Origin of the sequence: Microcoleus sp. BROC3 (genome assembly GCF_036702515.1) — a bacterium.
Lineage (GTDB): Bacteria > Cyanobacteriota > Cyanobacteriia > Cyanobacteriales > Microcoleaceae > Microcoleus.
On the sequence record NZ_JAUBTQ010000019.1, the window covers coordinates 1 to 115,343 of the forward strand.

The 115,343-nt window shown below is 46.6% G+C and carries 87 protein-coding genes; 37 read left to right on the forward strand and 50 right to left on the reverse strand.

Going from position 1 to position 115,343, the window contains the following annotated elements; genetic code table 11:
- Positions 1 to 75 precede the first annotated feature (75 nt).
- Both QUB30_RS14035 and QUB30_RS14040 read left to right on the forward strand, forming a co-directional pair.
- Complete coding sequence (locus QUB30_RS14035) at positions 76 to 855, forward strand: LAGLIDADG family homing endonuclease (protein WP_333334168.1); 780 nt, start codon at positions 76 to 78, stop codon at positions 853 to 855.
- Positions 848 to 2,446, forward strand: a complete 1,599-nt coding sequence (locus QUB30_RS14040) for a helix-hairpin-helix domain-containing protein (protein ID WP_333334170.1) — start codon at positions 848 to 850, stop codon at positions 2,444 to 2,446. Before QUB30_RS14035 ends, QUB30_RS14040 begins: the two co-directional genes overlap by 8 nt.
- On the opposite strand, the gene QUB30_RS14045 is transcribed toward QUB30_RS14040, so the two are convergent.
- From QUB30_RS14045 to QUB30_RS14055, 3 genes are all read right to left on the reverse strand, one after another.
- On the reverse strand, positions 2,423 to 4,513 hold the full coding sequence (locus QUB30_RS14045; RefSeq protein WP_333334172.1) for a serine/threonine-protein kinase: 2,091 nt from the start codon (positions 4,511 to 4,513) through the stop codon (positions 2,423 to 2,425). The two genes, QUB30_RS14040 and QUB30_RS14045, sit on opposite strands and share 24 nt — an antisense overlap.
- Before the next feature lie 325 nt (positions 4,514 to 4,838).
- Positions 4,839 to 5,177 (reverse strand): DUF3593 domain-containing protein, encoded by a 339-nt coding sequence (locus QUB30_RS14050; RefSeq protein ID WP_333334174.1) that lies wholly within the window; start codon positions 5,175 to 5,177, stop codon positions 4,839 to 4,841.
- A gap of 297 nt (positions 5,178 to 5,474) precedes the next feature.
- Positions 5,475 to 6,125 (reverse strand): ATP-binding protein, encoded by a 651-nt coding sequence (locus tag QUB30_RS14055; RefSeq protein WP_333334176.1) that lies wholly within the window; start codon positions 6,123 to 6,125, stop codon positions 5,475 to 5,477.
- Positions 6,126 to 6,739: 614 nt separating this feature from the next.
- Here QUB30_RS14055 and QUB30_RS14060 point away from each other — a divergent pair.
- Entirely contained in the window at positions 6,740 to 7,444 is a 705-nt protein-coding gene (locus QUB30_RS14060; protein WP_333334178.1) for a pentapeptide repeat-containing protein, read from the forward strand.
- A 108-nt stretch (positions 7,445 to 7,552) separates the two neighbouring features.
- On the opposite strand, the gene QUB30_RS14065 is transcribed toward QUB30_RS14060, so the two are convergent.
- Together QUB30_RS14065 and gatA are read right to left on the reverse strand one after the other, a co-directional pair.
- On the reverse strand, positions 7,553 to 8,611 hold the full coding sequence (locus tag QUB30_RS14065; protein WP_333334180.1) for an alpha/beta fold hydrolase: 1,059 nt from the start codon (positions 8,609 to 8,611) through the stop codon (positions 7,553 to 7,555).
- Between the two features lie 118 nt (positions 8,612 to 8,729).
- Positions 8,730 to 10,190 (reverse strand): Asp-tRNA(Asn)/Glu-tRNA(Gln) amidotransferase subunit GatA, encoded by a 1,461-nt coding sequence (gene gatA / locus QUB30_RS14070; RefSeq protein ID WP_333334182.1) that lies wholly within the window; start codon positions 10,188 to 10,190, stop codon positions 8,730 to 8,732.
- 1,381 nt (positions 10,191 to 11,571) lie between these two features.
- On the opposite strand from gatA, the gene QUB30_RS14075 reads away from it, so the two are divergent.
- The 3 genes from QUB30_RS14075 (at position 11,572) to QUB30_RS14085 (ending at position 14,432) form a co-directional block, all read left to right on the forward strand.
- Positions 11,572 to 12,027 (forward strand): helix-turn-helix domain-containing protein, encoded by a 456-nt coding sequence (locus tag QUB30_RS14075; RefSeq protein ID WP_333239734.1) that lies wholly within the window; start codon positions 11,572 to 11,574, stop codon positions 12,025 to 12,027.
- A 210-nt stretch (positions 12,028 to 12,237) separates the two neighbouring features.
- Positions 12,238 to 13,539 (forward strand): serine hydrolase, encoded by a 1,302-nt coding sequence (locus QUB30_RS14080; protein WP_333334184.1) that lies wholly within the window; start codon positions 12,238 to 12,240, stop codon positions 13,537 to 13,539.
- 56 nt (positions 13,540 to 13,595) lie between these two features.
- Complete coding sequence (locus QUB30_RS14085; RefSeq protein WP_333334186.1) at positions 13,596 to 14,432, forward strand: alpha/beta hydrolase; 837 nt, start codon at positions 13,596 to 13,598, stop codon at positions 14,430 to 14,432.
- Positions 14,433 to 14,529: 97 nt separating this feature from the next.
- Here the strand turns inward: QUB30_RS14085 and QUB30_RS14090 are convergent, their stop codons facing one another.
- The 5 genes from QUB30_RS14090 to carA form a co-directional block, all read right to left on the reverse strand.
- Positions 14,530 to 14,808 (reverse strand): DUF1816 domain-containing protein, encoded by a 279-nt coding sequence (locus QUB30_RS14090; RefSeq protein WP_333334188.1) that lies wholly within the window; start codon positions 14,806 to 14,808, stop codon positions 14,530 to 14,532.
- Positions 14,809 to 14,977: 169 nt separating this feature from the next.
- A complete protein-coding gene (gene rlmB / locus QUB30_RS14095) occupies positions 14,978 to 16,264 on the reverse strand; it encodes a 23S rRNA (guanosine(2251)-2'-O)-methyltransferase RlmB (RefSeq protein WP_333334190.1) in 1,287 nt (428 codons plus the stop codon).
- Positions 16,265 to 16,589: 325 nt separating this feature from the next.
- A complete protein-coding gene (locus QUB30_RS14100; RefSeq protein ID WP_333334192.1) occupies positions 16,590 to 17,036 on the reverse strand; it encodes a ribonuclease III domain-containing protein in 447 nt (148 codons plus the stop codon).
- Positions 17,037 to 17,357: 321 nt separating this feature from the next.
- Positions 17,358 to 17,714 (reverse strand): STAS domain-containing protein, encoded by a 357-nt coding sequence (locus tag QUB30_RS14105; protein ID WP_333239745.1) that lies wholly within the window; start codon positions 17,712 to 17,714, stop codon positions 17,358 to 17,360.
- 171 nt (positions 17,715 to 17,885) lie between these two features.
- Positions 17,886 to 19,043: a glutamine-hydrolyzing carbamoyl-phosphate synthase small subunit gene (gene carA / locus QUB30_RS14110; protein WP_333334195.1), complete on the reverse strand. Its 1,158-nt coding sequence runs from the start codon at positions 19,041 to 19,043 to the stop codon at positions 17,886 to 17,888.
- On the opposite strand from carA, the gene QUB30_RS14115 reads away from it, so the two are divergent.
- The gene (locus QUB30_RS14115; protein ID WP_333334197.1) at positions 19,042 to 20,010 is read left to right on the forward strand and encodes a retropepsin-like aspartic protease; all 969 of its coding nucleotides are present in this window, start codon (positions 19,042 to 19,044) and stop codon (positions 20,008 to 20,010) included. The genes carA and QUB30_RS14115 overlap by 2 nt on opposite strands.
- Before the next feature lie 185 nt (positions 20,011 to 20,195).
- Here the strand turns inward: QUB30_RS14115 and trpD are convergent, their stop codons facing one another.
- Together trpD and QUB30_RS14125 are read right to left on the reverse strand one after the other, a co-directional pair.
- Positions 20,196 to 21,311, reverse strand: coding sequence for an anthranilate phosphoribosyltransferase (gene trpD, locus QUB30_RS14120; protein WP_333334199.1), 1,116 nt, complete (start codon positions 21,309 to 21,311; stop codon positions 20,196 to 20,198).
- Between the two features lie 9 nt (positions 21,312 to 21,320).
- On the reverse strand, positions 21,321 to 21,494 hold the full coding sequence (locus QUB30_RS14125) for a hypothetical protein (RefSeq protein ID WP_333334201.1): 174 nt from the start codon (positions 21,492 to 21,494) through the stop codon (positions 21,321 to 21,323).
- Positions 21,495 to 22,188: 694 nt separating this feature from the next.
- On the opposite strand from QUB30_RS14125, the gene QUB30_RS14130 reads away from it, so the two are divergent.
- Positions 22,189 to 25,182: a PAS domain S-box protein gene (locus tag QUB30_RS14130; protein WP_333334203.1), complete on the forward strand. Its 2,994-nt coding sequence runs from the start codon at positions 22,189 to 22,191 to the stop codon at positions 25,180 to 25,182.
- A 287-nt stretch (positions 25,183 to 25,469) separates the two neighbouring features.
- Here the strand turns inward: QUB30_RS14130 and QUB30_RS14135 are convergent, their stop codons facing one another.
- From QUB30_RS14135 to QUB30_RS14165, 7 genes are all read right to left on the reverse strand, one after another.
- Positions 25,470 to 27,236: an adenylate/guanylate cyclase domain-containing protein gene (locus QUB30_RS14135; protein ID WP_333334206.1), complete on the reverse strand. Its 1,767-nt coding sequence runs from the start codon at positions 27,234 to 27,236 to the stop codon at positions 25,470 to 25,472.
- A complete protein-coding gene (locus tag QUB30_RS14140; protein ID WP_333334210.1) occupies positions 27,233 to 27,628 on the reverse strand; it encodes a response regulator in 396 nt (131 codons plus the stop codon). Before QUB30_RS14140 ends, QUB30_RS14135 begins: the two co-directional genes overlap by 4 nt.
- A 435-nt stretch (positions 27,629 to 28,063) precedes the next feature.
- Entirely contained in the window at positions 28,064 to 33,541 is a 5,478-nt protein-coding gene (locus tag QUB30_RS14145) for an AAA family ATPase (RefSeq protein ID WP_333334212.1), read from the reverse strand.
- Between the two features lie 194 nt (positions 33,542 to 33,735).
- Positions 33,736 to 34,419, reverse strand: coding sequence for a ribonuclease HII (locus QUB30_RS14150; RefSeq protein ID WP_333334214.1), 684 nt, complete (start codon positions 34,417 to 34,419; stop codon positions 33,736 to 33,738).
- 2 nt (positions 34,420 to 34,421) lie between these two features.
- Complete coding sequence (locus QUB30_RS14155; protein WP_333334216.1) at positions 34,422 to 36,764, reverse strand: Rne/Rng family ribonuclease; 2,343 nt, start codon at positions 36,762 to 36,764, stop codon at positions 34,422 to 34,424.
- Positions 36,765 to 37,953: 1,189 nt separating this feature from the next.
- Positions 37,954 to 40,788, reverse strand: a complete 2,835-nt coding sequence (locus QUB30_RS14160; RefSeq protein WP_333334218.1) for a TIGR03960 family B12-binding radical SAM protein — start codon at positions 40,786 to 40,788, stop codon at positions 37,954 to 37,956.
- Between the two features lie 140 nt (positions 40,789 to 40,928).
- Positions 40,929 to 41,282, reverse strand: coding sequence for an STAS domain-containing protein (locus QUB30_RS14165; RefSeq protein ID WP_333334220.1), 354 nt, complete (start codon positions 41,280 to 41,282; stop codon positions 40,929 to 40,931).
- Between the two features lie 382 nt (positions 41,283 to 41,664).
- Between QUB30_RS14165 and QUB30_RS14170 the strand changes: the two genes are divergently transcribed.
- Entirely contained in the window at positions 41,665 to 41,859 is a 195-nt protein-coding gene (locus QUB30_RS14170; RefSeq protein ID WP_193975465.1) for a hypothetical protein, read from the forward strand.
- A gap of 475 nt (positions 41,860 to 42,334) precedes the next feature.
- Here the strand turns inward: QUB30_RS14170 and QUB30_RS14175 are convergent, their stop codons facing one another.
- Positions 42,335 to 45,163, reverse strand: coding sequence for a PAS domain S-box protein (locus QUB30_RS14175; protein WP_333334222.1), 2,829 nt, complete (start codon positions 45,161 to 45,163; stop codon positions 42,335 to 42,337).
- Between the two features lie 1,282 nt (positions 45,164 to 46,445).
- Here QUB30_RS14175 and QUB30_RS14180 point away from each other — a divergent pair.
- The 6 genes from QUB30_RS14180 (at position 46,446) to argH (ending at position 53,834) form a co-directional block, all read left to right on the forward strand.
- Positions 46,446 to 47,171, forward strand: a complete 726-nt coding sequence (locus tag QUB30_RS14180) for a DUF502 domain-containing protein (protein ID WP_333334224.1) — start codon at positions 46,446 to 46,448, stop codon at positions 47,169 to 47,171.
- Positions 47,172 to 47,444: 273 nt separating this feature from the next.
- Positions 47,445 to 48,077 carry a transcription antitermination factor NusB gene (gene nusB / locus QUB30_RS14185; RefSeq protein ID WP_333334226.1) on the forward strand — a complete coding sequence of 211 codons (633 nt, stop codon included), beginning with the start codon at positions 47,445 to 47,447 and terminating at the stop codon, positions 48,075 to 48,077.
- A 154-nt stretch (positions 48,078 to 48,231) separates the two neighbouring features.
- On the forward strand, positions 48,232 to 49,989 hold the full coding sequence (gene ftsY / locus QUB30_RS14190) for a signal recognition particle-docking protein FtsY (protein WP_333334228.1): 1,758 nt from the start codon (positions 48,232 to 48,234) through the stop codon (positions 49,987 to 49,989).
- Positions 49,990 to 50,434: 445 nt separating this feature from the next.
- Positions 50,435 to 51,925: a PP2C family protein-serine/threonine phosphatase gene (locus QUB30_RS14195; RefSeq protein ID WP_333334230.1), complete on the forward strand. Its 1,491-nt coding sequence runs from the start codon at positions 50,435 to 50,437 to the stop codon at positions 51,923 to 51,925.
- A complete protein-coding gene (locus tag QUB30_RS14200; RefSeq protein WP_333334232.1) occupies positions 51,915 to 52,154 on the forward strand; it encodes a hypothetical protein in 240 nt (79 codons plus the stop codon). Before QUB30_RS14195 ends, QUB30_RS14200 begins: the two co-directional genes overlap by 11 nt.
- A 294-nt stretch (positions 52,155 to 52,448) precedes the next feature.
- On the forward strand, positions 52,449 to 53,834 hold the full coding sequence (argH, locus tag QUB30_RS14205; RefSeq protein WP_333334234.1) for an argininosuccinate lyase: 1,386 nt from the start codon (positions 52,449 to 52,451) through the stop codon (positions 53,832 to 53,834).
- Between the two features lie 98 nt (positions 53,835 to 53,932).
- Here argH and QUB30_RS14210 read toward each other — a convergent pair whose 3' ends face one another.
- Complete coding sequence (locus tag QUB30_RS14210) at positions 53,933 to 54,124, reverse strand: hypothetical protein (RefSeq protein ID WP_190738786.1); 192 nt, start codon at positions 54,122 to 54,124, stop codon at positions 53,933 to 53,935.
- Between the two features lie 466 nt (positions 54,125 to 54,590).
- On the opposite strand from QUB30_RS14210, the gene bcp reads away from it, so the two are divergent.
- The 3 genes from bcp to QUB30_RS14225 all read left to right on the forward strand — a co-directional run bounded on the left by bcp (position 54,591) and on the right by QUB30_RS14225 (position 56,562).
- Entirely contained in the window at positions 54,591 to 55,064 is a 474-nt protein-coding gene (gene bcp / locus QUB30_RS14215; protein ID WP_333334236.1) for a thioredoxin-dependent thiol peroxidase, read from the forward strand.
- A 77-nt stretch (positions 55,065 to 55,141) separates the two neighbouring features.
- A complete protein-coding gene (locus tag QUB30_RS14220; RefSeq protein ID WP_333334239.1) occupies positions 55,142 to 55,597 on the forward strand; it encodes an NUDIX hydrolase in 456 nt (151 codons plus the stop codon).
- Between the two features lie 158 nt (positions 55,598 to 55,755).
- Entirely contained in the window at positions 55,756 to 56,562 is an 807-nt protein-coding gene (locus tag QUB30_RS14225; RefSeq protein ID WP_333334241.1) for an alpha/beta hydrolase, read from the forward strand.
- Between the two features lie 82 nt (positions 56,563 to 56,644).
- Here QUB30_RS14225 and QUB30_RS14230 read toward each other — a convergent pair whose 3' ends face one another.
- Positions 56,645 to 57,556, reverse strand: a complete 912-nt coding sequence (locus QUB30_RS14230; RefSeq protein WP_333334243.1) for a pantothenate kinase — start codon at positions 57,554 to 57,556, stop codon at positions 56,645 to 56,647.
- Between the two features lie 316 nt (positions 57,557 to 57,872).
- Here QUB30_RS14230 and QUB30_RS14235 point away from each other — a divergent pair, with 316 nt between their 5' ends.
- Entirely contained in the window at positions 57,873 to 59,981 is a 2,109-nt protein-coding gene (locus QUB30_RS14235) for a GAF domain-containing protein (RefSeq protein WP_333334246.1), read from the forward strand.
- A gap of 72 nt (positions 59,982 to 60,053) precedes the next feature.
- Here the strand turns inward: QUB30_RS14235 and QUB30_RS14240 are convergent, their stop codons facing one another.
- A complete protein-coding gene (locus QUB30_RS14240) occupies positions 60,054 to 60,848 on the reverse strand; it encodes an RDD family protein (protein ID WP_333334248.1) in 795 nt (264 codons plus the stop codon).
- A 37-nt stretch (positions 60,849 to 60,885) separates the two neighbouring features.
- Positions 60,886 to 61,713: a DUF975 domain-containing protein gene (locus QUB30_RS14245; RefSeq protein ID WP_333334250.1), complete on the reverse strand. Its 828-nt coding sequence runs from the start codon at positions 61,711 to 61,713 to the stop codon at positions 60,886 to 60,888.
- A gap of 80 nt (positions 61,714 to 61,793) precedes the next feature.
- On the opposite strand from QUB30_RS14245, the gene QUB30_RS14250 reads away from it, so the two are divergent.
- Both QUB30_RS14250 and QUB30_RS14255 read left to right on the forward strand, forming a co-directional pair.
- Positions 61,794 to 62,762: a stage II sporulation protein M gene (locus tag QUB30_RS14250; RefSeq protein WP_333334252.1), complete on the forward strand. Its 969-nt coding sequence runs from the start codon at positions 61,794 to 61,796 to the stop codon at positions 62,760 to 62,762.
- Between the two features lie 96 nt (positions 62,763 to 62,858).
- On the forward strand, positions 62,859 to 63,809 hold the full coding sequence (locus QUB30_RS14255) for a type II CAAX prenyl endopeptidase Rce1 family protein (RefSeq protein WP_333334254.1): 951 nt from the start codon (positions 62,859 to 62,861) through the stop codon (positions 63,807 to 63,809).
- On the opposite strand, the gene QUB30_RS14260 is transcribed toward QUB30_RS14255, so the two are convergent.
- The 6 genes from QUB30_RS14260 to QUB30_RS14285 form a co-directional block, all read right to left on the reverse strand.
- The gene (locus QUB30_RS14260; protein ID WP_333334256.1) at positions 63,787 to 65,115 is read right to left on the reverse strand and encodes a DUF58 domain-containing protein; all 1,329 of its coding nucleotides are present in this window, start codon (positions 65,113 to 65,115) and stop codon (positions 63,787 to 63,789) included. The two genes, QUB30_RS14255 and QUB30_RS14260, sit on opposite strands and share 23 nt — an antisense overlap.
- A 12-nt stretch (positions 65,116 to 65,127) precedes the next feature.
- Positions 65,128 to 65,517, reverse strand: coding sequence for a VOC family protein (locus tag QUB30_RS14265; RefSeq protein WP_333334258.1), 390 nt, complete (start codon positions 65,515 to 65,517; stop codon positions 65,128 to 65,130).
- Positions 65,514 to 65,813, reverse strand: a complete 300-nt coding sequence (locus QUB30_RS14270) for a helix-hairpin-helix domain-containing protein (protein WP_333334260.1) — start codon at positions 65,811 to 65,813, stop codon at positions 65,514 to 65,516. Before QUB30_RS14270 ends, QUB30_RS14265 begins: the two co-directional genes overlap by 4 nt.
- Before the next feature lie 61 nt (positions 65,814 to 65,874).
- Entirely contained in the window at positions 65,875 to 66,318 is a 444-nt protein-coding gene (locus QUB30_RS14275) for a GNAT family N-acetyltransferase (protein WP_333334262.1), read from the reverse strand.
- A gap of 14 nt (positions 66,319 to 66,332) precedes the next feature.
- A complete protein-coding gene (locus QUB30_RS14280) occupies positions 66,333 to 67,283 on the reverse strand; it encodes a MoxR family ATPase (protein ID WP_333334264.1) in 951 nt (316 codons plus the stop codon).
- Complete coding sequence (locus QUB30_RS14285) at positions 67,280 to 68,497, reverse strand: DUF4350 domain-containing protein (protein ID WP_333334266.1); 1,218 nt, start codon at positions 68,495 to 68,497, stop codon at positions 67,280 to 67,282. Before QUB30_RS14285 ends, QUB30_RS14280 begins: the two co-directional genes overlap by 4 nt.
- 655 nt (positions 68,498 to 69,152) lie before the next feature.
- Between QUB30_RS14285 and QUB30_RS14290 the strand changes: the two genes are divergently transcribed.
- Together QUB30_RS14290 and QUB30_RS14295 are read left to right on the forward strand one after the other, a co-directional pair.
- Complete coding sequence (locus tag QUB30_RS14290) at positions 69,153 to 72,515, forward strand: Calx-beta domain-containing protein (protein WP_333334268.1); 3,363 nt, start codon at positions 69,153 to 69,155, stop codon at positions 72,513 to 72,515.
- A gap of 171 nt (positions 72,516 to 72,686) precedes the next feature.
- Positions 72,687 to 72,818, forward strand: a complete 132-nt coding sequence (locus QUB30_RS14295; protein ID WP_333334270.1) for a hypothetical protein — start codon at positions 72,687 to 72,689, stop codon at positions 72,816 to 72,818.
- A 247-nt stretch (positions 72,819 to 73,065) separates the two neighbouring features.
- Here QUB30_RS14295 and QUB30_RS14300 read toward each other — a convergent pair whose 3' ends face one another.
- Together QUB30_RS14300 and QUB30_RS14305 are read right to left on the reverse strand one after the other, a co-directional pair.
- Positions 73,066 to 73,659 carry a DUF4129 domain-containing protein gene (locus QUB30_RS14300; RefSeq protein WP_333334272.1) on the reverse strand — a complete coding sequence of 198 codons (594 nt, stop codon included), beginning with the start codon at positions 73,657 to 73,659 and terminating at the stop codon, positions 73,066 to 73,068.
- A 126-nt stretch (positions 73,660 to 73,785) separates the two neighbouring features.
- Complete coding sequence (locus tag QUB30_RS14305) at positions 73,786 to 73,911, reverse strand: hypothetical protein (protein WP_333334274.1); 126 nt, start codon at positions 73,909 to 73,911, stop codon at positions 73,786 to 73,788.
- 226 nt (positions 73,912 to 74,137) lie between these two features.
- Here QUB30_RS14305 and QUB30_RS14310 point away from each other — a divergent pair, with 226 nt between their 5' ends.
- From QUB30_RS14310 to QUB30_RS14320, 3 genes are all read left to right on the forward strand, one after another.
- Positions 74,138 to 75,865: a diflavin flavoprotein gene (locus QUB30_RS14310; RefSeq protein WP_333334276.1), complete on the forward strand. Its 1,728-nt coding sequence runs from the start codon at positions 74,138 to 74,140 to the stop codon at positions 75,863 to 75,865.
- A 143-nt stretch (positions 75,866 to 76,008) separates the two neighbouring features.
- The gene (locus QUB30_RS14315; RefSeq protein ID WP_333334278.1) at positions 76,009 to 76,638 is read left to right on the forward strand and encodes a hypothetical protein; all 630 of its coding nucleotides are present in this window, start codon (positions 76,009 to 76,011) and stop codon (positions 76,636 to 76,638) included.
- Positions 76,631 to 78,376, forward strand: a complete 1,746-nt coding sequence (locus QUB30_RS14320; RefSeq protein WP_333334280.1) for a diflavin flavoprotein — start codon at positions 76,631 to 76,633, stop codon at positions 78,374 to 78,376. The genes QUB30_RS14315 and QUB30_RS14320 overlap by 8 nt, the downstream gene beginning before the upstream one ends.
- A gap of 97 nt (positions 78,377 to 78,473) precedes the next feature.
- Here the strand turns inward: QUB30_RS14320 and pgsA are convergent, their stop codons facing one another.
- From pgsA to QUB30_RS14355, 7 genes are all read right to left on the reverse strand, one after another.
- Positions 78,474 to 78,992 carry a CDP-diacylglycerol--glycerol-3-phosphate 3-phosphatidyltransferase gene (gene pgsA, locus QUB30_RS14325; RefSeq protein ID WP_333334282.1) on the reverse strand — a complete coding sequence of 173 codons (519 nt, stop codon included), beginning with the start codon at positions 78,990 to 78,992 and terminating at the stop codon, positions 78,474 to 78,476.
- Positions 78,993 to 79,148: 156 nt separating this feature from the next.
- The gene (locus QUB30_RS14330; protein WP_333334284.1) at positions 79,149 to 79,988 is read right to left on the reverse strand and encodes an ADP-ribosylglycohydrolase family protein; all 840 of its coding nucleotides are present in this window, start codon (positions 79,986 to 79,988) and stop codon (positions 79,149 to 79,151) included.
- 80 nt (positions 79,989 to 80,068) lie between these two features.
- Positions 80,069 to 80,779, reverse strand: a complete 711-nt coding sequence (locus QUB30_RS14335; protein WP_445300500.1) for a sugar transferase — start codon at positions 80,777 to 80,779, stop codon at positions 80,069 to 80,071.
- 273 nt (positions 80,780 to 81,052) lie between these two features.
- Positions 81,053 to 83,047 (reverse strand): hypothetical protein, encoded by a 1,995-nt coding sequence (locus QUB30_RS14340; RefSeq protein WP_333334288.1) that lies wholly within the window; start codon positions 83,045 to 83,047, stop codon positions 81,053 to 81,055.
- 53 nt (positions 83,048 to 83,100) lie between these two features.
- Entirely contained in the window at positions 83,101 to 85,410 is a 2,310-nt protein-coding gene (locus QUB30_RS14345; protein ID WP_333334290.1) for a hypothetical protein, read from the reverse strand.
- Positions 85,411 to 85,626: 216 nt separating this feature from the next.
- Positions 85,627 to 85,833: a hypothetical protein gene (locus QUB30_RS14350; RefSeq protein ID WP_333334292.1), complete on the reverse strand. Its 207-nt coding sequence runs from the start codon at positions 85,831 to 85,833 to the stop codon at positions 85,627 to 85,629.
- 175 nt (positions 85,834 to 86,008) lie between these two features.
- The gene (locus QUB30_RS14355) at positions 86,009 to 86,233 is read right to left on the reverse strand and encodes a hypothetical protein (protein ID WP_333334294.1); all 225 of its coding nucleotides are present in this window, start codon (positions 86,231 to 86,233) and stop codon (positions 86,009 to 86,011) included.
- A gap of 259 nt (positions 86,234 to 86,492) precedes the next feature.
- Between QUB30_RS14355 and QUB30_RS14360 the strand changes: the two genes are divergently transcribed.
- From QUB30_RS14360 to QUB30_RS14375, 4 genes are all read left to right on the forward strand, one after another.
- A complete protein-coding gene (locus tag QUB30_RS14360) occupies positions 86,493 to 87,203 on the forward strand; it encodes a Crp/Fnr family transcriptional regulator (protein ID WP_006632342.1) in 711 nt (236 codons plus the stop codon).
- Between the two features lie 89 nt (positions 87,204 to 87,292).
- On the forward strand, positions 87,293 to 87,790 hold the full coding sequence (locus tag QUB30_RS14365; protein ID WP_333334297.1) for a universal stress protein: 498 nt from the start codon (positions 87,293 to 87,295) through the stop codon (positions 87,788 to 87,790).
- Positions 87,791 to 88,051: 261 nt separating this feature from the next.
- A complete protein-coding gene (locus QUB30_RS14370; RefSeq protein WP_333334298.1) occupies positions 88,052 to 88,807 on the forward strand; it encodes a DUF2232 domain-containing protein in 756 nt (251 codons plus the stop codon).
- A gap of 637 nt (positions 88,808 to 89,444) precedes the next feature.
- Complete coding sequence (locus QUB30_RS14375; RefSeq protein WP_333334300.1) at positions 89,445 to 91,400, forward strand: hypothetical protein; 1,956 nt, start codon at positions 89,445 to 89,447, stop codon at positions 91,398 to 91,400.
- Between the two features lie 7 nt (positions 91,401 to 91,407).
- Here QUB30_RS14375 and QUB30_RS14380 read toward each other — a convergent pair whose 3' ends face one another.
- The 3 genes from QUB30_RS14380 to QUB30_RS14390 form a co-directional block, all read right to left on the reverse strand.
- A complete protein-coding gene (locus QUB30_RS14380) occupies positions 91,408 to 91,848 on the reverse strand; it encodes a methyltransferase domain-containing protein (protein ID WP_333334302.1) in 441 nt (146 codons plus the stop codon).
- Between the two features lie 57 nt (positions 91,849 to 91,905).
- Entirely contained in the window at positions 91,906 to 92,079 is a 174-nt protein-coding gene (locus QUB30_RS14385) for a hypothetical protein (RefSeq protein ID WP_333334304.1), read from the reverse strand.
- 129 nt (positions 92,080 to 92,208) lie between these two features.
- Positions 92,209 to 93,465 (reverse strand): glycosyltransferase family 2 protein, encoded by a 1,257-nt coding sequence (locus QUB30_RS14390; RefSeq protein ID WP_333334306.1) that lies wholly within the window; start codon positions 93,463 to 93,465, stop codon positions 92,209 to 92,211.
- Positions 93,466 to 93,547: 82 nt separating this feature from the next.
- Between QUB30_RS14390 and QUB30_RS14395 the strand changes: the two genes are divergently transcribed.
- The gene (locus QUB30_RS14395; RefSeq protein ID WP_333334308.1) at positions 93,548 to 93,940 is read left to right on the forward strand and encodes a transporter; all 393 of its coding nucleotides are present in this window, start codon (positions 93,548 to 93,550) and stop codon (positions 93,938 to 93,940) included.
- Between the two features lie 871 nt (positions 93,941 to 94,811).
- Positions 94,812 to 95,918: a nicotinate mononucleotide-dependent phosphoribosyltransferase CobT gene (cobT, locus tag QUB30_RS14400; RefSeq protein ID WP_333334310.1), complete on the forward strand. Its 1,107-nt coding sequence runs from the start codon at positions 94,812 to 94,814 to the stop codon at positions 95,916 to 95,918.
- Positions 95,919 to 96,305: 387 nt separating this feature from the next.
- Here the strand turns inward: cobT and QUB30_RS14405 are convergent, their stop codons facing one another.
- The gene (locus QUB30_RS14405; protein ID WP_333334312.1) at positions 96,306 to 96,704 is read right to left on the reverse strand and encodes a hypothetical protein; all 399 of its coding nucleotides are present in this window, start codon (positions 96,702 to 96,704) and stop codon (positions 96,306 to 96,308) included.
- A gap of 901 nt (positions 96,705 to 97,605) precedes the next feature.
- On the opposite strand from QUB30_RS14405, the gene QUB30_RS14410 reads away from it, so the two are divergent.
- Positions 97,606 to 98,784 carry an extracellular solute-binding protein gene (locus QUB30_RS14410; RefSeq protein ID WP_333334314.1) on the forward strand — a complete coding sequence of 393 codons (1,179 nt, stop codon included), beginning with the start codon at positions 97,606 to 97,608 and terminating at the stop codon, positions 98,782 to 98,784.
- Positions 98,785 to 98,851: 67 nt separating this feature from the next.
- Here QUB30_RS14410 and QUB30_RS14415 read toward each other — a convergent pair whose 3' ends face one another.
- The 4 genes from QUB30_RS14415 to QUB30_RS14430 form a co-directional block, all read right to left on the reverse strand.
- Positions 98,852 to 99,409, reverse strand: a complete 558-nt coding sequence (locus QUB30_RS14415; RefSeq protein WP_333334316.1) for a hypothetical protein — start codon at positions 99,407 to 99,409, stop codon at positions 98,852 to 98,854.
- A 273-nt stretch (positions 99,410 to 99,682) separates the two neighbouring features.
- Entirely contained in the window at positions 99,683 to 102,901 is a 3,219-nt protein-coding gene (locus QUB30_RS14420; RefSeq protein ID WP_333334318.1) for a PAS domain-containing protein, read from the reverse strand.
- Between the two features lie 651 nt (positions 102,902 to 103,552).
- Positions 103,553 to 104,683: an aldo/keto reductase gene (locus QUB30_RS14425; protein WP_333334320.1), complete on the reverse strand. Its 1,131-nt coding sequence runs from the start codon at positions 104,681 to 104,683 to the stop codon at positions 103,553 to 103,555.
- A 5-nt stretch (positions 104,684 to 104,688) separates the two neighbouring features.
- Positions 104,689 to 105,195 carry a bifunctional nuclease family protein gene (locus tag QUB30_RS14430; RefSeq protein WP_333334322.1) on the reverse strand — a complete coding sequence of 169 codons (507 nt, stop codon included), beginning with the start codon at positions 105,193 to 105,195 and terminating at the stop codon, positions 104,689 to 104,691.
- A gap of 396 nt (positions 105,196 to 105,591) precedes the next feature.
- Between QUB30_RS14430 and ribE the strand changes: the two genes are divergently transcribed.
- Both ribE and QUB30_RS14440 read left to right on the forward strand, forming a co-directional pair.
- Positions 105,592 to 106,305: a riboflavin synthase gene (ribE, locus tag QUB30_RS14435; RefSeq protein ID WP_333334324.1), complete on the forward strand. Its 714-nt coding sequence runs from the start codon at positions 105,592 to 105,594 to the stop codon at positions 106,303 to 106,305.
- Positions 106,306 to 106,722: 417 nt separating this feature from the next.
- Positions 106,723 to 107,907 (forward strand): glycosyltransferase family 2 protein, encoded by a 1,185-nt coding sequence (locus QUB30_RS14440; RefSeq protein WP_333334326.1) that lies wholly within the window; start codon positions 106,723 to 106,725, stop codon positions 107,905 to 107,907.
- A 50-nt stretch (positions 107,908 to 107,957) separates the two neighbouring features.
- On the opposite strand, the gene QUB30_RS14445 is transcribed toward QUB30_RS14440, so the two are convergent.
- Together QUB30_RS14445 and QUB30_RS14450 are read right to left on the reverse strand one after the other, a co-directional pair.
- The gene (locus QUB30_RS14445; protein WP_333334328.1) at positions 107,958 to 110,246 is read right to left on the reverse strand and encodes a hypothetical protein; all 2,289 of its coding nucleotides are present in this window, start codon (positions 110,244 to 110,246) and stop codon (positions 107,958 to 107,960) included.
- 204 nt (positions 110,247 to 110,450) lie between these two features.
- Positions 110,451 to 112,241 carry a peptidoglycan DD-metalloendopeptidase family protein gene (locus QUB30_RS14450; RefSeq protein ID WP_333334331.1) on the reverse strand — a complete coding sequence of 597 codons (1,791 nt, stop codon included), beginning with the start codon at positions 112,239 to 112,241 and terminating at the stop codon, positions 110,451 to 110,453.
- 429 nt (positions 112,242 to 112,670) lie between these two features.
- On the opposite strand from QUB30_RS14450, the gene pgeF reads away from it, so the two are divergent.
- Positions 112,671 to 113,549 carry a peptidoglycan editing factor PgeF gene (pgeF, locus tag QUB30_RS14455; RefSeq protein ID WP_333334333.1) on the forward strand — a complete coding sequence of 293 codons (879 nt, stop codon included), beginning with the start codon at positions 112,671 to 112,673 and terminating at the stop codon, positions 113,547 to 113,549.
- Positions 113,550 to 113,793: 244 nt separating this feature from the next.
- Complete coding sequence (locus QUB30_RS14460; RefSeq protein ID WP_333334335.1) at positions 113,794 to 114,405, forward strand: CPP1-like family protein; 612 nt, start codon at positions 113,794 to 113,796, stop codon at positions 114,403 to 114,405.
- 149 nt (positions 114,406 to 114,554) lie between these two features.
- Here QUB30_RS14460 and QUB30_RS14465 read toward each other — a convergent pair whose 3' ends face one another.
- A complete protein-coding gene (locus QUB30_RS14465; protein ID WP_333334338.1) occupies positions 114,555 to 115,241 on the reverse strand; it encodes an HAD family hydrolase in 687 nt (228 codons plus the stop codon).
- Between the last annotated feature and the right edge of the window lie 102 nt (positions 115,242 to 115,343).

A 115,343-nucleotide genomic window follows, 5' to 3' on the forward strand; every position in this document is an offset into this window, starting at 1 on the left:
GCTAATTTACGATGATTACATTTATGTCCTATAACTTAACTATACAGAGGCTTTGATTGTTTTCGGAGATGTCTAATGTATCTCGACTATAGGCAGCTAAAATCGGAACACAAGGAACAAATCATTTCTGCTTTTAATCAGGGCATGGAGTGTCGAGACATTCCTAACTACCTTGGTGTGAGCGAAAGAGCAGTTTCAAGGGTTTTAAAAGAAGCGGACATTAATACTAAGCGGCGAAACCGCTATACTTTAAATGAGAGCTATTTTGATGTAATTGACTCTCAAGCTAAAGCTTATTTATTAGGATTGATAGCTGCTGATGGCTGCGTTACTCAAACTAATTATGTAGCTTTTGAATCTATTGACAAAGAACTTACAGAAATGCTCAGCATAGAGCTACAATACTCTGGTGAAATTAGAGTTATTCAGCCTCAAAATTATGCTCCTCACTACCGAATAAATTTTTCTTCTGAAAAGCTGGCAAGCTCTTTACAGGGCTACGGCATCATAACAGGAAGAACGTTTTCGGAAGTTACCTATTTCCCTAACTTAAAATATTTAGGGTCTTATGTGTTAGGCTATTTTGACGGTGACGGTTGTGCTTATGCAAACAAAGGTAGAAGTGGCGGTTTAGTCTGCATAGTTGGTTCCTTTGAATTTGCCCGCGAACTAGCAATGCACCTAGGGATGGGTTCTGTACAAGAGCATCAATTAAAAAAAGTTTATTATTGGAGAATCTTTAGTCGAAAAAATATACAAGCATTCTATGATTTTGTGTATCAATATCCCCGCTTGGGATTGCAACGAAAGAAAACTAATATAGAGGCTATTCTCAGGAGTTACAAACATGGTTAAAATTATTAGTCGAAAATCACTAGGAACTCAAGAAGTCTATGACATAGGCGTTGAACGAGAACATAACTTTATCCTAGAAAATAGTTTGGTGGCATCTAACTGTTTTAATAAATCCCATTCAATGGCCTATGCCTATATCACTTATCAAACGGCATATTTAAAGGCGAATTATCCTCTAGAATACATGGCTGCACTGCTGACTGCTAACAGGGGCGATCAGGATAAAGTACAGAAATATATTGCCAATTGTCTCAAGCTGGGTATTGAGGTTGAGCCGCCAGATGTTAATAGCTCGGAACTTACTTTTACACCGCTGCCAAAACTGATGACTGGAGCTGCAAAGGATAAAATTTTGTTTGGAATTTCTGCGGTGAAAAATGTGGGAGAAGCGGCGATTGAAAATATTTTAGCTGCGAGGCAAGAAGGGGGTAAGTTTAAATCGTTGTCTGATTTGTGCGATCGCGTAAATCTCCATTCTGTCAACCGCCGCGCTTTAGAAGCATTAATTCAATGCGGTGCTTTTGATAAAATTGAACACAATCGCAATCAATTAGTACACGACCTCGAAGGGGTGATTAAATGGGCGCAAGAGCGCAAAAGAGACCGAGAAAGCGGCCAAGGTAATCTTTTTGACTTGTTAGGTGGGAATAGCTTTGGCAAGTCAGTCAATACCTATGAGTCTGCGCCTAAATCTAAAGTGGTAAAAGATTTTGAAAAACAAGAAAAATTGCGTTTAGAAAAAGAACTGCTTGGCTTTTATGTGTCAGAACATCCCCTAAAGTTTCTCATGCAAGTAAACCCAGACCCCGATGTTGTGACTCTCGAACAGTTAGCAGATAAAAAGGGGAAAGTATCAGTTATTGTCATGCTCAGCGCTATCAAAATGGTAGTGACAAAAAAAGGCGATGCCATGGCTATTTTGCAGTTAGAAGATTTGACACATCAAATAAAAGCTGTTGTGTTCCCCAAGGCTTACGAACAAGTGAAGCCTTACATTGTAGAGAATGCTATCTTACAGATTAGTGGAAAAATCGAGAAAGATGGCGAGGAAATTCAGATAATTGTAGACACGGCCAAGCCGGTGGAAACAGTACAAGTTGAAGAGGAAATTGAGAAGGCGGAACCGGAAATAAATAACCATTGGCCGGCGGAACCAGTCAACGTTGTACGATCGACAAAACCTGTCGAAGTTTTAGAAATGGTGATTGTCAAGCTGACACCGCAGCAAGTACAAGACGGCAAAAAACTCAATTCCCTCAAAGCTATTTTGCAAGAACTTTCCAATCGTGGAGAAGGTGCTAGCGTTTCTGTCGGCGGAATTGTTGTCGGTGAATATTCCTGTCAACCCCTTCGCATTAACCGTCAATTGTGGGTGCAAGATGGCGAGGGAACTGTTAGCCGTCTTAATTCGGCTGGATTTGATGCTTGGGTTTTTCCTCTAGACAATCGCGGGGATGCTGCGGTGTTTCGAGAAATGCGATCGCAACTTAATGTACATTCTTGGGCCAGTCGTTTACTTGACACTGACACCGATCGCCTTCACAAGTATGTCACTTATCTCGCCCAACTAAACAGACGCGCGCCAAATTAACACTTCGCCGCCATCTCCACCGGTGACTAAAGTTTGACCGTCAGGACTAAAAGCCACCGGATTGCACCCAGCAAGAGAGCACAAACATTCTCCTGTTTCCAGGTTCCAGAGTTTAACCGTACCGTCTCGACTGCCGCTAGCCATAGTTTCGCGATCTGGACTAATCGCCACCGAAATTACCGCATCTGAATGCCCGCTCAAAGTATTAATCAATTCCCCTGTATCGGCATTCCACAATTTAACAGTAGCATCGGCACTTCCACTGACAATCATTTTGCCGTCTTGACTAAATGCGATCGCATAAACCCAATCTGAATGACCGACAAAAGTCCGTATACTCTCCCCAATACCTACAAGCCACATCTTGATAGTTGTGTCAGCACTGCCGCTGGCAAGCATCATACTTTGAGGGCGAAAACTAACAGATAAAACCTTGTCAGAATGTCCCGAAAGTTTTTGAACCAATTCTCCATTGCGCTGGTTCCACAATTTAATACTCTGGTCGCCGCTAGCACTCGCAATCGCTCCCGAGTCGCAACTAAAAGCCACCGAGTACACGGAGCCGTAGCGGTGGCTGTACGGCGAACCAAAATCGCTATAAAATTCGCGAATCATCGCCTTTTTATCCAGCTTCCACTCAATAACTTTTCTGTCAAAACTGCCGCTAACTAGCATTCTCCCGTCTGGGCTGATTGCCACAGCATCAACTGTTGCGGAATGGCCGAAAAAAGTATGGATGAATTCACCTGTTTGCAGGTTCCACAGCTTAATTGTTTTATCGTCACTGGCGCTCGCGAGAATATTGCCTTGAGGATTAATAACCACAGCATTAACCGGGGCTGAATGGCCCTGGAGAATGCGATCGCACCGCCAGTTATTAGACGATAATAATCTCGGATTGCCAGCGGATGGCACAACATGAATCTTCTGGGGCGGCGCGGCGGAGACGGCGGTTGCTGTATTGGGCTGCGAGTTAGTTACTGGCGAATTAATAGCGATTTTGGCGGGCGAATTATAACTGATTTGAGAGCGGGGATATTGCCCAAAATTTACCAAGTCTTGCAACACTTCAGCAGCGGATTGATATCGCTCTCGTACCGAATCTTTGAGTAATTTATTCAAAATAGTTGCTAATTTTTGGCTGACTTTTATGCCTTTTTGCGCCAAGTGCGATCGCCAAATCCATTTGCATTCCAAAGCATCGAACAAATCCTTCAAAACCGCCCCAGTTAGCAGGTGAATGCAGGTGACACCCAAACTGTAAAGGTCGCTCGCCGGATACGCCTTGCCGCTGCGAATTTGTTCGATGGGCGCATAGCCCGCAGTTCCAGTTATCGTCCCAGTTTGCGCCTCAGAAAGGCCGGTAATGTGCTTAGCAACTCCAAAATCAACTAGCACAAACTGACCCCCCCTGGCATTCCCCTGTACAGCAGCAGATTCAGCGACAATTAGCCCTTTCATACCAGCAGAAGATTGAGGTAAATTTGCTACTCCTTTTCGTTTACCAGGAGTCGAGCGGCCATATCCCGCCGCAGCCCACAAGGTTTGGGGAGTTCTCCGCACAATATTTTCCGGCTTAATATCCCGATGAATCACCTGCTGCTCGTGAACAAATTGCAAAACAGGCAACAAATTGATCAACAATTCCCAAATCTGTTCCTCGCAAAAAGCTCCCTGCTGCTGCAACTCCTGAAACAAATTATTTCCCTCGATTAACTCTTCCACAAGATACAGACGTTTGGCTTGTTCAAAAGAAGCCAGCAAACTTGGAATCTGCGGGTGTTCTCCGAGTTCGTGCAACCGATGAGCTTCTTGTTTGAACAGTGCAGTTGCCTTTTCTAATTCAGCTTTTTCTTGAACTTGGGGGAAAAATTGTTTGATGGCGCAGGGAGTTTTCAACCTATCTTCATCGACAGCTAAAAAAGTTCTGCCAAATGTTCCTTCACCGATAGGTTGAATTGCGCGGTAACGCTCTTTCAGTAGCAATTTAGAGCCGCACGCCAGACAAAAATTGGTTGAGTCAGCATTCTGCGGCTTTTGGCAATGGGGATTGAGGCAATAGCTCATCTTTTTTCCGGCCTGGAGATTCCCACCACAGCTAAACTTAGCAACATGGTAGTCTGTTTCCACTCACGCCCAGAGCACCATTCTCGATAATACCTGAGAAACTCGCTTTCTTAACCCAAAATCTCGGCTCTCAGGTTGAGCCCGTGGCAAGAAACCAAGGTTAGGACATTAGAAGTGCTTGATGTGAGTTTCCATATATTCTAATGCTTTCCTAAAATTTTGCAGGTTGGCAGCTCACAAACTGGTATGTCAACAGTTAACTGTTAACTAGGGCTATTCTGGAGCATTTATGCGGAGAGTAAATACCACACTGAGATGATCCCGGCTATTCTCCCCCGTCTAAAAGACCCTCTGGCTCCTCACCGCCCTTCTGTGAGGATGCTTTGGCTTTAATCACCGCTTCTCTAAAGCCTAAAACTAATAAAATATTGGCAAGTGTTAAGAATAGTTCCGCAGAACCGTGCAGCCAATCGACATTTGCTAGTGACTCGTTGTAGGCAACTTTTGCGTAAATTGCGGCGGGAATCGTCACCGCCACAAAAACGAGAGTGCCGTAAAATCCCATCAGAGCTAAACGGGGTGTTTTTCCCGATCGAGTCAAAAACCAGAGAAATCCCAAGTAGGGAAATAGAGACAGAACAAATAAACTTTCTTTGGAAATCATTAGTAATTGGTGAGCGACCAGATACTAGGATAAATTAAAATATCAAAAATTAGTGTTAATAATTTTTAACTTTTAATGTTGAGTTTTTAATATTTAATTAGACAGATGCACCCGTTTCTGTCAAACCGCTATAGAATCCCCCAAGACCATAGCTCTTAACCCAAGCCGCAGCAGGTTGGCAGTATTCAAAACCCCTCACCCACGCGGAGACAAAACCCGTAACTTTTCCCCTAACACCGTTTTTAGAATAACACATTTTTCACCGTGCCAGTGTGTTAATTGTCCATCACCCCAAAGCTACCCAGCAATTAGAAATAGAGACGGTTCCAAAGTTTTTTGTCTGCTAGGCATCAAGCAAGCATCGTTCAAAACATCTAAATCCAACGCGTTATTTCTATCTGCTGCCCTAATTTCCTTTAGCTTAGCATCAAAATCAAAACACGGCCCGCAATCCCAAACTTTGAGTTCCAACCGTCCGTTAAACACCGTAATTTCGAGTTGAACAGGAGTTTCTACTGGCAGATTTTTGTGAGCGTGGCGAACTGCATTAGTGAAACCTTCAGCCAACGCCAACTGAAACTTCCACCAAACTTCATTGGGTAGCGATAAATCTTTCAACTGCTCAAACCACAACAAAACTCGAGTTAAAGCATTGACATCTGTGTTGACTTGCAGGCTAATATGTTGAACACAAGTTTCAAGCAGCTCTTCTTCCTGCTGTTTTTCAGTCTGCCAATCCCAGGTGTTTAATAAATTCATTAACCCATCTAAAACGCTAGCTTTTTTTATATTTTGGGATCGATTGCAACCTTCTACTTCGTAACTTTTGCTCAGCGACAAACAATTTCGATTGTCGAGAGTCCGGGTGTAACTTACCTCGTCTGCAATCTGCCACATGAGTTTGATCCCCCTGCCGCCTTCTGCAAGTTGATCTATGCTGTTCGACATCTATTTTCCTCGTCTGAAAGTATTAGGTGTACCCTATTTTCCCACCCGCCGAGACATTTGGTATGTTTTTTATACTTGTTTGCTCGGTATTATTTCGGGGATCATACAAAAATGCTATCTTTTTTAGAGAAGGCAGCACATCAGCAATATGTCTTAAGAGTCTAAGCCAATTGGCTTATTTACCGATCGCCTGTACGGATAACGATCGCCCTCGGCAGCAAAATCCAACTGCATCGATTACAAATACTTATCCGTTGTCGGAGTCCGCCACTTGTCGCAGCCGTCGCCAGAATCCCTGGTATTCAGGGACTCCGGCCGTTCGCCGCTGCAAGGGAGCCTTGATGTGCGGGCTTTCATCCCCAACGCGTAAGTAATATCCGTGAGCGCGATCGAACCTTACACCGTCGAGCCGCGTCCATCCACTAGACTAGGACTTACGCAAACCACCCAGTTTCTGCTTAGAATATTGGGTTTGACAGCCAGGAATTAACGAGGAAACCGGGTTTTTGGTCCCCCGCGCGAAAGTCCAGCAGACAAATCGGTGTTGAAAGGCAGTTACAGGACTTACCAAGACTATGACCAAAATCAAACTGAAAATTCTGACTGCAGCGATAATGCTACTCCCATTTTGCGCCGCACTTCCCTTACAAGCTCAAAATCAGTCTCTAGTCAAGCGGCTGCTAGAAACCAGAGGATGTCCCGGATGCGACTTATTTGGCGCTTCCTTGAGCCGTGCAGATTTGTTTGGCGCTTCCTTAAGCCGCGCCACTCTCAGCAGGGCTGACTTAGTTGATGCCGACTTGACTGCGGCTGATTTAATGGAAGCTAATTTAAACAACGCCAACATGAGAAACGCCTTTTTGGCCGACGCCGACCTCAGCAAAGCCGACATGAGCAGGGCAGACATCAGGGGAGCCAACTTAGAAAATGCCAACCTCAGCGAGAGTTTTCTGCCAGACGCATCCCTCCAGTTGGCGAACTTAAAATGCAGTAATTTGAGCGCCGCTAAACTAACTCGAACCGACCTGAGAAATGCCGATTTAAGCGGTGCAAATCTCAGCGGTGCAGACCTCAAAGAAGCCGATTTAAGCGGTGCAAATCTCAGCGGTGCAGACCTTAGATCGGCCGACTTGAGGGATGCAAGATTGAACAAAGCTAATCTCACAGATGCCAATCTCTGCGGTGCCCGGATGCCAAACCAAAAAACATCTCGGCGAGGCTGCGAAGTTAAGAAAGAACAAGCGATAAGCACGAACAATTACTGCAATTACTGCTATGCCTTGAATGACTGGTGGCTGAATGTATTAAGGTTGCAGTAAGCGATATCATCGCGATAACTGCTCTGTTTCAGATATGTACTGTTATAAAGAAGTGCGAGCAGGCGGTACAGATATCCAACTCAACCTGTTACCGCCAACAGCTTTTATCTAGTTTGAAGAACCTAAAAATTGGCTCAGTATTTGCAGATATTCTGCGCCCCCGATCTGTGCCACATTAGTGTGACCTCCATCAGGAACTATGTACAACTGTTTGGGCTCAGGTGCTGCCTCAAACATTTTTTTGCTCATTTCCACTGGAACTACATTGTCAGCAGTCCCGTGAATAAACAGCACGGGCATTTGCAGGCGATCGACTTTTGAAAGAGAATCAAACCGCTGTGTCAGCAAAAAATCGATCGGAAACATCCAAAACAGCCCTTTTTGGAAATCCACCATCGCCCGCGTCGAAGTAAAAGAGCCTTCTACAATTAACCCGGCCGCCTCCGGGTGGCGCACTGCCAGATCGATCGCGATCGCCCCTCCCAAAGAATGACCGTAGATATAAATTTGATTCGGGTTAATCCCCCGCTGTTTCACCAAATAATCCCAAGCAAGTTGAGCATCCTCATAAACCTGAGATTCACTCGGAAAATCGCCTTGGCTTTTTCCATAACCGCGATAATCCATCACAAATACCGACAAACCTAATCGATGAAATCGATTAGCGTGTTCGACATTTGCTCCCACATTTGAAGCATTGCCGTGCAGGTACAAAACTACCCCCCCTAACCCCCCCTTGTTAAGGGGGGGAACCGGAGCGACTGCCGGTCTCTCACTTTGCGGGGACGTTCCGACTCCTCTAGCTCCCCCCCTTGGCAAGGGGGGGCTGGGGGGGGTATCCGAGTCTCCGGTGTTAACAGAGGGAACAGCCTCCCCCTTTCTTGCTCCGCCCCTTGCTAAGGGGGGGCTGGGGGGATTTTCCGAGGCCGGAATCCACCACCCGTGCACGCTGTCCGCCGCGCCTGTTTTAGTTGGAATTGGCAGCCAAACATCTTGATATTTCAACTGAAAATCATCTGGCGTAGTTTCGATCGCTCGCGCCGGAAAAAAGATAAACTTACCTTGCGCTACAAATAGGAATACACAAGCAGCAGAATAAGCAACGGCCAAAACTATCCCAAAAGCTATTAGCGATTTAGACAAAAGGAATACTAGCAACTTGTTCATAGATAGAGCACGCGGGAAATTAGAGATCGCTCAAAAGCTAATGGCAAATGATTAATTCAGACAATTAGCCAAGATCGATTACTAACTTCCGCCGCCGTATTCCGCCGAATTTCAAAAATTAATCCAATTCCGGGTGGTGCAAGTGCCAATTCGTAGACTGTTCGTAAGCGTGAGCCACTTGAAACAGCCGAGATTCTTGCAAAAGATTACCAATCAGTTGTATGCCCACCGGCATTCCTTTATCATCAAATCCGCAAGGCAAACTCAAAGCTGGCAAACCAGCAAGATTCACCGGAATAGTCATCAAATCTGACAAATACATACTCAGGGGATCGTTAAATTTTTCGCCTGCTTTAAATGCGGTAGTAGGAGCTGTGGGACACACTAAAACATCAACTTGAGAAAAAGCTTTTTCAAAGTCTTCTTTAATCAAAGTCCGAACTTTTTGAGCTTTTAGATAATAGGCATCGTAATATCCAGCCGACAATACGTAAGTGCCGATCGCAATCCGGCGTTTAACTTCCGCACCGAACCCTTGAGAGCGGGTTTTGGCATACATATCCAAAAGATTATCGGGATCAGGAGACCGGAAACCGTACTTCACTCCATCATATCGCGCCAAATTTGCCGAAGCTTCGGAGGGAGCAATGATGTAGTAAGTGGGCAAACCGTAGCGGAAGCGGGGACAAGAAATGACTTGAATTTCTGCGCCCAATTGTTGAAATTGCTCGATCGCCTTAGTAACAGCGTCTTTAACCCCCGAGTCCAGCCCTACACCAAAAGTTTCTTTAATTACACCAATTCTAATCTGACCCTTCGGTCGCAAACTGGGTCTTAAAGCTTGAGCGTAGTCAGGAATTGGGACATTAAGACTCGTGGAATCTCTCGGATCATAACCGGCGATCGCCCCCAACAAAATCGCCGTATCCTCAACAGTCCGGCCAAAGGGCCCGATTTGATCGAGAGAAGAAGCATAGGCCACCAAACCGTAGCGAGAAACCAACCCATAAGTCGGTTTCAGCCCCACTAACCCGCAAAAAGCAGCAGGTTGGCGGATCGAGCCCCCAGTATCCGAACCCAAACTCACGACGCATTCTCCAGCGGCCACTGCTGCGGCAGAACCGCCAGAAGACCCTCCGGGCACGCGCTCCAAGTCCCAAGGATTCGCGGTAACTTGATAAGCAGAAGTTTCTGTCGAGCTCCCCATTGCAAACTCGTCCATATTCGCCTTACCCACAATCACCGCACCGGCTGCTTGGAGTTTGGAGACGACTGTTGCATCGTAGGGAGGCACAAAATTCTCCAAAATCCGAGATGCACAGGTTGTGGGAATGCCCTCGGTGCACATATTGTCTTTAACGGCGATCGGGATGCCGGCCAACAGGCCAATTTGCTCTCCGGCTGCGATTTGAGCATCCACTCTATGGGCCTGCGCCAATGCTCTGTCTGCCGTCACGCACAGAAAGCTTTTCAACTTAGGCTCTAGCTGGGTAATTCGGTCTAATGCTTCTTGAGTAATTTCCACAGCAGAGCGTTCTTTATTGACCAGTTGTCGGTGCAACTCGCGGATGGATGCCATGCTCTTACCTTTATTATTTCTACTTTGAGACAATACAGTTAATATAGCTGGCAATTGTACCTGCTTACAGCCCGAAGGCAAAGTCTGCTATTTTTGTGGCGAAAGTTCGATCGCGCGATCGGCTCCTTTACATCAAACTTATTCAGTGCCAATTCTCACACCGTTTCTAACACCGTACATAAAACTGCGAGCGACTTTTTTACCTACTCTTTAAAAAAAAGCACTCTGCCGTAACTCTGCTACGATTAATATCGCTTTTGCTTGCATCGGAATTATAATCTTTCGAGTGCATCGCTAGGAGTGAAGCTCGCGAGTTCGATATTATTCGGATGCAAGCAGCGTTGAGGTTTATGTCGCGAGCGTCTCGATCGCAAGCTCGATCTTATTTGGATGTAACGGGATTTGATATAACCTCGGCAATGTCCAGGGACTGAGGTAACAAATATCGATCAAATCCTTAAATAAAAATTCGCAACCCGTCGATTATTGCTACTAAAAAAAAATTTCTTTTTCCACTAAGAGCAGCACAGTTATAACATCCGCCAGACAAAATTTTGTTAAAAAACAATTTTTTACAAGCTTAAATATAAATGGTGTATGTAAACCAGAAGTTTATTGACCAGACTAAAAATTGAGAAGAAAATCACCGTAACCTTAAACTAATTCCCGATAGTTTTGAGTATATTTATGAGTAATTTGTCCGCATTTTATTGGTATTTTTGAACTGTAAAAATTACCATGTTCTCGATAATTTAGCGTTTTCAAGCAAGCATATTCAGAAGCATATCTAGCAGGTTTTAACTGGGATTACCCGCCTAACACCCCAGAACCAACAGAAGAAGAAATAGAGAATTATGAATAAGAAGGTATTAGCTTCTGGCTGCAACTTCAAAAAAAATTATGGCTAGATTATGAAGAGCACTATTTTAATCAAAAATTACTGAAAGTTATCAGTTATCCGAGTGAATAAATGGCTGCGGTGCGATCGAAGAAAATAGCGACCGACATTCTCCCATCGGCGTTGATTGGGGGACGAGCCAAAAAGCCTGTGAGAAATTTGCAGTTCACAAAAAAGGTCGCTCGCCCCTTCATCGATCCGAACAAAAGAGCATCGCGCTTACTGTAGCCTATGGGTCAAAGTTTTAGCTGCCGGGACGATCGCAGCTTGTCCGAGTTGCGACGGATCGAAACGCTCACAGCCACGGGGACGCCTATTGTTCCACACACCTGCAAAAAAACAGCAGCCTTCTTCAACTCCGTGCATCTGCGACCAAAAAAGCTACGCATTTGCCCCAACGATCCCCAGCCTCAAAATTTCATCCGGAATTATCCCCAAAACCAAAGATATATGGTAAGAAGTTCCCGATGCCCCGTTGGAGGAATGCCACCTAAAGCTCACTTAGAATCCCACCTGACGGCAGAGGAACTCAAAATTCGCTACCGGCAGGCACAAAACACCACAGAGTCGCGCCGCTGGCACTTGCTGCTGTTAGTTTCCCGAAATTGGACTATCAAACAAGCAGCCCAAGTCGTAGGCCTCAACTACGACTACGCCAAAGAAATTGTCCAGCGCTACAACCGAGAAGGGCCAGACTCTGTGAGAAACCGCAGCGGAGACCGTCAGCCCCCTCCTGCAAAATCCTTGCTGAATCCAGAACAGCAAGAAGAACTGCGACAAGCGCTGCAAGGATCTGCCCCCGACGGCGGAGACTGGACAGGCCCCAAAGTAGCTCGCTGGATTGCCGAAAAGACCGATAGCGCTCATGTCTGGCCCCAACGCGGCTGGGATTACCTCAAACGGTTGGGTGCTGACTGGCGGCGGCGGCGCAAAAAGTAGATAGTTTGCAATATTTAGAGGGGGTTGATTGCCTTCGTGCGATCGCTCCCTTTATTTTGGTTGTTTTGCCGCGATCTAACTTTCCGATTTCACCTTGTAGATTGTAGATTTGTTCTGTAATCTAAAATCTAAAATCTAAAATCTAAAATCGTTTGACTCCTGTAACAATAGCTGCTTATATTGAATTTGGTTGTGTTGAGGATGTTGAATATGCGAGAGTTCAAGCGTTTTTTGTCGATCGCAAACAAAATGGCGGCAGCAGTAGCCGGCATCGGACTGGTTCAGATGTTAACCATCGCAAGTTCATTCTCTCAATCATCTAACCCGCGTTCCCTAGACGAACTCTACAAAATTCGCGATCTGCTCGTCACCGAATTAGAACAACCCCCCTCTCCCTCCCCAGAACCAACCCTGCTCTCGCGCTTAGTTCCCCTCGCCGCCAATCCTCAAGAACAACTGCTACAGCAGTTGCAAGCGGTGGAAGCTCAAATATTAGTAGAACAGAGGGCTAACGACAACTTACAGCAAGCAGTCCGTTTAGCCAACCGAGCCGTAGAAACTAAACGGCAGCAAAATAAGTCGATCGAATCTTCACAGCAAACTCAATTTTTGTGGAACCAGGCCCTCAACAACTTGCAGGAAGTTCCTCAATATTCATTTTTAGCTTCCCTCACTGCCTCAAAAACTCAAGAATACCGGGAAAATTTAACGGCAGCCACCTCTCAAGTGCAGCAAGCAAAATCTGATTTTTTGGCTGCGGTTGCCCGGGAAAGCGGCTTGTCTGAGAAAGCTTCGATCGGTGTTTGCAACCTTTCTAGAGAGTGCGTAAACCTCCGGGGCGATGTGCCTCCTGTCAGTCCAGCCAGCTTAATTAAATTGCCGATTGCTGTTGCCCTGATGCAAAAAGTCGAAAAAGAAAAAATTAGTCTGAACAAGGAAGTATTCGTCAGTCGCGGTAATTTTACCGAAGACGCATCGGCAAAGATTACGTCCAATCGCAATTACCCGCTACAGCTACTGTTAGAAGAAATGATCGATCGCAGCAGCAATACCGCCACCAATCAACTTATTGATTATTTGGGTTCCGATTACATCAATCAATTCTTAGACAATCGCGGCTACCAAGTCACCCGCGTCAACTTCAAATTAATGGGGGAAAAGATTATGCCCGCCAACCCCGGTTCCGGCCCCAACCGCTTGACTGCTAACGAACTCACCGAAATGATGGTGCAAATTTACAATGGCGAAACACCTGGTGCTAAACTGTTAATAGAAACTCTCAACCGCCAGTACGATCGCGCTCTGGGATTTGCCGCCTTGGAAGGAACTAAAGCTCAGTGGTTGGGCGAAAAAACCGGCCAAAATTCCCTGGTTCTGGGCACAACTTTAGCGATGAGCATTGATGGCGAAGCCTATGTCATGACTGTGATTGACAGCCGCAGCAGCGATCTGCAAATGCGCCAGTCTATTTCTAAAATTGCCGATTACATTAGTAATAATCCCAGCTTTTAACGCTTGGAATACACAATTTATAGCGGGGGACGACGCACCCCCCAAACAGTTAAAAAATGGCGCATCAAAAACTAAGCGTTTCCGTCAAAGGCGAAGGGTTTCCGATTCTCTGCTTGCACGGTCATCCAGGTTCCGGCGATTGTATGTCCGTCTTCACAGAACACTTATCAAAGCGGTTCCAGACGATCGCCCCAGACTTGCGCGGATACGGCAACAGCCGCACCTCCACTCGCTTTGAAATGACCGACCACCTCCTCGATTTAGAGGCACTGTTAGACAGATTGGGAGTCGATCGGTGTTTGGTGCTCGGATGGTCTTTGGGAGGGATTTTAGCCCTGGAATTAGCCATGAAATATCCACAGCGAGTCACCGGTTTGATTGTACTCGCCTCCGCCGCCAAACCGCGAGGAAGTCACCCTCCCATCTCTTGGCAAGATAACCTTTACACCGGTTTAGCCGGAATTATCAATTGGGCGATACCCGGTTGGCAGTGGAATATCGATACTTTTGGCAGGCGATCGCTCTTTCGCTACTTGATACAGCAGCATACAGCGACGCCTTACCGCTATCTCGCCGCCGCCGGTACCCCCGCCTACCTCAAGACCGGAAACGTCGCTACAAACGCGTTAAATACCGCTCTGAGGGCCGGATACAACCGGCTGCTCCACCTCGGCGACATTCAATGTCCCTGCTTGGTGCTCGCCGGAGAGGCCGATCGGCACATCACCTCGGCATCAAGTTTAGAAACAGCCCGCCACCTCCACGAATGTCAGTGGCAGTGCTATCCAAATACAGCCCACTTGTTCCCTTGGGAAATTCCCGATCGGGTACTCGCAGACATCGATCGCTGGATTGAATGTTTCCCCGAAGCAGTTGACAATTGCGAGTGTTGAGTTTTTAGTTGGTCACAAGTAATTTATTCCCAACAGTAAAGAGTTTTGGATTTACCACCCAAAACTCAAAACTCCAAACTCAAAATTCCCTCTGCTTCTACTGACCGCTCAAAACAGGCAACAGCCCTCCCTCACCAAGCTTTCCCAAATCATCTGCCACCGTCAAAGTAATAGGTTTGCAGCGGTGAATCGAAACACTAATACCTTCTGCACCTTCATTTTCTATGTCTTCTACATATCCTGCTTTTGCACCTTCGGCCTCTTGAGAAGTCAAGAACGGGCCAAAATAGTAAATGCACCGCGGCGCTGAAGTTTTAACTTCAACCCACCAAGCCAATCCGAAGAAGTTGAGCAAGCTAATCAAGAGTTCTTTCATGTGATTTTGTAATGTATTTTACGGTTTTTTCCAGAGTGGTGCAGGCAAGGCCTAGACCTTGGTTATGCACACTTTGTTATACTGTGTTGCATTCTTTTTTTCAATCACCGAAGATGGGAAGCTTGGGGGGCAAGAAGCCCCCGGCTTTAGGAGGTGGGGCTAATTACCCTTACGATCCGTGTACGTGAAACTTTTTGGGCCCGCGCTGGCGGTAAATTTCGTATAGAGCCATACCCGTGGCTACGGAGACATTAAGGCTAGGAGTATGGCCCCTTAAAGGAATTGAAACTAATCCGTCACAACCGCGCTGTATCAAAAGGCTCAAACCGTCAGCTTCACCACCCACCACTAAAACAGTGGGTCCGGAGAACTTGACTGTCTCTACCGATTGACCGACGCCTGCTGCAGTGCCATAAATCCAGAATCCAGCCTCTTTCAATTCTTCCAGCGCCCGGTTAAGATTGACAACTCTTGCCACTGGCAGGCTTTCCAATGCTCCGGCTGCCACTTTTCTCACTGCCGAGGTAATCCCAACAGCCCGCCGCTGCGGAATCACCATGCCCTGAGATCCCAATGCTTCTGCGGTGCGAATAATCGCCCCTAGATTATGCGGGTCGTTGAGTCCTTCTGCTACCACAATTACTGGATCTTCGCAAGCAGACTTAGCCTTCGCGATCAGTTCGCTCAAATCCAGGTATTCGTAAGCTGATACTTGAGCTGCTACGCCTTGGTGGTTTGCTTTGCGCGTGATGTAGTCGAGGCGCAAATCGTCTACTTCATCAATGATGCTGCCGTTGGCCTTGGCTTCGGTTAGCAAGCTGTGAAAGCGGGGATCGTAGCGCAGGTGCGGGACAACCCAGATCCGGTTGAGCACTTGGTTTGTTTCTAAAGCTGCTTGCACCGCATGGCGGCCGTAAATCATGTCTGTGTCTGTGTCTGGTTGCACGACTGTATTTGAGGCACTGTCAACAGGGCGAGTGTCTCTCTCTTTGTCTCTGTCTCTGAAATGGTTGCCCCGGAATTCCTGCGGGCTACTGTCTTTGTCTCTGTCTTTGTAATAATTGCCCCGCGATTGCTGGGGGCTGCTGTCTCTGTCTCTGTCTCTGAAATTGTTGCGGGCCGGCTGGGGGCTGCTGTCTCTGTCTCTGTCTTGGTAATAATTGCCCCGGGATTCCTGCGGGCTACTGTCTCTGTCTTGGAAAGGATTATTTCTGCGAAGGGACGGTTGGCTGTCGGAATCGACTCTCCGTTTGAAAATTGCTCGCACGGGCATTTCTCGGGATTGGGGGGAGAAGGTCGATCTTTTTTGAGGCGCGTCTATTCCGCCAGTGTCGGGACGGGGCTTGCGTTCAAAACGGGGAGACGATGGTTGTGAGTCCTGACGGCGACCTTCGCTTTTGAATGGCTTGCTGTCGGAATTCGATCGCGAGGAGTTTGGTTTGGTAAATTTTCTCATGGGTTTCTTGTGGCAGTCAAAACGATTTTTGATTTTCGATTTTCGATTGAAGAATTGACGGAGCAATCTTGGGGCTTTGAGATTTTAGATTGGCTGGAGAGGAAGCATTGATTGAATAATTGAAGAATTAACGGATGAATCTTGAGGCTGTGAGATTTTAGATTGGCTGGAGAGGGAGCAAGGATTTTACTGTGCTAAAGTTGCTAATTAATGGCCGATCGATCCTGTTTGCCCGATCGAGATTTTTGCTGTTTTATGTTAGCCACCGTGGCAGGATGGTTAATTAATCTTCCCCATTCCCAACTCTTAACTGCTACAACATCCTTTAAGTCTCAAGTTCTAAAAGTGCCAAAAGTTCGGTCAATCTTTCGGGATCGGTGAGGTACAAATATCCGACCAAGGTTTCTAAGCTGCTGGCTTGTTGGTATATTTCTGGATCTGCTCGCTTAGAACGGCCCGATGCGGCATTGCGCCCGCGCTTGACAATTGCTAATTCTATACTGTTCAAGTAAGGAGAGAGCGATCGCAAGTGACGCGCTTGAGTTTCGGCTCGTACTTGCCCCACCACCAATTCGTGATAAGCTTGCAATCTTTTGGGTGGCACTAAGTACGAACTCCGAACGTAGAGTTCGTACACTGCATCTCCCAAATATGCCCACGCTGCGGGCGAAATCCTTTCTATATCTGCTGGTGTAGCCCTCGCAGGATGCTGTCGATTTAAACTGATATCAGTCAGACTCAGTTTGAGCCCGTCATCTGCGATCGGCGACATACTTTTTTAAATAAAACTTCCGCACAGCTTGGTTTTTCTAGTCACTTACTTATTTCGTCTTTCGTCACTTCAGCAATTATAGCGACTGCACGGCTTTGTTAACGCGATCGCTACCTGCTTGTTCCCTACTTCTTATACCATTTTTCCGCGTGTTTGCCACAAATATTTTACTGGCTATCCACCGGATATCAAAGCATCCAGGGAAATAGCGGCTTGTGCGTGTCGCAGCTTCTGGGAAAATCGGTATTGTTATACCAGCACAACCATAAAAATTTGCTATCCAGCGTTGATAACCGGATAGCTAATTAAATCCACTTTTCGTCAAGCATCCTTGACGTTTTTTACCGCCTCATCAACCGAAGGCTGCAAAGACAAAAATTTCTCTAAGCGAACCAGTTTAACAGTCTGAGTTACGCGAGGATTTGAGACAATTTGCAATGTCCCCTCCAATGTTTGGGCTTTCTTGACAAGTTGCACAAGTGCACCCAAGCCTGAACTGTCCACAAAATCTATCTGAGACAAGTCCAAAACTACGTGTTTTGGGCCCTCGTCAATACATTTGCTCAGTACCTTCCGAAAAGTTGCCTCAGAAAAAGCGTCCAGCAGGCCAGTCAGGCGAAATAACTGATAGTTATTCTTGACTTCGCGAGTGCCTCTGAGGCTAACGGTCAGGGTCAATGACTCAGGAATGACACCCTCCTAGCTAGATATGGCTTAAAGTCGAGGCTTCATTATAGGAGTTTTTTGGTCTTTTGTCTACAGTTTTTTTAGTCAGCGGTTTTTAGTTTTTTTTGAGGCAGCAGTCATTAGCGGACTGCTGACTGCTGACGAATGACGAATGACGAATGACTACTTACTGCTGGCTACTTTCTGATTGTCTCGCATTGACTGCACGAATCGATCGAATAAATAGTCGGCGTCGTGCGGGCCGGGACTGGCTTCCGGGTGGTACTGGACTGAGAACAGCGGCAGGGTTTTGTGCTTCAATCCGGCTACGGTGCGATCGTTCAAGTTGAGATGAGTAATTTCTACTTCGGGGACTAGGGAATCCGGGTCGATCGCAAAACCGTGATTTTGGCTAGTAATTTCTATTCGCTGGGTTAAACCCGCCGGCTGATTCAATCCCCGGTGGCCGAACTTGAGTTTAAAAGTTTCTGCACCCAAGGAAAGTCCCAAAATCTGGTGTCCCATGCAGATACCGAATACAGGTTTGTCCGAATTCAACAGAGCTTTTGCCGTCGCGATCCCTTCCGTTACCGTCGCGGGATCTCCCGGGCCGTTGGACAGAAAAATGCCATCCGGGTTGTATTTGAGGATTTCCTCTGGCGACGTGTCAGCGGGGACAACGATCACCCGACACCCGTAACTTGCCAAACGCCGCAGGATGTTGCGCTTGATCCCAAAATCGATCGCTACCACCGTCCACATTTTGCCGCTAGCAGGTTTGACTGTGGGACTGAACTCCCAAACCGAATCCGTGGCTTCAGACCACTCGTAAACCTTGCGGGTGGTCACTTCCCCAACCAGATTCAGCCCGGCCATGCTGGGGGCCTGTTGCACTTGCTCCAAAAGCTCCGCCTGGTCGAGAATCGCGGTCGAAATGCCGCCGTTGATTGCTCCCACCGTGCGAATTTTGCGAGTGAGGGCGCGGGTGTCGATCCCGTAAATGCCCGGGATATCGTACTGTTTCAGGTAGTCTTGCAGAGATTGCGAGCAGCGCCAGTTGCTGGGGCGGCTGCATACGTTGCGGGCGATCGCACCCCGAATTTGCGGGCGCGAAGATTCTTCGTCTTCGAGATTTACCCCGGTATTGCCCAATTCTGGATAAGTAAAAGTTACAATTTGACCGCAATAGCTGGGATCGGTCAATACTTCTTGGTAGCCCGTCATTCCCGTATTAAATACTACCTCGCCAACGACGGTGGCTTCAGCGCCAAACGACCAGCCGCGGTAAGCAGTACCGTCAGCCAGGACTAGGAGAGCGGGTTGTGCAGTTGAAAGTGACATGGCATCCTTAATTACTTTCGTTTGGTTTAATTCTTACCACTGCCAGGGATTTGATGCTAGTCGGCAATATACAGATATTATTTTAATTTGTGCAAGAGTTCGGCAAAGCAAGGCACTTATGCCGGAGGCAGAAGCAACAGGTAATCAAAAAGCTGCAACAACTGCAAATTGTCCTACTCCCCACCCTCGGCATCTCCCACTCTCTCCATCTCCCTCTGGGCCAGCAATTGATCTGCCAGCAGCTTATGAGGGCCCAAAGTCTAAATCTATACCAAAAGGCAGTTGTCGCTGTTACGATCGAGCTACAGCGTTTAACGAAATTATGGCTAGCAAATCTCCCTTGCCTTTACTCTCAAACTTATACAAGCATCTACTGAACGCTCAAAAACTGCGCAAACCGTTACTGGTTGTAACAACAGTTATTTCTTTGAGCAGTTCAATTTTAGTAGGGACTGTTGCCCACTCCTCGCGAGCAGTGGCTCAAGAAAGTGAGGGATGCTTCATGCGCAGCTCGTCAGGCCGAACCCTCAACCTCAGCCAATCAGTCTGCGGTTTTCTCCCCGAAGCCTTGAATCCCGCTACTTCGCCCGCGGCGAAGTCTGGAGTATTTCAGGCAAAAATTAAACGCCGAGAGGCTAATATCCCCGTCATAGAAGTCACGTTTAACGGCAAACAAAAGTTCGAGATGATGGTAGATTCTGGAGCTAGTGGCACAGTAATTACACCAGCAATGGCTAAAGCCTTGGGCGTTGTTCTTCAGGGAACAGTGCAAGCACAAACTCCCAACGGAGTGGCTACTTTTCCCCTCGGTCGCCTGACTTCTATTGAAGCTGGGGGTCTGGCGGTTCAAAATGTAGTTGTTGCCATCTCGCCATCCCTAGATATCGGACTTTTGGGTCACGATTTTTTTGGTAATAAAGATGTGACTATTAAGCAAGATGTCATTGAATTTCGACCGCGCTCTTAAAAAAAACGAATAAGTCCGAGGGAAGAAGTAAAGAAAAATTGAAAATTCAATAATTTTTCTTGTTGGTTAGTTAAAACAAAAAATTCCTTCTTCCTTCATCCTTCTTCCTTTTTCCTTCATCCTTCATCCTTCTTCCATCCGTTACATCCGTTACATCCGTTACAAAATCCGTTGCCGAACTTCCTTCATTTCAAAAACTCAATCAACTGCTGCAACTTCACCCAAGATTCGCCGCTCAATAAAATGTCCTTAGCCAGAGAAACTCCTGCTGCGTGAGAACCCATAGGAATTGCACCTCCCACCTGAAAAGCCAAAGACGCATTCAAAGCTACAACATCCATTTGTGCGGGCGTACCTTGGCCTTGCAAAACGTGCCGCAAAATCTCGGCGTTTTCCTCAACATTTCCGCCTTTTAACGAGCCGATCGCACTTGGTGTCAATCCTAGCTTTTGGGGGTCTAAAGTAGTGAGTTCGACTTTGCCATCCGACAAAACCGCCAAATCAGTCACATCACCCAAACCCGCCTCGTCCAATTTTTCTCTGCCGTGAACGACTACAGCTAACTCAGTCCCCAACTCGCCCAAAGCTTGGGCAATAGTTGATACCAGACTAGGATCGAACACCCCAATTACCTGGCCTGTAGGGCGCATAGGATTGACAAGAGGCCCTAAAAGGTTAAAAACAGTCCGTACCTTCAAAGTGCGCCGGAGCGACGCTACAGCCTTAAGTGCCGGATGCCACCCAGGCGCAAATAAAAAGGTGATCCCTACTGCGTCTACCGCAGATCTCACCTTCGCGGCATCGGCGTTGAGGTTGACTCCCAGTGCTTCCAACACGTCAGCAGAACCCACTTTGCTTGATGCGGAGCGATTTCCGTGTTTCGCGACTCGAACTTTGCCGGCGGCGGCCACAAAAGCGACAGCAGTGGAAATGTTAAACGTGGAAGCGCCGTCGCCGCCGGTGCCGCAAGTATCAATTAATTGGAGATTGGAGATTGGAGATTGGGAATTGAAAACGCTCTCGGATTCGCCTGCAAGCGACTGAGAATGCAATACCTGAGCCATTCCTGCCAATTCTTGGGCAGAGATGCCTTTGGCTTGGATGGCCGCTAAAATTGCTCCTGAGAGGACGGGGGGAATAGCTTCGGCTAGCCATCCCTGCATTAAGTCGGCTGCTTGGGCGCGTGAGAGAGATTGTCTGTCTAATAGTTGTTGCAGGAGGGCTGGCCATACAAAAGAATCCGCCGTCTGGATTGAAGCAGGGGAAAACTCTGGCGTTGCTAGTAGAGGAGAATCTTTCATTTATTAGTTCTAGTCAAATTTAGCCCGATCGAGCTTGGCGGCCAAACCGAGAATCGATCGGGATTTTACCAGACTTGCCGACCACATTTTGCGCGATCGGGCGCAGATTTTTGCCCAAATGCCAGCACCGCTACAGAATTTTTCCGCCCGCAGTAGCAGAATATGAATTTTTTGATACAACAATTACCCTATTGTTGTGCCAACTTTACATAGAAACCCCAGATCGTACAACTGCCAGCAGTCTGCTGTATTATCTATCAGCAAAAATACTTAACAGTAACTCTGAGCACCCAAAGACCGATAAAAATTTCCGACAGGAGTTGTGGAGACCAAAAAATTTTAGAAATTAGGGAGCCCCTGATTCATCTGTGGAGTCAATTCTTTAATCTAAAATCTAAAATCTAAAATCGACTGACAGCACGGACTGTGAGCGTTTAGTTCATGCAGGCGGGTTAGTTGCCTAGGGGAAGAGTCGATCGCACTCTTTCCCAAATCCTAAAAATAGACTGTTGCGGTTGTAGAAGTCGCTGCCTTTTATTATTGTAACAACAGCCTTGCCACTAAATTATTTCAGGGTATTCAACTGCTAATATATTCAGGGACATTTTAAGGAGGGGGGTTTTGCTCGAATACCTGCACCGCAGGCCGGTCGATTTGCAAATGCGATCGTGACAGCCAGTCAAGCCTCAAATCAAGACACCGGATAAACTCAACTTTCATCAGCAACACTTAACAACTAACAGGCTAGTAGGACAGATGAATAAACATACTCGTCTCCGGCTGCAACACAGCATCTTTCTACCTCATTAACGGCTTAGATTTAACAGGCGCTAGACAAAAAGTATGCAACTCAAACACAATAGCAGGGTATTCAAAAGTGCGCAATCAAAAATTAGAAAATAAATCGATAGAATGCCTGAATGTCGCGGAGGCACTGCACCAAATGGAAGCAAAATATTACAGTATGTTTGAAAATGCTGTGTCGGGTATTTTTCAAACAACCGAATCAGGTCGCTACATCAGCGCTAACCCAGCTTTGGCTCGCATCTACGGATATAACTCCGCAGCAGAATTGATGAGCTGTCTGACTGATATCAGCGACCAGCTTTACGTCAATCCCGATCGCCGCGATCAGTTTGTTTTTGCTTTGCAAGAACAGGGTATCGTATCGGATTTTGAGTCGCAGATTTATCGCCGAGACGGCACAATAATTTGGATCGCTGAAAATGCGCGGGCTGTCTGCGATGAAGGGGGTAAATTGCTCTACTACGAAGGTTTTGTAGAAGATATCACCCAGCGCAAGCAAGCAGAATCGGGACTTCGAGAAAGCGAAGAACGCCTGCGCTTAATAATTGAAGGTGTTAAGGATTATGCTATATTTATGTTAGATCCTGACGGGTATGTAGCTAGCTGGAATTCTGGTGCAGAACGCATTTTGGGATACAAAGCTCATGAAATAGTCGGCAATAATTCGGAGTGTTTTTTCACAAAAGAAGATATTGAAATCGGCAAACCCCAAGAAAAATTAACCCGGGCGCTGGCAGAAGGTCGATACGAAAATGAAGGCTGGCGGTTTCGCAAAGATGGGTCGCGATTTTGGGCGAATATTATTGTTACTCCTTTGCGCGATGAAAGGGGAGAGTTGCAGGGGTTTTCTCAAGTAATGCAGGATATTACCGAGCAAAAGCGGGCGGCTGAGGAAAAGATGCAGTTGATTGCTTCTTTGCAAGCGTCGGAAAAAAAGTTTCGCACTTTGTACGAATCGACGACTGATGCGGTAATGCTGCTCGACGAAGAGGGTTTTTTGGATTGCAATCCGGCTACTTTAAACTTATTTGGATGCAGCACTGAATCGGAGTTTTGCGGCAAGCATCCTGGGGAATTTAGCCCGCCGCTGCAACCGGACGGACAAGATTCTATAAGTCTTTATCAAGACCGAATTAATACGGCTATAGAAATGGGAAATTGCCGTTTTGACTGGCGGCACTGCCGTTTGGACGGTTCTGAGTTTCCGGCGGAAGTGCTGCTAACTTCTATGGATATCGGCGGCAAAATGGGGCTGCAAGCCGTGGTGCGCGATATCACTTATCGGGTGGAGGCTGAGGAGGCCCTGAAGCAGGCTAACGAGGTATTGGAATGCCGGGTTAAAAAGCGGACAAGTCAGTTGGAAGAGGCTATTAAAAAGTTGAGATTGTCGGAAGAAAAGTTTTCTAAGGCTTTTCGATCGAGTCCAGATCCGATGATTATTACTACTTTTGCTGAGGGTCGTTTTATTGAAGTTAATGATAGTTTTTTGTCGATGACTGGTTACGATTTAGAAGAAACGACCTGGAACACAGTACCGGGGTTAAATATTTGGGTAAGGCCTGAAGACCGACTTAATTTTAGGCGAAGTTTGCACGAACAAGGTGTTGTTCGCAATCAGGAGTGCGAGTTTCGGATGAAGTCGGGATCGGTGGTGGTGTGTTTGCTGTCAGCGGAATTGATTAATTTGGACGGCGAACTCTGTATGCTGGCGGTGATGACGGATATTACGGATCGCAAACACGCCGAAGAAGCCCTACGGGAAAGCCAGCGGGCCTTGGCGACGCTGATGAGCAATTTGCCGGGGATGGCCTACCGTTTTCGCAACGATGCCGATCGCAGTATGGAGTTTGTCAGCGAAGGTTGCTATCAGTTAGCCGGCTATTCTCCTGAAGAATTTATCGGCACTCGGCAAATTTCTATATCGGAATTGACACACCCGGACGATCGCGATAATTTGTGGAATGCCGTGCAAGTTGCGTTGCAAGAAAATCGACCATATCAGCTAAATTACCGAATAACTTCTAAAAATGGCGAATTAAAATGGGTTTGGGAGCAAGGTTTGGGCGTGTTTTCCGACTCGGGAGAATTGATAGCTTTGGAAGGGTTAATTACTGATATTTCCGAGCAGAAACGCAGTGAAGAAGCTTTGCTGCGATCGCAAACAGAGTTAACCCAACAAAAACTTCAACTCGAAAATACTTTGCACGAATTGCAGCAAACTCAAGCTCAATTGATTCACACTGAGAAAATGTCTACTCTCGGTCAAATGGTAGCCGGTGTTGCTCACGAAATTAACAATCCCGTTAGCAGCGTCTGCGGCAATCTCGTCCACGTCGGCCACTACACGGAAGATTTGCTGAATTTGCTCGATATGTACCAGACGCACTGCCCGCAGCCGCCGGCAGCAATTCAAAATAAAATTAAGGATATCGAATTAGAGTTTCTGCTAGAAGATTTGCCGAAAGCGATGTCTTCGATGCAGGTTGGGGCCGATCGCATTCGGGAAATTGTGCGATCGCTCAGAAATTTCTCCCGCAAAGACGATTCTCAAATGAGCAAGGTTAACCTGCACGAAGGGATTGAAGGAACGTTGCTGATCCTGCAAAGCCGTTTGAAAGCCAGAGGCAACTATCCCGAAATTGCAGTAATTAAAGACTATGGAAATTTGCCTTTGGTTGAGTGTTATGCCGGGAAAATCAATCAGGTATTTATGAATTTGATCGGAAATGCGATCGACGCGATCGAGGAATACAACGAAGGCCGTTCAGTTACCGAAGCCAAAGCTAACCGCAGCAAGATTAAAATTAGGACAGAAGTCCACAACTCCAATGCTGTAATTCGGATTTCTGACAACGGCCCGGGTATGCCCGAAGAAGTTTCCCAGCAGTTATTCGAGGCTTTTTTTACCACCAAACCCGCCGGCAAAGGCACCGGTTTGGGCCTGTCAATTTCCTACAAAGTTGTCCAAGAACACGGTGGCCAACTTAGCTGCGTGTCTGCACCGGGCCAAGGAGCTGAGTTTATCATAGAAATGCCGATCGAACAACCGATCGAACAACCGTAAAGTGCGATCGTCCCCCTTGAATCGGGATAACGAGTCGCTGTTTGTAGTGAGGACTAAAGCCCTCATAAAACTCGCTCGGACTAAAGCGGTAAGGTACGGTGTGGATGAAGCCCTACATATAGAAATTTTGCATAAGTTATCTATTGCTCAAACCCTAGCTTTTATTGCTTCTTCCTGCCATTCGTTACATCCGTTACATCCATCGAGCGAATTCGTTGCCGAACTTCCATCCATCCGTTAAATCCCTTAAATCCGTTCCAGAATCCGTTGCCGAACTTCGTTCTTCCTTAATTACACCTTTCCAAATAAATTCGAGCCACGTTATCCGCCGGATTTTGCCGCCAACAATCAGCAAAAAGTGCCGAAGCTTCCCTAAAATTATTCATATTGTACAAAGACAAAGCCTCAGTAAACACTTGCAAAGTAGCTAACTTCCCCGCTTTAACTTCCGGCAAATCCGCATCAAAAACTTCATAAACAGTCACCCATTCAGACTTACCCTTAACCTGAACTTTATCAATTACCCGAATTGCATAATCAGCAGGATTTGTCAAGCGATCGAAAGTCTGCTGAGTAATTAACAGCGACACCTCGTAATTTTTAGTCAAACTTTCAATCCGAGAAGCCAAATTAACCGCATCGCTAATCACAGTACCGTCCATCCGGCTTTTTCCGCCCACTATACCCAGAATCAAAGAACCAGTATTGATTCCCACCCCAATCTCAACTGGCACATAACCCAGAGAAGCGCGATCTCGATTGTATTCAGCAAGAGTATGCAGCATCGCAATTCCCGCTTTCACAGCATCATCCGCCCCCTCGCTAAACAAAGCCATAATTGCATCGCCAATATATTTATCAATAAACCCCTGATTTTCGACAATCAGCGGTTCCATTCGACTCAAATAAGAATTTATAAATTTGAAATTTTCTTGCGGTGTCATCTGTTCCGAGAGAGTAGTGAAATCGCGGATGTCAGAAAACAAAACCGACATTTCCAACTCCACCGCTTCTCCCAATTTAATATCAACAATACTGTCACATCCCAAAAAAGCTAAAAACTCATTGGGTACAAAGCGGCTTGTCGCCTCCGCAATTTCTAATTCTGCATCCAGTGAAAGTTCCAAATTGCAATTGACCTCAAAGAGATCCTCAATGAACTTTTGGCGCTCTGCCTCAGCTTCTTTGCGTTCGCTGATATCTTGAAGAGTGTTGATAGCATAAACAATATTGCCTTGTCGATCGTAGATTGGAGTAGCGAAGATTTCTAGGGGAATAATCTTGTCACCTTGATGAACTTCTGCATCGTCAGCCGTGGCACTTTCCCCCTTCAACGCGCGCACGAGGGGCAAATTATCGACAGGATACTCTCGATTTGTGCCTGCTTGATAGAGTTGATAAACCTCTGACCATTGCTTGGAACTCGTATCCGGTACAAGTCCTTTAAAAAATATTTCTTTTGCTTTGCGATTGATGTAGTAAAGTTTGCCCTCTGCATCGAGCACGCCCACACCAATAGGCATTGCTTCCAAAAACTGTGTCAACCGATTTTCATTTTCGTGGAGTTTAGCAATCAGTGCGGTTTGCTGGCTGTTTAACTCGGCTAACTCCTGATTCATTTGCTGGAGTTGAGCGTTTTGTTGTGCCAGTTGTTTCTCTTGAAGATAACTATTGAGCGCTTCTCTAACCGTCAATTTCAAATCTTCAGCTTGCCAAGGTTTGGTAATATAACGATATAAGTTTGCAGAGTTGATAGCATGGACGATCGCTCCAATATCTGCTTGTCCTGTCAGCATAATTTTTATAGTTTTAGGCGAAATTAGATGAGCCTGTTTTAACAGCTCATCTCCCTTCATATCAGGCATAATGTGGTCTGAAATAATTAAAGGAATTTCGTCCCCATCCTCTAGCAATTCTTCAATTAACTCTAATGCCTCTTCTCCACCTTCAGCAATTTCTATTATATAATTGCCTACAGCCTCTTGCAGTTCTGCTTTGAGGCTCCTGAGTACAGTTCTCTCATCATCGACACAGATAATTACCTGTTGGCTCATAGTTTAGATAAACCGGATTTAATAGTTTCCAGCAAATCGGCTTCCAACCAAGGTTTCGATAAGCATTGATGGAGGTTAGCCTGTTTTTTGGCTCGGTCAATGGCTACTTCATCAGCTTGACCTGTGAGCATAATTTTAATAACATGGGGGTAGTTTTGGTGAATGCGAATTAGCAACTCATCTCCCTTAATACCGGGCATTAACCAATCACAAATAATCAGAATAACCCTGGATTCCTCGTCATATATCTCGCTGATTACATCTAAAGCCTCCTCAGCGTCTTCAGCTCCTTCATATGTGTAATCATTCCCAAATTCTGCTGCTAGCTGCGTCCTGAGACTGTCTAACACCATTCTCTCATCGTCAACGCACAAAATAACGGGTTTAGACATCTATTTTTTCTCCTTTTTAATTGTCATTAGTAGCAAAGGTAGTCAAAGTAGTAAAGTGTATGATTAGATCCCATCTTATCTTAAGATGTCACAAGTCAACCGATCGCCAAATCTTCTCCCCTTCCCAGTCGCCGCCAGCAAGCAATTGACCTGCGTAGCAGCTTAGCTGAGCATAACGCATCGTACTGCTGTTTTACATTCGTTTCTGGTGGAATCCGAGTTATTAGCCTCCCAATGCTTTAACAGTTGAAACCCTCCCGCTTGGCTACATTCGAGGTTGGGTGGAACCAAGTAATACCATTTTAGATTTTAGATTTTAGATTGGCGATGACTGATTCGAGATGGGTTGGCAGCACTGGCCTAAAGTTGTATTATTTTTTTTATAAAATCCGAGCTAGTTACTACGTTATATCGTTTGCAATCGCCTTAACCTGCTTATACAGCGCTCATTGGCAGGAAAACATTAAATGTAGTTTTGCCCGGAATTGATTCTACCTCAATTTTTCCCTGATGTTTGTCAACAATCTTCTTCACAATATCTAGTCCCAATCCGCTGCCTTCTCCTGCCGGCTTTGTAGTAAAAAACGGGTTAAATATTTTCGATTTAATCTCTTCTGGTATTCCCTGCCCGCTATCGGTAATGCTAATCTTAGCCTGGTGGTCTTTCTCCGTCAACTCAATTGTTAACGTGCCTCGATAATCCATTGCTTGCAAAGCATTGTGAATTAAATTCGTCCAAACTTGATTGAGTTCGTCGGGATAGCACAGTATTGGCGGGATTTCGGCATAGTTTTTGATGACCTTAACTCCCTGTTTTAGGAGATTTTTATAGAGGGTTAAGATAGTTTCAATGCCTTCCGTAATGCTGGCTACCGTTTTTTCGCCCGACTGTTCGTAGCGGGCATAAGTTTTCAATGCAAAAACTACTTTTGATGCTCTATCTGTGGCTGTGTTGATAGTAGCGATGCCTCGTTTTAATTCGGAAATTTTGTACGCGATTTCTAGGAGGTGCAAACTGTCGGGTTTTTGCAGCAGGGGAACAAAGATATCAATTTCATTATAAACTCCCATCATCACTAGGCGATCGGCTACGGTATCGCCACTTTCAATTCCTAATTGTTCCAGTTGGCTTCTCAAAGCTCTCTTCAATTTGCGTTCTTCTTTGGTTGATAAGTTTGCTTCTTGTTGGAGGGAACGCTGAAGTAAACTCAAGAAACTCTGTGCTTCTTCTGGGCAGAGAGATTGAAAAAGTGCAGGTAACTGTTCTAAAGTTTGATTCAAGAACTTAGAAACATTTCCCGCAGAGGAGCGAATCGCACCCAGGGGAGTATTAACTTCGTGGGCAACTCCGGCAACCAGTTGTCCTAAAGCTGCCATTTTTTCTGATTGAATCAATCCGGCTTGGGTGGCTTCGAGATTGCTTAAAGCTTGTGATAATTCTTGGGTGCGTTCTTCGACTTTTGCTTCTAGATTGGCATAGAGTTGGGCATTTTCGATCGAAATGGCAGCTTGCGAGGACAAGACTTTTAACAGGGCTACTCTGTCAGGAGTAAATGCACCTGTTACTAGGTTATTTTCTAGGTAAATTATTGAAATAAGCTGGTTCTGTTTGAGCATAGGAACGCACAGAATTGATTTAGTTTGGTTGGTCTTGATATAAATGTCGTTAGTAAAGATACCTTCATGAGTAGCATCATTTAAAACAACATTTTTGTGAGTTCGGACGACATAATTGATCACTGCTATTGACACGAACTGACTGCTTTCAAGTGAAATTGACTGCAATAAATTGATGCTGTCGCAATCAATTGAACCCGATGCTTCAATTAGTAGTTTTCCCTGAGATTCCAGCAACAAGTAGCCCACTTGTGCGCCAGCATTCTCAATCATAATTTTCATCAATTTTCGGAGTAATTGATCTAACACAATTTCACCAGCAATGGCTTGGGAAGCTTTGATAACTGTTGCTAAATCTAAAGCTGTACCCGCTCCTGTGGTAGTGTGAGCATTTGGGATGATGGTGCCTGTGTTTGGGATAATATTCCCCCCAGATTTAGCCTGTAATTGTGGATATCTTGCTTCTAAATCCTCAATTTTTGCCCAAGCTTGCCAGCAAGTATAGCCGTAGTGCGATCCTTTGAGATAGGTGTGGGCAATCTCCTCCATACCGCTTACCAGATAAAACTCCGCTGCTAATTCATAGGCTAAAGCTTCATCTTGAATATATCCACTGTCTCTTGCTCCTTGAATCGCTCGATCGTAAAGTTTAGCTGCTTGCCAATTATCTCCTAATACTCGCGCTTTTTCTGCGTTAACTAAGTCATATTTGTGCTGGAAATTCGATGGGGCCAGTTCTGCCCATTGCTTCATTTTCTCTTGGTTTGATTCTAGTTGATGTAAACTTTCTAGGTGTTGGGTAGAATACTGAGCGAGAAGAGTCAGAGAATAGTAAAAGTTATGAATAGCAACATACATAAATCCCATGACAGAATCTATGTATTTTTCGGCTGCGAGCGCGTTTTTCACGGCCTCGGCATAGTCTTTAAATAAATAAGCAAGATTTAGTTTAGCAAGGTAAACAATACAAAGCAGCGTGCGGTTATTCGCTGCTAATAAACGGGGAACGATTTCGTCTTCATTAAAACTTTCGCCCTGCAAACGAGATGGCATCGCAGCTTTCCCCAAAAGATTCAAGCTAACTTGTCGCCATATATTAGTCTGGTAGAGAGCATATTCCTGTTTTAGCTTGCATAATTGTTTGCCTGATTCCTGCATTTTTGAGGCGACATATTCTAGTTCTTCTCCTGTCAAAAATAGGGTGACACAATAAGCTTTAATACAATAACAGGCGTACTCATTATCTCCTGTGTCTAGTCCGCTTTTACTTCCCTCTAGGAGCAGAGCGAGACTGTTTTTTGCGGGGTCTTTCCAGTGTTTTACCAATGAACAAAATAAGTTATAAACTTTGGCTTTTAGTTCTGTAGCCTGATATATATTTACTAGCTTCAGTGCCAATTGTCCGGCGTGATATCCAGTTTCTATGTTGCCTTTTCCCGAACAGATAACAGCATACGCAGCATAAGCATAAGCAGCAAAAGCTGAATAACCTTTTTGAATAGTCAGGTTAACCATTGTCAAAATAATTAACACTAAAACTCCGGGTTTGGCAAATAAAGCTGACGGACAAATAGACATCAAAATTCGCATAGCTGCTAGTTGAGCAGCGTCAGTCATTTCCGGCAAATTTTCTAAGTCTGTCAGTGCGGGCAGCTCTACGTTAATATCTCCCCCTGTTGAAAGAGAAATATCAAGTATTTCCAATGCTTCTAAACCAATTTCTATTGCTTTAACTGGCTGATTTTGAACTGTATAAATTTGCACTTTAAGTTCGTAAGCTTTTACCCTATCTAGCTGAGTTATTGCTCTTTCCAAGATAACTTCAGCTAATTTTTCTGCCCTGTCAAAGTTGGTGTTTAAATAATTAGCTTCTACCGTTTCTTGATAGAGATTTAGGGTTAACTCATACTGCGTTTGCCAACTCTCTTTGGTTAAGAGGCTTAATCCTGTATTCAAATATTCAACCGCAGCAGTGTAAGCCGTCGCTGCTTTGGCTTTCTGGCCCGCTATCAAATTTAGTTTGGCAATTTCGTTTCGCTCTTGTTGATTGGTTAGTAGGGGCTGTGCAGCCATGCTTAGCCCTACCCCGAGATTGAGATGATCGACAATTTCAAATATTTTTTTTGAGCGTGTTTCGGGTGAACTGTTCTTTAGCAACAGGCGACCAATTTGTAAATGGATGGCTTGTTTTTCTGATTCGTCACTCAAAGAATAAGTTGCTTGTTGGATGCGATCGTGTCCAAATTTATAGTGTTGAATTAAAAGTTGAGTATCTAATTCTGAGAGCGTCAAAATTAACTCAGAATGAATGGCTTTTTTCAGAGCATAGAAAATTTCAGCGGGAGAGCGATCGCAAATAATTGATAGAGTGTTTAAGTCAAACTCTGCACCTATACAAGCTGCAAAACGCAAGACCTGTTGAGTATCGGACGGCAATTTATTGAGTTTGCCAACCATTAATTCTACCACATTTTCAGTAATTTCCCTCGCTTCAATCTGAAAAATATCCCACTGCCAACTGCGCTCCTTAACATCGAAATTTAGCAGATTTTCCGTATATAAATCTTTTAATAATTCCGTAATAAAGAAAGGATTGCCGCTAGTTTTTTTGAGAACTAATTCTGATAAATCTCTGACAGCATAAGGCTTACATTGCAACGTATCTGCAATCAATTCATTGATATGTTGTCGGGCTAAAGGTACCAGGGTAATCTGGTTAACAGAGGCTCCCTCAGAGCGCATATATTCCAAAGTCACGATCGAGGGATGGGTCGAATTGACTTCGTTGTCTCGATAAGCTCCAATCAAAAATAGATCTTGGGTATCTGCATCCGCCATCATCAGTTGGATGAATTTGAGGGTGCCAGAATCTGCCCACTGCAAATCGTCCAGAAAAATGACTAAAGGATGCTTTTGTGAGCAAAATACCCGAATGAAATTGCCGAAGATAAGGTTAAAGCGATTTTGCGATTCATTTGCCCCTAATGCAGGCAATGTCGGCTGTTTGCCCACAATCAATTCAACTTCGGGAATTAAATCAATAATGATTTGACCGTTAGCACCAAAAGCATTTAATAATTTTTCTCGCCATTGATTAAGCTGTTCTTCGCTTTCGGTTAACAGTTGTCGCACTAATCCCGAGAAAGCACTGACAATAGCAGAGTAAGGAATATTGCGCTGAAACTGGTCAAATTTTCCAGCGATAAAATAGCCTTTCGCCTTAGTTATTGGTTTATAAACTTCGGATACCAGTGCTGACTTCCCGATGCCAGAATAACCAGCAACCAGCATTAATTCTTTACGGGATTGCTGGCTATTTTCTGTTTGGCTGATTCGAGCAAATGCTGCTAGTAAAACTGCAACTTCTGCCTCGCGTCCGTAAAGTTTTTGGGGAATTTGGAACTTGTCGCAAATATCTTGACTACCGAGGGGGAACGATTCAATTTTGCCCTTTGTCTGTAACTGGTTCAAGCATTCTTCTAAATCTGCTTTGATTCCGCAGGCACTTTGATATCGTTCCTCGGCTGTTTTTGCCATGAGTTTGAGTGCGATATCGGAAATAATTTGGGGAATTTCTGGATTAACCTGATGCGGCGGTACTGGTTGTTTGGCGATGTGGCAATGTACCAACTCCAAAGCATCGTCAGCGGCAAATGGCAGTTGTCCGGTGAGGAGTTCGTAGAATGTAACGCCCAACGAGTAAAAGTCGGTTCGATAATCAAGAGAACGGTTCATCCTTCCAGTTTGTTCTGGAGAAATATAGGCTAATGTACCTTCTAAAACATTCGGGTTTTTTAGGGTAGGATTTTCGCGGGTGAAGACAGTAGCAATGCCAAAATCGATAATTTTGACTTGCCCGGTTTCTGGGTTGAGCAGGATATTGGCAGGGTTAATGTCTTTGTGGATAATTTGGGCAGCATGAATTCGAGCCAAAATCTCTGCTGTTTGAATAGCGATGCGGAGGAAGTGCTGTAAAGATGAAATATTTTGCGTTTCTACAGGGTTATCCTTCAACATTTTTAAAGAAGTGCCGCCAAAATCTTCAAAGATAATGACTAGAGTTCTTTGATACTCCTGTAGGCTATAAACTGTGACAAATCCTTCGAGATTTTTGAGATTGCAAGTAATTTCGTATTCCTGCTTGTAGCGGGTAATTTCAGCAGGAGCGGGATAATCTTGAGCGAGCATTTTGAAGATAACAGGTAGATTGTCCTGTTCGCGAATGCCTCGATAAACCGTCGAATTTGGGCTTTCGTAAATTAGATCGAGAATCTGGTAGCCTTCAATTTTTAACATTTGGGCGATTGGGCAAATATTAATTTTCTTGTATTGGCGCTGGTATTTTATGTGCACCCTGTCAGTCCTGGACGCAAAAACCCGGTTTGTTCACGTAATTTGGTCATATACGCTCGATCGCAACAACGATCGACAGTTTTTTTTGGGAAGCGTGCGTCCTGGACTGTTAATATTATTACTTTTCCTACAACTAACTATTTTCGACAAGGACTAAATGACACTCGGTGAAAAGCCGATCGCCCGCAGCGTTCCAAAGCCAATTTATGTTTTGCTGTTCCATATCCTTTGTTATTTGTCAAGTCATATTCAGGATACTTAACAGCCATCCGCAGGATTAATTCATCGCGCCAAACCTTCGCCACAATACTAGCAGCAGCAATCTGAATCGATCGCGCATCACCCTTGATCATCGTCTCTTGCCCGATCGCCAAATTGGGGATTCTTTGATTCCCGTCAACCAAACACAAATCCGGCGTCACCTTCAACTTCAAAATCGCCCGCTTCATCGCCAACAAAGAAGCCTGCAAAATATTGAGGCGATCGATCTCCCGCACCGAAGCCGCACCAATTTGACAGTCAACCGCCACAGCCCGGATTTTTACGGCCAACCGACTCCGGGCTGCGGCACTCAACTGCTTGCTGTCGCGCACCCCGCAACTTGCTAATTCATCGAGAACTTCGTCGGGCAAAATGCAGGCAGCAGCCACTACTGGCCCGAACAAAGCCCCGCGTCCGACTTCATCCACACCCGCAATTACCAGAGGGGAGGAGAGAGAGGGGGAAAGGGGAAGATGGAAAGATGGGAAGAGAGTAAAAATTTCTACTTCTTCCTTCTTCCTTCTTCTTGCTTCCTTCATCTCTCTTCCCTTTTCCTTCATAACTATTCATCCAAAAGGGCAGATGAGCGGCGGCGGCGGCGGCGGTTGATAGCAGGCTCCTCGGGTTCGCTCGATTCGATCGCCTCATGAGATTCGATCGCCTCATGAGATTCGATCGGCTCATAAGATTCGATCGCCTCATGAGATTCGATCGCCTCATGGGATTCGATCGGCTCATGAGATTCGATCGCCTCATGGGACTCGATCGGTTCATAGGATTCGCCCATCACATCGCTGAGTTCCTCCATCCGCTCAAAATCATCAGTTTCGTCGATCGAACTCTCGCCATAAATTTGGGCCTCATCATCATCCTCCTCAGAAAAAACAGGCTCAACTACCGACCTTTCTGGATAATAATCCCGCTCCTCAACATTCTGTGCAGGCGTCGTCGCTTCAAATTCAAATTCGAGCTGCTCGAAAGGCGGCTTGTTCGGGGCCGCTCCTGGGAGAGTAACCGAAACGATCGCATTCTTAGGATTTTTCACGCTGCGATCCGTAAGCACCAAAGGAGAAACCCCCATCAGCGCATAAACATCCTGTTCCTCTGGCGTCATTTCCACCGAAATCACCTCTGGAGGCTCCACCATCGGCTTCATCAACTCAGACTTAGCCGGCCGCACGCGATCGAAATCCTCGCGCCTGCCAACAGTCGCCATATTCACCAGCCCGAAGCCCTCCGAAGCAGCCCGGATGCCGGGGGGTGCTAGATACTCAGAGCGCGTATCCGCGACGGGCGCGCTCGGAGTATTCGGCAGCCGCAACTTGCTGCGTACCGGTTCCTCCTCCGCCGGCAGAGCAAAAGGCTCTTCGCCAATCCGGCGGCGGCGGCGGCGTCTAGTTCCGTTCCCCAAATCCTGATAGCTGGGATGGTTGAGCAAGTCCAAAGGCGAGGCATTGCTGCCAGTCTCAAAATCCAAACTTTCGCTTTGAGGTTCCCAAGCAGCCCGAGCAGGTTCCGGGGGGCGTTCTTCCCGCACCGGGGCAGGAGTTGCAGCCGCCACAGGCGTCAAGCTGCGGCGTTCCAATCCTTCGGGCAAATTCAACAAAACACGGTTCGAGGTAGCAACAGTGCGATCGGCCGGTTCCCGCACCGCTGCGGCGAAGTCTTCTTCCCCGGGCAAGTGCACCAGATGACCCAACCCGCTGCAAGTAGGACAACTGTGGCCGAACAACTCGTAAATATTTTGACCTTGACGCTTGCGAGTCAGTTCTACCAGTCCCAATTCCGACAGTTGAGCGATTTGCGGCCGAGCTTTGTCAGCTTTGAGAGCTTTATTGAAATGTTCCAGCACCTGCAACTGATCGCGGCGGGATTCCATGTCAATAAAGTCAACAATAATCACCCCGGCAATATTGCGCAACCGCAGTTGTCTAGCAATTTCCGTGGCTGCTTCGCAATTTGTCCAGAGTACCGTTTCCCGAGCCGTCGCCGATCGAGTAAACGAGCCAGAGTTGACATCGATCACCGTCAGCGCCTCAGTCGGCTCGATAATCACATAACCGCCCGAAGGCAAATCAACCCTCGGTCTGAGGGCTTCTCGAATCGCAGCGTTAACGCGGAAAAATTCTAAAATCGAGGCGCGCTCTCGGTGGTGGTCGATCAAAACTCCCGCAGGAAGTTTTCCGCCGTTCCAGCTCATCAACTGCTGCTTCACCCGCTTAATTCCATTTTGCGAGTCCACCACAATCCGATTCACGTCACCGCTGAACATATCTCGCAGCACCCGCTGGATAAAATCGTCATCCCGGTTGAGCAGTGCCGGTGCCCGCGAGGTACCCCCTTCGAGTTGAACGGCTTCCCACTGTTTTTGGAGGACTTCCAAATCTTCCATGATCGCTTCTTCGGTCATCCCTTCAGCTTCAGTGCGTACCAGCAGCCCCATCCCGGCCGGTTTCACCAAAATAGCCAGGGCTCTGAGGCGGTTGCGCTCGGCTTCCGACTTGATCCGGCGCGAGAGATTGACTCCCCTGCCGTAGGGCATCAGTACCAAATAGCGGCCCGGCAGAGTAATGTTGCCTGTCAGCCGGGGGCCTTTGCTGCCCGTCGGTTCTTTCATTACCTGTACCACCACTTTCTGCTGGGGGGTCAGGAGTTCTGTAATTGCTCCTGCCGAGCGTTTAAGGCGCAGCGGGCCGAGGTCTGTGACGTGCATAAACCCGTTACGTTCTGGGTCGCCAATATTGACGAATGCCGCATCTATCCCAGGCAGTACATTCTCGACAATTCCCAAGTAAATGTCGCTGACTTGGTGGCTGCCTGTGGCTACCACAAGTTCTTGGATTTGATCTTCTGAAAAGACGGCAGCAATACGATGCTGCTCTGCTATAACTATCTGCTTGGTCATTCAATTTCCTCAAAAAACTGGCAGCAAGTTAGAGACACTTACGCACAAAAGTGTTTCTGACTTTGACTGTAATTAGTAGTAGCTTGAAGAGTTATGAGCTGTGAGTTGGTGCAGGGTGGAAGAAAATTTAACTGTTGACCGTTCACTGTTAACTGTTGACTGTTCACTGTTAACTGTTACAGATAAAGTAGTTAAACCCGCCCTTACAGAGTTATGAGTTATGCTCAGCAGATAAATCTGAGAGATTGAAATAAGGAGGCTTTTATCGAGTTAGCACTATTGAGATTTGAGTTGAGAATTGCGAAATCAATACTCAAAATTCAACACTTACAACTCTTCCTTTGAACTCAGCGAATAAATTCATTGACACCGTACCAATTTCTTAACACACAACTTAACACTACGAACTGATAACTCCGCTTGCGTGGTGGTAGAGGGCTGGTTTTGAGCGAAAGTAGGTAGGAGTGAAAGCGCCTAGATTTTTGTTGAATTCTTGTGCGATCGCACTCAACATACCCCAGCTTAGCATTCGACTGCAACCTCCGCCCCTGCCAACCATAAAACCTCGTCAGTCGATTTTAGATTTTAGATTTTTGATTTTAGATTTACTCCACAGATGAATCTGAGAGATTGAAATTTAGTCTAAAATCTAAAATTTTGGTTCTCCACGAATTAAGTCGGGGGCTTATCTCCGTTTTTTGACGGGTCAGTCGATTTTAGATTTTAGATTTTAGATTTTAGATTTACTCCACAGATGAATCTGGGAGCTGGAACTTTAATCTAAAATCTAAAATTTTTGGTTCTCCACGACTTAAGTCGAGGGCTTATCTCCGTTTTTTGACCCGTCAAAAACATCTATTGTTGAATACCCGCTCTGCGGTTTGAACCGTGAGATTTTTGAATAAGCCGACCACCGACAACCAGTCGATCGATCGAAATTAATCGCTAAATTTGGTTCAGACCCCGCTCCTGCAGGTTTGGCGCTAGATTGAGCCCGTGAATGTACAACAAAAAGGCTTGAAGTCTTGAACAGAAGCAATTTGCACCCAGCCCGCGTTGCTGGTTGACGATAGCGGCGAGCGACTAAAGCGCTCGAGCCGCAGCGGCTTCCATAACAAGCAATTATAGCGTGAACGACACATCCCGATCGAGAGCCGAAGGTGAAATATTCCACCACGGCTTCCCTATTTTAACCATAACCCAGGATTAGCTGACTACGCTCAACCTGTAGAAGCTGAATTTCCTGCTGGCTGACTTGTTCGAGCATGAAAACAATATGTTCTGGCTTTAGCAAGTTGCCGTCGCTGCGACAACTGCCGGTAAAGCGCAAGACGGCTCTACCTTCGGATGTACCACCAGAGGCAGTGGTGCTGCTTTCTGGTTTCTGCTCTACAAGCTCTAGTTTGTGCAGTCGATCGCGCAAATTGACATCCTGCGTCTTTCCCGACTTAGTAGTATGCACCCGCCAAAAAGCTTCGGTTTCGACGATCGTCTTGACCCAAGCTTCCCAATTGGCATCAGGAGCCACGGAGATAGGAGCAACATTTTCCCGGTCTAATTCGCCATTTTCTGTCAGCGAACCCCCTACAGCCACAGTAATCACGTACTCCGCTGCTTCTAACAACTGGTTAGCAGAAGGAGCCTTGAGATCGATCGACTCAACCTTGTAAATCGGAATATTTTCCGGCAGCTTAGCGGCCAACTTTTCCCGAAAACTCTCAACATCGATCGACTCAGTGAGCTCAAAGTCGGCAATTTCCCCAGTGCTGGTAACACCCAGAGGCAGAGCATTTGCCAGAGAAATCCGAGGGTTCGGGTGAAACCCGCCCGTAAACGAAATCGGCAAATCGGCTCTGCGGACTACTCGATCGAACAATCGGATCAAATCCAAATGACCGACCAAAGCCATATCGCCCACCTTCCCGAACCAAACCCGCACACGCTGTTTCCGCTCCGTATTCGGGACAAACTCCCCAGCAAACTCAGGAATTGGCAGCGCATCCACAACCACATTGTGTCCGAAATCGGTGCCGCAAACCCCGCAGCGCGAACACCCTTCAAAGGAACAGTCGGGAACAGTCGCTGCTTCTAAAGCCTTTTGCAAGTCAATTTTCAGCCAGTTTTTGTCGATTCCCGTATCTAAATGATCCCAAGGCAGGGCCCGATCGAGAGAGAGGGGGAGAGAGGGGGAGGGCGAGAGGGGGAGAGTGGGGGAAGGGGGGAGGGGGAGAGCCGGAGAATTGGAAAAATCTTCCTTCTCCCTTCTTCCGACGGACATCGGACTGACATCCGTTACATCCGTTACATCTTGTACAGTGCTCGTTGCCGAACTTCCTTCTTCCTTCTCAAACAGATTCCACTCGCCGCTTTCGACTTGGCGGTATTTCCAGGTAAGGCCCGACTCATCGATCGCCTGAGTCCAAGCTTTGTAAGCCTGATCCAAGCTTTCCCACCACGCATCCATACCCGCGCCAAGTTCCCAAGCGCGGCGGACTACAGCAGCCAAACGCCGATCGCCCCGTCCGACAAAATCCTCCATTGCCGAAATCCGCACATCAGTGTAATTCACCTTGACGCCCCGCATCCCCCGAAATTCTGCCTTCAGGAGTTTTTGCTTGCGGGAAAACTCAGCAGTAGAAACCGAGTGCCACTGAAAAGGAGTGTGAGGCTTAGGCGTAAAATTAGAAATTGTCAAGTTAAAATTCAGTCCCCGCCTGCCATCTATCCTGCATTCCCGGTGCAGCCAGCGGACTGTTTCGGCGATGCCCAGAACATCAAAATCTGTTTCTCCGGGCAAACCGATCATAAAATACAGCTTGATTTTATCCCAGCCGCGATCGACCGCAGTTTTGACACCCCTAAGCAATTCTTCGTTGGTCAAACCTTTGTTAACGATGTCGCGCATCCGCTGAGTACCAGCTTCCGGCGCAAAAGTCAAACCGCCTTGTCGCGTACCGCCGAGAATGTCGGCAATATTATCGTCAAATCTGTCAACCCGCTGGCTGGGTAGAGACAGAGAAATATTTTTATCTTTCAGGCGATTTTTGATTTCCATCCCAACTGCTGGGAGTGCCAGATAGTCGGAACAACTGAGGGAAAGCAGGGAAAACTCGCTGTGCCCGGTGGCTTGCATCCCCTGTTCGATCGCCTCTACGACTTGCTGCGGTTCGACATCGCGCGCGGGGCGAGTCAGCATTCCCGGCTGACAGAAGCGACAGCCGCGAGTGCATCCCCGGCGGATTTCTACTGTCAGTCTGTCGTGTACTGTCTGAACGTAGGGAACCAGGCCGATTGAATAAGCTGGTATCGGAGTCGCGACGCGGCGCAGAATTCGTTCTGGAACTTGCGGGCGGTTGGGATGAACAGAACCGTCTGCCGCCATATCGTAGAATTGCGGGACGTAGACGCCTGGAATTTGCGCTAAATCCAGCAGCAATGCTTCTCGGCTCAAATTATTTGTTTTGCCTTCTCCCAAAATCAAGCCAATTTCTGGCAGCAATTCTTCTCCATCTCCCAAAGCGATGAAGTCAAAAAAGTCCGCGTAGGGTTCGGGGTTAGAAGTTGCCGTTTGCCCGCCAGCAAAAATCAGCGGCATTTGACCGTTTTGGTCATTTGTCGCTCTTTCTTGCCAAGTTAGGGGAATGCCGGCTAAATCCAGCATTTCCAGAATGTTTGTTGCTCCGAGTTCGTAGCTGAGGCTGAAGCCCAGAATATCAAATTCTGTGAGCGATCGCCTCGATTCTACGGCAAACAGCGGAGTTTTGGTCGATCGCAGTTTTGCTGCCAAGTCTGGTGCGGGCAAATAAGCTCGATCGCACAACTGCCTTGGCCCTGCGTTCAAAATGTTGTAAAGGATGATGTGCCCCAGATTGGAAGCACCAACTTCATACACTTCTGGGTAAGTGAGCACCCAGCGCACAGACGCCGCGTCCCAAGGCTTGTGCGTAGCCCCCAATTCGTTTCCCAGATAACGAGCAGGCTGATTAATGTCTGCTGTAAGTAATTCTTCGACTTTTACTGCCACGGCTCGACTCGCTAAATATTTGCGACTCTTAAGCAGCCTACCTTAAAATCTGCCAACACGCCAACGACAGTCGTCTGTCTTTTCGGGCATTTAACGAAATTTACTGGGTTTTGTTGCTTGTTTTCGCCGAGGAGGCACCTCTACCAGTGCTGGTTTGCGCAGGAGTTTTCGGCTTCAAAGCTATCGACATTTTCAAAGATCTCAAAAACTCGATCGAGTTGGCTGAGTTCCAGAATCATCCTAATCCCGAGGGATACCGAGCAAATACTAAACCTGCGCCCCATTTTTTTCGCCTGCTTGAGACCCGAAACCAATGCCATCAAACCGGCACTGTCAATAAATGTTACTGCGCCAAAATCTACGAGTACCGCTACAACCCCGGGGGCTGAAATTGCTGTCATGAGTTGCCGTCCGAATTCTCCGCAGGTGGCTGCATTCAGGTGGTCTAGGGGTCGAATCACCGTAATTGGTTTATGGGCAAGAAGTGTCTGCATATGTCAAACCTATGGTTGCTACGTATTTTCAACTACTGTGCTGGACAGGTGTAAGCCTAAACCTACTTGATAACTCTGAGGCTAACTTGCTCTGAGGGAAATCGACCAGTTTTTTCAGTAGTTTTACTGAATCTTTATTTATTGACTCTTTTTTATGAAATTTTGCGCAAGATTTGCGGAGGAAACGTAAGCTACTATACTATTTTTTATTTATGCCAGCAGGTTGAGTCTTGAGAATTCTAAAAATTGCGATCGACTGTCCCCTGGCTGTTAGATAAAAGTGAATAATGTAATTGAAATCACTTGTTAGTTCTGATTTAGATCACGCGCGCGATCTACTGTTCAGATAATAATTAAATTGTACGGAGTTCTCCGAGCTACTATGCAAGCAACCTATGCTATTCGTCATCTTGTAGAAAAAGCCCTCTACATTAAGCAGTTAACGCCTGACATTGAAAACGAAATCAACTACGAGCTCACCCGTTTGGGCTACATCTCGGATATCGATTATGAGGCTTTAGAGTTATTAATGGATGAAATGGATGCCGGTCGGGTGCAACTGGTATCTAGTCGATAGTTGAAACCACGGCCCAGAAAAATCCAAGAGCGACACAAAATCCTTGCAGGGCGGGAAATAGAGGAGTGCCAGAAGCATGGGCCCCGACGCGGAATTTTTTAATAGAAGCACGTATTTGCTGAACTTGATATTTGAGGAGATACAGTTAAGGACGATCGTCCCTGCATCTGAGAGGATTTTAGATTTTAGATTAAAGAATTGAAGAATTCGCAATACTGATAATTATCAGGGCTTGCCTCGCGGGCCTGCAGTTGCATTCTTGTTTGACACTGCTATCAGTATCAAAAATTACCAAATTTGAGCAAAATTAAATTTATAACTTTTGGGGCTTGACAAGTTAGCTATAGTTGTGATTTTAACTAAAAAAAACGTTTTTCGGCCGAATTGTCCGATCGCTCGAATGCAAGAAAATTGGTTTGCAGTCACGACCTCCCTGCTCAAAGTTTGCAAACGCATTAAATCTAAAATCTAAAATCTAAAATCTAAAATCGTTCGATCGCATCGCCAAACTTCCCACCACCGCCACCAACTCAGCAGGATCGAGAGGCTTGGACACGTGAATTTGAAAACCCTCCCGCAGCGCCCGTACCCGTTCCTCTACCCTGCCGCCACCCGTGAACGCCACCGCCGGAATTTCCCTCTTCACCGCGATCGATCGCACTTGCCGGAGGATATCCTCTCCATCAGCAGCCTGCATCCCGATATCGATCGCCAACACATCCGGATTCAGCCTTTCTATCGCCTCCAGGGCTTCCAATCCAGACCTAGCGGTCTCCACCTGGGCCCCGCAATCTTCGAGCACTGTACAGGCAAAATCCAGGGAATCCGCGTCGATATCTACCACCAACACCCGCACTCCAGAAAGATTGCTGCTGACAAAAGACTGCTTTACAGGGGCTTGCGCCTTGCTTTGAGGAATCGCAAATTCCCCGAGCCCGGCAACAGAAAATCCGCCGTCGCAATGAAGCTGTTGAATTGGCAATCTCACCAAAAACCTAGATCCTTTTCCCTTCCCGGCCGATGCAGCTTGCACCGTCCCTCCGTGCATTTCCACAAAATGGCGCACTAGCGCTAAACCCAAACCCAATCCGTTGTACGATCGCCTTGTAGAGCTGTCAGCTTGGCTGAACCGATCGAAAACGTGCGGCAAAAACTCTTCGGAAATCCCTTGTCCCGTATCGCTAACCTCAATTTCCACACTAGCGGGCGACAAATTTTTACAGCAAGCGGATTCCTCACCGGCAAAAGTCCTCTCCATCTTTCGCACCGCCACCCTCACCTGTCCGCAATCGGGAGTAAACTTAATCGCATTCGACAGCAAATTCCACGCTACCTGCTGCAAGCGGCCCGAATCGGCAAAAATCCGCCCCGCAGTTGGGTCGAAATCCGTCACAATTTCAATATTTTTGGCGGCAATCGCGGGCGCGAGAGTATCGATCGCAGCCTCAACAGTCGAAATCACATCCACCCACCGCAAATTCAGCGACAGTTTCCCGGTAATAATCTGGGATACGTCCAACAAATCCTCGATCACAGTTGCCAGGGATCGTGTATTGCGGTCGATCGTTTCGAGAGCCCGAACAGTCGTTTTTTCGTCAAACTTGCGGTTTCGCAGCAGTTGCGCCCATCCCAGCATCGCATTCAGCGGCGTCCGCAATTCGTGAGACAAAGTTCCCAGAAACTCGTCTTTAATCCGGTTCGCCCGCGCCAATTCCTGAGCTCGATCGTGCAGTTCTCTTTCCAACTGCTTGCCAACCGTCAAATCGAGAATAAAAGCCACAGATTCTTGCCGCTTTTGGGCCAGCAAAACATATCCGATTAACACCGGAATCCGGCTGCCGTCTCTCCTCCAGAATTCCTTTTCGTAGGGAGTGCAAACTCCCGTTGCTTGTGCCTCTGCAATGCCCTTCTTGTCGAGAGGCCTGTACTCCGGGGGCGTGATGTCAATCCAGTTTAATTCCCCGCGCTGCAACTGTTCCCGCGTGTAACCAACTATCCGCAAAAATTCATCGTTGGCGTCCATTATACTGCCGTTAACATCCCCGAAGATAATCCCCATCAAGTTAGCTTCGACCAACATTCTCAGCTTTTCTTGGCTAGCTTTGAGTGCAGATTCTGCTTGCTTGCGATCGCTAACGTCTTGGATGTAAGCCGACAAACCAGAATCGGAAGGATAAAAACGCATCTTCAACCACTTATTCCATAACGGCACGAATTCTTCATACTCGACCGTTAGCTTTTCTGCTAATGCTTTGGCAGCCATTTCGTAAAACGGTAAATCGACCGCCCGGGGAAATATCTCCCAATTTTTTTTACCAATCAGTTCGGCTTTGGGTCTGCCTAAAAGCTCAATAGCTTTCTGGTTGACATAGGTATATTTCCAATTTAAATCTACCGCAATAAAAGCATCGGTAATGCTTTCGAGAATGTTAGTAATTTGATGGTTGGCCGATTGCAGCGCTTTAGCAGTTTCTTCTGCTTGCAACCTCGCTGCTTGTTCGCGCGACAAAGCAGCAGCGCGTTCTTGTTCTGCCAGTTTTCGATCGCTAATATCGATGTAAGAACCGATGTAACCTGCAAAAGTGCGATCGGGCCTGTACCGGGGTACGCCCCTACCCAAAACCCAGCGGTATTCCCCGTCATAGCGTCTCAGGCGGCATTCGATCCGGTACTCGGTGCGATCGTCGAAGGCTTTTTGGTAAATATCCAGACATTCTCGCAAGTCATCGGGGTGCAAGCTTTCCATCCAACCCGCGCCCATTTCTTGCGCCAAAGTTCTACCGGTAAACTCCAGCCAAACTTTGTTAAAGTAATCGCCAAGTTGGTCAGTGTCTGACATCCAAATCATCACCGGCGCGGTATCTGCCATAATCCGAAATCGAGCTTCGCTTTCCTGCTGCTGTGCTTCGGCTTGCTTGCGATCTATCCGTTCTTGAACTTCCCGCAGGGCCCGCTGAATCGAGGGCACCAGGCGTATCAAACCGCGTTTGAGAACATAATCAGTAGCGCCGCTTTTCAAAGTTTCGATCGCCACTTCCTCGCCCAAAGTAGCCGACACAAAAATAAACGGCACTCCCGGACAAGTAGCGCGGGCAATTTCCAGCGCCGCTATCCCGTTAAAACAAGGCAGCATATAATCTGCCAAAATAATGTCAAAACTGTGTTTTTCCAGCGCCGCGGTAAAGTCTGCCCGAGTTTCCACGCACACCAAAGAAAATTCGAGACCACCCTCTTTTAGATAGGCCTCAATCAGTTCGGCATCTAGGGGACTGTCTTCTACTAAGAGGATCTTGAGCGTTTTCACAAAAATTCCTTTTACTTAAATTTTATTTTTCAGACACACAACATCCTTGGGCCGCGACTTGTTCAGTCCGGTTAAAAAAAGTCTTGCGTGTTGAATCGAATCAAAAAATGTAAAAATCAATTGGTTTTATAAGTTGAGCATTCACATCTCAATCCTAACTTCTAATCAAGTCTTTTGCTGCTTGTATCGAGATGAATCCCCCGTCTGACTTGATTGCCTACTGCCTTTGCTTTTCCTTCACTTTCGCCTGCTTTCAATCAATCAGCACCGCTGGAGCCTTGCTTGTGGGAAGCAGATTAACTATACCCTGCCCGACAAATAGTTTAGCACTTTCTGCTAGAAACAACTTGCTATTTAGTAATTTATCTCGCTTGCTACTAACTACTGCTACCTCGTTTGGCAGATTATTTTTTTTGTAGTGATGCTAGAGTTAATTTTATATTGCTTTGCCGCTCCTATCAAGCTCAAATTCGCTTGAATTGTGCCCTTATTTCCTGCATTTCGATCGCTCGCGTCAAAAAAAGTCAAAGTTGCTGGTCTGTATGTTTTACTGTTTGCCAGATTTGCCTACCATGCAACAGTTGAAACCGGGCGAACATTTGGCTTGTTTATCGCCCTCGCTCTTCAAAAATCCCTCTTTATTTACTAATAATTACGGTTACTTTGGATCTATCCAAAGATATATTTTTGGCTTGACACGGAACTCAACCTGCATAGATTCTGCATAGATTCCGCTGAATTCCGGACAACTGCGATCGGGCACCATTCTCAACAAGCCTTTGATCGACAATCTTTCCGGCCTGTTCGACAAGAAAATTGAGCTCCTGTGGAACAGACCGGAAAGCCTGTTATTGATAATGGTGCAAAATATGAGTTTCAACGAAGTGCGACCCAACTTAAAATCTGAGAAAGCTCGATCGACCAATTAATTTCCCAGACAAATCACAGAAAATTTACTCTGGAGTGGCTACACTTCCACTCCCAGGCAGCCTCTGACCGATCGGCTCATGTGTCGAGTTGGAGCCAAACTGTCTTAAAATATACAAGAGGGTGAGCTGTTGCACAGCCCGCATATATTAAAACCAAGCGCCAACTTGCAATAATTCTTTAAAATATAGGTACAGCATCGGCGATCCTTAACTCTTGCCCGTCAGAAAGGGTAGAGTTTAGCAGACATTGAAGACGATCGTCTATGGTGACTTCCAGTAAAGCCCGTGCAGTTGCTTTAGTCTCAGGTTTATTCAGGTTATTGGCAACCAGTTACGAGGAGATTTGACCCGCCGTGCTCCAACGCATCAAACAAGACTTAAAAAACGACCTGATCGCAGGTCTGCTGGTAGTGATACCCTTAGCTACCACCATCTGGCTGACAATTACCGTCGCCAGTTGGGTGATCAATTTTCTCACCAAAATTCCCAAGCAGATCAACCCTTTTGACGGACTCAACCCGATTTTGGTGAATCTGCTAAATCTCTTAGTAGGGCTGGCTGTACCCCTTCTGAGCATTTTAGTCATCGGTTTAATGGCCCGGAACATTTTCGGCAAGTGGCTGCTAGACTTTGGCGAACGGCTGTTGCAGGCAATTCCCCTAGCCGGTTCGGTTTACAAAACTCTCAAACAACTGCTGGGAACCCTCCTCAAATCAAATGATAAATTTCGCCGCGTGGTGTTAGTGGAATATCCCCGGCGGGGAATCTGGACTTTAGCATTTGTGACCGGTACGCTCAATAGTAACGATATCCCGCCTCACTTGTCCGGCGAAACCCCGATCGGCATTTTCATCCCCACCACTCCCAACCCCACCACCGGATGGTACGCTATAGTCCCGGAGGCAGATTTAGTCAATGTGTCAATGTCGATCGAAGATGCCTTTAAAGTCATCATCTCTGGCGGCATCGTCAACCCCAACAACTCAATTGCAGTCATCAGCGACAAACCAACGGGCAAAACACTCGAACCCTTGATATCCGAATCAAGATACCAGCCTGTCCCCCTCGAAGAAGACTAAACCAAGACATCTGTAGTGGCCCGTAATGCCGTGTAAAATTTCCCCGTAGCAGATCGTATTTTGGACAAAACCACCCCAAACCGAGAAAGCCTACACTCAGAAAGCAGGTTTCGAGGATAAATCTTGGGTTTGACAGCGAAGTCTCTGTAAACTACGGGCCGCTGGGGAGTCAGACGGCTGGTACTGTACCGCTTTTAGTCTAGTTTTCTGCTAAAGTCCAAGTCGGCGCGCGATCGAAAAACTTCCTAAATTCTCAATTCCTATCTAAAAACTATGAAAAAAGCCCGCGAAACAGCACGCGAACTCGCACTCCTCGGCATCAGCCAACTGCCGGCGAATCCAGAACTCTTAGAAGCCAAGAAACTGCAAGATGTTCTCCTCGCCGCCATCCGTACCCTGACAGCAGAAGTTCAAGAATCCCTAGAAGCAGCAGCATCCGAAGTGCAGCGGAGTAGCGACAAACTGCTGGCGAGCGAAATCCGCGCCGCCGATATACAAAGTGCTAGAACAATGGTGCGGGAAGCAGTCGAACTCACCCAAACCGCAATCAACCGTCTCGGTTCAGCAATGGAGTTTCCAGAACAGATCCAGCTAGCCAACCAGCAAGATGTCCGCACCTATGCTTTGCAAATCCTGACGAAAGTCAGCGCCAACCGTGTTCAAATTGATGAATTGCTCTCGGAAGCCCTTGTAGACTGGCAAATAGAACGATTGCCCCGGATCGATCGAGATATCATGAGAATCGCGATCGCCGAAATGCTATATCTGGGCTTACCCGAACAAGTCAGCGTCAACGAAGCCGTCCAACTCGCAAAACGCTACAGCGGCGACGAAGGACATCGCTTCATCAACGGAGTTCTCCGCCGAGTAGTCGATAAAATCAACGCAGAAGTTGTTAGTCCCTAGTCCTTAGTCATCAGTCCTCCGGATGCTTGGTGGATACCTTACCCGGAGGGTGGACGCCGGGGCGCGAACCTTACCCAGAGTCATTAGCAATCGGCAATCGGCAATCGGCAATCCGCTCTAAACTAAGGACTAATAACTATATTCCCAATTTCCTATGGTATTTAATTGGTTTCGTCGCCAGTACAGCGAAAGCAAATCTTCTGAAACAGAGGCAACCCCCGAACAGCCGCAAGATGAGTCGGCAAAATCCGCACCGGTTGAGCCTCAAACAGATGCAACAGAGCAAGGCTCTCCTGCTGTAGCCGAAGATTATCTCAATTGGGCGAAAGCTGCTTACAAAAATATTCAAAAACAGCAAAAACCCGAAACAGAAGTTGCCGAAACAGCAGCGGCTGAAGTTCCAGCAGCCGAAACAGAAATCGCGACAGTTCCAGAAGTTGCAGAAGCGGCGGCTGTTGAAGCAACAGAGCCGATCGAACTTGAACCAGCACCCACAGCACCAACTGTTGCAGAAGTTCCAGAAGTTGCAGCACCAGCAACAGTTGAAGCAACCGAGGTTTCGGAACTCGATGCAGCAAACCCAGCAGAAATTGCAGAAACTCTGCAACCCACAGCCGGGGCGATCGACATTGCACCTATTGCTCAACAATTAGAAGTTACAGCAGAAAATATAGAAATTGCCGAACCTGCAACAGAGGTTGTAGAAACCGAATCACTCGCATCCGACGGCGAAGCAGCCGAAGCCCTGCCGTTTTGGGCCAGAGCTCAGGCCGATCGCATGGAGCGCATCGAACGCCTCAAAGAAACCGCCCTTGAAGAACCCGACGTAATTGCAGCCGCCGCCGAGAGAGCGGCAATTATCGAAGAAATTCCCGGTTTTGCCTTTGACGAAGGCTTCCTGTGGTCTTCAGAAATCTTAGCAAGTCAAGGCCGCCGACCAGACCAAGTATCCGTCGAAGAAATCACTTGGCTGCAAAAACTGCGGAAAGGCTTAGAAAGAACGCGCCGCAGCTTAATTAATCGACTAAAGGCGATCGTCGGTCAAGGCCCGCTCAATCAAGACGCGGTAGCCGAAATTGAGACTTTGCTCCTGCAAGCCGATGTCGGAGTCGCAGCCACCGACATCATTATCAGTCGCCTCCAAGAAAGACTCAAACAAGAAGTGCTGCCGCCAGAACAGGCTCTAGCCTACCTGAAAACGATTCTGCGCGATATTCTGGACGCTCCCTGTGCCGAAACCGCTGCCGGTAATCCCGCCTACAGCCTGACATTTGCCCCGGAAAAAGACACCTTCAACATCTGGTTGATCGTAGGAGTCAACGGTGCGGGCAAAACTACGACGATCGGCAAACTTGCCCACATTGCCCAAAAATCCGGCTACAAAACCCTAATTGCCGCCGCCGACACTTTCCGCGCCGCCGCCGTCGAACAAGTGAAAGTTTGGGGTTCCCGCAGCGGGGTCGAAATTATTGCCAACCCAGGGAAAAATACCGATCCGGCTGCTGTCGTGTTTGATGCGATCGCCGCCGCCAGCGCCCGAGGCACAGAACTGCTGATCGTAGACACCGCAGGCCGCCTGCAAAACAAAAAAAATCTGATGGACGAATTAAGTAAAATCCGTCGCATTGTAGATAAAAAAGCCCCAGACGCTACCGTAGAATCTCTACTGGTCTTGGATGCAACACTGGGTCAAAATGGTTTGCGACAGGCAGAAGTATTCGCAGAATCTGCAAAATTAAGCGGAGTAGTATTGACAAAACTCGACGGTTCTGCTAAAGGTGGTGTTGCCCTAGCAGTAGTGCAGCAGCTCGGTCTGCCAATCCGCTTTATTGGAGTCGGGGAAAGCATCGAAGACTTGCGCCCGTTTTCTAGTTACGAATTTGTCGAAGCCCTACTCGATTTTAGATTTTAGATTTTAGATTTTAGATTGATGAGGTATCTGTAGCCGTCCCGATTTTTGGAGGCGGATACAGAGGTTCAAAATCTCAAATCCTTAACCTGAAACTAGCATCGCAGGACTTGCGCCGATCGCCACCGGGTGGCGAGTAAAAAACTAAATATCTAGAAACAATACCTTCGCCCTGTTATTGTTTTGTTGGGATCGAAGCGCGCGATCGACATCGAACAACCGATTAAAGAATTGGCGATTTGATATTTGAGATGCTAGCAAAAATCTCCAATTTTTTAATTGAAAATCTCAAATCTAAAATTGATGCTGTTGGGTAAACTTCCCCTACTGCCCAACCTACCTGCTCAACCCAAACTACTTGCTCGAAAAAAAACCGGGTTTTGTTCAAGTGGCGCGTAAGTCCTCAATCATTCCTCCTCCTTCTAAGATCGAAAATCACAAATCTAAAATGACTGCTGTGCCTTTGCCTCGCTCTTCACCTCAACCTGCTGACCGCCCTCCGGGTCGCAATTCTACCGACGCGACGCCAGTATTTGCCCTCAAAGAACTGGTGGCGCGCTTGCACCGATACCAGCACAACGTTCAAGATATGTTGGGTTCGCTGGGATTTGCCCTGCGCAGTTTTAACAATCTCAACCAATTTTTGGAGTTGGTGCCTTTGGTGGCGACTCGCGTTACCGATGCCGACGGCGGAGCTTTGGTACTGTTCAAACCTAACGGTCAAGTCAGATTCCAGCAGTTGCACTGTCACGAAGGACGACAGTGCCAAGATATGCGAAAAGCGCTGGAAATAGCCACCAGGCAAGCGACAGCAGGTGCTAACGGTAGTGGTGCTGAATCTTTTTCTGCAACCTCTGGGCAAACCTCTAGTCTCGACTTGCAAGTGGGCCGTTATTTGGGCCCGGACGTTCATTTGTTTGGTGCGCCAATTTTAGTCAACAATTTGGAACGCGGACGCCTTTATGTTTTTAGCAGTGATCCGCAATATCTCTGGACTCCCAGCAGACAGAAATTAGTTCGGTTGGTGGCGGATCAAACCGCGGTAGCAATATGCAAAGACGAACTTACTGTTAAGTTGGCTGAAAAAGAACGCTTAGACAGAGAGTTAGAAATCGGGGCGGAAATTCAATTGCGACTGCAACCCCGCAGTTGTCCGAAAATTCCCGGTGTTGACGTGGCCGCCCGCTGCCAAACTGCTAGCAGAGTCGGCGGAGATTATTATGATTTTATTCCCGCTGACTATGACCCGATCGGCAAGGAGAATGAGGGGGAAAACCCCCCATCCCTAATTAAAAATCTCAAGTCCAAAATCGACAAAGGCCGCTGGAGCATTGTGATCGGCGACGTGATGGGCAAAGGAGTACCTGCTGGCCTGTTGATGACTATGACACGGGGTATGCTGCGGGCGGAGGTTTTGAACCGCCACTCGCCGTCGAGAATTTTGCAACATTTAAACCGGGTTATGCACGCGGATTTGGAAAATTCCCACCGTTTTGTGACTCTGTTTTATTCGGAGTATGACCCGAAAACTCGCGTTTTGTCTTACAGCAATGCAGCTCACCACCCGCCTTTGCTGTGGCAAGCTGCAACTAATACGATTCTTCAGCTCGATACTTTGGAGGGAATGTTAATTGGCCTGGATGCTGATTCGCATTACCAAGAAGCTCAAGTGCAATTGCAGCCAGGAGATACTATTATTTATTACACAGACGGATTTACCGATGCTGCTAATCAAAGGGGCGATCGCTTTGATGAGGATAACTTGACCTCGGCTTTTCAGTGGGCCTGTCAAAATTATCAGCAGTCTGAAGAAATTTTGGATTATTTGTTCGATCGGGTTCACCAGTTTATCGGCATCGGCAATCGCAACGAAGATGACATGACACTGGTTGTACTTAGGGTAACAGCTTTAGCAGGAGAAAATCACCATGATAGTTAATTTAATCCCGGAAATTACTGCTGGATTAACCAGTTCGATTAATTGGAACGATGTCGCTCACGTGTTAGTTTTGAAATCTCATTTGAGTTCGACGGTGGTTTTGGCTCAAAGTTACGAAATTTTTACGAATTTCCAGAAAGCTTGGAAAAATTTTGTTTCGACTGGTCAAATAGGAGCTTTTTTTATAGGTATTTTTGTGGGCTGGTTCTTTAAAGGGATTTTTCGTTAGAGTTATTGTCGAAGAAGCTATCGGAAGGGATGTAAGATTTAAAAAGTTTGTAGCCAAAACTTCACTTCTTTATGATGCAGCAAAAGTTTCCCAATTTTGTAGTCCAGACTTCAGTTTTTTCTGGTCAAAAGATGTATAAAAAGTTTGTAGTCAGGACTTGAGTTTTGTCTGGCCGAATTGGGAAGGGAGGACTAAAGTCCTGACTACAAACCGGAGGAAGGACTAAAGTCTTTGCTAAAAATCGGTTTTTATAGACTTCTGCAAGAGAGATATAATCTAGTTTTAGCTTGAGCAATGACAACACAACAAAAAACTTGGAGTCAAAGATTTGAATCGGCGCTGCACCCGGCGATCGCCCGATTCAATGCTAGTATTGGCTTCGATATTGAATTGATTGAGTATGACTTGACTGGTTCTGTCGCTCACGCTAAAATGCTGGCAAAAACGGGGATTATTTCCGCAGCAGAAGGGGAACAGTTAGTCAATGGTTTGGAACAGATCCGCCGCGAATACCGCCAAGGACTTTTTGTTCCGGGAGTTGATGCAGAAGACGTTCACTTCGCAGTAGAGAAGCGGCTGACTGATATCGTAGGGGATGCGGGGAAAAAGTTGCACACGGCCCGATCGCGCAACGACCAAGCCGGCACCGACACTCGCTTGTATTTGCGCGATCGCATCGCAGAAATTCGCGAGCAATTACGGGAATTTCAAGGGGTTTTGCTAGACATTGCCGATCGTAACGTGGAAACTTTAATTCCCGGTTACACTCATTTGCAGCGCGCTCAGCCGATCAGTTTGGCTCATTACCTGTTAGCTTATTTTGAAATGACCGATCGCGATTGGGAACGTCTCGGCGATATCTGCAAGCGCGTGAATGTTTCGCCTTTGGGTTGTGGCGCGCTGGCGGGGACGACTTTCCCAATTGACCGACATTATACGGCAGAACTATTGCATTTTGACAATGTTTATGCTAATAGCTTAGATGGAGTGAGCGATCGAGATTTTGCCATAGAATTTCTCGCTGCCGCCAGCTTGATTCTGGTACACCTGAGCCGCTTGTCAGAAGAAATGATTTTGTGGTCTTCTCACGAATTTGGATTTATTACGCTCAAAGATAGCTGCGCTACGGGTTCTAGCATCATGCCCCAGAAAAAAAACCCCGACGTGCCGGAGTTGGTGCGGGGCAAAGCGGGGCGGGTGTTCGGTAACTTGCAAGCCTTGCTCGTAGTAGTGAAGGGACTTCCTTTGGCCTACAACAAAGATTTGCAAGAAGATAAAGAAGCTTTGTTTGATACCGTCAAAACGGTACAAGGTTGCTTGCAAGCAATGACGATTTTGCTGCGGGAAGGAATCGCGTTTAACGGCGATCGTCTCGCTGCTGCTGTTACGGAAGACTTTTCTAACGCTACAGACGTAGCCGACTACTTGGCCGCCAAAGGAGTTCCCTTCCGCGAAGCTTACAACCTTGTCGGCAAAGTCGTCAAAACTTGCCTTTCGGGGGGCAAACTCCTCAAAGATTTGACACTTGAGGAGTGGAAAGACTTGCACCCAGCCTTTGAGACAGACATTTACAGCGCGATCGCACCTCAGCAAGTAGTGGCGGCTCGCAATAGTTACGGCGGTACCGGGTTTGAACAAGTGAGAAAATCACTTATCGCTGCGCGCGATCGGATCGCCTAAACATCGTTGAATTATTGGACAAATTCCGGGTGGCTATCTCTCCTTAGAACGATCGTGTCTTCCACTCTGGTTCTAAGTTCGGCAGATAGCCTCAGCAATTAATCTTCAGCAGCAGCCATATCTTTGTCTCTGCCGCCACCGCTCATGGCGCCCATGCCGCCGCCGTTGCCGCCGTCAAATCGCCTTCTCTTGTTGGAGAACATATCCTGATTTCTCCGCTTGCGAAACTTGCGAGCGTATGCTTGATTTCGTTGTGCCTTCTCTTTCTTGAGATTGCGGCGCTTAGCCATTCTGACCTCACTAATAAACATTGACAGTCCCCGGGCTTTCACGCCCAGGGATTCTTAAGGTTGACACTCTGTGCACTCTTGGTGACTGAGATTCTTGGTTCAGCGAACTCACTTGCTTGCGACTGGATTTCTCCAGCCTCAGTAGAGGTGTTTTCTCCCCAAGCGTAAATTCCGGTATGTCCTACCGTACTCGATCAGTTCTCTTTATGTAGTTAGGTTTTGTTCAAATTTAGCTTTCCTAAACCGCAACACCGTTAGGTGTGACTACGCACTCAACTAATCCAGTTAAGTTTTTACGTTGTCTAGTTATACTCAATTTTAGACCGATGACGATCATAGCACACCCGGTACAAGACCCAGAAAAAAGAACACGGGGATTAAAGTCGCTGGGAATCCGGGCCCGATGGGACGCAATGTTTTCGATCTTCCAGAAGATTTCTATAAACTATTGACAAAAATACGACAAATGACTATCAATCCCGGTGACGTAGCTCCTGTCTTCAGCCTGCCCGACGCGCAAGGCAATTTCGTCAGCCTTGCAGATTTTCGAGGGCGGCGTGTTGTACTTTACTTTTACCCTCGGGACAATACCCCAGGCTGTACCAAAGAAGCTTGCGGCTTTCGCGACATTTACTCAGACTACGAGTCGCGCAATATTGCAGTCCTCGGCGTCAGCACAGACGGGGCCGGATCCCACGCCAAGTTTGCAGCTAAATATCAACTGCCTTTTCCCTTGCTGTGCGACTCAAACGCCGAAGTTGCCACCGCCTACGGCTGTTACGGACTCAAAAAGTTTATGGGAAAAGAATTTATGGGAATCACTCGATCGACCTTCGCGATCGACCCTGATGGTAGGATTGAAAAGGTTTATCGGAAAGTCAAACCAGAATTTCACGCAGCCGAGATATTAGCAGACTTGCCAGACCTCTCGCCTGAATGAAAAATTAAAAATTAAGACTTTTGAGCTGCCAGCTAAGAAACCTGAAATTACTTTCCCCTAAACAAGCTTTTGAGTTTATGCGTCGATTGTGGCAAATTGTACAAACTGTGCTGGGACTGATTTTTCGACATCCCGTCACTGGTACTGCGGTGATTCCGGTATTGCCTGACGGGCGAATTGTGTTAATTCGCCGCCGCGACAACGGTCGCTGGGCACTGCCGGGAGGTATGGTGGATTGGGGAGAGGATATTCCGACAACTGTGCGGCGGGAATTAGCAGAGGAAACAGGACTCGATTTAGTCAAAATCCGCCGCTTGGTGGGTGTTTATTCGGCTGCCGATCGAGACCCTCGCCTGCACTCGATTTGTATCGTGGTGGCAGCAGAGGTAGAGGGAAAGATGCAAGTTCAGGATACGCTTGAAGTCAGCGAAGTTGAGGCTTTTTTGCCCGGATCGCTGCCGGAGGGCCAGCTCAGCCACGATAACGACCAACACTTACAGGACTATTTTCAAGGCCTGACAACTTTGGCGTAAACCGGCGGGGCATCCAAATTTGAGAAAAGTCGGAAATTACCTCGCCGTCAAAAGTTTTCTGTTATGACTGTGAAATTAATTTTCACTGTTTTCCTACTTTTATTCACCATCTCTGAACATTAAATTAATCATCTTTTTATTACTAAATATTTAACCGGATGTACTCACCGCTACGCAATTCTCGGGTAAAACTCTCTGTAGGGCAAATCTTCTGGCACGAAGTCGGTCAAGGCCAGAATTTAGTATTTTTGCACGGTTCTTGGCAGGACAGCAGTCAGTGGCTGAGGACGATCGAACATTTGAGTCCCTACTACCAATGCTTCGCACCGGATTTGCTGGGGTTTGGCGACTCGGAACGTCCGAAAATTCATTACTCGATCGACTTGGAAGTAGAATGTCTCGCCCAATACCTCGATACTTTGAAGTTGCGACAGGTTTATTTAATAGCTCACTCTGTGGGCGGCTGGGTGGCCACCAGCTATGCTATCAAATATCCCGATCGAGTTCAGGGTTTGGTGTTGTTGGCCCCAGAAGGCGTCAAGGTTGGCAACCGGCGGGGGCGGTGGCAGACGGCTAGCTGGCTGATCGGCAAACCTCCGCTCGCTTTCTGGTTGCTGCGATCCATCTATCCAATTGCTAAGTTGCTGGGTAGCAAAAAAAAGATTGACGGATTGCTAAATTTCAGACAGCAGTTGATGCAGTCCCCTGTTGCCGTGCAGTTGCTGTTCCGGCGGCGGCGGGCTGAAATTACAGCGGAGTTAGTTGATGAGAATTTGCCTTTGCTGAAAGCGCCTGTTTTGCTGTTGCACGGTTCTGAAGATACCCCCGCAGCTTCGTCTGTGTGTCAATCCTATGCTGCTCTGGCTCCTAATGCCGAACTGCAATTGGTCAGTGCGGGGGAAAGCAATTTGCCGCAGGAAGTCCCGGATGTTGTTGCTAAATATATTCGCGAGTTTGCTAAGTGAATTGGGAATTGGGAATTGGGAATTGGTCATTGGTCATTGGTCATTGGTCATTGATAAAATGACAACAGTCAACAGTCAACAGTCAACAGTCAACAGTTAACAGGCTAATTCCCCAAAAAATAGCCTCTGGTGCGTCAATTAAGGGTGCGGCTGTATCGGGAAAAGCTGCGGTGAGGTATTTTAAAAGCATAGCGCGATCGCCCCCCGCGAGTGCAAATTTGCTATTAGGAAACAAACACCGCCAATCTTCAATAAAATCCCTAACTCCTGCCACCGTCGCATACACAACTCCGCTTTGAACTGCCCCAGCAGTATCTGTAGCCCAGCGGTGCGGCAGATTTTCTGGTAAGCTGACTAAGGGTAATGCAGCGGTTTTTTTACTTAGCGACGATAACTGCAAACCCAAACCCGGTAAGATTGCGCCCCCAACTAAATACCTATTGACATCAGCCCCAGTAAATGTTAAAGCTGTACCAGCATCTATAAGTAAAACTGGCCAACCCAATTGGTTGCCAGCACCCAGTACAGCCAAAGCTCTGTCAATTCCTAGGGTAGGATAGAGTCCCCCGATCGGCAACTGGTCTAAAGTAATAATTCGGACATCAGGATAACTCTGCCAAATTGCTGTTTGTTGGGGAACAACTGAGGCTAAAACTAGAGGCAGGGGAACCAAAGAAAGTGTGTGAGGACTAGAACAAGCGGGAGTAGCAGGAAGACAAAGGAGATTTTGAGAAGATATTTCCTCGATCGACCTCATTACTGTTTGCACCAAATATTCGGCTTTTTCGGTCTCGGAGAGCCGAGAAACAGCATCAGCTTTGAGATGCTCTGTATCCCATGTTTTTTCCAGGGTTTTGCCCGCAAATAATCCCCAGTGCAGTCGCGAATTGCCGATCGCCAAAGCTATTTTAATCTGGCCTTTACCTGTCAATCCAGATGTAAGGTTGTCGGTGCTTGCTGCCGGGCGAAAATTGTCGGGAATTGAGTTTTCCATGGTGAGCGATCGCGCGCAAACATTGAACTAAAGATAGATTTTAGATGAATTTTCTTAGTTTAACCTGCGGGTTAAGTCTAATTGACATCTGACGCAGTTCAAGGGCGCGCGCCTAATTAGTATTGTCGGCTGCCGAGCGCATAATTAGTATTTATAAATATTTGTAAAGCAAATAATTGCTATGCTCTGGCTGCATCCTTTATAATGTCTTAAGATGTTCCAAAAATCCTGGTAGCTACGATCGGGATCTTGGCGGGGTAAGCACAGGTCTAAAAAACCAGGCTCAATCAAAATACTGTACCAATGCTGAGTAAATATGTCTTTAAAAATACAAGAACACGAAAACCCCTCGCCGAGATTAACTTCGCGGTTGCCTGAACCTGAAAAGTGGAGGCAGGAAGAAAGTCTTTCGCTGCCGGAAGTAGACAAACAAAAAGCCCTGATCGTGCAGATGCAGCAGCAAGTTCAGTTATCAAACTTGCTGAACCAAATTAATAACGAAATTCGCAGTACACTTGACATAGAAGAAATTTTGACATCTGCCTGCAGATTGCTGGGACAAGTGCTACAGTGCAGCCGCGTGAGCATTTTAGTCAAAGAATCAAATACAGAAAAAACTTTAGTCACGCGCGGAGAGTACAACGCCGGAGACTATCCGATCCAACTGGGCATGAAAGTACCGATGACTGATAACCCGCACTTGGCTGCAGTGGTGTCTCAGCAAGAGTCGCTAGCTCTGACGAAGTTTCTGGATTTTCCGGGATTGAACGAACAAACCCGAAAGATTGCCGAAGCTTTGGAGATTAAGTCCATGCTGGCAGTAGCTACTCGCTATCAAGGTGAAGTGAACGGCATAATTGGCTTGCATCAGTGCGATCGCGAACGGGAATGGACTGATTGGGAACGGCAGCTTTTAGAAGGGGTAGGATCGCAATTGGCGATCGCGATCAATCAAGCCAAACTCTATAGCAACACCCGTCGCCAAGCCGAACGAGAATCGCTGCTGCGGCTGATCGGCAACCAAATTCGCAGTACCCTAGATCTGGGAACTATCCTGGAAACAGCGGTGAGGGAAGTCCGCCAACTGTTGCAGTGCGATCGAGTAATTATCTACCAGTTTCAAGACAACTGGCAGGGAAAAGTTGTCGTTGAAAACATGACGGTTCCTTGGCCTTCAATTTTAGGAGATATGGGGGCCGATAAGTGTTTTAGGGGAGATTACGCCGATCTTTACCAGCAAGGGCGAGTCAAAGCAATTAATGATATTTTTAATGCCGGTTTAGAGCCTTGCCACGTTGATTTCTTAGACAGTTTGCAGGTAAAAGCTAATCTGATCGTGCCGATTGTTACCTCCCGAAGCGAAGAAAATTCACTTCCTATAGCCGGAAGTTGTAATTTAAAATTTCCCGGTAAACTGTGGGGTTTGCTGATCGCTCACGAGTGCGGGGATACCCGCAACTGGCAGCGGCAAGAAATGGAGTTGCTGTCGCAGCTAGCAGACCAAATGGCGATCGCCATTCAGCAAGCAGAACTTTATAGTAAAGTCCGAGAAGCTGCGGTCAAATCTCAAGCTCAAACCCAGCAATTGCAAGCAGCGTTCCAAGAATTGCGATCGACGCAGCAGCAATTGATTCAGAGCGAAAAAATGTCTGGTTTGGGGCAAATGGTAGCGGGAATTGCTCACGAAATTAACAACGCCAATAATTTCATCCACGCTAACTTGTTTCACGCTCAAGAATATTTCAAAGTCTTGGACGAAGCTCTAGAACTGGCCGGGAATGCCTGTCCAGAAGCAGCGGCAGCAATTGTCAGAATCAATGAAGAACTCGAACTCGATTACATTCGAGAAGACTTTGGCAAACTGCTCAAGTCGATGCGGGAAGGCAGCGGACGGATTCGATCGATCGTGATGACGCTGAGAAATTTTTCTCGCTTAGACCACGCTGAATTACAACCAGTAGACTTGAATGAAGGTTTAGAAAGCAGTTTCTTGATGCTGCAAAATAAACTAAAAACAAATATCAAAATCGACAAACAATACGGTAGTTTGCCGCTAGTAAAATGTGATGCCAGTCAAATCAACCAAGTATTTTATAATTTGATTGACAATGCTTTAGATGCGCTCCAGTCAACTAGAAAGCCGGGGGAATTAACCATCCGCAGTTGGCAAAGCGAGCCGGACTGGGTAACAATTTCTGTCCGCGACACAGGAACTGGCATTCCTGCCGAAATTCAAGACAAGATTTTTGACCCCTTTTTTACTACTAAACCTGTCGGTAAAGGTACTGGTTTAGGACTTTCAGTGTGCTATCAGGTAATTGTTCAAGCTCACGGCGGCAAGATCAGTTGCGTCAGTCAGGTTGGCGAAGGAAGTGAGTTTATTGTAGAGTTGCCCCTGACAGATCATAGGAGGGTAAGTGCATAATTCCTGCTTTAGTCAGATTAATGCCCAATTCCCTATGCCCGTGGATTTATAAGTAATTAACCGGACTGGATATTAATTGTCCGCTTGCTGCTGATAAGCTTGGTATACAGCCTCTAAAAAAACATCAGCATCAAGTTTCATCGGCAGTTTGTCCAAAGCAATGATTTGTTTCACCTGGCTCGCCAGTTGTTTGCTCACTTCATTTCGGGCATTTGGTATCATAGCTTCGCGGCGCTGCAAATACTCTCGAATTACAGCAAAATCTTCGGGCAGCAAGCGGGAAATATCGGCCTCGATCAGCAGTTTATTTGCTAGGGATTGAGCCGATGTTGATACTTTCAATGCAAATGCAGCAGTTGTCAGAGGTTGTTCTTCTTGAATTACCATGGTGCCTCCTACCAAATCTCCTAAACGTTTTTCCCGCTGGTTTAAAACTATGAAAAATACACCTATAAAAAATAAGTCGTCAAAAGGTCGCAGCAAAGCCCGTAGTGTTGATTGCGGAAGCCTGACTGGACGGCCATCATCCCGAATTACTCGAATTTTGACATAACGCTTGCCTGGTGTTTGACCAGACCACACCGTTTCATAAAATACAAAGTAACCTACATAAATGAAAAAACCAATTAATGCCTGAACTGCTATCAACCAGATTTCTAAGCGATTGGTACTTCCTAGCAACTTTGCGATCGTCTCAAGCAACACTGAATTAAATATCAGCGCACCTAATAGAAACACTACTATGATTAAACCCAAAATGATATAGTCTATCAGCAATGCGTATGCTCGGTTGCCAATTCCCGCTAAGGTAAATTCGAGTTCTACACTTTCGGGAGTGTGGAGAGTGAATCGATTAAAAAGTCGCATAAATTTGAGCAAATTTTATGTTGGGACTGAGGCTGAATTAGCGATCGCGCATTTTCAAACCAAAACCTTCTTTACGGCTGCGGATGTCGTAGTAGATAATGGCTTTCATAGCCTGCCAAAAAGGAGTCACAAGCGCACCGCTGCCAAAGCTCAAGGGCAAAATTAGAAGATAATAAACTAAGTAAAATAGACCCGTTTCTGCGCCCAAAAGTGGAGTTAAAACAAGTTGAACGATCACCGTAAGGATCTGCACAACAATCGTGATAGGGAGTGAAACCAAAAAGCCCACAAAAACTATCCACTGAATGCGTCCGACCGACCCCTTAGTTAACTGCCAACTGCGACTGATTGCTGAACTAGCATTCAGATTGTCCTCCATCGCCAGCGGCAACTCAACAATCAGCAAGCGAGAGAGAAGTCGGATATAGATAATTAAGAAAGCAATGACCGCAACTACCACAAAAGCTCCAACAATTACGTAATTTTGCCCAAAAATAGCAGCAGCCCCCACTGCCAATATTGCCATAGCGATCGTACCTGCCACGTATACCCCAATGTAAATCAGAAAGGTCAATATACCCGCCCAGAAAAAACTCCACATCCGAGGATTCACTTCACGGCGAGCATCACTGACAGTCTCTGGCTTTTCCCTAACTTCACCGAAAGCCAGACGAGAAATGAGCGCTGAAATCGCAGAAAATTTAGCCCAACCGTAAATCGGAACTAACAACCACAGATAAGCTACGAATGCCAAACCAAAATATGGCTTAAAATGGTCGCGGTAAATCCGTAAACTAGCACTAACAACATTACCGACGCTCAAGGGGCCTGTTTGTCCAGAAGAACTAAGATTTTGTTTAGGCATGACTGGATGGGTATAATTCTGTGAGGCGGAAAATTTACAACTATCTTAAGCTATATCTAATATAACTTAGTCAAAACTTTATGAATATTAAACGTTGGATCGCGCGGCGGGAACCCAACTGGAAACGGTTGGACACTCTTTTACAGCAAGTAGAAAAAAAGGGGCTAAAGTCCCTCCCTGCGTCTGAAATCAGGGAATTAGCGAGTTTGTACCGTTCTGTTTCGGCGGATTTGGCTAGGGCGAAGACAAATGAAGTCGGTAATATTTTGTTACAAGATTTACAAAGGTTAACTTCTCGCGGCTACACCCAAATTTACCAAGGTTCGCGCCGCCAAGATTGGGAAGCTGTAGTGGAGTTTTGCCGCTGGGGTTTTCCGGCTACGGTACAGCAGACGTTTGGTTATACGGCGACTGCGACGGGTATTTTTTTAGTAATGGCGTTGATTGCTTGGTGGTTTGCTTGGCAAGATCCGGCGTTTTTGTCCCTAGTAGTTCCTGGACATTTGATTAAAACGGTACGCGATGACGGGAAATTGTGGATGGGTTCAATTGTGGGAATCGAACCTTTAGCTTCTAGCGGTATTATGACTAACAATCTATCCGTATGTTTTGCGGCTGTTGGGGGAGGGATTGTTTTCGGTCTTTACACTGTTTATATTATGGCATTTAATGGAGTGAGCATCGGCGCGATCGCCAGTTTAGTAGCTCAGCACAATTTAGCTTACCCTTTTTGGGCCTTTGTATTTCCTCACGGTTCCCTGGAATTGCCGGCGATTTTTTTAGCTGGCGGCGCTGGTTTAATCATCGCCCGCGCCATCTTTTTTCCTGGCAAATATCGTCGTGCTGATGCTATGAAATTTTACGGTACTCAAGCTGCACAATTGGTATTTGGAATTGTGCCGATGTTGGTAATTGCTGGTACGATCGAGGGTTTTTTCTCGCCAAATCCGGCAATTCCCGATCCGTTGAAGTATTTGGCAGGGATCGGGTTGTTTGCGCTGTTGGTGATGTATTGCAGTAAAAGGCGATCGGCTGAAGTTCCTAGATAATTCTGAGCTTGAAATCGTTACACAAACGAAGTCCACTCCTAGCGGACTAAGACGCATCTTACCTAGCCATATCAAGTCCAGTAATTAATTAAAATCATGACTCTTACTAACATCAGCTCTCCCGAAGACAATCCTTTTTTTCTCATCAAGGTTCGGCATATATTTGGATGGTACTTCTTATTGGGTATAGGCATTTACTTTCAAATGGGAATGATTGGCTATACACGGGGGATACCGTTCGATGGTAAAACACCCTTAGATCCATTTGTTGATAAAATAGCTGAAACTTATTTAATGATTTTGTTACTAGCTTTGGTGTGGCGACAATGCAGGCTAGCGGGAATTGAAATTAAATATCTGGTTGGGAAAGTTCCCGATCGCTACCAATGGTTGCCATTAGTATGTCTGGCGATCGCTAGCGTGGTTTTTGGAGTAGGCGTCTTCCGAATATTTTATTATCCTTTGTCTTTTATTGTACCTTCCTTTGTAGAAAAAATACTGACTGATAATAGAAATACCGGGATTTTAATCACAGCTTCAAAATCCTTTTCGCCAGCGCTTTACTACTTAATTTTCCCCATCTATGCTTATGTAATATCTCCCCTAGTTAATGCGTCTTTATTTATCAGTATTCTGCTACACAGATGGGCTGGCAAATGGGGAAATATTACAGCAATAATAGCTATGTGTCTGCTGTGGGGAACTTTGGTATATAATAATTTTATAGCGATGATTATTTTGACCTTAATCTTCGCAATTTTATATGTAAAAACCCGCAGCTTACTTGTACTAATAATTTTTTTCCTAATCAGAAGTCTTTGTTTTACAATTTGGGATTTGTCATATCCAATATTTTTTGACAATCCAACACGAAGCACTTTAGAGATATTTCGATCGCAAATACAGCTAGGTGTCTTATTTTTTGCTTTGTCAGCCCCTTGGGTAATCGGTTTCATCTATAAAAACTGGTCTGTTCTCAAAGGGCCTTTACCTTACTTTGCTAATGCTGCGGAAGCTGAGAAAATTAAAGCTGATTCCGCGACTTAAGTTGCAGATATCTGTTAACTAATTGCTCGCTAATTTGATTGGCTGGTGCATCCAAAACCAAAACCCCTTTTTGTTTCAACTGTGCAAAAGCTACCTGACGCTGTGCTAGTAAATCTAAAGCGACAGCACGATTATAAGCAGGTGTGATTTCCACGGTGGAAGTGTGAGCGATTTGGTCAACTAGAGGGTCGCGCAAGGTTACGCAAAAAGGCAAATAACGAGGTGTTAAACGCGCTAATGCCGAAAGCATTTCCGTAGAAGCTGTGACATCTACTAAATCAGTAATTAGCACAACTAATGCACGGCGAGTTTGTTGACTTACTAATTTAGTTACAGCACCAACATAGTCTGGTTCTAACAAAACTGGCTGAATTGGCGCCAGGCGTTCAATTAATTTAGAGTGTTGATGTTGACCGCGTTCCGGGGGTATCCAAGTCGTGATTTCCCGATCGAACACGCCGACTCCCACGCGATCGCCCCGATTTAGTCCAGCCAAGGCTAAAGACAGCGCTGCATTCACTCCCCAGTCAAAGCGCTTCAAACCCTGCACTCGCGCGGTCATCAGCCGTCCCCTGTCGAGTAAAATAATCAAAGTTTGCTCTTTTTCTGGTTCTAAAACTCTGATTAAAGGGCGCGATCGCCTCGCAGTAGCTTTCCAATCAATCAAGCGAGGATCGTCACCAATACCATATTCCCGCAGTTCGGCAAATTCAGTTCCCATGCCGAGTTTTTGTAACCGCCGCATTGTGCCGCTATTTTCCAATGTTAGCCGAATAGAGAGTTCTTTCAACATCACTAAATCGGGATAAACGACAACTTGTTCGCTAGCAGGTATTTTCCAGTCGTTCCATGCTAAACCCCAGTTTCCCAACTGCCGCACTTGAATGTCTCCCCACTTACATTCTCCGCGATTTGACGGGCGGATCGTATAAGTTAATTCCTCATCGCTGTTAGGATTGAGGTCTGCTTCCAGCATCGGTTGAGAGACATCAAACTCTAGCGGATAGGAGTCGCGCAGGCGAATTTTAGCTGTTTGATTTGCCGTTAGCGCAGCCCTCGGAGAGGATCGCACTGACAGTACAACCGGATTGTCTCGCCCAATCGAAAGTCTGTGCAACGGATGGCGCGTCACTTGCACCCGATGAGATTTTACGCGCAGTGCGTCGGTAATGGCTAGACCTACAATTAAACAGTCAAATAGCAAAGTGCCGATAATACTTGTCTGCTGATTTACCAGCATAGCGAGCAAAAGGGCGATCGGAATGGCGATCGCTAACAGAAAATAAAGGCGAATAGCAGGAATCATTACAATTTCTGATTAAGATACTGGTGTACACAATTCAACGAGAGTTGCGTCTGGACATCTAACATAAGAAACAATCTGACCCCAAGGTTTTTTGAGAGGTGCTTTTAACTCTAATGCACCTGCTGCGATCGCTTGTTGATATGCCATTTCTACTGAATCAGTGGTAAATGCTATTTCAACATCCAAAGGTTTATCCGATGAAGCAGCCGAAATATAACCATTTGGGAAATTTGACGCGCCTAGAGAATGTGTAGCAAAAGATAAAGTTGTTTCCCCAGTGTCAAGTTCACCATAATCTCCTGATTCATCAATGAACTTCTTTTTGAACCCAAAAGCCATTTCAAAAAAAGTCAATGAACTTAGTACGTCAGCAACGTAAATAATTGTATATCCAAATTTCATTTGCTTTCTCCCTTTAGATGATTTGCAAGTAGCTTACGTCGTTCACCTGTATAACTCCACCAAGGCTTAGCTGGTTCGCCATTGAGGAATCTTTTGACAGAAATGAGAGCGTCAAGTACACATGGATCGTGGCGATGTCCCATGACATTAGCAAGTTCGTGAAAGACTTCTAATGGCGATCGCGTTTTAAGTTGATCTGGTTGCTCAATACCAATGCTTCGCAAATCCTCACTAATTGATTTCCCAATGTTTGGAAGGTCTTCAAGCTTCTTGACTTCGTTTAGAGACTTCTTCATACTTCTGGTGTGGTATTTTTGAGCTCAATTCCTACAATACTTGCGTAATAAAGATTTTTTGTCATGAATTCGATTCCTCCAAACGAAACGTAAACATAACACAATCGCTCGGTGTTTCTGGATTACCAACAGCCGAATACAGATTCATCGCTGCTGTATTTTCGCGATCGGTAAGCACCCAAGCTTCTGTACAACCCAACTCACGAGCGACCTCAAATACTGCATTCATCAAACGCTTCCCCAAACCTTGCCGACGATGAGTTTCTGCTACGCTAACCTCGTTAATCCACAGTTCCGGACGTGCCTTGTCGGGATGAACATAATGAACTGCTGAGACAAAGCCGACAACTCGATCGTCATCGATTGCAACAGCCAGATGGTGGCGCGAGTCTGTCAAAAATTCTTCAGTACGTGGGATATCGATCGAGTTGTCAAAGACATCTGGATCGACATTCTTGAGAATATCTAAATCATTACGATCCAGAATTTTGATTGCGATCGTCATAGTTATATTTCAGTTTACCTCGGTACAGCGACTTGTTTTAATACCGAAGCAATTACCGAATCAATTTGCAACCCATCTAGCAGCGATTCTGGTTTGAGAATCAGACGGTGACGCAAAAGCGGCAGTGCAATTGCCTTGACATCATCAGGAGTAGTATAATCCCTGCCGACTAGCCAAGCGTGAGCTTTACTGCTTTGCAACCAAGCTACTGCCGATCGCGGAGAAGCACCCAATGCCAAATCGGGATGTTTTCGCGTATTGTGTACCAAAGCGAGCACGTAATCGAGCACTTTCTCTTCTACTTTGACTGTTTGTACTGCTTGACGGGCGCTAATTATTTGCTCTACCGTTGCTAAAGATTTGATCCTAGCTAAATCGAGGCGTTTGGCGCGAAATCCTGCCTCTGCGTTCAGCAACATTTGCTTTTCGGCGGCTGCATCGGGATAGTCAACCACCAGTTTAAATAAAAATCGGTCTAACTGAGCTTCTGGTAGCGGATAAGTGCCTTCAAATTCTAGGGAATTTTGAGTGGCGATCGTCCAAAATAATTCTGGCAGTGCTAAAGTCTCACCGTCTAACGTTACCTGCTGTTCTTCCATTGCTTCTAGCAGCGCTGACTGGGTTTTCGGAGGCGTGCGATTAATTTCATCCGCCAGCAAAACTTCAGTAAACACTGGCCCTTTTTTCAGGGTAAAACTGTGGCTGTCAAAATCAAAAATATTCGTTCCCAATATATCCGACGGTAAAATATCCGGCGTTAGTTGAATGCGACGAAAATCTGCTTGAATCAATTGGGCGATCGCTTTTACAAGTAGAGTTTTCCCGGTTCCAGGGACTCCCTCAATAATTACGTGGCCGCCGCTCAAAAGTGCCACTAGCAAGTGCTGTACTGTGGAAGATTGACCCACAACTATTTTGTCGAGGGCTTGGCTGAGGCGTTTAAAAATCGAGTTTGTTTCGCTCATTTGAGATTTTTCCTGTCAGAGGGGAGATGTTGACGGATCTGCTGCCATTTACCCAACCAGGCTAGCAAATCTGAATCGCTGATTCGGCGTTTATGAGATGGCGAGGGCAGAAGTTCTGACAATTCTGTCGCTTTTCGCCCTGTTTGCTCAACCCAAGCATTTGTTAGGGTTTCACTTTCCAGCGATCCCTGTCCCAATAATAATGCTTTTTGCAGTTGTAACTGTTCTTCTTTTCCGATAATTTCTACCGCAAAATCAGTGCTGTTTGCTTTTTGCAAAACACCCGCTAATGCTTGAATGTAAGCTTCGCTGTTGTCAACCTGCGGCGCTGATATAGTTACAGCCTGTCCAAACCTGTTCCACCCGGCAAAAATAGCAACGAATAAAATAATTGTACCCTGTATCAAAACTGGCAATAGAGGAGTTTTGGCTAAATAAGTGAATAAATTCCCCTCGTATTCCCGTTCAATAACTTCTGGATCTTTGTAACCGTGAATGTATTCGTCTACCCAGACTTTATTGAGGATTTTACTTGTTCCCTGGCTTTGCGGGTCGATTGAATTTTGGATTAATTTCACTGCTAGAGCCTGCTGGGCCCCTTCTATTTCTTGTTCTCCACCTTCTAATTGAGTAACCAGCCCTGCTAAAAATTCATAATTACCTGGAAAATCCTGATAAGCATTAGCAGCTAAATGGGAGGTACTGGCAAAATAAACTGTACCCTTTCCCACTGGTTTTTTCCAAACAATTGCCCCAAATTGATCGTCTAAAACTTGTTTTTTGTCGCTGGGGTATCTCCGCCCGGTGTCAATCTTGATTTCCCCGGCTGAAGCTGGGTGCAAGCTACTAAAAGGTGCTGATGTCACCGGGGCGCGAACTCCCAAATTTACCAAAGTATTGCCCTGTTCCACCCACTTTTTATCTGTCTCAGAAACACCTTCTGGTATCAATTTACTATAAATACGTAAAAGTGTACTGGGCGGTTTTGTATCTTGGTTTTTAGCAAAGTCTTCAAAAGGTTTTTGCCAGCGCTGAACCTCGGTTCCCCGTTTTGACATAAAAGCATACCAGGCTCCGTAGCCGTCCGGCGCTCTATTATAAGTAGAACCGCTGTTGACTTTGTTGTTAGCAGGAGCAAATAGCAGGGTAATGATAATTATTACAGTAATGGCGATCGCTCCCAACAACCATAACCTACGCTTTGACAAGTTCATCGCTCGTTAAGTAAGTAAGTAAGTAAGTACAAATAAATATAACATGAGGGCGGATTTTGAATGAATCAACTCACTCCTCATGTAGAACCCATTTGACATATTTTAGCGATCGTCAATCACATTACGGAGCACCAATAAACTTGGTTTTTTAGCGATCGCATTTTTAATGGAATCAGATTTAACTTACGCCCGAACCTCAATTTTCAGAAATTCCCAACTGGGTTATGCTTAGACATATAAAATCATGAGTATTTTTACTCACTCTTGTCTCTCCTGATTCACTTTTGTCCGCTGAAGCAGTGAACGCGGCCTCTTGGGGGACCCGGAATGTGGGATTTAAGCTCTCCTCTACAGATGTGGAAAACCCGCTTTTTATAGGGCTGAAAAAAAGATCGCAATTTTTCCGGATAAAACTTATTGATGATGAAAGTTAGACCTATCTATGTAAATATGTGTAAGTAGGTGTAATTATTTACACTCTACATTCGATCGGGGGCAATAATACCTTCAGATGCTTATGGGGCAAGCATTTTTACTTGATTTACCTACACGTATGAGAAAATTTTTCTTGCAGTGACCGATCGCTACAAGAAAGCCCAACCTCTGGTTTTCAGTCACTTCTAATCTTTAATTACTCATCATCAAAGGAGAAGCTATGGCTACTTTATTCACTGGTTCTTTGGGTACAACCACTAATTACAGCAATGTCAGTGACCTAATTACACAATGGCCTACTGCCGCCCAGAATCAAGGCATCCAACTGTCTGGGATAGCTTTTGATGGCGCGGAAACGAACTACACCAACCCTACTGCCATCAGCAACCTCACCTTAGCAACGAACGAAAACCCTAAAAGCTGGTTGAGCTACGGCGGTCCCGGTGGTATTGGTGTCCCATCTGATTATCCTGGTTGGTTTACCGATGTCAATAAACTTCGGGCGGAAATCAACTATGACCCCAACACCGATAAATCTCAGGTGCTGAAGGTGAAATGGGCAGATAACAAAGACATTACTAGCGCCACGATCGGCCTCAGTGGATTACTTCCCAAATCAAGTTCTACAGTGAACGATCAAGGCAATGAAGTTGGTTTGCTGAAACTCTTTAATAATGGGACGGAGGTATCGGCCAGCAATTTTACGATCGCTCGCCTCACCCCTCCTAACCCTCAAAAAGCGATCGGTGTGTCTTCAGATGGAGTGACTTTCATTGGCGATAGTGCCGATGGCAATTTCACATTCCAGATACAAGCAAATTCCACTAGCGTTGCTTTTGACGAATTACGGTTCTCCGCCAAAGCCTACGATAGCCCCACCTCTGCCTACGCCACTAGCACCTCCATCAAAAGCGATAGTTCCGACTACCTAGTGCGGAGTATTCAATATCAAGGCCTTGATGTGACGCCGACGCCGACGCCGACGCCGACGCCGACGCCAACTCCGACGCCGGCGCCGACGCCGACATCTCCAAGTATCTTCCAGTTCGCCCAACCAAATTACACGGTGGCTGAAGGCGGCGTGGCGACGATTAACGTTACTCGCACCGGTGGCACGGCGGCTGCATCAATTAACTACTCTACTCTTGACGGTTCGGCAAGTTCAGCAGGCACTGCACCGGATTACACTGGAACGTCGGCGGGGGTGTTGAATTTTGCTGCGGGGCAAACAACCGCTAGTTTCACCGTGACGGCTTTGAGTGATTTGATTTTGGAATCGCCGGAAACGGTGAATTTGGTGCTCTTCGGTGGCAATGTCGGCAGTAGTCCGTCAATTTTGACGATTAATGATGTGGCGACGCCGACGCCGACGCCGACGCCGACGCCGGCGGCGACAACTCCAAGTATCTTCCAGTTCGCCCAACCAAATTACACAGTGGCTGAAGGCGGCCCGGTTACGATTAACGTTACTCGCACCGGTGGCACGGCGGCTGCATCGATTAACTACGCTACTGTTGACGGTTCGGCAAGTTCAGCAGGCACAGCAGCGGATTACACTACGGCGGCGGGGGTGTTGAATTTTGCTGCGGGGGTAACTACCGCTAGTTTCACCGTGACGGCTTTGAGTGATTCGATTTTGGAATCGGCGGAAACGGTGAATTTGGTGCTCTTCGGTGGCAATGTCGCCAGTAATCCGTCAATTTTGACGATTAATGATGTGCCGCCAACTCCGGGGACAACTCCGGCGCCGACGCCGACATCTCCAAGTATCTTCCAGTTCGCCCAACCAAATTACACGGTGGCTGAAGGCGGCGTGGCGACGATTAACGTTACTCGCACCGGTGGCACGGCGGCTGGATCGATTAACTACTCTACTCTTGACGGTTCGGCAAGTTCAACAGGCAGTGCACCGGATTACACTGGAACGTCGGCGGGGGTGTTGAATTTTGCTGCGGGGCAAACCACCGCTAGTTTCACCGTGACGGCTTTGAGTGATTTGACATTGGAATCGCCGGAAACGGTGAATTTGGTGCTCTTCGGTGGCAATGTCGGCAGTAGTCCGTCAATTTTGACGATTAATGATGTGCCGCCAACCGGGACGACGCCAACTCCGACGCCGACTCCGACATCTCCAAGTCTTTTCCAGTTCGCCCAACCAAATTACACGGTGGCTGAAGGCAACGTGGCTACGATTAACGTTACTCGCACCGGTGGCACGGGGGCTGCAACCATTAGCTACGGTACTTTTGACGGTTCCGCAAGTTCAGCAGGCACTGCTGGAGATTACACTTCGGCGACGGGGGTGTTGAATTTTGCTGCGGGGCAAACAACCTCTAGTTTCACCGTGCCGACTTTGACTGATTTGAATGTGGAATCGGCGGAAACGGTGAATTTGGTGCTCTTCGGTGGCAATGTCAGTAATCCGTCCATTTTGACGATTAATGATGTGGTGTCAACTGGGACAACGGTAACTCCGACGCCGACTCCGACGTCTCCAAGTCTTTTCCAGTTCGCCCAACCAAATTACACGGTGGCTGAAGGCAACGTGGCTACGATTAACGTTACTCGCACCGGTGGCACGGGGGCTGCAACCATTAGCTACGGTACTTTTGACGGTTCCGCAAGTTCAGCAGGCACTGCTGGAGATTACACTTCGGCGACGGGGGTGTTGAATTTTGCTGCGGGGCAAACAACCTCTAGTTTCACCGTGCCGACTTTGACTGATTTGAATGTGGAATCGGCGGAAACGGTGAATTTGGTGCTCTTCGGTGGCAATGTCAGTAATCCGTCCATTTTGACGATTAGTGATGTGCCGCCAACTGGGACAACGGTAACTCCGACGCCAACTGGGACAACGGTAACTCCGACGCCAACTGGGACAACGGTAACTCCGGCGGCAACGACCGTTTCAAGCTATTTCTTCGGTGCGGCTAATTACAGCGTGCCCGAGGGCAGCGCTGCGGCGATTACCATCAATCGCAGTGGCAACCTTATCGCACCGAGTACGATTACGTTCAGCACGGGTGGCGGTAGTGCTAAGTCTACGGGTTCTCAAGTGGATTACTCCAGTGTGTTTCTAACGGTCAATTTTGCAGCCGGACAAACTAGCGCACAAGTTTCGGTTCCAACTTTACCTGACGATCTCATAGAGAATACTGAAACGGTGGGTTTGTTCTTGAGTGGTGGCAGTGTGGCTAGTCCGTCACTGGCAGTTTTGAGGATTATTGATACTACTCCTGTGCCTCCGGTTAAGTTCTTTTACAGTCCGACTCCTGATGCTATTCTTGAGGGTGGTACTGGAGTTGTTACGATTAATCGGACTGGCGGTAATCCTGCGGTTTCGGCTTCGGTAGACTATCTGATTGTTGATGATGGTGAACTTATATACCCCACAGACTACACCATTCTCAGTCCATCTGGTGGGAATATTAGTGGAGGGACGGTTAGCTTTGGTCCCGGTCAAACTAGCGTTAGTCTGACGATTCAGAATAGTTCTGTGCTGACGACTGGGGACGTGACTTTTGGCTTTGCCGGAGGTAATTTCTTGGGCGATCCGGCATTCGCTTCAATTACTCTGATTTAAGGCTGTTAGTAGGGTGAGGAATCCTTGCTCTACTAATATGTCCCGCAAGTAGTTAAATGCTTTTTATCAGTCTGATTCCTCACTACAGCTTTTTTCAAGAAAGTGAGGTAGGCGGGTAAAATCTTCGCTAGCTTAACAGCAGCGAGCATTGTCATCGATCGAATTACTGACTTGCGTTCGGCTAGTACGCGAGACAGCAACAAAGTTAGCAATGTCAGGCAAGAGGGGATTCGCCTGCAAGGTGGCTATACCGATATTGAGAACAACGATATCACCAACGCTAATATCGTATTGCTGGGGTAGGTGCTAGTTTCGTCGTTTTCAACCCATTTGCTACTTCGCTCTTATAGAACCGTTTCAAGGTGGTACTCTTAGATGCTGCGCCGGTTATTCGAGTACGACCTTGAACCCTTATATATTGAAAGAATTAGATGGCGATTTGCCATTGGGTGCGGGTTTTTGAGATTATCTGTTTTTGGCAATTATTGTTGGTAAAACCCGCCCCTAAAATTATCGATTGGATATTATTATTTTTTTTGCGCTTACCTACTTAATCCTTAATTTGTTGATAAGCTTGCTGACACTCTTCAAAGGTTGAGACGGAAGCTTCCCTATTCCCAAAATATAGTTGCTGATGTATTTTTATCAAAGTTTCGTAAGGCGCTGGCTGGGGTAATTGCTCGATTAATTGCAAATATTCGCCATCAGTGCGGCTGGGTTGGTGAATCGCGGTTCCCGCATCATTTAACCGCTGCAACGCCGCCAGGTAAAGACAGCGGCAAGCTTGGCGGTATTTCCCTTGTTGCTGCAAATTTTGCGATCGCAACAACCACTCTGCTACGGACAAATCTTTCATTGTTTGTTTCGCACTGCCATCAGTTGTTTGATTTCTCTTTTTGAAATTATGAATATAAAAACGCGACAGTTGCCAAATCTGCCAACTCGCCCAGACTGCCAGCAATGCTAAAATTAACCAAAAGACGGCTTTAGCGATCGCCCCCAAGATGGGGGAATCAAACCAAGATGGCAATTTAACATTCGGTATATTTTGGGCAGTTTTTAGTTCCCACCACTCCTGCAATCGCTGTTGCGACTGGCCTAATTGCCACCCCAAATTAGTTTTATCAAAGGAACTTTCAGACATAGCTTTACATCAATGAGTCGATTTTTGCTTGTGGATTGGGAATTTTTTTATTTTATCATTATCCCCAAATCCCCGACTTGTTAAAGAAATCGCGGATAAGACAGCGCGATCGCGTTTTACGTTTGATTAGGTTGACTTAAATGCCGAGTTATTGTCCCTAATCCAAATCGCCGCGCGATCGAGCATCGCATTTGACTGATAGTCTTCTAAAGGGGCGATCGCCCAACCGATAGAACTCAGTTTCCTTACCACAGAGATAAGTTTTTTGTCAACTGTTTATCGACCAAAAATTGATTTTATTGAATTTTCCTTCTTCCTCAAATGCCTTACATCCCGATTCAGTGCGCGTTGCCGAACTGCCTGATGCCATAAATTTTGGGATACTTAACAGCCTCATAAGAAATTTTATAAAGATTTACAAAAGAAACGTGTCAGAATGAAGACAATAAGGTAATGGGTAACAGACAAGGAGGCACTGATGGTAGCGCTGACTGAACGAGTCCAACGCAGATTGACGGTGGAAAAAGTCGAAATTGCCCCTGACACAACGGCAATTCGATGCCTGGACTGGGATAGAGACCGCTTTGACATCGAATTCGGACTCAAAAACGGTACAACTTACAACTCATTCATCATTCGCGGTGAAAAAACAGCCCTCGTCGATACCTCGCACGAGAAGTTTCGCCAGCAGTACATGGAAACTCTGACGGGCGAAATTGACCCCAAAGAGATTGACTATCTAATTATCAGCCACACCGAACCAGACCACAGCGGTTTAGTCAAAGACGTGTTGGCGCTGGCACCCCAAGCGATTGTCGTGGGGGCGAAAGTAGCAATTCAATTTTTAGAAAATCTTGTACACCAACCATTTGAACGATTGATAGTCAAAAATGGGGACAAACTAGATTTAGGAAACGGCCACATTATCGAATTTGTATCGGCCCCGAACTTGCACTGGCCCGATACTATTTTCAGCTACGACAGCAAAACTCAAGTGCTGTTTACCTGCGACGCTTTCGGGATGCACTACTGTACCGACAGCACCTTCGATGACGATTTAGCAGCGGTTGAGGAAGATTACCACTTTTATTATGAGTGCTTGATGGCTCCCAACGCTCGATCGGTACTTGCTGCGATGAAGCGGATGGCAGAATTGGGAGAAATCGGTACAGTTGCGACCGGTCACGGCCCCTTGCTGCGGCACAACGTAGTTGAACTCACCGGGCGCTACAAAAAGTGGAGCCAAGAACAAGCTAAGGCAGAAACCACTGTAGCGGTATTTTACACTTCCGACTACGGATTTAGCGATCGGCTCAGTCAGGCGATCGCCCACGGTATCACCAAAACCGGTGTCGCTGTGGAAATGATGGATTTGAAAACCGCCGACTTGCAAGAAGTTGCGGAACTTGTCGGTAATGCTGCCGGTATCGTAATTTGTTCGCCGCCGAGTGGCGGTACTGCTGCTGCGAATGCCGAAGCTGCCATCAACACAATTTTAGTTGCAGCTAACAACAAACAATCTTTCGGTTTGTGCGAATCCGGCGGCGGCGATGACGTATCTATTTACCCGCTGGGAAACAAGTTCAAAGAATTGGGTTTAAAAGAAGCATTTCCCAACATTGTAATTAAAGAAACGCCGACGGAACCGATTTATCAACTTTGCGACGAAGCCGGCACTGACTTGGGACAGTGGCTGACGCGGGACAAGGCTGTCAAACAGATGAAATCTCTCGACAGCGACCTCGATAAAGCTTTGGGACGGATCAGCGGCGGACTGTACATCATTACCGCTCAAAAAGGCGAGGTTAGCGGTGCGATGCTGGCTTCTTGGGTAACGCAGGCAAGTTTTAAACCGCTGGGTTTAACAATAGCAGTTGCGAAGGATCGGGCGATCGAATCGATGATGCACGCGGGAGATAAATTTGTTCTCAACGTGCTCGAAGAAGGCAATTATCAAACCTTGATGAGGCACTTTTTAAAGCGTTTTCCTCCAGGTGCCGATCGATTTGCCGGAGTTAAAACTCAACCTGGTACCAACGGTTCTCCGATTTTGACAGATGCTTTGGCTTACATGGAGTGCGAAGTAGTCAGCCGGATGGAACTTTCGGATCATCATATCGTATATGCGATCGTCGATAGCGGCCGCGTATCCAATCCCGATGCACTGCCGGCCGTTCACCACCGCAAAGTCGGAAATCACTATTAGGAAGGAAGTTCGGCTACGCAACAACTCTCAAATTATGGTGCGCAGCGCGCACCTTACCAGGTTCTAAACGTAGGGTGCGCACTGCCCAACTTACCGGGCAAATCGTTGTCATTTTGACTCCATTTTTACTAGGGGAATTGCCAATGCCTGCCAATCTTTTAGAAGACCGAGATTACACAATTATTATTGCCAGAAGCGATGCCAGCAGAGACCCCCAACATCCTTGGTACGAGGATTGGGTAGAAGCACAGGCATCTCTGATCGACTTAGCAAAAAAATGTCAGCAATTTGACAGCAACGGCATCACCCTTTACGAAGCTTCTACTCCTATGTGGAAGTATAAAAATTCCAATGTTGCTCGGTTAGCTGAAATTTTGCAGCGACAAAATACGGAACCGGATTCAGAAAAACCGACTACAATTCATTTGGAAGAAGCTCTGAAAGAAACTTTTAGCGATTATTTCGCCAGCAAAACAAATGCCGCCGGGAACAAAGGAGCAATAATTGTTGCAGTCCTAGATCAAAAACCCGAAAATACCGCTGGTATCGCCGAAATTCTTGTAACGGCGGCAAATAAAATAGATAAAGATGAAGAAATTGGAGTCAGCTTTATCCAAATTGGGGACGATTTGAAAACCAGGGAATTTCTGACTGACCTGGATACGAATTTACAGGGTAGAGGTGCAAGGTTTGACATTGTAGATACTAAATTTTGGCACGAAATCAAAAGAAGTTCTGTAGTTCAGTTTCTCATAGGTGCAATTAATGACTAACACTTTGACTCCTCAACTCGCATCTGATGCCAAACCCCGCGACGTGCAGTTTATCCAAATTGCTGCAGATACTTTTATTGTGCGATCGCGCACTTGGGACAGACTCAAGTTTGAAGTAGAATATTCCCTGCAAAGGGGGACGACAGCAAACAGCTATATTATTCAAGCTGACCAAACTGCTTTGTTCGACCCGCCGGGGGAATCTTTTACTCAAAATTATCTCGAATCTTTGCAGGAACGGGTGGACTTGACAAAGCTCGATTACGTGATATTGGGGCATTTCAATACTAACAGGTCAGTAACAATTAAAGCTCTGTTAGAATTAGCTCCAGAAGTAGCTTTTGTTTGCACGAATCCCGCCGCAATTGGTTTGCGAGCCGCTTTTCCCGAACAAGAGTTAAACATTATGATCGTTCGGGGAGAAGAAACTCTCAACTTAGGAAAAGGTCACGCCTTAAAATTCATTGCGACTCCGACTCCTCGCTGGCCAGATCAACTTTGCACCTACGACCCGCAAACTCGAATCGCGTTCACAGACAAACTATTTGGAGCCCACGTTTGCGGCGACCAAGTATTTGATGAAGGGTGGAGCGTTTACAGCGAAGACAGGCGCTATTATTACGATTCTCTGCACGCATCTCAGGCAAAACAAGTGCTGGGGGCAATGGATAAATTAGCCGATTTACCCGCAGCATTTTATGCTCCCGGTCACGGCCCGATCGTCCGTTACGGCCTTAATGAACTGAGCAATTTGTATCGGGAATGGAGCCAGCAACAAAATTCAAAAGACTTGACAGTGGCTTTGATTTATGCTTCGGCTTACGGCAATACGGCTACTTTAGCGCAGGCGATCGCCAAAGGAATTACTAGGGCGGGGGTTGCGGTGGAAAGTATCAACTGCGAATTTGCCGAACCGGGAGAAATTAAAGAGGCGATCGAAAAATGTGCGGGATTTATCATCGGAACTCCCACGCTAGCAGGACACGCACCCACCCAAATTCAAACTGCTTTGGGAATTGTTTTATCTACTGCAACCAAGAGCAAACTAGCGGGGGTTTTCGGTTCTTTTGGCTGGAGTGGAGAGGCGATTGACTTAGTGGAAAACAAGCTGAAAGATGCCGGCTATCGCATCGGATTTGAGCCGATTCGAGCTAAATTTAAGCCGACTGCTGCGACTATTCACGAGTGTACAGAAACGGGAACGGATTTTGCTCAAGCTTTGATTAAAGCGCAAAGATTGCGGGCACCGAAACCGCAGTTAGCAGCAGGGAGCGATCGCACTGAACAAGCAGTAGGGAGACTCGTTGGTTCGCTGTGCGTAGTCTCGGCGAAGCGGGAGGATGTCACCAGTGCCATGCTGGCTTCCTGGGTGTCGCAAGCAACTTTTAATCCGCCGGGCGTGACGATTGCGGTGGCGAAAGATCGATCGATCGAATCTTTGATGTACGCCGGAGATAAATTTGTGCTGAATATTTTAGCAGAAGGGCGACAGTTGCGCAAGTATTTCATGAAAAACTTTGCTCCGGGAGAAGACAGATTTGCGGGAGTCGAAACAATGGAAGCTAGCAACGGCTGTCTCGTTTTGACTGATGCTCTAGCTTATCTAGAATGCAAAGTGATAAGTCGGATGGAATGCGGCGATCACTGGGTAGTTTATGCGGCGATTGACAACGGTCATTTGCTCAAAAATGACGGCGTGACAGCGGTGCACTACCGGAAATCAGGGACTCATTATTAAGCTACTGCTAGGACACGGCAATGCCGTGTCCCTACAAATATATCGAAGTTTTTATCTGCGTTAATCCGCGTTCATCTGCGGTTTAAATAAAACCGATTTACTTGTCCTCTGCAGTCTTTTCCGGCCACAGATAAATAGCGCCAGAAATCAAAGTTAAAGCCACAGAAACCCAAAAAGCAATTAATGCGGGAAAATTCCACGCATCAGACAAAGGAGCAATTAAAAGTGCGATCGCCACAATTTGACTCACCGTCTTCAACTTCCCCCAAATATTAGCACCAGAAATTTTAGTTTTATTAACACGCCACCCCGCAATTGTCAACTCCCTTCCCAAAATTAAAAACACCCCCCAAGCCGGGACTCTACCCAACTCAATCAACACTAAAAGCGGCGCGAGCACCAACAATTTATCCACCAAAGGATCGAGAAACTTACCCAAATCGGTAATTTGATTCAGCTTCCTAGCCAAATAGCCGTCCAGCCAATCAGTAGCCGCAGCTACCACAAAAATCGCGGTGCAAATCCAGCGGCTTTGCGCGCTTGGGTCGTACAAACCGTAGAGCAGAAAAGGCACTCCCAGCAAGCGAGAAAACGTAATCAAATTAGGCAAATTCATAGCAGAAGGAAGAAGAGCGATGTAAAAATGCAATTGGGGACAATCGTTTCAGTGATTGAGAACGTCCTGACTGTCGGGCGCGGTTGCTGTGAATCAAAAATTAAGCGCAACTCTCCGAAGATTGCCCTTAATTTAACATTTTTTGCAGTCACTTTACTAAGCAATGCTGTTCATCAATTTTTTATCCAGTTCTATGATATAATCTCGACCGTAAGATTGATTTTCTAATCCTTGTACCAGATTTTCTGGCAGGTCTTGGGCAATTTCACTGCTACAGGAACCAGCAGCTAAAGCAATGGTTGCTACTGTATCGACATCTCCCGAAAAGGCAATGCAATCTTGGAGCAGTTTGCTCATACTATCATTTCGCATGACAGCAGTAATAGCGGCTCTAACACAGACCAAACCTTTAGCGCTGACTTCTCCTTGCCAAGGTATCGACCACTCACCAGCAACCTGCCTTTCTATAAAATTTCCCAAATTATTCTTTAAACCTAACTGATAAATAAAGTAATGAGACATCAAAGCGGCCGCTATAGCTGCATTAATGCCATCGGGAGTATTGTGGGTAATTGCAGCTTGAATGGTAGCATTTTCGATGACTTTTTCAACAGTCGGAAAAATGCCAATTGGGCCGGCTCGCATCGCCGATCCGCTTTTATCGCTAGCGGAGTGAATTTTTTCTAAGAATTCTTTGCCGTCTTCAACTTGTAGTAAAAAATTGTAAAATTTGCCAGCATAACCTACTCGGCGATCGCGGTGAAAAGCTGCAACAAATTTGCTGGCTAAAAGTTCCGGCGTCCAAGGTTCTCGGCTGACGATAGCTTCTGCGACGGCTAAACTCATCTGCGTATCGTCGGTGTAACATCCAGGCTGGATGTCGTGACGGGGATGCTTGATGTAGCCGTTGAGATTGTTGTAAAACTCGATCGTCTGCAGGTCAACAAATTCAAAACCCGCACCGTAAGCGTCACCAATCGCTAATTCTATTAACATATATTTAATCCAGTTTCCAAATATTTCATTTCCTGTTTTTTCCTAAAATAATAAAAAAACCCCCAAAACAACTTACCTATTTAACAAGCACCGTCTTTAGTCAACACCACCCAAATTGTTTTGCAAATCAGACTGATGTCGTAGAAAACAGACCACTTGCGCTGATAGTCGAGATCCATGCGAACAATATCGTCAAAATCTTTAACTCCTGAACGCCCGTTAACTTGCCACTCCCCAGTCATACCGGGCTTGACATTTAAACGCTGCCAGTGAAAATCGTCATAGGCAGCAACCTCATCGGGAGTGGGCGGCCGAGTTCCCACCAAACTCATGTCGCCGACTAACACGTTCCAGAATTGAGGCAACTCATCCAAACTCGTGCTCCGCAAAAAGCGACCGACGCGGGTAATTCGCGGGTCATTTTCATTCTTAAAAATGTGACCGTTGGCTTGGTTGCGAACTAAATGTTTGAGCTTTTCTGCACCGACAACCATCGATCGAAATTTCCACATTCTGAAATGTCGCCCTTTGAAGCTGCAGCGGACTTGACTGTACAGCAGCGGGCCCGGATTGTCCAACAGCATCGCCACTGCGACCGGCACCGCCACCGCAGCAGCAATTGCCAGTCCCAGCAGCGAACCCAAAATATCGATCGACCGCTTTACCTTGCTTGTTACCGATCGGTGAACCTGCGGTTTGGATACACAAACTTTGTAAGTAGATTTTTGCACAAATAAGGACAGGATTTCTGATAATACTGATGATTTAGAGTCACCCATCGGAAATTTCATTTGATTTGTTTCAACTTTAAGGAGATCTCACGTCTATCTTATTAGCCACCCCAAATTTGCAGAACCTAAAATACTCAGCTTTGCACAATCTTTAAAAAGCAACAACACTTTTATAAAGTTTCTGTGTATTTTATGTAATAACTTATGAAATTTATGTAAACTCAAGTACATTTACATAAAAAACTTAGTCCTGGTCGCAAAAAACCCAGTTTCTACTAGGAATGTTCGGGGAAGACAGGGAGGATTCCACTGAGAAACCTGGTTTTTTCCAGTTTAGCGATAAGTATCCGTGCGAACATCCCAAGCAATTGTTAGCGGTTCTAACAATTTTTGCTGGCTGCTAGAAGCGAGTTTGCCTAAATATTCGCGAACAACAGAGGCGTGTTCGAGATTCAAGCGATAACCCCGCGAGACATCTTCAAAGAACAGCGGCTCGGCCAAAATTGCTTCCCAATCGGGATTTTGCCTCGACTCCTCGGCCAGCAGCATGAAATCTTCCTCCGCAGGCACAAGTCCCGCCGGCAAACTTCCTTCCAAAATCCGCAAAATCCGGGGTTCGCAGGTACGGGTATTCACGCCCTGGCGTTCCAACAACTGCAAAATTTCCTGAAAGCTCAAAGTTTCCCCGCCCAAAACCTTCATTAATTCCCACAGCAGAAAAAAGTCGCTGTACTGCTGCTGCGACACATCCAAAATGTGAGGATAAAGAGCCAAACTCGCCAACCCGCAGGCAACTCGACCAAATTTTGGGGGGGAATTTGTACTTTGAGATACAGAATTTAATGCAGAATTATCAATCTCAAAAATATCTCGATCGACTTCCAATTCCTGGTCTTGAACCACGATCGCATTCGGCAGCTTCTGCCGCAACCAGCGGGCGATCGCAGGCCAAGCACCCATACCCCCTGCACAAATCGCCTGATTAATCCCCACCGGCGACATTCCCGCGCGACTGAGCAAAGCATTCAATTCGCGGTTCAACTGCTGCACAAAAGGCACTAAAACTAGACTTTCCAAATCTTTGCGCTTCACATCCCAATGCTGCTTGCCAATATCCAAAGCAAAACTTTTTTGATGTGGCAAAATAACTTTTATTTGCCTTGCCGCCTCTAACAATTGCAGGCCAAAAGCAGAACCTTGCAACCGCTGCTGCAATTGATAGCGGTTCGGCAAATCTGGATGTCCCGGACGCGGCAAATCGATCGACATTCCCCAAGTTTCATTTTTAGCCAACAACTGACAGATAATATCCTGATCGAAAGCATCGCCAGCAAAAGCAAAACTGTGGCAAGTAAAATCAGCACGAGTTAAATCTTGAAGATTGGCCGGCAACTCAACTAAAGCTAATTCCACCGTCGCCGCCCCCGCATTCAAAATCAAAGTTCCCCCGCTAAAAGACGAAGCATTCACACTCAGCGGTGCAGCTTCTTCACCGCCCTTAGCAGAATCCACGGCTGACGACTCGACTTCCATACCATTTGTCACAGGAGTTACAGCAGCAAGCAAAGTGGCGATCGCATCTTCCACCACAAAAATTTGCGAAGCCGAAGCCACCAGAGACGCGCCCAAAACAGCCTCCCGCAGATTAAACATATAAACATCCGACCAGCCGGCCGGAGTCCCCAAAATTACACCCCGCAAGTCTAAAAGCGCCGCATCAAGAGTTTCTGGCGTCAGCCCCGAAGCCCTACAAATTAAATTAGAAACTGGCAATCCTGCAAAATTCGTCCTCGGTGCAGAATCCAAAACTTCCCCCGATCCGGCAAATTTTTGCCCCTGCTTCGTCGGATTCAAAGTAGCCAGCAGCGCCCGCACACCTTGCAGCGGCAAGGCGATGGAAACAGCCTGCAAGGGCGACCACTGCAACAGCGGTTCGTACATTCCAGCAGTTTCCCGCTGATAAGGAATGCCCACCTTTAAAGGCAATTTTAAATTTTGCAGTAAAAATTCTCCCGCAGGCAAAGCCAGGGGTGGGAATCCCACCGACTTGACTGTCACTTGCGGTGCAGGGCTCCCTGAGGCTGTTTCCGCAAGCACCGCAGCCGAGGGAATCCGAAAGCTGGGGCCCGCAGCCCAAGCCTCAGCCTGCGGTGCTTCCCAGTAAATCGGGTGCAACTGGCCTGCTTGGCGATCGAACAAAGCAGCAGACAGCCCGCTGGAACCGAAATCAATGCCCAAATACCAGCTAGAATTCCGGCGTTCCCGGGATGGGCCGATCGCACCTGCTGCAGAATGCCCAGCCGAGTCTTGCTGCTGTGTCCCGGCCAACTCGCTAAAATCGGTTTTCCCCTCAACAACTCCTGCTTTACTCTCGGTCGAAATTAGGTTTTTTTTTTACTTTCTGGAGGACTCGATCGCAGTTCGTTAGTTTCGGCAGTTTCTGGAGGGGGAGAATCAGTCAAAGGTCGATCGGTCTCGGTCAAACTAGCCAAAATCTCGTCTAGCGTCAAATTCGAGTCGTCTTCCTCCGCCAACAAATCATCCTCAAGTTCGTTTTCCAAAACAAAGGATTCATCCTCAGATGAGAGTTCCAACACATCGGAGAACAAATCCTCCAGCGTGCCGAGTTCTTCCTCTGCGACCTCGGCAAAGGGATTTTTTGCACCGCCCTCCTCGGGGGAACTCGCCGATAAATCCAAGCTGTTAGCTGCTGAGAAATTCGATCGCCCGAAGCTAGTATTTCCCAATCCCTCCAGATTGTAGAGGTCTGCCTCTAACAGTTCCAGAGTATTGTTGTCCAAATTAAGAGCTCGATCGAGGTCATCTTCTAATGCCTCGACCGGCAGCAAATCCTCGTCCGCCGAAGCTTGGATGTAGCCATCATCGAGCCGCAGCGACAAAGTGCCGGACTCGCCTGTTTGAACATCACCGATACTCGACAAACCGGGCGCGGCACTGGGGCGGTTCGGGCTAATTTCAGCAGGCGTTCTCAACGTCAAAGGTGGCGATTCAGGCATCGCAGCGTCGAACTGCTCGCCTCGGTTTTGAGCCGTTTCTAGATTTTCTCGATCGTCCGGGTCAATTTGCAGCGAGGCTGTTGAGACTGGCGGTTGTGAAACTTGAGGTACTGATGGCGCTTGCGGTTCAAATAAATCGGCACTATCTAAAGTTAGAGATTCTACAGAATTACCTCTTACGAAGTCTGAATCTGGATTTACTAAAATATCTTCCAGCGATTCGCCTTCATCCAGCAGATTTACCAACAAATCTTCGGTCATATTTAGGGCGTCTGCAGTTTCATTATCCGACGCCGATTGATATTGTACAGCCTCACTTGCGGTTTCAAATTCAGTATTTTGGGGTAGTAAAGTTTCGAGTTCTAATTCTACTTCGGCGACTGCTTCTCCCGCGAACAAACTTGCATACAAATCCTCAACCTCTTCGTCTATTTCTGCTAATCTATTTTCCGATTCATCGCCTGCAAAAGGAGTTGTTGTTCGAGATTGGTCGGGTGCATAACCGGACAAATTATTGTCCAACTCGGGGAGCAAAATTGGGGTTTGAATGCGGTCGCGATCGCGCCTCAATTGTCGAAATTGCGGAGAAATTTCTGTACCGGCGTAGGGAAATCTGTCTTGTTCTCCGAATTCGCCGGTGCGGTTGGACTGCACCGAGTCTCCAGTCTGAGTCTCGGGGGCTGAGTGGTCGATCGCAGTATTTGAGAGGGCTGGAGCGGCATCAGACCGCTCGGCTGCGGTTCGGGAGACTGTTTCGAGATTTGCTAAATCGATCGGCTGCTGTACGTAGGAAGACGCTTCTCGCCCCAACTGTCCGGCCAAGTGGTTGACGAAAGCCGCGAACCTCGCCTCGCTCTGCTGGCTCAAACCGTACATATTGTCGATTTCTTGTCTCAAGGAAGCTTGATAGCTTTGCAGATTTGCTTGCAAAGCCTCGAACACGATACCCATCCTAGAATCTAGACTCATCAGCAGACTGTCAGCACGAGATTGCAACAGTTGCATTTGCTCGAACCTCTGAGCCGGCGTCAGCAGCGGGTGTTCTTCTGAGGTTTGTCGGTTAAGTGTTACGTCAAGAGCCGATGCTTCTGATTGTGCGCTGCCCAAAGAGTAAGGTACTGCGCTGCTTTGCAATAACTGATTTTCTAGGGAACTTAGAATTTGGGAGAAATCGCTAGTCAAGGTTTCTTCCAAGCGGGCAGTCAGTACCTGCAAGAATTCAGAAATGATTTGCTGTTGGTTTGCTTGTTGCTGAGCTAGGGATTGTTGCTGCTGCCGTTTTGCTTCTAGCTGTTTGATTTCTTGAATTAGAGCTTGCTGCTCTTGGCGCAGAGCTTCTATATCTTCTTGGAGCGGCCCCGTCAGGCTGGAACGCAGGTGGCTGATTTCTCCGGTTACGGCAAGCATGATTTGCTCTGCTGCTGAGGGGCGAGGGGGGGGCAGAGGCACTTTGGGTACTGGAACTGGTTCGGGGCGGACATTTGGGCGGGCGGGCCCCTTGGCGGCCGCTAGCTTTGAGTCTGAGGAAACCAGATAAGCGCGAACTCGCTCTAAAAGTTGGCGCTGGTGGACGCTATCGATCGAACCCGTCCAAGGCAAGCGGGGTGCGGGCTTGCTGAGTACCTCGTCAATCTCAGCAATCAGTGCTTGAATTTTGTACTTCTGAGAATTCAAGGGCGGAACCTCTGGGAATGCGGCTTGGGAGAAACTTTACCGAAAAAAGACTGAAGTCAGGCGGCAGCGATGCCAATAGATAGAATCATCTGAATGCGAGTCTGTCAATAATTCACTAATATTTTCTGACAACTGTTAATTAACCTTTTGTCTTCGGATCACTTCTATTGCCTATGATAGGTTAGCCGGTACTTCCGCACCAAATGCCCGCTTCTATCAACTGCAATTGCTCTCTAATTCTGCGTCGGCTTGCCTGTTTTTTGGGCCGGATGTCGATTCCTGCTCGCGATAGGTGCGATCGCACGAACTTTGGGGTTCACCCGCTCTCTCGGCCGGCGGCACACCGTCACCCCGAGTTAAACTAGCGTGGCGGCGCGCTACTCTCTCTCGATCTTTTACCGACTTGGAAAAAACATCAAACAATTGGCGATTTGGGATGCCCAGATTCGGGATTGTCCCAGTACAGTCGGTTTGAGCAACCTTTTATAATAGCGTTTTATCGGTATTCATGGCTAGATACTAATGGTACAATAATCTCGGGGCAGCAGAAAAGTTTGCTGGGAACTGCGTCAGTTTCGCTCGCTCAGAGCGCCCGCCTTTAGGCTCGCAATAGCTGTGGATTTTGCCGATCGTGCTGATATTTGACAGATTCCAGGCAGTTGCAGTCGGATTGGGCCGCTGTCTGTCTTGCTTGCAGGCTGGTGCTGGTGGATTTTGCCGATCGACTGCACGGTCGAGTGACAACAAATCTCTCAGCAGTGTTAAGCTTGTCTTCGCGAAGTGCTTTCAAAGGTAATTCGATCGGCTCAGTCGTTTGCCACATTGCTAAAATTTTGTTAATAAAATTTGCTCAGTGGTATGTGTCTAAAAAATTATGGTATATTCTTTAGTTTCTAGCTCGCAATCAGAGCTTGAGGCTATTAATTCCCATATTCGGCATTGGACCGCAAAACTTTAGAGGTAAAATTGCCGATTTTAGATAGTTGTTTCTCAAATCTTGAATCTCAAATCGAATGACTCGGCTGCAAGCTATTTCTAACTGCCCAGCGCCGATCAAGCGCATAAATTAAAATGATGGCCTCATGGAAGACCGCTTTAACACCCGAGATCCGAATTCCAATATAAATCAATTGATAGTTTCTACTCCTTTTTTTGCAGGGTTACCCGATCCTGTAATCGAGAGAGCAACTGTCCACATCGTTACCCGCAGTCATCCGTCAAATCAAGTGATTTTACTCGAAAATGACTGGGGAACATCAGTGTATTTTATATTGGATGGTTGGGTGAAAATTCGCACCTACAACCTAGACGGAAAAGAAGTAACACTGAATATTTTAGGGAAAGGAGAATTGTTCGGGGAAATGGCCGCGATCGAAGAAGCACCGCGATCGACAGATGTGATCACCCTAGCCCCGACACTGATCGGCAATATGCCATCTCAGGATTTTGTGCAGCTCATTCATACCGAGCCGCTAGCAGGCATTCGCCTAGCTCAACTGATGGCGCGTCGCCTGCGACAAGTCAACCGCCGCCTGCGTTTGCGAGAGTCGGACAGTACCTCGCGAGTAGCAGATATTCTATTATTTTTGGCAGAGGGGCAAGGGAAAATCATGTCCACAGGAGGTACAGAAATTCCCAACCTGCCGCACAGAGAATTGAGCAGCCTCAGCGGGCTGGCTCGAGAAACAGTAACGCGAGTGCTCAGCAAGCTGGAAAAAAAAGGAACTATTCAGCGCGAACGTGACGTTTTGTGCATTCCCGACCTGCACGCGTTGGAGCGTCTGTTAGTCTAGAAGTATCGGAGATTGCTAATTTGAATGAGATTCAAAAGCACTCTCTGTTAACTAACTGATATTAATGATTTCCCGCAGGAGGTAAAGCTGTGAGTTTTAAGAAAATTTTCGCCGCCTTAGATGATTCTGAACTGGGCCACCGCGTCTTCAGCCAAGCTTTAGAATTAGCTCTGAGCGATCGGGCCCAGGTGATGCTATTTAACTGCGTTACTGTCAGCACGCTGGGCGAGACGGCAGTACCAATTCCGGTAGATTTGGGCATGAATGTCGAGTTAATGGATCAAGCTTATCAAGCTCAACGTTTGCGGCTGGAAAGGGAGGTAAAACAGGCTTCGGGTTTGCTGAAAAATTACTGCGACGCCGCAGCAAAACAAGGATTGCAGGTGGAATTTGACTGCAAAATGGACGGCGATCCAGGGCATAGTATCTGTGAATCCGCCGAAAATTGGGGCGCAGATTTAATAGTTTTGGGGAGGCGCGGCCGCACGGGGTTGGCAGAAGCTTTCCTCGGCAGCGTCAGTAATTATGTCGTTCACCACGCATCTTGTTCGGTTTTTGTAATTCAGGAAGTCAAAACGGAAAAATGATGCTGCTGAAAATTTTGGCTGAGAAAATCCATCTAAAATAAGACTTGCGTTCGTGCCAAAACCCGGTTTCTGCGAGCAAAAAGATTAAATTTGGCAGCGAGGCATCCAAACTGTGAAACGGGGAATCGGGCGTATCGGGCGCAAGTCCCGTAAAATCTAAAATCTAAAATCTAAAATCGGAAAATGGGAAAATCGGGAATCAGCCGTATAGCCCGCAAGTTCCGTAAAATCTAAAATCTAAAATCTAAAATCTAAAATCGGATGAGTGATTTTTTGTCAGCAGATGCTGCATCTAATTCGGGCAGTTCACCCAGTACAAATAACGAGCAGCAAACCGCTGATATTTCCGCAATGGCGGGCGATCGCCCAAATCCCGATCCGGGAACGGGCGCCTCTGGGGAAGCGCCTTTGAGGCTCGTAGAAACGGCATTTTTGGCAAGTACCGCTAGCTTGATTTGGCTGGTAAATTATTACTTTCCGCTGGGGCCTTTGCTGCGGGTTTTTTTCCCGATACCCATCGCCCTGGTTTACCTGCGCTGGGGGAACCGCGCTTCTTGGATGGCAGCTTTAGTTTCGGGTTTGCTGCTTTCGGTACTCATGGGCCCGACGCGCAGCATTTTATATGTAATTCCTTTTGGAATTATGGGAGTTTTGCTGGGAGGACTTTGGCGGCGCAAAGCGAGTTGGTCTGTTTCTATTAGTTTGGGCGCGCTAATTGGCACTCTTGGCTTCTTTTTTAAGTTTTGGCTGCTATCAGCTTTGGTGGGTCAAGATTTGTGGGTTTACGTAACCGCCCAGGTAACAGAGATCGTGGAATGGGTGTTTGTGAAGCTGGGCTGGCTGAGTGTGCCGAGTTTGAACACAATTGGGGCGATCGCCGCCGGGATGATTTTGGTTAACAATATTGTCTATTTATTTGTAGTGCATTTAGTAGCTTTGTTGCTGTTAGATCGTTTGGGAAATCCGATTCCGCGCCCGCCCAACTGGGTGCAAGTTTTGATTGATTATGAGGAGTAATTATTAATCATTGTACCAATTAAATTGGTATAACTAATTATTTATACAGGAATCGCACTCCCACTTAAAATTTTGAATAGCACGTCCTGCGCGATAGTCTTTCACTTTATAAGCGCTCGATGTAAACTAAACTTGCGCGATCATCATACTGATACGGTTCTAATTGAATCCTGACCAACTTGTGAGCCAATATCGGGTCAATTAGTAGCGTTCGTATTTGGGCAGGCACACATATAGTGTGCCTGCGTAAGCCTTGAATCTTACCTATCATCATTCCAGGGCTGCTTACTCCTAGATTTTTCGTTTTTACCCTACTTTTTAAGACTGCTTCAATTTTAGCTTTTGTGCATACATCCCGTGAGCGCCCCTCTCTTCCCGAAAAGCCCTCTTTTCCCCAACCCCTTATTATTTCCAAAAGTGCGATCGCACTTCCCTCAATCATAAATTTCTCTCCGGTATCCAATCCGATCAATAGTAATCACCTTTAAATCATCCTTCAGCAACGAATACAAAAAACAATATATTGACAAAATTTACACAGTATTCTAAGATCGAAGACGGTTGATAACACACCGCCCCAACTTAACAACTCATCTCTCCACAAGTTAACAATTTAATATAATAGGCTTTGACAGCAATGATTCCATACGTAATATCATTCTTCTACGGTATTTGCCTGCTTTTATCCCTCATCGGTTGGGGGAAATTCCTCAACCACATTCTTTTTCCCAACCAGCGAACGGACTGGGGACAAAGAGCCGGTTGGGGTCTAGCCTTGAGCCTTATCATTGGCGGTGTATTAAACGCAACTTGGAATATCTCGCCACCCACAATTTTTATTTTTTTAGGTTTGGGACTCATTTATTGTCTAGTAGATTTGGTAAATCACAGACAATCAATCGCCAGCAATCTCTCACAGCTATTTCAAGAAAGTCGCAAAGATAAAATAATCTTAGCAGGCCTTGCCACAGTCAGTCTACTGATTTTAATCCAATACGCGGGATGGGTTTATACAGGCAGACTCAACTTTGCCAACATGGTGTATGCTGACGGGTTTAATACCAGCGATGACTACCACGCTTACTTAGTATTTCCCCACAAAATGCTGCAACTCGGTTCTATGGGCCTAGAGCCTTTTAGCGAAAGAAGAATAGTATCTTTTGGGGGACAGTCATTTCTCCATACTTTCATTGTCAGCGTACTTTCCGACACTAATTTAAACATCATAGACCCTGGTTTGGCGCTGATAATTACGCTAGGGCTAATTATCGGATTTTTCAAAGAAAATCAAGCCTCGACTAGACGAGTAATATTTACAATTTTATTTGTATTATTGATTGCTGTCCCCAAGGCAAACACTACAAGTATGATGTTGCCAGTACCTTTATTTTTAAGTTTGTTTAGAACCCTTGACAGCAAAGAAATAAACCGCAACTATTGGGTTTTCAATGCTTGTATTATCGCTTTAATCTCCGCCGCAATTTGTACTTTAAAATCTTCTCTAATTCCTGCCTCGGCTATTGTATTTGCAGTTAGCTACCTTTGCTATTTTCTTAGCTCAAATACAAAACTAAAAGTTTTATGGGAATTCGGGCTGGCGACAGTATTAGTAGGAATATTTCTCCTACCTTGGATGATTTCTTTGTATCAATCTTCAGGTACTTTATTGTATCCTCTTTTGGGAAAAGGCTATCACGCATCCGCCTACGGCATTACTTTCAAATCAGGTTCGACACTCTTGGCGACTGTTAAAACAGCCCTCGCAGCATTCAGAGGTATTTACGTTTTTATACTGATATTGCTCGGCTGCTTGAGCTTAAGTATCCGACCTCTGAAATTTGCTAATTTACCCGCAGAATCCTCGTTCTCGAACCGCCAAGCACCTTTATCTATGACAGTTGCAGCGCTAGTGGCAACTGTTGTTGTAGGCGTACTTACTGAAAATGCCGACCCTTTTCGTTATTCATTCTCTCACTTATTTCCAGCAATTATCATATTAATTATGATCGCCATGACGGATACAGGAGGGTTAAATAAAAACGGGATTCCTAACTTTTTTATTGCCGCTGTATTTTGTGCAGGTCTTACAATCAGCTACGATTGGGATATAACTAAAAATACTTATTCAGCGTATGTGAAAAATATTAAATTTGGACTAACGAATCCATCTTTAGTTTCAGCTAAGCAAAAGTTGCAGTATGCAGCGCTGCAACAGTCTATTCCACAGGGAGAAACAGTCTTAACGAGGCTAGATGCACCTTTTATCCTCGATTTTAAACGCAATCAAATTTTCCTCGCTGACTGGCCAGGAGGAGCGAGTTTGCCTCCCGGAATGCCTGTATTCAAAGGCCCTGAAGCTTTAGCAAATTATTTAGTTTCAAAATCTATTGGATACATAGCTTATTCGTCTTGGAGTCTCAATCATCCGGCAGATGTAGATACTTCAGAACCTGGATTGTCATCTTGGTTTCGACTGCAATCACAACTCTCTCACGACTTTCGCGATAACGTGCAGCAACTTGCAAAAACTCGAAAAAAGCTCTATGAAGACGGAGAAAATTTTGTGCTGGATTTGGGAGTTCAGCGTAAGTAGCAACTATTTAGATGACATAAAAAAGGAGATTAAATATCAAACCCAGCAGCCGGAAATGTCTGGTAGAAACTTCAGCATCTGTTGGTAGCATCTTTAATACCTCTTTTTCGGATAGAAGGTTGAGATTTTCCTCTTGGGCGAAAAAGTGTTGACCGAGCAAATTCAGCAAAGCTCGAAACCAGGAGGGGGGCAGCCAATATATTAGGGGAACAGCAGTGTGGAATTCTACGGGATACCAGCGGTTGGGAGTTGTGATGCAGCAAGTTGTACCGACGCGGCAAAGTTCCATAACAACAGCTTTTTGCTGAACCCGACTGCCAACGTGTTCGATGACGGCAAAACTCACGGCTAAATCAAAGCTTTTGTGGGGAAATGGCAAGGCTAAACCGTCAGAACGGACATATTTTAAACCGGGATATTCTTGCTCTAAAAACGAAGCATCTTCCATACCGACTGCGGTGATTTTGTCCTTATGCGGATAAAGTTTCTCAAAGAAATTGCAGTCTTAGCGGCGGTCGGAAGTTACTCCTACATCCAACACGGTTGTGCGGGCGCTGGGATTGGCTAATGCCATGAGCAAATCGAACATTTTTTGGCGGGCGTACCAAGATAGTTTAGTTCCGAAACCGCCTAGCTTGGGGCCCACATATTTGCTGGAGTTGTTTTCAGCTACTGTCATATAATTTTAGGTTTTAGATGAACTGACAACCTGCTTGAAGCCAGATTGTTCGCGACCGATTTAACACAGCATTTGGAACTTTAAATCATCTCTGCGGAAATGTGTAACAAAACTTTACTGTTAATTGTTTTACCTGCGCTTCAAGCTCAGCACGCTGAGAAAAAAGCTGGACAGAACCATCTGCAAACCGACAGTCAGGCAAGTGAGCGAGGGAATAACCAAACGCAGAGTTTTAGAAGGGTCGAGAGAACCGAAAGCTGTTTCGCTCCAGATAGTTAATGACAAGAACGAGCCAACTATTCCGATTAAAATTAGCGTGACTCCGACAATCAATCCTGTCTCTAACGTGACATAGCGAAATATTTTATTGAGTTTCGGGTCTTCGGGAAGCAGTTTTTCACTGATGGCAAAAACTTTGGTGAAAAAAGCGAAAGTTACTGCTTGAAAACCGATGATAATTGCGATCGCAGCATACAGCAGCGTATGCACGTCAAAGCTGATACTCCCAATCTTTTGAGTACCGGGCAACAGCCAAATGCCCACTATTAGACCCACAATCATCAGGAAAACACCCGGGTACAAGAACAGCCATCGGGGACTGTAAAGCAACAGAAATCGCAAGTGCCGCCAGCCATCTCGCCAAGTTCGCAGGTGCGGCGGACGGCTGCGGCCATCGGGAGAGAGTACGGTTGGAACTTCTGTGATTCGCAACTTGTACAGAGAGGCTTTAACGACCATTTCGCTGGCAAATTCCATCCCCGTTGTTTGCAAGTCGAGTTTCAAAATAGAGTCTCTCCTGAAACCCCGCAATCCGCAGTGAAAGTCGCCTGCGGGACTGGAGAAGAATAACTGCCCCACCCAAGTAAGTACCGGATTTCCTAAGTATTTGTGCAGTGGTGGCATTGCCCCCGGTTTGATGCCCCCTTGAAAGCGGTTTCCCATCACTAAATCGCACCCTCCCCGCAATTTTTCGACAAAGGCGCAGAGGTTAGAAAAGTCGTAGCTGTCATCGGCATCGCCCATAATGATATAGACTCCGCGCGCCGCGATTATGCCACCCATCAGGGCGCTACCGTAGCCCTTGGCTGCGACAGGTACGACTCTGGCTCCCATTCTCGTAGCGATATCTTGAGAACCGTCAGTGCTGCCGTTGTCTGCTATGATGACCTCACCGGCAATATCAAGTTCGCGCAGCGATTTCAGCGCCTTCTCTATGCAGACTTCTAAAGTTTCTGCCTCGTTCAGGCAAGGCATGAGTATCGATAATTCGAGAGTGTATTCCCCGCTGGCGTTGGTCTCTTCTGCCATATGTTTGTTTGATTCTTGTTCGCGATCGACAATACTTGCATTTCCAGTATGTATGTTTAAAATATGGGTGGCGAACAAAACTCAATAAAACTTAATCAAAGCTGTTTAGGAGAGTTTTTTGCGGGCAATTCTCAAGCTGTAGTATTATGTTGGTGAACTCATGAATAGAGGCGTTTTTCTAGTTTTGCTTGCTGCCATTTTGTGCAGCGTCCTGGGTCAATTTACTCTGAAGGCGGGAGCTAAAATTTTAGGGCCAATCGGCGCTGCTAATTTAGTAGAAAAAGTTATAGCAATGGCTACTCAGCCTTTGATAATAGCAGGTCTTTCTCTGTACGCAATTTCTTCGATTGGTTTTATCGTAGTTTTGTCCCGCGCTAACATTAGCATAGTTTCGCCTTTATTGTCAATCAGTTACCTGTTTACTGTTTTGGGCGGGAAAATTGTATTTAACGAGCCGTTGCCGCCGCTGCGATTGGTAGGTGTGGCGCTAATTATGACGGGAGTAATTTTTGTACTCAGAGGTCAAGCAGGGGGTGCGGCTGGGGGCAGTTAGCGATCGCTTTTGACATGGATTGACCCTTAAGTGCGGAATTGATAACTTAAGTCAAATGGTGCTTCTAAGTGTTCTGTTATTAGATAGATTCAACAACCTCGAACTTGTGGGCGAATCTTTTGAAAAATATAGAAAATGCAACTCTCGCTCGTATTTGTGCCTGCGTAAATCCTGTCCATACTAATTCACACAATATTGGCTCACAAGTTGGTCAAGATTCAATTAGAACCGTCGTATATAGCAATCCTTGCAGGAGTCGTAAATTTTTTACCCCACCCCAACCCTCCCCTTAGCAAGCGGAGGGAGTAAGAATTTCACAAATGATGCGAGGATTGCTATAAGTACGATCGCGATCTCTTGACATAGATCGCAATCGGCGAGTGAAAGACGATCGCGCCTGCGTCACCCAGAAAAATTTTAAGTGCGAGACCGATTGCGGTTAAAATAATTAGTTAACTATCCAGGCAAATATGTAAGTATGTCATTTAACCAGGTAGATTATTGCGAATATTTAGGCTTGTCGTCAACCAAACTACAGATTAACTCATTTCTATCAATTTTACATCAAGTTGCATAGAATAAAGGTACTTTTTAAAGGACATCCTGATGACACGCCAAATTGTTAGGACGATCGCCCCCAGTGCAGAGAGCTTGGATCGACAACTAAAAACCAGTCGCACCTAAGCTTTAAGGAACGGTTGCAAATGTTGTGGGGGGTTCAGAAACAGGACAAATCATATCAAGTCCGGTAGCACCGGAGTTGAGATAAGCGGTAACGGGTAACGGGCAAACCAATAACTAAAAACCAATAACCAATAACTAAGAACTAACCAATAACCAATAATCAATGACTAATGACTACTGACTAATTATGATTCATATTTATACAGAACTCGAACAGAGTCAGCGGTGGCTCGATCGCTATCGGGGACGAAAACCGATATTTGCCTGCGTGTTAGGATTTACCGCTACTGGCTTAATTCCGGGGATTTCAGCAGCAGGAGCAACCCCGCACGATCGACAATTTACTTGTTTGGCCGATGCAGAATTTTTGTATAACGGCCCCCAACCGTCGCCCCAATATCCTTTGCCGCCCCTAGAAGCGGGTGCCTCGCCGGTACTGATATCTCGCGCTGTAGTCGAAGCTTTGGAACTTCCCCTTTACCTATTTAATGCTGGTTTGCCCCTCCCACCTCCGGTACCTGCAATTGATTTGGGCGGCACTCCGGCAAAATGTCTGATTTCTGGGAATGCTTTAGAACTCGAAACAGTCAAACATTTGCTCGAACAAGGATTAATTTGGGGAGCTAAATTGGCTGCTCAAACTAATGGCAGCTATTTAATCTTAGGGGAGTGCGTAGTTGGGGGAACGACTACTGCTTTGGGCGTGTTAATGGGTTTGGGTATTGCAGCGGCGGGCAAAGTTAACAGTTCTCATCCTCGCTGCAATCACGCTCAAAAATTGGCTGCGGTGACAGCGGGACTCAATCATGCTGAGTGGGAAATTGGCGGAGAAAACAGCACTCCCCTGGAATTGGTGGCGGCGGTGGGCGATCCGATGCAAATAGCGGTGGCGGCAATGGCGATCGCCGCCAGTCGGACTTGCGGGGTACTCCTGGCCGGGGGCACGCAAATGCTGGCAGTGTACGCTTTGATCCAAGCATTAGCCCGTGAATATGCTCTGGTATGGCGTCCCGAACAAGTCACTGTGGGGACTACGCGCTGGGTGGCCGAAGACCCTACAGGAGACACTGTAGGACTCGCTAATGATATCGGCGGTGTGCCTCTGTTGGCCGCGCAGCTAAGTTTTGCTGGATCTCGCTACGGGCAACTGCAAGCTTACGATCGCGGCTATGTTAAGGAAGGTGTGGGTGCGGGAGCGTGTGCGATCGCCAGTGGTTTGGCTGCAAATTGGACTCCTACTCAACTCCTCCAAGCTGTTGAAGCTTTAGCCTCGCGGTGTGAAATTAAACATTAGAAACTCCTGGATGCAAACAACCCGGTTTTTACTCAAAATATTGGGTTTTGCAGCGAGGAATACACTCAAAAACCCGGTTTTTAGTTTTTTGTGCTGCCAGGACTCTGAGGAATTAAACATTAAAAATTAAGATGCGCCGCTCGACCTGCGAAGCTGGTTGTGCTGCTGAACCAGCTTCGTTTTAGCTGAATAATTATATCATTTTCTGTAGCATTTATGCTGTCAGATTTACATAATTTTCTACAGAATATCTCGCTTTAATGCAGTATTCTCCCTGCTAACTTCGCGAGAGAAAAAATCTGTGCAATGACTCTATAAGTAGACGAGCAGAAATCAACGCAACTCGTATCTTTTCTGGGATTAATGCCCCATCGCCTCTCGTAATATTTAATTAGACCCACCTACCTGTTGCGAGTGCATTCTTTTGGAGAGCAACTGTTCTTCCAAGGCGGCAATTCGATTGTAAGCCGCTGTTAGCTGAGCGGTGAGGCGCTGGATTTGAATCTCTGCGCTCAGCTCTTTTTCCAGATTTTGAGAATTCTTGTCGAAGTAGCTGTCATCTAACAGTATGTCCTTGTGTTCGAGGAGGCCGTCGAGACGGCTGTAGCTTTGATAGGACGAGGTTTTGTCATTTCCTACCGTTCCAGAGCAGTCGTTTCTCTGCTGCTGCGTCAGCTTTGTCTCCTGGGCGGACTCCAATAACTTTTCATTGAGATTTTCTATGAGTTTGTAGAGGGCATCTACTTGTTGGCTCAATACTGTAACTTGGTGGCGGAGCGCTTCCATAAAATCATCCTTTGAATCGTAACTTATCTATTTACATATTAGGGAAATCTTTATAGAACGCGGACTTATCACTGAATTATTTAATTTTTGACGTAATTGTTGTGTTCCCAATCCTGACGGTAAATTTAGGCACTCAGGTAGAGGAGAATCAATCGACATTCGTGAGTGGATTTGAGATTTGAGATTTTTGATACTCGTGGACGCAAAAACCAAAATTTTTAACCCCCATACTTCGTTCAAACCTTCAATCAGAGTTAAAAAATCCGGTTTCTGAGAGTCGGAGTGCGGAGGCTCCTGTTAGATTGACTTCGCTCTCGCTACCAGTGCTTTCAGGATTCAGATGAGTGGATTTTTAGTTATTAAGCTGTCGCGGATTTAAAAAGGATTTTTCACTTCGGTTGTGTAAAAAGCGTCATCTAGCGGCAGAGGACAACGCTCTCCTTGTTTCGTTATATTAATAAATGTAACACAGATACAGTCGATCGCCAACCCGGGCGAGCAAAATTGGCTCAAACTCATATGTTGCACCATTCTCGCTTAACAGGCTTTCGGGCCTGTTCCACAACAAGTGCTTTTGATTGTGGGGCGGGCAGGAGAGCTCGCCCATAGAAGGCTTGTCGAGAATGGTGCTCTTCGGTGAGGTCAAAAGAACTTTTCGGGAAGAAATCAGGCGTTAAGTTGACGCAGTTGTCGGCATCCGAAAGCTCGATCGACAAGGTAGAGGGTAAAATCAGGGCAAGAGCAAAACAGACTCAGAGGGCAGCAGAACCGAGTACAATGGCTCTGTGTTTGAAAAATAAATAAGACAAATCTGCGCCAACTACCGGACTCGACAAACAATTATTTCCCGGGTGGCAGAACACAAAACGATGGGTCAATACTTAGAAAAGCGGATTCACAGGTGAAACGAAGGTCTTTGCTATTAGGGGCCGCCACCCTAACTTTAAGTCAATTGGCGGCAGGGTGCGACTCGAAGTCCATTCTCACAATTCGATCGCTCAAAAACGGTATTCCGGCCCAACTGGTAAGCAAATTTAGCCGCGACGTACAACAGTCTCCGCTTTTGCAGGTAACGCAAGAAGGACAATTAAAAGAATTATTCGCCCTGTTGCAGGAGTGGAAACAGGTTCCCCAATCAAAAAATCAAGCGAACTTGGTGATGTTGGGAGATTACTGGCTGACTTTGGCAATTAGGCAAAAATTGATTCAGCCGATCGATCCTGCTAAGTTGGCTAATTGGGCACAATTGCCCGAAAGGTGGCGAAATTTGGTAACGCGAAACGATGAGGGTTTCTTAGATGCCAGAGAAAACGTTTGGGGTGTACCTTACCGCTGGGGAAGTACGGTAATTGCCTATCGAACCGACAAATTTAAGGCTTTGGGGTGGACTCCGACAGATTGGAAAGACTTGTGGCGATCGGAATTGCGCGATCGAATTTCTCTGCCAGACAGTGCCAGAGAAGTTATCGGTTTAACCTTAAAAAAACTTGGAAAATCTTACAATACGCAGCAATTAGATCGAGTTCCAAATCTTAAAAAAGAACTCGCAAATTTGCACCAACAAGTTAAACTTTATAGTTCTGACGCTTACCTGCAACCATTAATTTTAGGCGATACTTGGTTGGCAGTAGGTTCCTCTGGGGACTTGCTGCCGCTGCTGCAAACTGAAAAGGATATTGCTTTAGTAATTCCGGTTTCCGGAACTGCACTTTGGACGGATTTGTGGGTACAACCGGCATCGGTAAAGCCAGTTCCGTTAAAGAAAAACTGGATGGATTTTTGGAGGAATTTTGACTTTTGGAAGCCAGTTCCGTTAGACAAAAAATGGATAGATTTGTGGATGGATTTTTGCTTGCAGCCTCAGATAGCGCCTCAATTATCTTTGCTGACTAAGGCTAGTTCGCCGATAATTTTCGGCATGAAACCCGAGGATTTGCCGGAAGCTGTTCGCACTAATTCTGTGTTGTTGCCGGATGCTAAGATTCTTGCTGCTAGCGACTTTCTGCTGCCGTTTGGGGATGCGGGGATTGCACAATATCGATCGCTCTGGCAAGAAACTAGGCAAGTAGTGAGAAGTTAAAATTTAGAGTGCGTCAGCTCTTGATTTATCGATTATCCAGAAAATAACTCGCTGCTGAGGCACCCTACTAAAATTCCTTCAACCTTCCTCGAAGACGCGGGTTTGAGAGAGATTCTAAATCAATGCGACAGAAGCGCCGATCGCCCTTGCACGAATAAACTGCCAAAGCTGCGCCTTGACGGTTGCAAACTCGCAGATTGTAACCGTATTCGCTGGCGACAGTGCCAAAGCGGTTGACAAACTGATAGCGTTCCATATAATCGAGCAAACTCCAAAGTTGGCGGTTAACTATGATAATTACCCAAGTATTGCCGGGATCGACAAACCAGCGATCGAGCAATTTTCCGCCAAACTGTTTTTGAGCTAACCACAGACTCGGCACGCTTTTTTCGGTTTGCGAAAGCGGGGGCGACGGCAAATTAGCAGCGCTGCCAGTCGGGCAGACCGGCTGCTGGGAAAAGGCCGCAGATTGTCCCCACAGCAAGGCTCCGAGGCACGCAGAACAGGCGATCGGGAACAAAAATAAACTTTTTGTCAAAATGCCGTGTTTGGGGCGAGAAACTTGATTTTGGTGGTGCTTTTTGTGGTAATTCATCATATTATTAGACAAGATTGCATAAATCATTCATTGATACAGAAACCGCAGATGTAAGGCAGATAAACACGGATAGACGCAGATAATTTTAAATTACTCGTTAGTAGGCTGGAGCCTAGTAACGCAGATCCGGAGGCTCTGCCTCCATGTTTCCAAGCGAGGCAGAGCCTCTAGATTTAGGTTCCCAGGCTCCAGCGTGGGAACCAGTTAATTTTATTATTCTTCAGTCTGCGGAGGCGGACATTGTTTGTATAGTAGCGGTTGAAACCGCCGACTCTTCTTGCTCTTATTTCTGCAAAATTATTAAAATTCCGATCGCCTAAACAATGAAGCAGGCAGACAAGCAGTAAAAGTAGAACCGCAATTTAACTCGCTAGAAACTTCAATATCGCCGCCCATCATCTGACAAAAACGCTGGCTGATAGTCAGTCCCAAACCAGTACCGCCGTACTTGCGAGTAGTTGAATTGTCGGCTTGAGTGAAAGGTTGGAACAGTCGCTCTTGCTGCTCTGGTGTCATGCCGATGCCCGTGTCGGTCACTCGGAAAACTAAAAAATCTGCATCCAAAATTAACATTTGAGGAACTGTCGGTTGATATTTATTTTTTAATTCTTCACTGGTAATTCTTTCGACAGTAAGCACGATCGTCCCATTAGCCGAAAATTTAGCAGCATTGCTGAGCAAATTCAGAATTACCTGCCGCACTTTCATCAAATCGGCGTGCATAGCGCCGATATTGTCAGAACTCAATACTTGCAAAGTATTGCCGTTTTTATCCATTAGCGGTTTGATGGTTGTTACCACCTCCTCGATTAAGCCGCCGACATCGAAGCTTTCGAGGTAAATCTCCATCTTGTCAGCTTCAATTTTGGAAATGTCGAGAATGTCGTCAATTAGCCGCAGCAAGTGTTTGCCAGCAGTGCGAATTTTGTCTAAATCCGAGACTGCCTCTAAATTGCCTAACTCTTCGGCATCTTCCACCAACATATCGCTGTAGCCGATAATCGCGTTCAGGGGAGTACGCAACTCGTGGCTCATGTTTGCCAGAAAAGCACTCTTGGCGCGGTTGGCGAGTTCTGCTGCTTCTTTGGCCAACTGCCATGCTTCCTCAGCGTCTTTGCGTTCGGTGATATCCCGCAGCGTCGCCACCACCGCTTCGACGCTGCCGTCTGTCGCACAAACCGGGCTGAGAATGTACTCGTAGTCGCGGGTTCCCCAGCTTGCCGTGGGAACGATTACTTCGCCTTTCACGGGCTCGGCTGTGGCAAATATGCCGTCGCATTCTTGGTGAACCCGGTGCATAATTTTTGCCGGCCAGCCTAATTCCTGCCAGGTTTTGCCAATCATTTCTCTGGGGTTCATGCCGGCAGCTTGAGCGGCGGTGCGGCTGACGTAAGTGTACCTTCCCGATCGATCTACTAGAAAAATTAGGTCAAGAGAAGCGCCGAGAATGCCGTCAACTGTTCTGGCGTGTCGGGCTACCTGGGCGGTCATTTGTCTGACGGCGATCGCGCCGCGGACTTTGGCGGCGAGTTCAAACTGCAAAAGTTCGTTGGCTTGTTGGAGGAATAGGGTGCGCTGTTCGACTTCTATTTCTAGTTCTGCTTTGGCTTTTTCTAGGGTGAGTTCGGCAAGTTTACGATCGCTCACATCTGTAGAAATTGTACCGACTGCATAAGCTTTACCTTCGGAGTTGCAGAGGGGAAATTTCAGAGAAATATAAGTGTGCGGGCCGTCGTCTTGAGGGATGATTTCTTCGATGGTTAGGGGCGAGGAGGATTCGAGAACTTTCAGGTCATTTTCTCGCAAGGCTGCTGCTTTGTCTGAGGGAAAAATATCGCCGTCGGTTTTACCTGTTATTTGCTCTTTTGCGATGTCAAACAAATTGTCAAAATGGCGGTTGGTGAGCAGGTATTTTCCGTCAACATCTTTGATGTAAATCACTGCTGTTGAGTTGTCTAAAATCGCTTGCAGCAGTGCTTCGCTCTTTCGCAGGGCTTTTTGAGTGTTTTGGCGATCGAGTATTTCTGGCTGCAATTCCAAGTTGAGGCGATTTAAGTCTTGCCAAGCTTCCTGGACTTGATTTAAGGCGATCGCGCTTTTTTCTAGTTGTGTATTTGCCTGCCGCGACTGATTGGAGACGGAGTTGGCGGGCAATTCTAGGGGTTGGAAAGTTAGCGGGATGTGGGGATTTGCGATCCGGCCATCGCCCGCAGTTTTTTTATATCGAAAATCGACCGCTAATTTACCGTTTAAACTGGATTTATTGGGAAATAAATCGGGAAATTCGCCGAAATTTAAATTGTCATAAATTAGATCTAGATCCAAATTCCGGGATCGCTGCTGCGGTTCGGCGGTGGAGTTAAATGCCCAGTTCCCATCTGCTGTTGATAAATTTGAGTTACCGGGTTTGGCAATCCGGCGGGTGACGGCAACTGCCAAGGCGAAGGGGACAACGGCAGCAGCAGACAGTGCCAGCAGCCAGTTGTTGCCCCACCAGGTTTCGATCGAGGTTTTGGGGATGCCCCGCACTAAAATTGCTGCGGGTTTTCCGGCTAAATTATTCAGGGATTGGGCAGCTACTGTATAAGTTTGACTGCCTGTTTGTACGTCGGCCGCGACTGGTTTGCCGGCGGAGAATGCAGATTTCAGCAGCGATTTGTCTGCCAGCAAGTCTGGTAACTGTTGGTTTTTTGTAACTGCTTGCGAACTTGCCAAGACAAATTTGCCGTCAGCCAGCCGTGCGTAGATAGCGCGATATCCGCCGCCCTGTAAATTGAGCGTTTCGCTGCTAGCAACTGCTGGCATTGGGTTGAGAATTTTTCCTAACACTAAGGCAGCAATCACTGTCTGAGTTTTTGGATCTTTTACGGGAATTGCTGCGTAGCGGACGAGCACAGGGCGATCGCCCTTTCCGGGCGGCAAAGATCCCAATTGTTTCTGAACTTCTGATTTGGCAATGATTTCGGTAGCCGTAATTGACTCTTTTGCAGCGAATACTCGATCGGCTATTTTTTGCAGGTTAAAACTTTTTGCCTTCTGGTTGGGGTTGACGCTAACAACTATCTGCCGATTTTTTCCTACTAAAGCCGCACTGTCTATTTCCCCTGTTTTGACTTGATTTTCCAGAATTTTCTTGACAGATTTTCGCAAATCTGATATTTTTTTACCGCTGTTGTAAGCTAAAGCTGTTTGGGCGATCGTTTTGCTGTTAGAGGAGTTTTGCAAACGGTCGGCGGCGCGATCGAGTTTGAGATTGTAGTTAATTTCACTAAGGCTCAGTTCTGATTTAGCTTGATTTTGCAGTTCGTTGCTTCCAATTGCCGATGTTAGCCAAAGTGCTGCTCCCGTTAGTCCGACTGGCAAGATTGTTTGTAACGCCAGCAGTCCAATTAACTGTTTTCTGGTGACGGACAAGTTGTAAGTGGACGGCTTGAAAGCTGTTTTAAATCTTTCGGAAGTCGCAACTTCAGTTGGCTGCCGACAATTTGCCTTGCTGTCGTTTAACTGAGTTTGAGCCATAGTAGTAGATGCTGAATCGGTTATAGATGACAGGCGATAAATAAATCTGGAAAACAATCAATCAATTTTAGATTTTAGATTTTAGATTTTAGATTTTAGACTTCGGCGTGAGGGCTCAGTCGAACGATTTTAGATTTTAGAGCGAGTTCGGTTAATCAATCTTCATAAAATTATTCGCTCTCACCGGACCAAACAAAGTAAGAAAATGACAGAGGTATTTTCCAAAAAATCAATTTCTCGCTGTTCGATCGGATTGTCTTATTTAGTTGTTTTTACATATACTGTCGGCTCCTATTTAAAGTTTGTTGGGAGCAGACAGGGGGCATTGGTGTCAACTTAAGACTAAAACCTTTTGTATCTCTCGTTTATATGCGAGTCTCGATCCCCCTAAATCCCCCTTAAGAAGGGGGACTTTGACGCTCTTGTCCCCCCCTTAAGAAGGGGGGCTAGGGGGGATCGGGAAGACTATGAACTCAAACAGTAGACCGGTATTACATAAGACGTTAAGTTGACACCAAGGCCCGCAGACAGTCGCCAGACTAAGTAATTTTTCGATCGACTCTATCGTAAATTTACTTAAACCAAAGTTTAGCGTAATTATTGCAAAACTTAGATAGGCTCGATCGACCTTTTCCCTGCTTCACCTTTTTTTCAATCCCACAACCGCCTGCCTGCTTTGCCACCCAGTCGCTGGTGAGTATCTTTGAGCAAGGTTGGGATGTCTAACTCTTCGGGACACCTGGGCAAACATTCGCCGCAATCGGTGCAGCGGTTGCCTTTGCTGCCGGGAAACCAGTGTCCGGCATTTTCAAACATGGCGTAGCGGTATTTGCCAAAGTCAGTCATGTCGCACCCGACGGCGAGATTGCGAAGCCGCAATACTTCGGGAATGTTGATGTTTTCCGGGCAAGGCAAACAGGCATAGCACTGGCTGCATTTGTCGGTTTTCAAACTGGCTGCAATAGCCGATTCTAGCCGATCGAACGCAGCGATTTCGGCGTTGGTGAGGGGAAAGTCGCGATCGCAATATTTCAGGGGTTGCTCTAATTCTGTCGGATTTGCTGCCCCCAAACTCAAAGTCCCAATCCTAGTATCGCTAAGTAAAAACCGATAGTTTAACTCTAAGGGCGAGAAAGGCGAGCACAATTGTGCGAGAGTTTCTGGGGGCGTGTAGAGTTGCCCTCCTTTGTCTGCCGGGGAAATGATGAAAACGCCCATATCTTTGTGATTGGCAAGTTCAATTGCCGGGGCGTTGCGCTGAAAAAAATAGTAGTAATGCAGATTGACAAATTCAAACAAATCTGTATTGATTGCAGCCAAAATCAGATCCAGAGGCCCGTGAGTCGAAAAGCCGACGTGCCGAATCCGGCGATCGGCCAGGGCTTTGCGTACAGCTTCCATGCAGCCTGTGGGCGATCGCACCCAAGCCAAATGTTCCCAAGTATTCAAACCGTGAATTGCCAGACAGTCGATACAGTCTAAATTCAGGCGTTTGAGGGATGCGTCGATGCAGCGTTCCATTGCTGCTGCATCCTCGGTTGGGGAAATTTTCGTGGTGACGTGGAGGCGCGATCGATCGACAGGCAACCCAGCCGAAAGGGCCGCGCCAAGATATTCCTCGCTGCAACCGTAACCTGCAGCCGTTTCCAGGTGATTGATTCCCTGAGAAACCGCCTGTTGTACAGTCTGACAGGCAGTTTCCTCAGAAGCCAAATAGCGCATGGTTCCCAAGGAAAATACAGACAGGTGCAACTCCGTTTTGCCAAACCGTCGATAGCGCATAAAGTTTAGGAAGTTTCGCCCTGGCTGAAGCCGCTTCTCTTGATCAAATCCTCTGGACGGAGGTTTGAGATAAATTCCCGGAAGGCCCGGCGTTCGGCCTCATCAGCATCTCGATCGACCGGTATGGAAGCATCGGCTACGACTTCTTCCATCACCCAGATGGGGCTATTCGTGCGCAGGGCTAGGGCGATAGCGTCGCTAGGTCGGGCATCGATCTCTTTTTTAACTTCTCCCTGACGGACGATCAGCACGGCATAGAACGTGTTATCTTGCAGCGAGTGAATAACTATGCGCTCCAAGGTAAGACTCCAGGCCTCTAAAAAATTGACCATCAGATCGTGAGTTAAGGGTCGAGGAGGCTTGTGGCCTTCGATCGCGCTAATAATAGCCTTTGCTTGCTCCTGACCGATATAAATAGGCAAAGCGCGTCGCTCAGTAGCGTCTCTCAACAGGACAATAGGACTGCGCGTGGCTGCATCTAAGGCAATTCCAGCGACTTTCATTTCAATCATTCGATCGGCCTCATAGAATTAAGAAACTGTAAGGCAGTAGAGAACTTGGACATAAAGATCACCTAAATCCAGTATGACTTGATCTTCGCCTGAATCTGCAACAGATCTGGGACTGTCGATTTTAGATTTTAGATTTTAGATTTTAGATTGACTTGGAGGGAGAGGCAGGGCTGTTTCATTCTCTTGTAGGGGCTGCCCCCCGTGGCTGCCCCCATGTCCCGAACGCCTGTGCAGTCGTCTGTGGCGGGGTAGGCACGGGGGCACTACCCCTACAAAATTCATGTTTTTGGTGAGAATGAAACCGCCCTGGGGGGATAGGGGGACGGCAAAACCTCCTGTCTCTGGTTTTTCTCTATGGTTTCATGTAAATAAGCGATCGACTACGGAAAAATACTTATGTTTACAGGACTAATTCAATCTCTCGGAAAGCTGAAGTCGCTAGGCAACGATTATTTCCAAATTTCCTGCACATCAAACAACTCCTACCAGATTTTACAAGATTTAGCCATTGGGGACAGCGTAGCCGTGGATGGAGTCTGTTTAACCGTAGTGGAAGTTCTGCCGCAAGGTTTTGTCGCCGTCGCTTCCCCAGAAACCCTCCGCCGCACAACTCTGGGATCATTCCCCGATGCTTTGGTGAACCTAGAAACCTCCCTGCGCGCCGGTAGCAAATTGGGGGGACATTTTGTGACGGGGCACGTAGATGCGATCGGCACTTTAGCGACATCAACCCAAACCGCCAACGCTTGGGAGATGCGGTTTACTGCCCCACCAGCAGCAAATTCGGGATGGCAACGTCAAATCGCACCTTACATCGTTTCCAAGGGCAGTATCGCCGTCAACGGCATCAGCTTAACAGTGGCAGATTGCGATGCTGACGGAAATTGGTTTGAAGTTGCGGTAATTCCCCACAGTTTTGGTGAGACAAACCTCAGCTATTTGCAACCAGGAAGTTTAGTAAACTTAGAAGCAGATATTCTCGGCAAATATGTCGCCAAATTTCTCCGCAGCGGCTCAAAATCGCATCCCGAACCGTGGGAAGAAACCCCCGCAATCAACAATTTGGGAACAATTACACCTGAATTCTTAGCAGAACACGGATTTATTTAATCAATGAAACAATAAAAATCATTTCTGAACGAAGTAGCTGTGGGCTGCGTCAGCCACGAATTCTTTTATCAATAATTGACGGATCTGAGCTGACGCACCTACTAACTGCGGTTCATTAATTAAATTCTTGTAACTTCGGGAGCTTTTCTTTGCTATCTTGGATTTTATCAATAGACATCTCTTTACCTCTAAGAATATAACTTTTAGTTGTAGTCTATCACCATTCTCTTGGTTTGCACAACTCATTAAGACGTGCTATATACCATTGACGTTGAACAGAGAATGCGGTACATTTGTTATTAGGGGTTTCTTGGCTATCTCTTCCACCGACTGTGTAAGTCCTGACTGCGACGAGTGTAAGGTAGAGCTGCCAATCTAGAAAGCAAAAAAAATTTTGAAAAACCTTGTTAAAAGCCAATGCAGCCAGATTCTCAAAAATCCCCCAATTTTCCTCTCGTCTCAGTCATTATTCCTGCATACAACGCTGAGCCATTTATTGAAGAAACGGTGAAATCTGTTCTCGCTCAAACTTATCCCGCAATTGAAGTTTTAGTAGTCGATGACGGTTCCCAGGATCGAACCCCTGAAATTGTAGAAAAAATTGGCAAGAAAGATTCTCGCGTCCAGCTTATGAAACAGCCAAATTCTGGAGTCGCTGCTGCTCGAAACTTAGGAATTGAAAAGTCGAGAGGAGAATATATTGCCCCCATTGATGCCGATGATATTTGGTATCCTGAAAACATTGAAAAACAAGTTCAATGTATGTTGGAGGGAGGAGCAGAAGTAGGGGTGGTTTATTCCTGGACAGTGGACTTGGATGAAAAAGGATTGCTAACAGGAGGATTCCGGTCTTTTAAAATTGAAGGTGACGTGTACGTGACCCTAATCTGCCACAACTTTATAGGAAACGCGAGTGCTTCTCTGATCCGTCGCAGTTGTTTGGAAAAGGTGGGGGTTTATGACAAGACATTGAGGGAACGGAATGCTCAATGCTGTGAAGACTGGGACTTGTACCTGCGGATAGCAGAGCTTTATCAATTTCGAGCCGTGCCGGAATTTTTAATTGGCTATCGCAGGATGTATAACACTATGTCTACCAACTATACGACAATGGCGAAGTCTCACTCTTTGATGCTGCAAGCTGCCAAGCAACGGCATCCCGAAATTCCAGATTTTCTGCATCGATTATCTAATTTTTTGCTGTACTTAGCGAACAAAAGCAGCCGCAACGGCCGCGATCGCACCACGCTCTTTTGGTTATTCCAAGTTTTAAAAACTGACTGCATCTCACCCTTATCCCGTTCTGGCTTTTACAGAGTATTGGGAAAGAACTTTTTAAACCTATTATCCCCGTATTGGAAACATCAGGAGGCTCTAGATGCACCTGTGAGAGTAGAAGATACGCCATCCTCTGAGAACCAATTGATCGACCGCGAGGTGTTGGTAGAGAGCAGGCGTCAAAATATCGAATTAATGGTAACGATAGGGAACATTTTTCACCGTTCAATTTCCCTCATTGTCAAGCGAAAACCAACAAATATTGACACGATCCCTCAAGTGAACATTAGCGCCACGCCACCGACAAAGGCAGAGTTGTCTTAATGAAAAAAGAAATTCAGCCTATTAAAACGTAACTGCGTTGCGATGAGCAGTTACCAATTTTTCAAGCGATACAGCACCGACTCAGTATTAAAATCTTTCCCGAAAATTGGTTGCAGCGGGCCCTGAGCACTTGTCAGCCAAGATAGAGCTTTACTGGTAGCTGCGTCTGTCCCAGTCAGGGGTCCGAATCCCACAGTCCTAATTTTATTTTTTCGGAGGTTGTCAATCCATGCCGAAAGTCTATCGGCTCTAAACGGCACATATAAAACTTGTCTGTCCAAATTTCTGCCGTAAAACAGGTAGCTGCGGGAACTTAAAAAGAAGCCTATTCTTTCATCAGGTACTGTATTTTTATCAATATATTCGTAAATGCCGCGATACAGTTCTGTCCGAGCAACATCTCGCTTTTCCCTCGCCACCCAACTAGCACTTACCATCAATGCTATACAGATAAAAATTATCATTATGTAACTCGACTTCTTCAGGCTGGTAAGTAGATTTTTTAACCAGATTAAATTAGGAGGGTGCTTAAATATAATCCAACCCAGCAGCAGTAATCCAATAAAAACTAACGGATATATTGCTAAATATCGAAAACTGGGGGCTAATATTTTGATCGCAATATTGATATTTTCCCCGAAATTAGATTTAAACTTGTCAATCAATCCGGTTCCCCAAATAATACTCTTTCCGGTAAAAAAATCATTTTTAATAATGTCACTAATTGTGCTGCTAGTAATGCCAGAAATACTGCTAACTAAAACAACTGCGACAACCACGCGATTTCGCGTTTTTAACTTAGTTGCTGTAGCTGCGGCTGCGATGCCCAGCAAGCTTAAAAAGGGAAATCCGTATCTGAAATAGGGACCGAGTAAAGGGTTGATTTGACCGATCGACTCTCCCGCAGTACCGGACGTGTAAGGTGTTATTAAATACAGAATTCCGGTGCTGGCGAGAACTACAATTAAAATGATATTATTTTGATTAATTATTCGGGTTTTACCTTGGATAAAAGCCCGAGGTGCTGCCAATACCTGAAGTGCGAACGCCAGAAATGGCAGTTGCAATCTAATGATAACTTGTAAGCCGAGAGTTTGCCAATGGGAAATATTACGGGGATTAAATTGAGCTGCTAAAGTGCTTTGCCAAATCTTGAAAAGTGGCGAAGCGGGCGACGCAGGTAGGGTAGGTGTTGGCTGCTGTACGGGAGACGGTAAGGCAATAGGCTGTAAGGGAATTTTAATATCGCCGGCATCCCCTACAGGATAATTGATGTGCAGCAAGTTTCTCGCATACCAAAAACCTCCTAAAAATAAGCAACAAGCTATGCCGCACAGCAAGACTGGTTTGATAAAGTGGTGAATTCTAAAATTAGCAGGTGTGGAATTTTTATTAAGGGCGAATTTTTTAATTTCTAATATTGCTAATCCTCCTAAAAGTGAGGTAGCATAGACTATTCCCGTGATTTTAATTCCGGCTAGCATTCCGGCGGCTGCCAAAAATAGGGAGAGTTCGGATGGCGCTCGGCTGCTATGATAGGATAAACCTAGATACAAACCCACTGTAAATATTGCAGCTAGCGGTAAGTCGACGTGAATCGTGTTAACTTGGTTTAGCACCATCGGTACTGTCAATACTAAAGATGCTGCTGCCATACCGTGAATTCGGCTTGCGCCAAATTTTACGCTCAATAGATAGACGGCAATTCCCTCAAGTACCCACGCAATTAGCAGGGGAAAAGCCGCGAGAAAATCTTCTCTGAAGGGGAGTACACACAAAACAGATAAAACGTGCCAATTGTACGGATATATTTTAGCTTGCTCCTGATCGAAAATCCAATTTCCGGTGGCATCTAATAATGTAAATGAATGAGTTTGATACCATCGGGCGATCGCAGGGAGGTGAAACCACAATGAATCATAATTGGTTGTGGGTTTGGTTGCTAGAGTTTCCAACAACACAAATCCTGCAAAAGCGGAGGCACCAATAATTAGATATTCTGATTTTCCCAAAGGTTGCTGGAGTTGGGGAATCGGCCACTGCGACAAGGTAAAAGCTCTGTGATTTTTGGCATAAATCAGGATTAAGCCGATCGCACAAATCAGAATTTCTACTATAATCACCGCAGAAATATTTAGTCGATCGGCACTTCCTAAAATCAAGCCTGTACAAACTTGTGCAATGCTCCATCCCGTCAGGAGTACGAGGAGAAAATGGGGAAATGAATAGTTACCCTTTTCCTTCTGATTCTCAAAGGCAAGAGACAAGCTTAAGGGAATCGGGCCGACTACAATAATCAGAAATAAAATTAATTCCCACAAATGCTGCGCTATTAGCATAAGCTGCAAGTTACCCCTTTTTATTGGTTTTTCCTGGTTCCCAGGCTTTTTCTGGTAAAGAGAAATCCATCGGATCTGATATCAACACATCTTGCACCCTGCTCAGAAACAGCCTAGGAGTTCCCTTTCTACAAAACATCAATTTTATTGTGGGGTGGGCGACTAGCCCGCCCCTAAAAAATTAATCTATCCAAGCCACCATTTTTACCTGTTAGCTTGCTTCTGAGTTTTGGGTTGTTTGACTGCTTCGGCATCTTTGGGCTTAGAAGTGTCAGCTTTTAACAGTTCCGGGAATGGCGGCTGGAGGTTGTGAACTTCGATGTCCATTCCCAGCGGCAGAGGTGGAAGCTGGGGCAGATCGTTTTCCAAATCCTTGAGTGAGTTAGCGGTTTGTATTTCCACCATTTTTGGCATTTGGGGTACTTTGGCGGTTTCCAAAGTGCCGATCATTTTTGCCAGAGCGAATTCTAGCTGAGAGCCCGGGTCGATCGCCACCCAACCCTGGTCAGTCATTTGCCGAACCTCGAAGTGGAGGTGAGGCCCTGTAGACATTCCCGTACTGCCGACGCGGCCGATCGTCTCTCCCTGTTTCACCCACTCTCCCGGTTTCACAAACAGTTCCGAAAGGTGGGCGTAGAGAGTTTCCTGAGACTTTTTGTTGTGGTTGAGAACCACCGTCAAACCGTAGCCGCCCAACCAATCGGCGATCGCCACTTGACCCGCATAGGCCGCCAGTACGGGCGTGCCCATCGGGGCTCCCAAGTCAGTTCCGGTGTGAAACCTGCCGTAGCCCATAACCGGATGAGTCCGCCACCCAAACGGCGAAGTAATTGCCGAAGCAATAGATAGCGGAAACAGCAAGCTTTTGTTGCCATTTCCGGGCAGGCCTGCGGGACGAGGCGTGAGATTGTAGTAAGCGAAACCGGTATTGCTGCCGCTGCTGACACTAACCGCACCGACTTGAACAGGCCCGAGTCCCATGCTGGGCGCTGGAGCGCCGCCGCCGTAAGATGCAGATCCGGCATAATACCCAGCGTCTGCGGAGTATCCAGCGTCTGCAGAGTAGCCGATGTTGGCCGAGTATCCAGCGTCTGCGGAGTATCCAGCGTCTGCAGAGTAGCCGGGGTTAGCGGAGTAGCGCGGGGGTGCGTAAGCAGATTCCGGCGGGTTTGAACCCCCCCAAACCTGGCTGCCTATTTGTTGAACGGCTTGACCGATTTTACTGACAGGATTCCCGCTACTATTTCCTGCCACAGTTTCCCGAACATTGTCTGGAATGCTTTCTGGCAGATTTCGAGGAGGAGGGGCTGCAATATAGCCGTCGTCTGCGATCGGAGTTTCCGGGCTGTAGTTGGGTTCTCCGGCATCTGCCGTCACTGGCTCGGAAACAGGAGGAGGCGCGCACAAACCGCCAACTTCTTCGCAGCCGCTCGATCGTTCTGCAAACTCTATTCTTGTTGGCGCTTCGTACTCTTGGTAGTCGCTGGTAGCGCCAACGCTGTAGTCTGTTTGGTCGATTTCAGCGTGGGCTGGGTTAACAGGCGCTTCAAAAGGCGGCTCCTGGGCCGTCGCTTCTGGCAGGGGAATCAGCGCGGGCTCTGGCAGATAATATTGGGTGGGAGGTGGTTCGCTGGCGTACTCAGGCTCTGACGGCGGTGCGGCATCGAAAGGCTCGGACGGTGGAACTTCTGCCTGTGGTTCAGGGTATGGTTCTGGCTCCACTTGGCTAAATTCGGGTTCCGGGGGCGGGAGAGGAGCTTCAAATAATGGCTGCAGCTCTGCTGCGCCGGGGACGGCTTGTTCTGCTGGCGGAGTTTCGGCTTGGGCCCAAACAATGCCTTTGCTGAGCAGTCCCAGACTGGCAAGACAACCCAGTCCCACCAGCAGTGAGCGATCGGACAAAAGGCGCGATCGAGTCCGGGTGCCTTTAGGGTTCTTTTTTTGCTGTTTGGTGTTCAAAGGGGCTGTTATTTGCTTGTCTGGAACTGGTTTCACGATTTTTTTTCCCAACTCAACAGGGGGCGCAAGGATCTCGAAGTCAGGATCGAATGTATGGCAATCCTTGTCTTTTATACAGGCCTTACTGATTCTACCGGGCTTGAGGCAATTTTTTTTGTGCATAGAACAAGCTCGAATGCCTTGCACATTCAGTCGCGATCTATATCCGGTTTTTTTGCTCCCGAGTGCACTTGCCTAGGAGCCTGTGACGGCCACACTGATGATAGCGCTTTGGGGTTCGTCTATGTTAATTTGTTGCCTGTATTTCTCGGGTTATGCAAAATTTCGGCGCAGTCGGTCGTTGTCAAACCGCCAAGTCATCGCGATTTTTTCCTGAAAGCTGGCGCTGCCTTTAAACTTCGCGGACAAGATTGTTGATTGTTTAGAATACAAGCTAAATGATTCGCTTGGGTAAGGATAGGTTTCATGACTGTAGCTGGCGATCGCTTGACAAATTTTCCTGACTCTGAATGGGTCGGACAACGTGAGAGTATCAGTTGGGAGTGGCAGAGCAGGGAAGGCTTGCCCTATCTGACTTGCAGCTTGCTCGACCGGTGGTCTCACGGCTTTTTTACTCGCGATTTCTCGCCCCGAGGACCGATCGATCTGACGGAAGTTCTCGCACCTGGAGCTAAGGTTTACCGACTCCAACAGGTACACGGCAATGCGGTAGTCAAAACCACTGAGTTGTCCCCGGTTGTGGCTCCGGGCCCGGAAACCGCTGCCCCAAGCTATGCTGAGGCTGATGGCTTGGTTGCCGGTCGAGAATTGGAGGCGCTGTGGGTTTGCTCGGCCGACTGCGTGCCGGTGTTGATTGCCGACGATCGCACCGGACTCGTTGCGGCAGTTCACGCGGGTTGGCGCGGGACTGCTGCTAAGATATTACCAGAGGCGATCGCTCAACTTGTGGCACAAGGCAGTCAACTAGAAAATCTGAAGATTGCTATGGGGCCGGCGATCGCTGGAGAGGTTTACCAGGTATCTGTGGAAGTAGCAGCGGAACTGGGAGCCACCATTGCTCCTAAGAATGGCGTTTGTGCGACAGCCGACGGCATTCTAGAGTTTTTGCACCAACTGCCGGAAACGCCTGTCTTGGCCGATCCAGAACCGGGAAAGGTACGCTTTGATGTTCGCCTCTGCAATGCTCTGCAATTGCAGCAGTTGGGAATCGATCTTTCTCAAGTGGCGATCGCTCCTTTCTGTACTTATTCTGACTCGGCTCGCTTTTTTTCCTACCGCCGCGATCGACTTAAAAAAGTCCAGTGGTCGGGAATTGTGAGCGCCGGCGGGACAAGTTCCTCCTGAGGACATTTGGCAGAAGGTAAAATTTTAGACGGCAAAGATAAAAATAAAAATCTTTGGATTCATTATTTTGTATTTCCCAATGCCAAATGCCTTCTATCTTCTACCTTCCTTAGGTTTGCTGGTTCCTGTTTTAAAGCACTAAAAACTAGCAGCAAAACTTTTGGGAAAGCGGCCCAAGCCCCCGCCCCGCTTTCCTCTCTTGTTAAGATTACTCTATAACGAGAGTCTTCAGCGGGTTATTACAATGAGTGAGCCAACTCCCTATCAACTGCTTGAAGTCGATGAAGATGCTTCCTTTGATGAAGTGCAAGAGGCCCGCACGCGCCTAGCTGAGCATTACAGCGGTGACAAGAAACGTTTGGAATCGATCGAAGCAGCTTACGATGCGATCCTCATGGATCGCCTGCGGCAGCGACAGGAAGGTAAAATAAAAGTCCCCGAACGCATCCGCTTTCCTGAGCGACTGACTCCCGCACCCGCAAGCTTTACTCCGTCTCCTCCCAGTGGCAGCCCAGCTTGGTTGCAACGGCTAATTGATACTCCTAGTCGATCGGACATTTTGTGGCCTGCTGGGGTGTATGCGGGGTTGGGCGGACTGAGTATTTATCCGGCGGCTAATGATTCTTTACTGCAGTTGACTCTGGCTCTTGGGGTCGGCTGTTGTCTTTATTTTGTTAATCGCAAGGAACAAAAATTTGGTCGGGCCGTGTTGCTGACTGTCGCTGGCTTAGTTATAGGCTTGGTGCTGGGAGGCTTGTTGGGTTCTTTGGTCAGTCCGGCATTTATAACAACAGAGAAATTTATCGCTTTGTTTACGTTTTTAATTCTGTGGCTGGTCAGCGGTTTTCTGCGATAGTTAGCATTCATTAGTCAGCAGTCATTAGTAATTATTAGTCATTAGTCAGCAGCCCACAACTAATAACTGTGAAATCAAGACCTCGGACAAATAATGTCAGCTAAAAATTAATAACTAATGACTAATAACTAATGACTAATAACTAATGACTAATTTTGGCGACCTAAAATAATCTCAACTGCTTCGCTCAAATTGTTGGCAATTAAATCCGGTTGGTGAATTTCTAGTTGGGTGCGATCGCGAATTCCGCACAAAACACCAATTACCTTGACACCGTGCGTTTTTGCTGATACAATGTCTGCCTCCGTATCCCCCACCATCCAAAGGTCAGAAGCAGGCGGCAGTTCGGCGAGAGCTCTGGCCATCAACAGGGGCTTATCTTTGACATCCCCGGTTTTAACGTAATCGTTGGGGAGGCAATAGCGGCGGTTTTCAGGGAAAAATTGCCCTAAATTGCAGCGGTTGAAGGCTTCATCTAGTTCCCTGACGCGGCGCATGGTCATCACCGCTAAGTCTACTCCAGCGCGCTGCACCTTTTCGAGGGTTTCCACGGCGGTGGGGGCTGGTCGATCGTAAATCATGTAGGGTAGGGTGTGAACGGTTTGACGGCGTTTCTGGGCAAAATCGCGGGCTTGGGCGGCGTCTAATCCTGAGAGGATGCCGATTTCGGTTTCGGGAACCCGGGCGCGCTTCATCTCCCAAAACTCGGCTTTGGGGAGTTCGCGCACTGGTTGGCCCGCACGCTTAGTCTCGGCGAGACAATGCTGGTAAACTCGGTAGTAGCGATCGGACACGTCCATGATCGGGCCATCAAAGTCGGTAATAAGTCTCAGCATTTAGCAGAATATTTTTAAGCTTTTATACAAATTGTTCGATATTATATCACTTAAAAGTAACACTTTCTTGAAAAAAATTGACACAAATACCCAGGGGAGCTA

Coding starts and splice junctions, on each gene's coding strand:
- QUB30_RS14035 (WP_333334168.1), top strand. CDS start 76: ATGTATCTCGACTATAGGCAGCTAAAATCGGAACACAAGGAACAAATC.
- QUB30_RS14040 (WP_333334170.1), top strand. CDS start 848: ATGGTTAAAATTATTAGTCGAAAATCACTAGGAACTCAAGAAGTCTAT.
- QUB30_RS14045 (WP_333334172.1), bottom strand. CDS start 4,513: ATGAGCTATTGCCTCAATCCCCATTGCCAAAAGCCGCAGAATGCTGAC.
- QUB30_RS14050 (WP_333334174.1), bottom strand. CDS start 5,177: ATGATTTCCAAAGAAAGTTTATTTGTTCTGTCTCTATTTCCCTACTTG.
- QUB30_RS14055 (WP_333334176.1), bottom strand. CDS start 6,125: ATGTCGAACAGCATAGATCAACTTGCAGAAGGCGGCAGGGGGATCAAA.
- QUB30_RS14060 (WP_333334178.1), top strand. CDS start 6,740: ATGCTACTCCCATTTTGCGCCGCACTTCCCTTACAAGCTCAAAATCAG.
- QUB30_RS14065 (WP_333334180.1), bottom strand. CDS start 8,611: ATGAACAAGTTGCTAGTATTCCTTTTGTCTAAATCGCTAATAGCTTTT.
- gatA (WP_333334182.1), bottom strand. CDS start 10,190: ATGGCATCCATCCGCGAGTTGCACCGACAACTGGTCAATAAAGAACGC.
- QUB30_RS14075 (WP_333239734.1), top strand. CDS start 11,572: ATGCCACCTAAAGCTCACTTAGAATCCCACCTGACGGCAGAGGAACTC.
- QUB30_RS14080 (WP_333334184.1), top strand. CDS start 12,238: ATGCGAGAGTTCAAGCGTTTTTTGTCGATCGCAAACAAAATGGCGGCA.
- QUB30_RS14085 (WP_333334186.1), top strand. CDS start 13,596: ATGGCGCATCAAAAACTAAGCGTTTCCGTCAAAGGCGAAGGGTTTCCG.
- QUB30_RS14090 (WP_333334188.1), bottom strand. CDS start 14,808: ATGAAAGAACTCTTGATTAGCTTGCTCAACTTCTTCGGATTGGCTTGG.
- rlmB (WP_333334190.1), bottom strand. CDS start 16,264: ATGAGAAAATTTACCAAACCAAACTCCTCGCGATCGAATTCCGACAGC.
- QUB30_RS14100 (WP_333334192.1), bottom strand. CDS start 17,036: ATGTCGCCGATCGCAGATGACGGGCTCAAACTGAGTCTGACTGATATC.
- QUB30_RS14115 (WP_333334197.1), top strand. CDS start 19,042: ATGGCATCCTTAATTACTTTCGTTTGGTTTAATTCTTACCACTGCCAG.
- carA (WP_333334195.1), bottom strand. CDS start 19,043: ATGTCACTTTCAACTGCACAACCCGCTCTCCTAGTCCTGGCTGACGGT.
- trpD (WP_333334199.1), bottom strand. CDS start 21,311: ATGAAAGATTCTCCTCTACTAGCAACGCCAGAGTTTTCCCCTGCTTCA.
- QUB30_RS14135 (WP_333334206.1), bottom strand. CDS start 27,236: ATGAGCCAACAGGTAATTATCTGTGTCGATGATGAGAGAACTGTACTC.
- QUB30_RS14140 (WP_333334210.1), bottom strand. CDS start 27,628: ATGTCTAAACCCGTTATTTTGTGCGTTGACGATGAGAGAATGGTGTTA.
- QUB30_RS14145 (WP_333334212.1), bottom strand. CDS start 33,541: ATGTTAAAAATTGAAGGCTACCAGATTCTCGATCTAATTTACGAAAGC.
- QUB30_RS14150 (WP_333334214.1), bottom strand. CDS start 34,419: ATGAAGGAAAAGGGAAGAGAGATGAAGGAAGCAAGAAGAAGGAAGAAG.
- QUB30_RS14155 (WP_333334216.1), bottom strand. CDS start 36,764: ATGACCAAGCAGATAGTTATAGCAGAGCAGCATCGTATTGCTGCCGTC.
- QUB30_RS14165 (WP_333334220.1), bottom strand. CDS start 41,282: ATGCAGACACTTCTTGCCCATAAACCAATTACGGTGATTCGACCCCTA.
- QUB30_RS14170 (WP_193975465.1), top strand. CDS start 41,665: ATGCAAGCAACCTATGCTATTCGTCATCTTGTAGAAAAAGCCCTCTAC.
- nusB (WP_333334226.1), top strand. CDS start 47,445: ATGAAAAAAGCCCGCGAAACAGCACGCGAACTCGCACTCCTCGGCATC.
- ftsY (WP_333334228.1), top strand. CDS start 48,232: ATGGTATTTAATTGGTTTCGTCGCCAGTACAGCGAAAGCAAATCTTCT.
- QUB30_RS14195 (WP_333334230.1), top strand. CDS start 50,435: ATGACTGCTGTGCCTTTGCCTCGCTCTTCACCTCAACCTGCTGACCGC.
- QUB30_RS14200 (WP_333334232.1), top strand. CDS start 51,915: ATGATAGTTAATTTAATCCCGGAAATTACTGCTGGATTAACCAGTTCG.
- argH (WP_333334234.1), top strand. CDS start 52,449: ATGACAACACAACAAAAAACTTGGAGTCAAAGATTTGAATCGGCGCTG.
- QUB30_RS14210 (WP_190738786.1), bottom strand. CDS start 54,124: ATGGCTAAGCGCCGCAATCTCAAGAAAGAGAAGGCACAACGAAATCAA.
- bcp (WP_333334236.1), top strand. CDS start 54,591: ATGACTATCAATCCCGGTGACGTAGCTCCTGTCTTCAGCCTGCCCGAC.
- QUB30_RS14220 (WP_333334239.1), top strand. CDS start 55,142: ATGCGTCGATTGTGGCAAATTGTACAAACTGTGCTGGGACTGATTTTT.
- QUB30_RS14225 (WP_333334241.1), top strand. CDS start 55,756: ATGTACTCACCGCTACGCAATTCTCGGGTAAAACTCTCTGTAGGGCAA.
- QUB30_RS14230 (WP_333334243.1), bottom strand. CDS start 57,556: ATGGAAAACTCAATTCCCGACAATTTTCGCCCGGCAGCAAGCACCGAC.
- QUB30_RS14235 (WP_333334246.1), top strand. CDS start 57,873: ATGTCTTTAAAAATACAAGAACACGAAAACCCCTCGCCGAGATTAACT.
- QUB30_RS14240 (WP_333334248.1), bottom strand. CDS start 60,848: ATGCGACTTTTTAATCGATTCACTCTCCACACTCCCGAAAGTGTAGAA.
- QUB30_RS14245 (WP_333334250.1), bottom strand. CDS start 61,713: ATGCCTAAACAAAATCTTAGTTCTTCTGGACAAACAGGCCCCTTGAGC.
- QUB30_RS14250 (WP_333334252.1), top strand. CDS start 61,794: ATGAATATTAAACGTTGGATCGCGCGGCGGGAACCCAACTGGAAACGG.
- QUB30_RS14255 (WP_333334254.1), top strand. CDS start 62,859: ATGACTCTTACTAACATCAGCTCTCCCGAAGACAATCCTTTTTTTCTC.
- QUB30_RS14260 (WP_333334256.1), bottom strand. CDS start 65,115: ATGATTCCTGCTATTCGCCTTTATTTTCTGTTAGCGATCGCCATTCCG.
- QUB30_RS14265 (WP_333334258.1), bottom strand. CDS start 65,517: ATGAAATTTGGATATACAATTATTTACGTTGCTGACGTACTAAGTTCA.
- QUB30_RS14270 (WP_333334260.1), bottom strand. CDS start 65,813: ATGAAGAAGTCTCTAAACGAAGTCAAGAAGCTTGAAGACCTTCCAAAC.
- QUB30_RS14275 (WP_333334262.1), bottom strand. CDS start 66,318: ATGACGATCGCAATCAAAATTCTGGATCGTAATGATTTAGATATTCTC.
- QUB30_RS14280 (WP_333334264.1), bottom strand. CDS start 67,283: ATGAGCGAAACAAACTCGATTTTTAAACGCCTCAGCCAAGCCCTCGAC.
- QUB30_RS14285 (WP_333334266.1), bottom strand. CDS start 68,497: ATGAACTTGTCAAAGCGTAGGTTATGGTTGTTGGGAGCGATCGCCATT.
- QUB30_RS14290 (WP_333334268.1), top strand. CDS start 69,153: ATGGCTACTTTATTCACTGGTTCTTTGGGTACAACCACTAATTACAGC.
- QUB30_RS14300 (WP_333334272.1), bottom strand. CDS start 73,659: ATGTCTGAAAGTTCCTTTGATAAAACTAATTTGGGGTGGCAATTAGGC.
- QUB30_RS14310 (WP_333334276.1), top strand. CDS start 74,138: ATGGTAGCGCTGACTGAACGAGTCCAACGCAGATTGACGGTGGAAAAA.
- QUB30_RS14315 (WP_333334278.1), top strand. CDS start 76,009: ATGCCTGCCAATCTTTTAGAAGACCGAGATTACACAATTATTATTGCC.
- QUB30_RS14320 (WP_333334280.1), top strand. CDS start 76,631: ATGACTAACACTTTGACTCCTCAACTCGCATCTGATGCCAAACCCCGC.
- pgsA (WP_333334282.1), bottom strand. CDS start 78,992: ATGAATTTGCCTAATTTGATTACGTTTTCTCGCTTGCTGGGAGTGCCT.
- QUB30_RS14330 (WP_333334284.1), bottom strand. CDS start 79,988: ATGTTAATAGAATTAGCGATTGGTGACGCTTACGGTGCGGGTTTTGAA.
- QUB30_RS14335 (WP_445300500.1), bottom strand. CDS start 80,779: ATGAAATTTCCGATGGGTGACTCTAAATCATCAGTATTATCAGAAATC.
- QUB30_RS14355 (WP_333334294.1), bottom strand. CDS start 86,233: ATGTGGCAAACGACTGAGCCGATCGAATTACCTTTGAAAGCACTTCGC.
- QUB30_RS14360 (WP_006632342.1), top strand. CDS start 86,493: ATGGAAGACCGCTTTAACACCCGAGATCCGAATTCCAATATAAATCAA.
- QUB30_RS14370 (WP_333334298.1), top strand. CDS start 88,052: ATGAGTGATTTTTTGTCAGCAGATGCTGCATCTAATTCGGGCAGTTCA.
- QUB30_RS14375 (WP_333334300.1), top strand. CDS start 89,445: ATGATTCCATACGTAATATCATTCTTCTACGGTATTTGCCTGCTTTTA.
- QUB30_RS14380 (WP_333334302.1), bottom strand. CDS start 91,848: ATGGAAGATGCTTCGTTTTTAGAGCAAGAATATCCCGGTTTAAAATAT.
- QUB30_RS14385 (WP_333334304.1), bottom strand. CDS start 92,079: ATGACAGTAGCTGAAAACAACTCCAGCAAATATGTGGGCCCCAAGCTA.
- QUB30_RS14395 (WP_333334308.1), top strand. CDS start 93,548: ATGAATAGAGGCGTTTTTCTAGTTTTGCTTGCTGCCATTTTGTGCAGC.
- cobT (WP_333334310.1), top strand. CDS start 94,812: ATGATTCATATTTATACAGAACTCGAACAGAGTCAGCGGTGGCTCGAT.
- QUB30_RS14405 (WP_333334312.1), bottom strand. CDS start 96,704: ATGGAAGCGCTCCGCCACCAAGTTACAGTATTGAGCCAACAAGTAGAT.
- QUB30_RS14415 (WP_333334316.1), bottom strand. CDS start 99,409: ATGATTTATGCAATCTTGTCTAATAATATGATGAATTACCACAAAAAG.
- QUB30_RS14420 (WP_333334318.1), bottom strand. CDS start 102,901: ATGGCTCAAACTCAGTTAAACGACAGCAAGGCAAATTGTCGGCAGCCA.
- QUB30_RS14425 (WP_333334320.1), bottom strand. CDS start 104,683: ATGCGCTATCGACGGTTTGGCAAAACGGAGTTGCACCTGTCTGTATTT.
- QUB30_RS14430 (WP_333334322.1), bottom strand. CDS start 105,195: ATGATTGAAATGAAAGTCGCTGGAATTGCCTTAGATGCAGCCACGCGC.
- ribE (WP_333334324.1), top strand. CDS start 105,592: ATGTTTACAGGACTAATTCAATCTCTCGGAAAGCTGAAGTCGCTAGGC.
- QUB30_RS14440 (WP_333334326.1), top strand. CDS start 106,723: ATGCAGCCAGATTCTCAAAAATCCCCCAATTTTCCTCTCGTCTCAGTC.
- QUB30_RS14445 (WP_333334328.1), bottom strand. CDS start 110,246: ATGCTAATAGCGCAGCATTTGTGGGAATTAATTTTATTTCTGATTATT.
- pgeF (WP_333334333.1), top strand. CDS start 112,671: ATGACTGTAGCTGGCGATCGCTTGACAAATTTTCCTGACTCTGAATGG.
- QUB30_RS14460 (WP_333334335.1), top strand. CDS start 113,794: ATGAGTGAGCCAACTCCCTATCAACTGCTTGAAGTCGATGAAGATGCT.
- QUB30_RS14465 (WP_333334338.1), bottom strand. CDS start 115,241: ATGCTGAGACTTATTACCGACTTTGATGGCCCGATCATGGACGTGTCC.